Raw genomic sequence first — 115,343 nt, 5'->3', positions numbered from 1 at the left:
TATGTGGTGCAGCAGCAGTGCTAGCTACTGAAGGTACTCTAAAATCAGAACCATACAAAGCAGCTATGGCTGTAGGTACTGTTGTACTCTTTGGTACTGCTGCAATGTTCCTATACCCTATCCTTATGAAAGTAGGTCTTTTAGGACATATGAGTGATGCTCAATATGGTATTTTTGCTGGTAGCTCTATCCATGAGGTAGCTCAGGTTGTAGCTGCTGGTAGTGGCATAAGTCCACACGCAGAAGAGATAGCTGTTACAGTTAAAATGATTCGTGTGATGATGCTAGCACCTATGTTAATTGTGATAGGTATATGGATAGCTAGATCAGCCACTACTGTTAGTGAAGCAAGTGGCTCAAAATCTGAGAAAGGTTCTATCAAGAAGGTTATCCCATGGTTTGCGATTGGTTTTATAATAGTTGCAGGATTTAATTCACTTGATCTTTTACCTGTAGCGACTGTTAACAACATTAGAGTAGCTGACCAATTCTTATTAGCTATGGCAATGACAGCATTAGGATTAGAAACTCATGTATCCAAGTTTATCCAAGCTGGGATTAAACCCCTCCTTCTTGCATTAATCTTATTTGCATGGTTATTTTTTGGTGGTATAGCTATCACTTATGGCATAACCAGTATAATCTAATAGCTTATTTAAGCAAAGCTATCCTATTTTGATACTAAATAATGTATTATATCTAAAAATAATAATTTGATAATATTTCAACGATGAAGCCTATTCTAAATGTTGTTACAACTGTTGCTAGAAAAGCTGGCAAAATTATTCTTCAAGCACAAAATGATCTAAGTTCTATCAAAATTTCTCAAAAGCTTGATAACACAACTGTATCAAATATTGATATCAGTGTCGAAAACTTTATTATTGATAATATCAAAAAAGCAGGTTTTAATGATTATTTTATAACTGAAGAAAATGGTGAGTTTGGCAACAAAGATAGTCGCTTTACTTGGATTATTGATCCAATAGATGGAACTAATAATTTTGTTCATGGTTTACCGCACTGTTGTATATCAATTGCTGCTAAGAAAGATAATGATGTAGTTTTAGGAGTTATTTATAACCCTTTCTTAGACTTGATGTTTTGTGCCTACAAAGGTCAAGGGGCCCTTCTTAATGGTAAAAAAATAAGAGTTGCCCAAAGTCAAGGTTTTAAAAATACTCTAATTTCAGCATCATTGAAATATTCACGCAAAATATTTAATGATAGTTATGTTGCAGAGCTAATTAAACTTCAACAAGTAATATCAGGATATAGATATTCTGGTAGTATTGCTATGGATATGGCATACCTAGCAGCAGGATACATCGATGGTCTATGGGCATGTGGTGATGTAAAAGTATGGGATCTAGCTGCTGGATATATAATCATGAAAGAAGCTGGAGCTATTGTTACAGATATTTATGGCACAAGTAATATTAACAATGGTCTGATTATCGCTGGTAATAAGAAAATCCAACCAAAACTTATTAAAATTTTAGCAAAACATATCAAATAATGAATACCCGTGCTATTGCAGCTAAAACTATTTTAGATATTCTTGATAGTAAATATTCTCTGCTAACCCTCGAACAAAAACTTCTTAGTCAGAACTTGTCAGAACAAAATAAATCTTTTGTTAAACTTTTATGTTATGAGTTCTTCAGAAACTACTATTCTTTAGAGAATATAGCAGTGTTACACCTGACACAAAAAACTAAAGCAAAGGCTAAAGTTTTAATAATGCTTGGAGCATTACAAATATTTGAAATCAAACAGCCCTACTACGCAAGCATTAATGAAACTGTAGCAGCTTGTAAAGATCTCAAAATCACCTGGGCGAAAAAGCTTATTAATGGAATACTAAGAAAAATTATTCGTAATATCCAGGATATGACTAATATATATAACCAATCCAAATTAATAGATATGCCTAAATGGCTTAGTGATACGCTTAAAAAACAGTACCCTAAGCATTATCTAGCAATAGCCCAAGCAATTAATGCAAAAGCGGATATGTTTATTCGCCTAAACCAAACTAAAGATAGCAACAAAGTGTTAGATTATTTTAAGCTAAATAAAATAACATATTCATTTACAGATTTAAAAAATTGTATAAAGCTTGATCAAGCTATTGATGTAAAACATAATCAACTATTTCAGCAAGGCTATTTTACGATACAGGATATCTCTGCACAGTATGCAGGACATATTATCAAAGCTAACAATGAGGATAAGATTCTTGATGCTTGTGCTGCTCCTGGAGGTAAAACTTCGCATATTTTAGAATGCGCTCCACAAGCTAATATTACAGCTATCGATATCATTGATAAGCGTTTAGAGCTTCTTAAAGAAAACTTAGCTAGATTATCAAAAGATAATCATGTCAATGTTTTAAAACATGACTTGATACTACCTCTAGCTGGAAAATTTAATAAAATCATACTCGATACTCCATGCTCTGCCCTAGGAACTATAAAGAGAAATCCTGATATCAAAGTACTAAGAAAGCCAGAGGATATTCAAACTATCAAAGCTTTACAAAGTAAAATTTTAGATAACTTATGGAACAATAACCTAACCAACAATGGTTACCTACTATATATTACATGCTCAATATTAGAAGAAGAAAACCAACAACAAATAAAAGACTTTTTAATTAAAAATAATGATTCTGAAATTATCACTATAGATATTCTTGAAAAATACAAAACTGATTGCGGCTACCAAATACTGCCCTCACACCAAGGCGGTGATGGCTTCTTTTATTGTTTACTTAAAAAAAATTTTTGTTCTTAGCAGCAATTTTTTGTGCTGTTTCTTGAGGAGACTCAGAAAGTTTCAACTTATTTAGCTGATACTGTGAAGAGAAAATAAAATCATCTACTCTATCTTCAATAATAAAGCCTATCGAAGTATAAAAAGCCATAGTTTGTATATTTGCACTGAATACATATGCAGCATCAACATCATAATTCTCTAACAAATATTTAAGCATAAAGCTTCTAAAACCTTTACCTAAAAGTTTCGGATCAACAGCAGAAAATAGTATTTCCTTATCTCTTATACATGAGATTCCAATAAGCTGTTCTTCTACTATTAATACAAAGCTTTTAAGTGCTGGATCGTTAATATATTTATCTACTACTACTTTTTCTTGGTTTTTTATCTCATGAGTAGTAAAAAACTGACAATTAGTTAGTAAATGCTCTGACCATATATATGCAATACCTTCAAAATCTTTATTTGTCGCCTTTCTTATTTTCATATCAACCCTTTAGTTCTGTGAATACTTTAATACAAATATCTTTCCAGTTGATTTTATGCCAAACCACTAAAGTTGTAAACTGTTATTAGACACTATTCAAAAAAGCTTTATAAGTAAATTTATTATCTAATGATAAATTATTGGGATGTGAACCAGGCTGGCCTTGAGGAAATTTTAAACCATATTCATTATAAAAATCAAGCCAATATTGAGATACTTCCGTATCATTAGTTGCAATATAATTAAGCTTATGTTGAGTAAAGTATTTGCCATTACTTACATTATTAAAAGTTGCATGGATCAACTCTGAACAGTAAAGTCTTCCCTTCACATCAGGTAAAAATAGATCATTATAACCGAAACCTATAAAACCTTTGGCAATAGTAATTACTTTTGCTAAAAAAACGTTACTTTCCGAGACACGAGCAATAAGAGTTTTTTTATCTAAATATTTAGATAGCTTAGCCTGTATAACTCCTGCAACTGTCACAGCTTCGATAATTTCGCCATCACCAATATATAAAGCACAGTGATAATAACTATAACCACCAAAACCAGTAGATAAACTTGAAATATTCCTTTCAGCCTCATCGACTATAAAAACTACATCACCTTTTTTTAAATCAATAATATTCATAACAAGTTTTGTAATTTACCCTCAACAACGACTTCCACATCTAAAACTTGGGCTTTTGTAAGTTTGCTACCTGCATTATCGCCACAAATAAGCATATCTGTTTTTTTGGAAATAGTTGTGGTAACTTTTGCTCCCATAGCTTTTAGAAGTTGTGTAAGCTCTGTACGATTATAGTTCTCAAAAGTGCCAGTAATTACTACAGTTTTACCAGCAAAATTAGCATTATGTTTCTGCTCTAGTGGTTGAGGATTTTGTATATTAATTCCAACGCTTAAAAGTTCTTCTACAATTTTAACGTTTAGAGAATCCTGCCAAAATGAAACTATGTTGTTAGCCATAATCTCACCGATATCATTGATTTCAATAAGTTCAGCGGAGCTAGCTTGGCGGAAACTTTCTAAACTACCGAAATGATTTGCCAACACTTCTGATGATACTTCACCAATATCTTTTATTCCAATTGAGAAAATAAACCTTGCTAGAGTTGGTGATTTACTTTTCGTGATTGAGTCTAGGACATTTTGAGATGATTTAATTCCCATTCTCTCTAAATTAAATAACTGCTCAAAATTAAGCTTATAAATATCAGCTGGATATTTAACCAAATCTACAGCAACTAACTGTTCAATTAGCTTAGCGCCAAGTTTATCGATATCCATAGCTTTACGAGATACGAAATGTTTTAGTCGCTCTGTAGTTTGCGCCTGGCAATGCCAGCCGCCAGTACAACGATAAATAGCTTGATCGTTGTTATTCTCAATTGCTGAATCACACACCGGGCAATTTGTTGGCATCTCGACGATTTGTGCATCAGGCTTGCGATATTTAGCTAAACTTTTAACTACTTCTGGGATTACATCCCCAGCTCTACGCACTATTACCCTATCACTAATGCGGATATCTTTACGCTTTATTTCATGAATATTATGTAGTGTTGCATTTGAGACTATTACCCCACCGACAGCTACCGGCTTAAGTCTTGCAACTGGAGTAATAGCTCCTGTTCTACCTACTTGAAATTCTATATTTAGAATTTCTGATTCAACTTCCTCAGCTGGAAATTTATATGCTACAGCCCATTTAGGTCCTCTTGCTGTATAGCCGATGGTATCTTGTAGCTTAATATTGTTTACCTTAAAAACTAAGCCATCAATATCATAAGCTAAATCGGCACGCTGATGACTCATATTACGATAATACTCTTCAACTTCTGCAAAGTTTTTTGCCAAAAACATATTACCACTAATTGTAAAACCAAAACTTTGAAGCATCTTCATTAGCTCAAATTGAGTTTGGGGATGAATAAAATCTTTTGAAAAATAACCAATACCATAGCTATATAGTTTAAGCGGTCGTTTTGCGACAACTCGTGAATCAAGCATGCGAATACTGCCAGCAGCAGCATTACGTGGGTTTGCAAAAGCTTTATTCTCCTGTGCCTGCATGTACTCATTAAGTGCCAAAAAACTTTGCTTATCTAAGATAATTTCACCACGTACTTCTAGCTCTTGTGGTGGATTTGTTGTATTAAGTTTAAGCGGAATATTACGAATAGTCTTAACATTTTCTGAGACTTTTTCACCTTGGATACCATCACCACGCGTTACAGCATAATCAAAATCACCATTTTTGTAAAAAATACTGATAGCTAAACCATCCATCTTTGGCTCACATTCAAGCTCAACATCATATTCTATTTTGTCATAAAAATCACGCAACTCCTCAAGACTAAAGACATTTGTTAGAGATGTCATTTTCTTTTTATGCTTGATAGTTTCAAACCCTGCTAACACCTCTCCACCAACTCGATCTAATACAGAGTTTACAGGCTTAAATTGGGGATTATCATTGACTAAATTTTGCAGTAATCTAAACAGCTTATCATAGTCAGAATCAGAAATAATTGGCTTATCTAAGGTATGATACAAATAGCTCTGTTGACTAAGATAATCAGCTAATTTGTTGATGTGAACTTTTAATTCTGCTTTAGCTAAAATACTGTAATCTATAGAAAAAAAATCGCTTGGAGTCATCAAAAAAATATTTTTTAATAATTATTTTATAAGTGCTATTTTATACTAATTTAGCTGCTTTTGCATAAGAGAAAACCTTTTAAATTATAATCTTTTATCAATTATTCCATCTTATATTTAGTTATATAATTAATACAAAAATTATTTTTGTTGCTGTTAAAAGTTTGCTAAGTATTTAGTGATATGTTATAAAATTTGATTGCGAAAACAAGACTGTATACACAAACTAGTAACAGTACTTATACTTTGCAAAAATATTGACCTAGTTTGTTAGGTAATAATAACGATTTTAATTTAAAAATGGACTTGATTTATGCAACAGGTACCTAGATATGTTATTGTCGGCAACGGCAATGTAGCAACACATATGTGCTACTATTTTGAATGCTTAAAATTAGATTTTAAACAATGGTCGCGAAATAAACCGTTAGATAACCTTGATAATCTACTAGACAATGCAACTCATGTTTTAGTTTTAATCAAAGATGCTGAGATACAAAGTTTTATACAAAAGCATCTCTTAAATAGATTAGATAATTTGATAATAGTTCATTTTTCTGGGCTTTTGAATATCGAGAATGCTTACTCAACACACCCCTTACAGAGTTTTCCAAATAAGTCTTTATATTCGTTAGATGAGTATAAATCTATCGCTTTTATAACTACTGATAAAAATATCGCTTTTAGTCAGCTTTTGCCTAAGTTACCTAATGCTAATTTTTGTATCAGTAAAAATGACAAAGCTTACTATCATGCGATGTGTGCCTTAGCTAATAATGTAACTACACTGATATGGAAAAAATTCTACTCTGAAATGGAGAATCGCTTTGAGATTAAAGCAAATTATCTAAAACCTTTCTTAGAAAGAACATTTAAAAATATCGAACAAAATCATCATGCTTTGTCTGGGCCAATTGCACGAGGTGATAACATCACACTACAAAAAGATCTCGACGCTCTAGCTGGCGATGATTTCTATGATTTTTTTAAAGCGATTGTTAATCAATTTTCATTTAAGGAGAAAATATGAAATCAATTTTAAACTTCAAAAAAGCCAAAGCCAATCGTGAAAAGATCTCAATGATCACATGTTATGATTACACTTTGGCTAAGATTATAAATACTACTAATATAGATTGTATTCTTGTTGGTGATAGTGGCGGCATGGTATTACTTGGTAAGAAAAATACCACATATACAACTCTAGCTGATATGCAGTTTATGACTCAAGCAGTAGCTCAAGGCGCTACAGATAAACTTATAATTGCTGATTTACCATTTATGAGCTATCGTCAATCCTTAGAAAAATCTATGCAAGCTGTAACAAGCTTGATACAGTCAGGAGCTCATGCTATTAAACTTGAGGGTACAACAGGAAATTTAGATAGCATAAAACATATTGTTGACTCAGGAGTTCCAGTAATGGGACATATTGGTATGACACCACAATTTGTAAATAGTTTTGGCGGATTTAAAGTCCAAGGTAAAACTGAAGCTGCTGCTAAACACTTACTTGAAGAAGCTAAACTTCTCGAACAAGCAGGATGTTTTGCCCTAGTGCTAGAATGTATACCTGCAAAGATTGCCAAACAAATTACACAATCAATAGAGATTCCAACTATAGGTATCGGCGCTGGCAACGATACTGATGGTCAAATCTTAGTACTCCAAGATATGCTCGGAATGAATACTGACTTTCAACCAAAGTTTGTTAAAAAATATATAGATGCCTCCCAATCATTCTCTGAAGCGATAAATATATATGTTAAAGAAACTAAAAACGGCATCTTTCCTACTAAGGAGCATAGCTATGATTATTGCTAATAATATTCAACAATTTCGTTCAATAAGAAATAGTTTCACTAAACAACAAAAAATAGGCTTTGTGCCAACAATGGGAGCTTTACATAATGGTCATATTAGCCTAATCAACAAAGCTCAAGCAGAGAATGACATAGTTGTTGTAAGTATATTTGTAAATCCAACACAATTTAATAATCAATATGATTATCAAACATATCCTAATCAATTACAACAAGATATACAAATATTAGAGTCACTAGATATTGATATATTATTTAACCCAAGTGAAAAAGATATCTATCCAGATGGTAACCTTCTAAAAATACAACCTGATCTTGAAATAGCTAACATTTTCGAAGGTAAAGCTAGACCTGGACACTTTAGTGGAATGTTAACTGTTGTGCTAAAACTCCTGCAAATAACCCAGCCTGACAGCTTATATTTAGGTGAAAAAGATTATCAACAACTTATGTTAATAAAGCAACTTGTAAAAGATTTTTTTATTGATACTAAGGTTATTAATTGCCCTACACAAAGAGAACCGTCTGGTTTACCACTTAGCTCTAGAAATAAAAATCTCTCAGCAACAGATAGAGAAATTGCTACAGCAGTGTATAAAATCCTCAAGCAAGATGATTTTTCAAACTTAGAAAAACTTGTCAGCAAAATTAAAGCTACTGGTGCAAAACCTGAGTATATCGATGAATTAGATAAGAGAATATTTTTAGCATTTTATAGTGGTAAAGTACGTTTAATTGATAATTTCTTAAAGGAGAGCGGGCCATCATGTTAATTTCAGTTTTAAAATCAAAAATCTCTTATGCTACTGTGACTGGCAAAGATTTATTTTATGTGGGTAGTATAACTATTGATAGCGAGATAATGAAACAAGCAAATATTATTGAAAATGAAAAAGTGCAAGTAGTAAACCTAAACAACGGTGAGCGTCTTGAAACGTATGTAATAAAAGGGCAAGCTAATAGTAAAATCATTGCATTAAATGGCCCTGCTGCGAGAAAGTGTGAAATAGGTGATCAACTTTTTATAATCACTTATGCTCAGATTGACCCTGCTAAAGAAAGCATAAAGCCTAAACTCGTTGATCTAAAAACTGGAGAATAACAAATGATAGTATGTATAGATATCGGCAATACGCATATATTTGGTGGAATATTTATGGGAGATCAAATTAAGTATAACTTTAGGTACCCATCAACTACACCTTGTACTTCTGACACTTTGGGTTTGTTTTTAATTTCTTTTTTTGACAGAAAAAAACTTGATGTAGAAGCTATCGAGGCAGTTGTGCTTTCATCGGTGGTTCCACACTTAGAGTATTCGGTTAACTCAGCGTGTAAAAAATATTTAGGTATCACTCCACTTGAGCTTAAACCTGGGATAAAAACAGGATTGAAACTTGATATCAAAAACCCTTTAGATTTAGGTGCAGATCGTGTCGCTAATGCCATAGCAGCAATATCACATTTCCCGTCAAGAAATATTATTATTGTCGACTTTGGTACAGCAACAACTATCTGCGCTATTTCACAGAATAAAGCCTATATCGGTGGTGCTATTTTAGCAGGGATTAATCTATCAATGGAGAGCTTATCACAAAAAACTGCAAAACTATCTGATGCACCTATCTCACTTCCTAATTCTGCTCTAGGTAAGACAACTATCACACAAATCCAGTCAGGGCTAATATATGGTCAGTTAGGTGCTGTTAAAGAAATTATTAGCAGAATTTCTCAACAAAGTTTTGCAGACAAAACACCAGTATTAGTAGCAACAGGAGGCTATGCTCATTTGTTTGAAAAAGAGCAATACTTTGACATTATTATCGCAGATTTATTATTACATGGCCTAAGAATAATTTGGGAGATCAATAAATAATGCATCCAAATATCCGATAGGATACCTGATTAATTAAATTAACAAGTGACAATCAGCCCTTTAGTTATATTGCGTTATTTGCTAATAAGACTCTCTATCCGTCTATAGAAATAAAGGAGGACTGAGAAGTTTATATATCAATATAAGCTTATATCTCAACAACATGTCTTGGAAAATATATTCAAATAGGTTTAGATATATTAATAATCACCAAGCTCAACACAATCATTAACTAAATCAGCTATATTTGAATATCTATAAATTGACTTTTGTGTTATAGCATTTAGATTAGTATATTGACTAATGATTGTTAGTCTATGCTTAGCTCGTGTGATAGCTGTATACAATAGCTGTTTACTTAAAGCTTCATTATCTTCTGCCGGAAGTATTATCACAACTTCATCAAACTCTGAGCCTTGAGTTTTATGAATTGTCATAGCATAAACACTCTCATGTTTAGGTAGCATATTGAGACTAAAAGCTTTATCTTGTTTACCATCAAAATACGCGCGAAGCTTACCATTAGCATCAGGCCATACAATCCCAACATCGCCATTAAACAAACCTAACGAATAGCTATTTTGAGTTATCATAATTGGCTTGCCTTTGTAATTAGAATCTGCTACTTTAGCGATTAGTTTTTCTATCTTTTGATTTAGCTTATCAGTGCCGATTTCTAAGTTTTTATTTGCTACAAGTATTCTAAACTTACTTAGCTCAACTAAAGCTTGTTTATAGTTATGACATTTTTCTAGTTGTTTATATTTATCAGCACATATTTTTAGGCAACTAGCTAAACTTTTTAGATCATAAAAGCTTATACTATTATTTTGATATTTTTGTCGATCTACATAACCAGCTAATACATCATTAGCAAGGTTATTTATATACTGTTGTGAACGATAATTTTTGAGCAGTTGTGTTGTATAAGCTGTGATAGTTGTATCACTAGCAGCTGTGAAATTAGCTAGAAGACTACCTGCCTCTACCGAAGGTAACTGATTAGCATCACCAATTAAAACCAGCTTTGTATTCTCAGCAACAGCGCGTATTAATTTGATAAAAATATTAATATCGAGCATCGAAGCTTCATCAACAATAATTACATCATAAGGTGCTTTTGATTGTTGATTATAACTGACATGGTTTGAATTTGGTCGTAAACCTAAAAAACGGTGAATAGTCTGGCCTTCTAACTTGTATAACTCTTCAATGATATTGGCGATATTCAAATTTTTAAAATTAATATTTTTAAGAGTTGATCTTAAAGATTCTGTTATCCGCTGAGCAGCCTTACCCGTTGGCGCTAAAAGCGCTATCTTTTGCTGATTTTGATTAAGCATTTGTGTAACTAGCAAAAGTTTGGCAACTGTAGTTGTTTTACCAGTACCTGGCCCTCCTGAAATAATACTAAAATCATAACTTAGACTTTTGATAACTGCTTGTTTTTGCCAGTCAATCTCGACACTAGGCTCAAATAGCTTAGTTACAATTTGTTCAAGTTGATTAATATCTGCGGTTTTTTCAACTGTCTTTTGCCTAATAAACTTGGCTATTTCATTCTCATATATCCATAACCTTTTGATGTATAAAGAGTTATATTTTTTAGCAAAATGAATAGGTAGTTTTGTATAATCCAAAGACTCTAGAATAGTTATAATTTCTTGGTAACTTGTTAGCTTAAAGCCTGCTTTACTCTGATCTTTGTCACAAGCAAAAATAGTCTTGTCAGCTAAGTTGCTTATTTTTATACAACTATGACCATGACTATAAGCTGACATAAGCTTCATTAGAAGGTGAAATAAAACACTTTGCTTTGTATCATACTCGCGTGGGCGGGTATATTTATCATGTAAGCCAAAAGATTCCCGATTGGAGCCGGGAGTGGCGCTAGTTTTTTTAATTAGCTCTAATATCTCTTTAGCAAAGAAAAAATCTACTGCTTTAATATTTGCTAGTTTCTCACTAGCTTCACGGAAGTTTTTATACATTATCACCTCCATTAAACAATTTAGCTAACATATTTATAATTTCTAAAGGTGGCCTTGCTTGATAGACTCCAAAGCCGTCTTTCATACCACGAAGATAAAAATAATATACTCCGCCAAAATGTTTCTCAAAGTCATAGTTTGGTATATTCTGCTTAAGATATTTATCTAGGGCAACACTATATATCAAGTATTGCAAATCATACAAACTACTTTGATTTTTCTCTTGCATAGCTTGTTGATTATAGTCTTCTAATTTATTACCAAGATAGTTTGACTTATAATCTGCGATATAAAACTTATCATTATACTCAAAAATTAAGTCTATAAAACCATGTAACATACCAAAGATTTTATGATTTAGTATAGCATCGTCATACTCGCGTAGGCGGGTATTTTTTTCAAATAAGTTAAAAGATTCCCGATCAGAGTCGGAAATGACTTGAGTGGTTTTGCGATATTCCTCTAGAATTTTAATGATATGCATTTTATAAAGTTTTTCATTTGTCACGGGGAAGTAAAATTCTGCTTCTTTTAAGGTTTTTGAATTTGGAATATCTTTTAGGCTAAAACTATTACTCAATTTATTATTATAAATAATATTGTCATCCTGAACTCGTTTCAGGATCTCACTATTTTGACAATTGCTGCTATATTTAAAAGATTCCGTGGTCAAGCCTGACGGAATGACGCTTATAGGTAAAATTGGAGCTACTAAACATTCTTCTAACCATACTTTTAAATTACTAAAATCTTCTGCAGCAACAACCTTATATCTAGCGATTTGCTCTTGTAAAAGAGTATCATCAATTTGGCCATTACTAAAATCCGTATGCTCTAAAACATTATGGAGAATATTACCAATGTCAGCTCCTTTAGAAGCTGTAAATCTAAATTCTAATTTTTTGTCTAGATCTTGATTTTTATCATCCTCTGACTCATCATTTTCTTTCTCTAAAGCTGGGTTTTGAGCTTTTGCTTGCGATATTTTAGAGAAAGATAACATTTCCCAGTTATCATTTTTTAAGTTACCTATATGATTTGGTTTTAAAGCTTCATTATTTGACACTTCGACTCCGTGGTTGCTGAATGAAGTCGAAGTACTCGGCGTCCTTTTAAAATTAATATTTTGATTATCTTCAACATTTATAAGCAAACTTTGATTATCTATATTATCTGTGATTTTTTGAATTCTTTCTAGCCAGTCTTCACCCTCTTGATAACCTAAAAATTGTGCTAATGGTGACTTTTCACCATTATTATATTTTGCTACTCCAATATAGCAGCGATGTTCTGCGCGCGTAACTGCGACATAAAATAATCTCATTAGCTCTTCAATAGTTTCTTTTTCAACTGTTTTTTTTAACTCACCATCATTACCGCCAATTTTGTAAACAGTTTGTTTTAGTTGATTATTATAATATTTATTAATTTTATATAATTTAAGCTTTGAAGAACTTACATAACTTGCAAACGGTATAAATACAACAGAATATTCAAGACCTTTCGAGCCGTGAATTGTGATTATTTTTATCAAATTATCATCACTTTCTAATCTTAATTCAGCTTCACTACTAGCAGTATTTTTGAGTTGTTGACGATACCATTTAATTAGCTGATTTGAATGTTTATATTTATTTTCAGCAACTTTTATAAGCACAGCAAGATGCAGGATATTAGTTATAGTTCTTTCTTTGCTTTCATTTCTTTGGCTAAAACTCTCATGAACTATTTGCATTATAAACGCCATAAAACCATACTTATGCCATTTGCTGCGTAATTTTTTAGCCTTCTCTATCTCCTCATCCCATACTGATAGATCATCTTCGGCGTGATATTTAAGCATTTTGTCAGCAGTACCGCCTAGCAGACTAGTAGATAATGCTCTTTTGAGTAAATATTTATTTTCAAGATCATTGATACCCTCCATTACAGCTAATATCTCTTGTGCCTCTTGACTATGGTAGACATTATCTCTTTGGCTTAGATAGACTGAACTAAGATTTTTCTGGCGTAAAGCTTGTTGAATAATTTTTGCTTGGGTACTATTCTCTACAAGTATTGCAATATCATTTTCAGCTACTTTTTTAGAGTTTAGTAACCTATCAATTTCATTTGTTGTCCATACTGATAATTTTTTATCAATATCACTTTTATTATCATCAACTGCTACTTGATAATAAAAGTAGTTAATAGGCTTAAGATTATCATCAAAATCTTTATTTTTACTATTAGTATTTGGAGATGCTTTGACAGTTTGATAGTCAATACCTGCAATAAAAATATCTTTACCGATAACTCCGTCTTCTTGGTAATCTTGAGTATAGAAAAGGCGATTATAAGCCTTTATCATTTCGTTGGTAGAGCGCCAATTAGTATCCATACTCCATTGGTTAACTACTGGGCAACTATCTTTAGCTTTTAAATATGTGAAAATATCGCCACCTCTAAATCCATAAATTGCCTGCTTTGGATCACCTATCATAAGAAATAATAAATCATTTTTATCTTTGGGATAGATAGTATCTAATATTTGATATTGTTCAGCATCAGTATCTTGAAACTCATCTATAAGAGCAACTGGATATTGTGCTTGTAGAGTTTTGACTAAATCAGACGAATTTTTAACACTTTGACAAAGTTTAGTAATTAAGTCATTAAAATCTAAAATACTCTTTTGCTCTTTGGCTTTAGCAAATTCTTGACGGATTTGTAAGCAGGCTTGTTGGATAAATTGTGCTGCTTCAAACTGTTTTTTATATTCTTCTAAATTTTTTATATCTGAATATTTATCTTTTAAAGCTTTAATTTCCTCAAAGATTTCGGCAATATCACTTCTTCCACGATAACGATTACCATGTATAAATGCAGAAATCTCTTTAGGCATCAAACTAAATTTATTATCATTAGCCCAACTTTCAATAAATTCCCACTCTTGAGTTCTAACTTGCTCTTTTTTAATAGATGGTTGCTTTTTATCTTTTGCTGTTACTAAAGCATCAAATATAAAAGCTTTGTTTTTTACCAAATTACCAAAAACTTGTTTTTTCTCTTTTATTAATTTGTTAACTTCCTGCTCAAAGCTATCTGCTAAAATCTCACAATTAGATCTAATAACATTAAGCAAACCATCTCTATCTAAAAATTTGCCTGGTGTATGTAAATTATAGGCTTTTAGATACTCAAATTTAGTCTGGTTTTTATTAATGTTTTTTCTAAAGAAATCTTCGACAACCTTGTGCAAAATATCAGAAGTATCAACCTCCATAGTGACATCCATCTCGATACCACTAGCAAAAGCCTGCTCACTTAAAACCTTTTTACAAAAACCATGAATTGTGAAAATAGCTGCCTCATCTATCTCAAGTAATGCTCTTTTTAGATGCTTGTAGTTGTCATCGCCTTTTTTAATTAAAGTTTCTTGTTTATTTATCCAAACTTTGACCTCTTTTGCTTTAGCTACATCATCAATAACTGCTCTAATCTTAGCTTCAACTCTACCGATAATCTCTTGTGTAGCATCCTTAGTAAATGTCATCACAAGAATTTGGCTAGGTAATAATTTCTTCTCTAGCAACAATCGGATATATAGCTCGGTGATATTATAAGTCTTACCCGTACCAGCACTTGCCTCAATGATATGGCGACCTTGTAAAGGTATTGTTTTTGCATCTAGGTTTTTCATTATTATTTTTTAATCCTATTAAATAGTTAAGCCTGTATATTAGTCATCTGTTCTTATCCTAAAAATCCTACTAATAAATATAAAAAATAATGCTATTGCTGTACCACTAAAAGTTTCTATCAAACGCAAACCAGTATTTAAAAATGGTGAATAACTAGGTTGATATAACCCTAGTGCGACAATCACCCCAGCATTAGCACTACTCATTTTGATAGCATTCTCCAGGTGCAGACTAGCAGTGAGCAAAACACTAATAGCTACGGCTAAAATCATAACATAATAGTGATAACCTAAAATAGATGTAAAAATAAACGCCGTAATTCCACCAATCACAGAGCCTACTAATATTTGAAAAGCTGCCAAATACGAGTCTCTAATACTTAGTTGTAAGATTGTTGAAACTGTAATCAAGCACCAAAAGCCTCCAATTACAGATTGTCCTCTATGTAACAATTCAGATAAATAAAAACCTAATAAAAAACATATACAAGCAGCTATCGCTATTTCAAAGCTTATATAAATGTTTTTGTATAGTTGTGGCATAGTATGTTTATAATTGATTTTCATTAATAACCTCAAAAAACTCTCTGTAAAACTCCTCACCCTCAAAATCTTCTATAGTTGGAAACTCATTATAAAAAAGCTTGAAATACTTATCATTTTCCAGAGCATCAAAGTTGTATTGTGAAGACGCTATCACACCTCGCCAAGCTAGTTGTTTTTTCTTATCAGTATTATTTTTAGGATTATAAATAACTTCAGCCAAAGATAAATATACTAGTTTAGGTTTAGTTACTATCTGCTCAGCTTGATTTATATAATGCTCTAACATTTCTTTAGCTGTTGTAAAGCCGATATTTTCTAATCTAAATTCTTTTGGTTGATCTTTTTCTAGCCCATAATAAACTGCACGAATATCTCTTTGCTCACTATATGCTACTAATAGCGCTGTCAAATATAGTTCAAATTTCCTCCTTATATTTAAGCTTGATGATGTAAATAATAAAATTTGATTATCATTAATATAGCAACTTGTTTCTAAATCATATCCAACAAAATTTTTCTGGAAAGTGCGCCTTTGATAATCTGGTAAACTCATTACACCTAGTAGCTTTTGGATATTCTCAACTTCTAAGTTAATCTCAGTATCAGTAAGTACAGATTCTGGAAACTTACCACTTAGTTTAGCTGTTTTTATTGTTAGATTTTTATCTTTATTAGTGCTTAAAATATCAAGTAATTCATGTTTTAAACTATGCTTCTCAAGATTATCTATATCAAAAGGCTCACTGTCTTCTAACTCTTCAAAATTATCTTCTAAATATAATTCTAGACTATAATTTGCATAAGCTTTAAGCGGATTAGCAAATATTTTCGCTAATTTTGATATAGTAAGATTTTGTGGCAAATTAACACAGTCATTGCTACGAAGGTGGGAATCTTTTGAATTTTGCTCACTATCTAAGAGATACCCGTCTTCACGAGTATAACCGCTACTATTTGAACTTATTCTCCTTTGGTGCGAAGAGTTGATAGTGGTAGACTGACTGGGCGGTTTTTTGTCATCATAAAAAGCCATAGGCTGTGTTTGTAACAATCTTAGCCAAGCTTCATCATAGCTTCTATATTCACCTGAATAACACTTAGAACTAAAAGCATGTAATGGGTATTCTTTTATGTCAACATCCTGCCATCCATAATTTACTTTTAGATAACTCATCAACTCTTTTAATATCAAGCTTGGCTGTTGTTCTGTATTTGTCTTAACACTCCTACCAATGTAACTTATATATAAATAATCCCTTGCTGACAAAATTGTCTCTAAGAATAAATATCTATCGTCATCACGCTTTGTTCTATCACCTGTTTTTCTACCAAGTCTTGCCATTAGATCAAAACTAATAGCTGATTCTTGGCGTGGGAATTTACCATTATTCAGTCCTAGCATAGCTATAACCCTAAACGGTACGCTACGCATCGGTGTCATTGAGCAAAAAGTAACTTTTCCGTTTAAAAAATGATTATTTATAATCGGTTCTGATAATTGAGAAATTAGACAATACCTAATTGTATATAAATCAATCTTTTTATCAGCTAATATATCCTTAGCTGTTGCCACTGTCTTTGCGATAATATCTTTGATCTTTTTAGCGATATATTGCTCTTGTTGGGTGATATCAAAAACATTATCAAACATTTCTAAAAGATATGCTTGCCAAGCTGCGAAACTTCTTGGTTTAAGCAACTCTTGATAGTACTGCTCAAGTAGCTCCAATAATTCATATAAACCACCTAGTTCAGCTATCTCACTTCCCTCAATAACTGCTACAGTCATTAATTTATCATCAATAATATAGCTACTATCACTATAGCTAAAGCCAAGCATCAGCCTTTTTAATCCCCAACTCCATGAAAATGTTTGGCCATTATTACTGTGGTGAATACGTGCTTGCTTTAACCAATAACGAATAGTCTCTAGCTGATCATCAGAGATTTTAAACTTATGTTGAATTGCTGGTACTGATAAATAATCTAATATTTTATTTACTTCAAAATTACTCTCTGGTAACTGTAAAAGCTCAATAAAGCTAGCCGCTAAAGGTTCTGAATCGAGAAGTGTTCTATCTGCTATTGAACAAGGTAGCTTTTTATCTGTTGGATACCTTGAGAAAACACTATCAATATATGGTGAATAATCTTCAATATTTGGACACATTACCAAAATGTCACGAGGCTTAATAGTTGCATCAGCTTTTATCATATCCAAAAGCTTATCATGCAATATCTGTACCTCCCTAAGTGGGCTATGACAAGAATTAATACTTATACTTAAATCTTTTTGTTTAGCGTGATTTTGGCAATCTAGCTCAAGTAAATTTCTTTGTAAGCTAACTAACTGACTTTGATTATTATTCTCAAGTTTTGTAAAATTTAATTCACTGGTATCAAATTGTTCAAAAACTTCTAGTTCTTGCTTATCCTCATTTAAAAGTAGTTCTCTAAAAAATTCTTTGCCTTGCTGACCAAGGTTTGCTAAAAGTGGCTGAATTTCATAATCATCATTATCTAGCCATACTGAGACTTTATCTTTGTGTAAGTCATACCAATATTCACTACATGGATTAATATACAAAATATGTAAATTAATATACTTAGCTAATTCAAATATAAATTTAAGGTTTTTAGGTGAGATCGTGTTTATTCCAAAGATATAAATATCATGTGGCACTTTTATATTTTTTAGTGTTTGCTTGGTTAGTTTACTTATAGCTTGAGATTGTATTTTATATGGTGTCTCAGGCATCTCAGCAACTAGATTTTGCCACAGTTGCATCTGCCAGTCTTCGTCATTTTCAGGGTTACTGGAATTTATATACGTGCCTTTCTCCCACTTTTGCAACCATTCAGAGCGATATGACAAATATTTTGAGAAAACCTCGGCTATTTTAACTGACAACTGATATTTTTTAAGGTCACTATCTTGATAATATTCTCTAAGTTTAAAACTATCTATATTGGCTAAGCTTTTAAAAACTCGCCAAATAAGAATGTCCTTTGTATATGCTTTTTTATATTCTTGCTTGCCAGTTATTTCATAACAAATATCTAGAATATAGCCATTAATCATGTCATATTTAAGATTCATTGCAACATTACGATTTTCTGCTAGTTGCATACTTAACCAATGTTGCATACCACGACTACCAACAATTAGCTGTGTCGGTGTAAAAATATCTTTCTGCTCAATATCTAAAAGCTTAGATAAAACCTGCACAAGATACTCTAATTTGTTTGAGGGGTAAGTATATAATGCCATGCTTTGTCAATCAGAATAATTATATTAGCTATTTTAGCAAATCAGCACTACAAAGATTAATATTTATCTTAAAAATGAATTTCTAGGTTTAAAACTATAATTTTTTGAATAAGCTAAAAAGAATCAGCACAAGCTTTTTCCCAAGCTCTAGCAAAACTTGCGGGAATGTTACCATCAACTAAACAATTTTCTGGAATAAAATCATACAAGTCTGCGTACGATTTAATCTCATTTACAGATATACGCTTTTTAAGATTTTCCGGTTCAACATCATTAGTCGAAGTAAGTCCCATAGCTCCAATAATTTCTAAGCAAGATTGAATTGTAGCTTTATGAAAGTTATAAACTCGATACATTTTGTCTTCGACTATTAAAGCTTTTTCAAGGCGTGGGTTTTGGGTTGCAACACCAACTGGACAAGTGTTGTTATTACACTGACGCGATTGTATACATCCAATAGCCAGCATCATTGCTCTAGCTGAGTTACAAGTATCTGCTCCCATAGCAAATAACCTAACCATATCAAAACCTGTAGCTACTTTACTACTTGCAATTATACGAATCTCATCACGTAGACCACAACCAACTAAAGCATTATGCACAAAAATTAAGCTATCTTCTAAAGGCATACCAATATGATTAGAAAACTCAAGTGGCGCTGCTCCTGTGCCGCCATCAGCACCATCGACAGTTATAAAATCAGGTTTTATACCTGTCACAAGCATTGCCTTACAGATAGCTAAGAATTCAACATGACTACCAATACATAGCTTAAAGCCAATTGGCTTACCATTAGAAAGATCTCTTAGCTGCTTTATAAAATAGCAAAATTCTATCGGCGTCGAAAAAGCACTATGCGCAGGTGGTGATAGTACATCCTTACCTAATACAACACCTCTAATTTCTGCAATTTCTGGGGTTATCTTAGCTGCTGGTAAAACTCCGCCATGAGATGGTTTAGCCCCTTGGGATAATTTAATTTCTATCATTTTAACGCTATCTAAATTTGCTTTTTCAGCAAATTTCTCTGCTGAGAACTTACCCTCTTCAGTTCGACAACCAAAATAGCCTGTACCAATTTGAAATACAAGATCACCACCTTGTAAATGATATTTAGTCAAACCACCCTCGCCTGTACACTGATAAAAACCTCCAAGCTTAGCACCTTTATTCAAAGCCATAACAGCTTTTGCAGATAATGCACCAAAACTCATTGCTGATATGTTCAAATGCGATGCCATATACGGTTGTTTACAATCAGAACCACCAAATTTAACTCGTGTTTCAATCTCACCAAGGTGCTTAGGCATGAGTGAATGTGTTACCCATTCATAACCAACCCTATCAATATCTTTCTCCGTACCAAATGCAACAGTATCATTAATTCCCTTAGCACGACGATAAATTGTTGAACGCAACTCTCTACCAAAAGGTTTTTCACTTTCATTATCAGCTATAAAATACTGCTGAATTTCTGGACGCAAGAATTCAAGTATATAGCGCATATGTCCAACTACAGGAAAGTTTCTTAAGATAGAATGCTTTGTTTGAATAACATCATATATAGCTATCACCACTAAAACGGTAATAAAACCAATACTAAACCATATTGGAGCATGGAGTAATGAAAGTGATAACAATACTATTACCACAAAAACAGCAAAGCCTATATACCATTTACGACGCTCACTAATATGCATTAATTTATTCCTTAAATTTAAAAATTATATTTTGGATAATTTAGCATGTATCTTAACAAGATAAAATCTTTAAATTCTGCTTTTATAGGAATTATCTATTTTAGTATACAGTTAATGAGATTTACCATTCTAAAACTAAGTGATATTTAATAAATATTTTGCAGCTAATTAGCATAAAGATTATTTGCTTTCATGATATCATCAGCTTAATAGTCGCTTGCTAAGGAGATTACCATGAATAAGGACTTCTTTATAATACTATTTGCTCTTTCTAATCTTATTGTAGCATCTGTGTTAATTAGGTATTCTGAAGTTGGTCCAATCGCAAGCTTTGGCTATAGATTATTAATCCCTTGTGTATTCCTCTATTCATTTTTAGCAATTTCTAAAAACGAAGAAAAACTCCCCAAAAAAACTTTTAATATTGCCGTTATCACTGGTTTCTTTTTAGCATTAGATTTAGCTTTCTATAGTATATCTTTAATTTATACATCTATCGCAGAAGCTAGTCTTTTGACAAATCTATGCCCTTTTATTACGACTTTTATAGCAAATATATTTCTAAAAGAAAAAGTCTCTTTGAAATATTATTTTGTTCTTTTACTAGCATTTTTAGGTCTGCTACTGTTAATGAGCCAAGCTGGCCTAAGTTCCAAACATCTTTTAGGAAACTGGCTTGCTATTATATCAGCTATATTTTATGCACTTTTTATAATACTTTCTAAACAACTAAGAAATTCATGTTCTACATTTAGAATGATGTTTACTGCATCTTTAAGTGGCTCAGTAGTCCTTTTCACCCTAGCTTTAATATTTAAAGAGCAAATATTTCCAACTACATTTAAAGGTGCCTTAATATTATTATCTATAGCTTTATTTGGTCATCTGCTTGGAAATATACTTTATATCAGTCGTATCAAGCACATTTCATTAGTCATGAGCTCTTTAGTTTTATTAATTGGACCTGTTTTTGCTTTGCTTTATGGTTATGTTTTATTTAGAGAAACATTCTCAACACAGCAACTAGCAGGAATGTTTATTATCATAATGTCAGTTTATTTAGGTAAAAAAGTGTTAGAGAATCAACAAGACAAAAAAGCGTAAATGTGAGTTAATTGAAAAAAATAGGTGTTTTTTAGAACTTTTTCCCATTATTGTGCATATAAAAATCCACTAACTTTAACTTCAGTTTTTTTGATAATCCTCTATGAACCTTAATCCTATTTTTAAGATCAGCAAACTTACCACCATCGAGATGATTTGTAGTATTTGGAATATAAAAACCTTTATACTTTTTATATGTGAATAGATAATCTAAATTAGCACATAAACTAGAATATGCTGCTCTTAATCTCTGATGAGTATATGTTATTTCTCCAGTATCTTGATTGACTGAATATTCATCCAGAAAACCTTGATATTTATTGTGCCAATTTTGTAGCTTTAGTTTAAAAGTTTGTTCAGTAACTTTAGTCAAACATCTCATTATTACTTGTAGCTCTATATTAGCTTCTAGTTTTGGATATTTTGTAATATAGCGCTGTTTGCTTTTGATGGAAGTGACACATCTGTATTTGATAGCCTTTAAATACAGTATTTAAGCCACGCTTACCATCTATAGTAACTGAGTTTATTGTGTATCCAAGAGACAGTAATTCAAATAACATCTCTCTATAATATTTACATCTTTCTGACTCAACATGATACCATAACAAGACTTCATCTTCTAACACATCATAGAAGAATATAGTTGCTAACCTATCTCTTCTTTTGCCATAAAAGTAGTATCACATACTAAAGTTACAGCTCTAGGATTATGTTCTTTTTTAGCTAATTCATAACTATGGATATGAGTATAAATCCATCTCTTAGTTTTGCCATACTCAATGGCTAAATCAGCATAGGTTTGATGCTTAAATACATATTTGTAAAACAGTAATTCTAAAAATTTTTTAGGTCTTCTATTTGAACTAAATCTATGTTTACAATTATTACATTTGTATTTTTGTATAACTCTTTGAGCTCCTGATTTTATTGTTGATTTTGAACTGCATTTTGGACATCTTCTAGTCTTTTTTTACAGCCATTTGTAAATAATCCTTTTAAAAACCTTTTTCTATAATGTTTATAGCTCGTTTTTAACACCTATTTTTTTCAATTAACTCACACCTTTCCACCTAACTGCTAATAAGTTAGGTAAACTAATAACATCTTTAGTTATTTCAAAATCAAACATTAACACCTCCCACAGTGCTCCCATGATTAAACACTGCCAAACATTTGGGATATGTCTTTCGGTAGCGAACCTAGACAGTGCTTAATTAGTTTATATACTCTTTCTTAATAATGAGTATAACTCTATATTTATAAAATATTTGTATTTACCTATATTTGCTTCTTCAAGTATTCCTATATCGCATAGTTGTTTAAGATATTTAGATGCTGTCTGCCTTGTTATATCTAATCTAGTCATCAAAAAATCTATTTTTGTATATGGATGCTCAAATAGTATTTCTATAAGGTCTTTACTATATATTTTAGATACTTTACTTTTTATAGTTAATTTAGTACTAGAAATTAGATTTTTAATTTTATTTATTAGTTCTATAGTATCTTTTGCTGTAACCTCTACACTATCTAACATAAATAGTATCCAGCCTTGCCAATTATCTTTAGTTTTAACTTCTTGCAATAACCTATAATAATCATGTTTATGTTTAATAATATAGTTACTAAGATAAAGTATTGGTATATCTAGTAAATCTTTCATTATTAAGTAAAGTAAGTTTATAATCCTACCTGTTCTACCGTTACCATCATAAAATGGGTGTATACTCTCAAACTGGTAATGAATAATAGCCATATTAACCAAATCATCAATATCATTACTATCTGTATTAATATAAGTCTCTAAATTAGACATTAAATCTATAATCTCTTGATAATCTTGTGGTGGTGTATATATAACTTCGCCAGTCTTTTGATTTTTAAGGCTAGTACCCATTTGAGTTCTAATACCTGCATTATTCTTTTCTAATACTTCTTGAATAGTTTTTATAAAATTTACAGATAAATAACCATTCTCTTTTATAAGGTTATAGCCAGTTAATAAAGCTTCTCTATAGTTTTGCACTTCCTTAGCATTAGGGCTACTAACATCAATATCTAGGCTACTTCTATATAATTCATCATGTGTAGTTATAATATTCTCAATTTCACTACTGTCTTTTGCTTCTTGTAGTACTAAAGAGTTAATTAGTATACTTCTATTTGGTATAACATTTGATAAACCATTAAGCTCTGCTAAATATCTATTGGCCTGTATAGATTTTTTAAATATCTCTTTAGTTTCTAAATATTTACTATCTATAGGTAATCTTGATAATTTAAAGCATTGCATAAATGTCATGTTAACTTTTTCGGTTATTTTTAACATGATATCATGTCATGTTAATATTTTTGAGTTTTTTTAACATGATGTATCATACTATATCAGGTGGTTTTATTGCTGCAGCAACCAAGATAGAAAAACGATTTAATTAGCCTATATCTTGCATTCTTATTACATTGGCATTTACTTTGATATGGTCTATATAATCAGCTAAAGCTTCTATCATCTCAGCCCTTTCATTAAAATAGTCATAAGTATTATATAGCTAACTCCATATAAAACTAGTACGCATAACATTGTGTTACGGAGCATTTATATTTTCTGATAAAAGCTTTTTTCTCAGCCCATTTGTTCTCTATAGGGTTTAAATCAGGAGAATATGCAGGTAAAAACTCAACAAAATGTCCAGCCTTTACAATATCATTTAATATTTGAGAATTTTTGTGAAATGTTGCATTATCCATAACAATAACTGTATTTGTCTTTAAGTTAGGAAGTAAGAAATACTTTATCCAAGTTTTAAACACCTCTGTATCAATGTTGCAGTTGAATAAACCCACTGCAAATAGAATTTTGCCAATCAATGCACCTATGACGTTAGTACGACCTTTAGCACCCCAGTCACAAGTTCCATAACACCTTTCTCCTTTAATAGAGTAGCCATGTGTTCTAGGCATATCTAATGCATGACCAGATTCATCTAGGTAACAGATAGGCAAACCTTTAGCTTTATATTGTTCAATCTTTTTCTGAAATAATTTTCGCTTGTCTTCGTCTGCTTTGGGGTGAATCAGAGTTTTTTTTATATGTAACATCTAACTTTTTAAGATTATAGCTAATACAATGCTCGCTAACTCCCAACCTTTCTGCTCTTTCTTTTAGATATGCATCAGGATAGTCCAATACATCTTGTTTTAACTTAACTAAATCAAGTTTGGTATTAGGCTTATTTCTTGTACCTTTAGGTAAATTACCTTTTAACCACTCTTGGATACTTCTAACGCTAATATTAAATCTATTTGATAATTTTAAAAAGCTAACACCTTCTGATTTTAGCTTTAATACCTTTTTTATAAAGTGATGTGAATATGCCATAAGAGTAAATAAAAAATAGCATACTACTTTTATACGTGGTTAGCTATATAATTTACATTTTCTACATGTATTATATCCAGGATACATTTTAGGATACAGTTTTTTGCGGGTTTTGATGAATATTTATGATACAACATGAAACAATAAATGTTCTCAAAGTATTGAAAATATTAGCTTTGTGATACGTGATGATATTTATTAAAACAATAAGATGGTGCCCGGGGCCGGACTCGAACCGGCACGGAGGTTAAGCTCCGAGGGATTTTAAGTCCCTTGTGTCTACCAATTTCACCACCCGGGCTAGTATGGAGGCTGAGGCCGGAATCGAACCGGCGTCCAAGGCTTTGCAGGCCTCTGCATAACCATTTTGCTACCCAGCCACACATGCAAGAGTATGGAGCGGGAAACGAGGCTCGAACTCGCGACCCCAACCTTGGCAAGGTTGTGCTCTACCACTGAGCTATTCCCGCGTTATAGAGTCATATATTACCTTATTTTGAGTAGTTGTCAATAGTGATATTGCTTTAAATTACGAAGAATTATCTATTTTCAAAAATTTAGATCAGTTGTATAACTGTTTTTTAATTAATTATTAACATCAAAACTAATTTTGAATATTTTTTGAATATTGTTTATGAGCTTAACATTAGGATTATTACTAAGATCAACATTACCATTATTATTGACTGGATTGTGCTTTTTGAGTGTTTTAGCATCAGCAACTAACCTATTCAACAAAGCAATTTCATTAATTGGCTTATTTGCTTTAGCATGGATAGTTATATTTTTTGGATTTTGTAAAAACATTGCAAAAGCTGATAATGTCTGCTGTAAAAATCTATCTTGCTGTTGTACCGCAAAAAGTTGTAATAAAGCGCCATAAGATCCTAGGATTTGCTGTGGTGTTGTATTTGGATCCTTATTTGTATAACGAGCAACTTTTTCAAGCAAGCCATAGTTAGCAAATTTAATATCAAGATTGTTTAAACATAACTGGTTAGTACAGTTATAGAGGTTGGTTTGATTTTGTGCACCTGCGCCGAGATATGGTAGTAAATTTAACTTGCCATCTACTGCTGCATTAGCACTTGCACTTAAGCTAGCTAAGCCATCTGCTTTTAGATAAAAGTTGGTATTATAGCTAGTGCCCTCAAACAGATGTTGTGAAACTATTGTAAATTTGATATTGTTTTTATCTAGAGCTGAAAATACTTGGATAATAGGTGAACCTTTAGGGAAAAAGTCTTTTTCAAAATTAAGCTCAATCCTAGAACTAGAAGTGTTTGACTGTATATAAGCATTATCTAAAGCATTACTAGAGCCAGCAACGATATCATTGATTGTTGCACTAGCTAAATTAATCCCATTAATAACAATATTATATTTAACATAGTTTTGAGAACCTAACTTACCATCAACATTTAACATCAACTGGCCAGGAGTTTTACCCAACTTAGCATTAATATCTAAAATAGGTGTTTGCTTGTAATCTTTACCAAGATACTTATTAGTGATATCTCTTAGAACTTCTGAGAAATTAGCATCAAACTCAAGAGTTTTGATCTTAGCATTCATAGAGTCACCAAGTAGAGTTGCTAGAAAGTCTGTAACATCAACATTAGCCAAGTCGATATCTTTTAATTGAGCATCCACTTTTAGCAATGGCTTATTATTTAACTTAGAGTCAAGACTATAGTTAATTGTACTATTGTCATAATTATAATTAATCTCTAAGTTATAAATAGCTTGTCCTAAACTGTTCAGAGCAATACTAAATAATCCCTGATTATCAGCTAACTGCTTAGGATCTACCTCTGCACTGACTAGATTACTATTAGCCACCGCAGCTGCTAAATTAGCTATACTTAAACCTTCTACTTTGATATTAACTATTTTTTCCTTGAAGCCATTTGCATATAAGCCTTTGAAAATAAGTTTATTTATAGTTAGATTTGGATTTTTTGAGTCGCTGCTCATTATTAGAATATTTGATGCTACAACATTACCCTTATCATCTTGACTGATTTTCCCTATTGTTATCTGTGTCTGGTATGGGAATAGAGAATCAAGGTTACTTTTGAGCATACTTTTAATATTATCCTGCTGTTGGACACTTAACTGCTGAGTATTAGTAGTTGGTGCAGCATATAAATTGACTGTAGCAAATGTAGCAGTACATATTGATGTTAATAAGAATATTTTTTGTAAACTCATCTGATAACCTCTTTTTTTTAATTTATTTTTTCTAGTTTCAAGAACTCTAGATCTTTTTTGCGTAATGAAAATGAGCCACAATTAGTCTCAAAAGCTATTGGCCCACCGAAGATTGACTTATTTGTTACAATCATTTGTTGACCTTCAATTACGCCCATTGCGATTATTTTATCTTTGAACGCAGTTGGACAGTTTGTATGAAAGCCTCTAACAATAAATTTATCATTTTTGTTATAAGTCATAATAAAACCCTATATATTTACGTAACTATTAATTATAATCTTTTCTAGTATAATATTAACATATTAAACACTTACCAAGTTTAATAAATTTATTGAAAAAATACACTTATGAAAGATCTATCAAAGCTTGATATTCCAAAAAAAACAACCAAAGACAACTCTCAAGAGCCACCAAAACCAAAAAATACTAAGAAAAAAAAGATTTTAATAGCCTTAGTTGTATGTCTTTTAGCTGTAGCTATAGTATCTAAACTCATAAATAAGCATTTAAAGAAAATAAAAGCTGAACAAGAAAAAGTCAAAATAGAATTACAAGCAGAAAAAAATCAAATTCCAAAAATAGCAGATAATAAACAAAGCTCAAAAACAAACAGTAATGAGACAGCTGATTTGGCTGAAAAAGAAAATGACTCAAATGATAAAATGGTATTTACATTTTATAACAACCTTAAACATGATAGTGTTGAAGTAGATGTAGAGCCAGAAGCTCAAAGGGCTCAATATAAATATACTTATATTTATCAAATTGCTTCTTTTAGAAACATGGACGAAACTACTTGGTATGTTAAAAAAATGAAAGAAGATGGTCTTAACCCTCAATTTGATCGCGTTGGCAACTGGATTAGAATGTACATAGGTCCTTATGACAGTAAGCGTGCGATGGCACCGGACATCATCAAACTACAAAGAATTGGCCTAAATGGTGGTTTCCCTCGCGAGATTAGTCGTACCAAAATAGAACCTAAAGATAACAACAAAGATTCTAATTCTAAGCCCAAACCTTCTGATAAAGGTTCAACTAATTCAGCTAACAATAATTCATAAAACTAAAAATCTACTTTAAACGTTTAAATACTTTAACTTAGCGGAGCGAACAAACTAGTTCAAGAAAAATACCAATGATTTAATTAAAAGTTATTCTTTAATTCTCTTAATTTGACAAACATTTCTCTCCCTAAACTATAGTCAGGTAATACTTTCAAAAGAGCCTTATCTGTCATCGCTCTGATAAAAATATTTAATTTAGCTTCTTCAGCTAAATTGACTACTGGTTTATCCTCAGCAGCTAGCTCAGCAACTTGAGTTCTGTAATAATTAAAATAACTATCATCAGCAAGGATACTTAATGCAAAATCGAGATTACCAAGCCAGTAATCATGAGCAGGATATGGCTTAATATTACCATCTAGCTTAGTAATTTTGACTAATGAGTCATATAACTGATTTACATCTGCTGACTCAGCGTGTACACCACCAACCCCAGCGTTAAATAATGTATCGCCACAGAAAAGTGCACGTTCTTGCTCAAATAAAAAACTCACGTGATCAGCTATGTGCCCAGGCGTGTAGATAACCCTAAAATTAGTAAAGCCAAGATTTATAAAACTACCATCCTTGACATAAACATCTGGCTTGAATAACTCATTTTCGGTATATGCATAGACTTTCGCATTTGGATATAATGCTAATAATTTTTTAACTCCTGCAATGTGATCACCATGTTTGTGTGTAATCAATATAGCTTCAAGCTGTAATTTACTTTGTGTTATAAATTCAGCGAAGATCTCAGACTTTAAAGGATCTACAACTATAGCATGGCTTTTATCATATAAAAGATACTGATAGTTCCTTAAGCTATTATTTAAAAACCATCTTTTAATTTGCATACTGGTAACCTCACTAGTTATTGCCATAAACTACTCGTGCTACTGATAAGTCTAAGCCTGCTACTTCACCATTTTTTATAAAAAACTTACATAACGTATGAGAGTATTTTTCTAATTCTGCAGTAGATAAAAAGTCTTTAAGATATCTCTCGATATAATCATAAATCAACTTAAAACAGTAATTATCAGATTTAAGCATTGCAAAATCTAATAAAGTAAGAATACTATTATAATCTTGATTCGCCCTATCAAGTACCTTATCACAAAGTCTGCTAATTGGCATATTAAAGGCATTGATATACAACTTAAGCATTTCAGCAGATATATTTAAACTTGCTAATTGTTTCTTTGCAAACTTCTCTGCGCTAATCATTTCACCGAATTTAAGCAACTGTTCTAGATACACTCTACTTAGAACTTTAGTCGTATCAGATTTATTATAAATATCTGCTAGTTCATTAACATCTTTTGCTGCTGTTAAAGCTAGGATTATAAGCTTTTCCTCAAGATCCTCTTTTAGATAGGCATCGTACTTTTCTAGAATCTTCAATGCAAAAGCATCATTGCCATCTGCTAAAGCAATATTACCAGCAAGGTTTACAATATTAGGCATAAAACTTGAATCATTTTTTTCTAGCATTACAACTATTTTTGTTTGAGCTTCACTAAATTTCTGCACTAGGTAAAGCTTATATATTTCAAAGAATTTGTATGTAGAAGTCTTAGTATCAATATGTTTAAGAGCTTTTTCTAATTCTTTGATACCTTGAGTAGCTGCAATCACATCTAGCTTCCTAAAAAGAATATAGTCTTTTAAGTGTTTAGGCGTCAATCTCAAGATATAACCTATACTGAACTTTTTAACAAGTCTATTATTCTCTAGAGCTATATCAGCAACAAGTTCAGCAAATTTCTCCTGTTTATCTACACTAAATAATCCAATAAACCAACTAAATAACAAATATGGAAACTTAAAAGCTAATCTAACTATTCTAACACTAAGAATTAATATAAATAGTAGTATAAAAACTATAAATACAAATGCAACTAAATTCATTTTGATAGTTTTATCTGCTAACACCAGCATGATATAACCATGATACTTAGTTGCCCATATTCCAACTAATGTAGCTAAAGCAACAGCTATTATAAGTTTAAAAACTTTTATCATTTTTTACTTCCTTCTGTGCTTATATTAGTTTCAGTTAAATTTGATTGTTGAGCTAAAAGTTGATTTTGTTGCTTTGATAACTGGCTAATAAGTTTATCGATACTAGTATTAAGGCTATCAAGGTTTTGAGCTTTAATACTTTGTATAGCATTTTCAAGATTTTTAGCATCTTTATTTTGAACAAAATATTTTTTAACAATATCAACAAGATTATTTTTAGCCTTATCTATAGCATCTTGATTGTTAATATACATAGCACTTTGTAGTGAAATCAAAGCTCTGTATAAATTATCAGCAACAAACTCTTTAGTCTGAGTAGTTGCTACTAGAGTTTGATTTTTTGGTATATCTTGAATCTCAACAATAGCGCTTAAAAGTTTGATATATTTATTTTGTGACTTTTGTGACTTAGCGGTAGTAGATATATTTTCTGGTGTTAAGTACTCAAGTTTAGCAAACTGCTGCTCAATTGTGATAAACTCTTTGATAATATCATCTCTTGATGAGTATTGCTCTAAAGCACTATTGATATTTTGACGCTCACTAGCACTTACAGTTGCCACCCTGCTAGCTTGTATTTTATCAAAGGCACTATCTACTAACTCAGATGCTTTTTGAGAATCTCCAGCAAAAACCATCACATCTTTAGCTAAAATCAGATAATTTATAGCTGATTGAATGTTTATCACACTCATTTGCATATACAAATCTTTTGCAGGAAGCGTCATTTGATTATTAATAGTTGTGAGTTGTGATTGAAGAGCCTTAATATGCTGTGTCAGGGCATCATTTTGTGCACTTAAGACATCAGAGATACTCTTTTGCTGGTCTTGAGTTGATTTAATTGCTTTAAGTTGTTTGTCAAAAGCTGTATAAGCTTGAAGATTTGCATTAGAATTTTTAATCTGAGATATAGAGTTAATAAGCACATAGCTAGACAAACCTATAGCAACTATAGATATCACTAGTGTGATCTTAACAAATATCCCTACTGAAGATTTATTACTTGCTATTGTTGTTTTCTGAGCTGATTTATTTTGAGTGCTATTTTGTTGCTGGGTGTTTTTTTCTACTGACATCTTTTGCCTCTGTAAATTCTAGTATTCTTTGACAGATATAATTATTATCTAGTTTCTCAAGTTTTAAGGTGTTTTTAAAGCCTTGTTGATTAACAAATTTTAGCATCTTTGGGCTTGTTATGGTAACTGTTGCAGCTTTTGGAACAGTTATTTTTTCAAAAACTCTATTTAGTGATTTAAAAACATCAAGACTTGTAGCAATAATAATACCCGGTTGCTGATGCAAAAAAAGTTTATTATATTCATTAGTCAACTCATCGATTTCCATAAAAACTCGTGAATATGTCTCAAATTTATGACACTGTGTTAACTTAGATAACTCTTCAACCAAAAGATTATTACCAGAAACTCCAGAAATAATTGCAAACTTATCTGTTGAAATATCATAATTTAATATAATATTCAAAAGCTCTTGCGAACCATGCCTAACTGGATATATAGCATCAAGTTGGTATTTTTTTAACACAGCAGCAGTACTAGCACCGACGCTATAGATTTTTTTGTTTTTAAACAAATCAGCATCATATTGACTAAATAGGCTTTTAACAGCATATTTACTAGTAAATACTAAACTAGTATATTCAACGACATTCTTAGCTATTTTTTGATAACAAATTTTGATAGTTGGTAAACTTATAGCCAAAAGACCATTTAGGCAGAGTTGCTCCGTTAAACTATCAGCATCATCCTGAGGTCGACAAACTAATATTTTCATTTACTGATTTTTTTAGCTGTAGCATATATATAATTAAGCATAGATCTTAAACCATTTGCACGCGTTGTACTTAAGTTATTGCCAAAACCTATTTGCTTGATGAAATCTGTATTTGAAGCTAGTATTTCTGCTGGAGTTGCATTATTATAAACTCTTAGGAGCATTCCAATTAAACCAGAGACTATCAAAGCATCACTTGTAGCTATAAATTTTAGCTTACCGTGGTCTATATTACTATCAAACCAAACCTGCGATTGGCAGCCTTTGACTAGATTTTCTTCGGTCTTCTTATCCTCAGGGTATTCTGGCAACTGCTTAGCTAATGAAATCACATAATCATACTTATCTTCCCAGTCTTCAAAAAATGATAGCTCTTCGACTAATTCTTGCTGTCTCTGAACAACTTGATTTTCCATCTCTTTATTAGTTTATAGTAGTTGTGTTGATTTAGAATATCTTATCATATACATGCAAGTATATAAACTTGTTAAAAAAATTAATCTAAAGACTCTGAAAAATATTATTGATATTCAATAAATATTCGATGAATATAAAAATAATAAGGAACCATCTTTTGCGATTAGTTAGTTGTTAAATTAATCAGATAGCAACTATTGTAAATATAGTCATGAAATATCCTTTAGATAAGTTTAAAAAAATCAGCGTTTACAGAGAAAAAATTATAAAATTTATAAAAATTAGTTGACAGCTTATTAAAACACTCCTATAATAGCCATTGTTGTTCCCCGATAGCTCAGTCGGTAGAGCAGTTGACTGTTAATCAATTGGTCGGCGGTTCAAGTCCGTCTCGGGGAGCCACTAAAAATTCTGAAAAATTTTCCATAATACTAATAAGTTTTACTTAGGGCTGTTTGGTAGTTTATATTTTTCTCCTCCTTTCTTATCTCTAAATTTATGAATTCTAAATAGCCCTAAGTGTGTTTATCATTAGCATATCAAGCTTACTTATATATAAATTTAGAATTTTCAATTTAACTTATAAGATAAACTAGAATATAATTTGACTATCAAATAAATGATAGGATTTAATAAAATGGTATTTTTAATATTCTCAACAACGCTACTTAGCTTAATATTTGCCATAATAGATAAGTATAAAATAGCTAAAATACTCTTTTTTATATCACTAGGATTATTATTAGTGGTATTTATCCCGCATACTATCAGATACATAAATATTCAGTTATAAGGAGATCAATATGAAACAAGATATTCTAGACTTTTTTGACTCTTTAGCTATCATTGGTATCTGTATAATCTTAGCTATGGCTTTTTATTATCAGCTATTTCTTCAAGAATTACCTTGTGCATTATGTGTGTTTCAAAGAATGGCTTTAAGCTTACTAACTTTTGGCTTGTTACTAAACTTAACTCATGGCAATAGCTATAAGCACTATCTGCTTATAATTTTAGTTGCGTTGTTAAATGCGGCTATGGCAATTACTCAGATACTTTTACATATTGTTCCAGGCACTGGAAATTATGGTGATGCAGTGTTTTCATTACATATGTATACTTGGAATTTCATAGTAAGTATTATTTTTATCTTATATGCTACTATTTGTGGTTTAATCACCCCAAATGAAAATAAAAAGAAAAAATTAAGTCTCGTAGCAAAACTAGCTATTATCCTAATCTTAATCCTAACATTAGCAAATACACTAAATGTATTTGTTGAATGTGGTCCACACTTATGCCCATCTGATCCAAATAGTTATTGGCTCTTTAACCTCTAAAAAATTTATAAAATACTATTGACAAGAAAATTAATGCGCATATAATTTATAGTCCCAAAGATAATTTCAATCCCAGCATTGAAAATTGTTACAGCAGTAGCCAAAAAAAATGCATGTGCTAGCTATAAAAAATGACTCTAGATGGTACTTTCCTTAGTTTTTTCATATCTCCTTAACTTCCTTCTATCTAGAGTCAATTTTTATATTTTATAATTATTTTTTTGCTATAATTTAGCTCATATTTTTATTTTTAAATTTACAGATCCCATGAAGGCAACACAAACTCTAATTGCTACGACAAAAGAACTTCCAAAAGAAGCAGTTCTAATTAGTCATCAATATATGCTTAAAGCTGGTCTTATCAAAAAACTAGCCTCTGGTATCTATACGTGGATGCCACTAGGTCTCAAGGTACTCCAAAAAATTCAAGACATCGTCCGTGATGAGATGAATAAGGCTGGTGCTAGTGAGCTACTCTTACCAAGTGTATTACCTTCAGAGCTTTTACAAGAAACACACCGTTGGAATAAATTTGGTCCAGAGCTTTTAAAATTACGCGATAGGCATGATAGAGATTTCTGTTATGGTCCAACACACGAAGAGCCAATTGTTGATATGGCTAGAGATACTATCAAAAGCTACAAACAGTTACCTTTAAATCTCTACCAAATCCAAACCAAATTCAGAGATGAGATTCGCCCTCGTTTTGGTGTAATGCGGGCGCGTGAATTTATTATGAAAGATGCTTATTCATTTCATGAAAATAGTCAATGTTTACGCAACACTTACGACACCATGTACACAACCTACTGCAACATCCTTGATAAAATAGGCTTAGCATATCGCCCTGTTAGGGCTGATACTGGAGCTATAGGTGGTGATAACAGTCATGAGTTTCAGGTATTAGCAAACGCTGGTGAAGATATTATTTGTTATAGTAATAGTTCTGATTATGCCGCAAATATTGAATTAGCTACTTATGCAAAACCTGATTTAAACCAAAAAGCAATCTCTAAGAATCCAATTACAAAAATCCATACACCAAACATTAAAACAATTGATAAGCTTTGTAATGAAATGGATTTTGATATCAAACAGACTATTAAAACTATGGTTATTAAAGATGCTAAAGGCAACTTCTTTGCTTTAGTTATCCGTGGTGATCACGAACTAAATGAAACTAAAATTAATAAGCTTGAACAAATTGCTGCACCGTATACATTAGCAACTAGGGAAGAGATTTACTCAATCTTTAATGCAAATCCTGGTTCACTTGGCATATATAACTGTCCTATCACTATAATTGCTGACTATAGTGCAGTTACAATTACAAACCTAGTTTGTGGTGCTAACCAAGATGATTATCACTTTACAAATGTAAACTGGGATAAAGATGTAGCTAACTACCAGGTTGCTGACATTAGAAATGTAATAGCTGGTGATATTTCCCCTGATGGTAAAGGAACACTAGAGCTTACAAATGGTATCGAAGTTGGTCATATTTTTGAGCTTGAGGATGTTTACTCAAGACCAATGAATGCCAATATAATCGCTCAAAATGGTAAATCCAAACCAATGCTTATGGGTTGCTATGGTTTTGGAGTATCACGAGTAATAGCAGCAGCAATCGAGCAATCTCATGATGAAAATGGCATCATATGGCCACAAGCTATAGCTCCATATCAAGTCGCAATACTACCTATCAATTACACTAAATCTGAAAAAGTCAAAGAAGTTGCTGATAAACTTTATCAAGATTTGCTTGCAAATGGTATCGATGTCCTTTTAGATGATCGCGGTGCTAGACCTGGTGTAATGTTTGCTGATGCTGATCTAATTGGTTACTCTCATCATGTAGTGATTGGTGATAGGCTACTAGAACAAGGCTTAATTGAATATAAAAATCGTAAAACTCAAGAAAAACAGCAAATAACTATTGCAGAGTTGATGGAGATTTTAAAGTAAGTTCGCTAATATGGTTTTATGCTTAAATTTAGTTTAAACAATAAATAATTACTTTTATTCTCGATAATAAATCGATACTAATAAAGCTAAATTTATCAAGCCACTTATACTATAATCTAATTAATGTCTTAATATCTAAAAAACTACTATGATTCAAGCAAAACCTTATATTGACATGACGCCATCTGTATATGGCAAATTTGCTTTGATGGCTGCTAAACACAAAGCTGTAAACTTCACTCAAGGTGCTCCAGATTTTGATACGCCAGAGTGGCTAATTGAGCGTACAAACTTTTACATGCAGCAAGGCAAAAATCAATACTCACCAATCCCAGGTGCTACTGCGCTACGCAAAGCAATTGTAAAAAAAACTAAGCGATGCTACGACGTAGATGTAACTATCGATAATGTAGCAATTACCGCAGGTGCACAAGAAGGTTTATTCTGTGTAATTTCTGCTTATGTTGGTCAAGGTGATGAAGTTATCATGTTTGATCCAATATTTGATACTTACGCAGGGGTTACAAAATTTAATCAAGGGAAATGTGTCAGACTAAAACTACTGCCAAATGGTAATATAGACACAAATGCTATTGCAAATGCGATTACAAACCGTACTAAACTTATAATACTAAACTCTCCTCATAATCCGCTAGGGTCAATTATAACCAAAGATGAATTCAAAGAAATTGCAAAGATTGTCAAAGATAAAGATCTGCTAGTAATTTCTGATGAGGTTTATGAGCATATCTATGCTGGAGAAAGTTTTACAAGTGCTATACAAATAACTGAGCTACGTCATAAGCTAGTAGTATTCCAATCGCTTGGTAAAACTTATAATCTCACTGGCTGGCGCCAAGGTGTGACTATTGCTCCACCACAAGTGATACAAAATATGCTTGCAATAAAACAGTTTGCAACGTTTTGTGCAGTACATCCAATGCAACTAGCTTTGGCTGAAGGTATCTTAGAACATCCTGAATATTATGAAAACCTGCATAAACTCTACAAAAAACAAAATCAATTACTAAGAGAGAACTTAAAAGGTTCAAGATTTAAAATTCTTGGTTGGCAAGGTTCACCGTTTCAGATACTTGATTATAGTGATATAAGCAATGAAAATGATGATAATTTTGCTAGCAATTTAATCAAAGAGTATGGTGTTGGTTTAGTACCAATATCATCACTTTTTGAGCCTCCCCAAAATGGTCTTTTAAGACTATGTTTTGCTAAAAAAGATGATGAAATAATCAAAGGAGCTAAAATCTTAGCAAATATCTAACTATAAATAAACATATCTATTTAAAGTTAGTAGTATTAAGAGGCAAGAAGTTAAATATTTTTTAGTAAGAGAGTATATAGCTTAATAGAATACTAAGTATTAGCGTAGCGAATATTTCCTTCTATTATACCTATTAGAGCCGATGATCTAATTGAGTTCCCTTGACTACCATATTTAATTGAAATTCTTGTAGCATTATTAGGTAACTTCTTCATTGCCACTTGTAATGAGTCTGTAGGATCACTATCACTAGCAGAATCTATCTCAGCATCAGTACCATCGTTTTTGTTAACTGATATATCGTATGGATTGCCTTTATAATCAAATGTTTGGCCATTTTGTATTGCTTGAAGAGTAGCTTTATAAACTGTTTTAAAATTATAGTTAAGAGTAGTTATATAATAACCATACTCATACTGAGTTCCTTTGTCACAAGCACAACCTGAAATAACAACTAAAGCTAGAGCCAAAAAAATTACATAAATTTTTGCTTTTAATCTTTTCATAGTCTTTTGATATACATAATTTAATTAAATGCTATTATCTTATTGCCTTATTTATTTGTCAATATACAACCTAGCTTTATAGCAACGTAAATTCACTATTAAATAATTTGCTAAAGCTTGCTAAACTTTCTAGACCACCTCGACATCTTTTTTTATATATAAGGATAATAGCTATGTCAAAACTAAAAGTTAGTGTAATCCAATCAGATATTGTTTGGGATAATAAACAAGCCAACTATAATAATCTAGAGGATAAAATTGCAGATATTGATCAAGATACTGATGTTATCGTGATGTGTGAGATGTTTAATACTGGTTTTATAATGAATCCAATTAGTGAAGCAAGTACACAACAAGACATCGTTAATTGGATGTACAGCCAAGTAAAAGGTAAAAACTATGCGATAGTCGGTAGTGCTGCTACTTATAGTGATAATAAGATTGTCAACCGACTCTATTTTGTAACCCCTGATAAACAGGTTTATACATACGATAAAAATCACTTATTTATCCATGCTGGTGAAGACAAAAAGTATACAGCTGGTAATAAGCGTCAAATTATCAATTATAAAGGTTTTAATATCCTTGTGACAGTTTGCTTTGACTTAAGATTCCCAGTCTTTAATTGCAACAATAATGACTACGATATCCTAATTAATGTCGCCTGCTGGCCAGAATCTCGCCGTCAACATTGGCAAGCATTACTAACAGCTCGAGCTATAGAAAACCAAGCTTTTGTCATAGCATGTAATCGAGTTGGTAGTGACCCTAATTTTAGTTACGCTGGTGACAGCATGATTATTGATTATAATGGTGATGTATTAGCTCATCAAGAATTCAAACAAGTTACCTTAAGTGCAATCCTGGATAAAAATAAACAAAAACAACATCGTAGTAAGTTTAATTTTCTTGCATCTCAAGATAAATTTACTCTTCACCTCTAATAGATTTGGCTAGTTTTTGCAATACGGCATTAACAAATTTATAGCCTTCTTCGGTCCCCATGCTATAACATATCTCAACATACTCTTTTATAATTATCTGATATGGGTTTTCAAGGCACTCTATCAGTTCTGCTATAGCTGCTTGCAAAACTGCATAATCGACATAATTAATTGATTCAACACCATTATTTGAGTTTTCTTGAATGTATTTACTTATAGAATCTTGATTTAAGTTAACCGCATCTATAAGTCTATAGAAAAGATCCCAATCAGTATAGTGCCTATCAGCGTTATCAGCATAATACTGAATCTTAAGCTCAGCAAACGTATTATCGGCAACTTTCTTTTGGTACAAAGCTTGTACAGTATATAAACGAGCATTATTTCGAGCTCTAGCTGTAGTTTTCATATATTCCTTTAATGTTTTTTTAGATAAATTGATATATCATATATTTTGCAAATAACTATTATAACCTATCAATAAAAAATATGTATAAATGGTGGCATCAAATTGATCTAAAAGATATGTCTAGTGAACAATGGGAGTCAATCTGCGATAGATGTGGACTTTGTTGTCTAAACAAACTTCAAGATGATGAAACAGATGAAGTTTACTACACTAGAGTTAGTTGTAAGCTTCTTGATATTGGCAAATGCCAATGCAGCATGTATCAAAAAAGAAAACAGCTTGTACCTGAGTGTGTAAATCTAACCTACAAACAACTAAAAAATCACGCTCATAAATGGTTACCTAATAGTTGTAGCTATAAACTTTTATTTGAAGGTAAAGATTTACCTGATTGGCATCATTTAAATACCGGCTCAACTGAAGAAATGCACAAGCAGAAAAAATCAGCAAAGCATTTTGCTATTTCTGAATATGAATTAGATGTCAATGAGTATTTAGAAGACTTTATCATAAAAATAGATAACTAAGTTAATATTTCTAGTATATAATTCGCTTACTCTATACTATTGGGCATATTGATGTCTGATTTACTTGCGACTAATCCTTTCTATGAAAAAATAATTGTTGATTACCTCAATAAGGGTTTTTGTATCATTGATAACTGGCTAACAACTGATGAAACTAACAAATTAACACAACAGCTAGAAGAACTTTACCAAGCAAATTATTTTAAAAAATCTGCTGTAGGCAATCGTTTAAATGAAAGCCTCGAAAGATCAATCCGCAATGATTTTATTTTTTGGCTAGATGAGACAAAATATGCGCAAGTATTTTTTCAAAAAATAAATAGTTTCATTGAGTATATTAATAAGACCTGCTTTGCTGGAATAGTTACTAAAGAATTTCATTACGCTGTTTATCCTCAAGGATCTTTTTACAAAAAGCATATTGATACTTTTCAAAATGATGATCGACGAACGATATCGATAGTTTGCTATCTTAATCAAGTTTGGCAAGATTCTTCTGGTGGACAGCTAAAACTATATTTAAAAGATCAAATACTAGAAGTGTTTCCAAATAATGGCAAAATAATTCTTTTTGATAGTAAAAGTATCGAACATGAAGTCTTACCAGTACTTACAGAGAATAAGAGATTTAGTATTACAGGCTGGCTAAAAACTAATTGATAAAATATAAACCGACTCCCAAAACCACTAGCATAACAGCAAATATTATTTGTAAAACTTTATCATTGAGGCTTTTTTTGACTTTAGTTGCCAAAAGCATCCCAATAGCACTACCAACTATAAACATACTCGCGATGTACCAGTTCATACTAGTTTCATCATAATGAGATATAAAGCCAGATATTGATACTACAAAAATTACTAACAACGATGTATTAATAGCTCTTTTAAGCGGCATCGCTGTTATAAAAACTAATGCTGGTACAATTAAGAAGCCACCACCCACACCAAAAAAACCAGTCAATGTACCAACGACACCACCACTTATCAATAATGCCACTATACATCTTGGTCCGATACTCTTACAAACTGATTTCCCTGAGTTTGACATTAATTTTGCTTTTATCAAGCTCCAAACACCTATCAAAATCATCAATATTGAAAAGCTTAGCATTAATAGTTTATCTGATAATCCTTGCGAGATATAATTACCTATCGGTGCAAAAACAACCCCAGTAACAAACATTACAGCTGCTGCTATATAGTGGATGTCATGTTGCTTATAATTAACTACAAGACCAAAAATTGCTGTAAAACCAACCACAAGCAAAGATATCGTAACAGCACTATGAAAATCTAAACCAACTCCATAAGTAAGCAAGGGAACTGCCAAAATTGAGCCACCACCACCTGTCAATCCTAGCGCGATTCCACAGATAAAGCCAAAAACTATCAAAAACATTTATTCTTCCATACCACATTTCAAATTTGCTGGAACTGCAATATCTATATAGTTTGGTGGTGGTAGCTTTAAATCAGCCATTAACTTAGCGTAATCATCTGGTGATTTAACCTTCAACCTTGGATTATTTTGTCTTTCTTCGGCAACACTACTACTGGTTATACCATTATAGTCATGACCAGGATAAATAATTGTACTACCTGGTAAAGTCATTAGCTTATTCATGATACTATCATATGCTGCATATGAGTCACCATTTTGGAAATCAGTTCTACCAGATCCTCTTATCAATAAAGTATCGCCTGTGAAAAGCATATTTTCAGTAATAAAACAGTAGGAATCATCTGTATGACCGGGAGTATACAAAGCTTTTAGTTGATAGTTACCAAATTCTAGGATATCGCCATCAAATACTTTTTTGGTTGCACACTCTGCTTTGCTTTGACCCCCGATAACAATATCACAACCAGTTTCTTTTCTTAAAATTCCAGCTGCGGTAACATGATCAGCATGGACATGGGTGTCTATTGCATAGATCAGTTTAAGATCTAGCTCTTTTAGCAACTTCAGATACTGATTAACGTTAAATCTTACAGAATCTATTATCACTGCTTGTCTGGTCTGCTCACAGCCTAGAATATAAGTATATGTATAAGTATCTCTGTCAATTAGCTGTCTGAAAATCATAATTCTCCCTAGATGTAACCATCACATTAGTTAAAACATTCCTTTATTTAATAAAGGAATGTTTTACCTGTCATACGTTCAATAGTATCATAATAATCTGAGATCATTATATAGCCACCGGCAATATTATATGCATTGTAGCCATGTTGTTGTAACAGCAAAACGACATTATATGATCTCTGTCCTGTTTGACAATGTACATATACCGGCTTATTTTTATCAAGCTCTGATAGTCTGACTCTTATTTCAGACATCGGTATATTTTTTGCATTTGTTAGCATACCTCGACGAGTTTCGCTAACCTCTCTTACATCGATAATTTGTGCATTTTGTGCTAATAACACTTCAACCTGGGTAAAAGCAACTTGCTTAAAATCACCTTTAAGCAAGTTATTGGCAACATAACCTGTATAGTTGACTATGTCTTTACCAGTTGAGTATGGTGGTGCATAGCATAACTCAAGATCTTGTAAATCCTCAACCGTCATCCCTGCTTTGATAGCTGTAGCAAATACATCAGCTCTTTTATCAACAATTCCTCTTCCTATAATTTGCGCTCCTAGCAGCTTACCTGTATTTTTCTCAAATAATATTTTTGTAAAAACATTTACCGCATTTGGCATAATACTAACTCTATCAAATGGTGCAATATAGACAACCTCATAGTCAATATCTAAGTTATGAAACTTAATCCAAGCCTCGTTTAGACCTGTTGCAGCGCCAGTATAGTTAAATATCTGAATAATTGATGAGGCAATATAGCCTTTATTTACTACCTTATAACCATTGATATGGTCTGCTATCAGACGACCTTGTTTGTTAGCAGGACCTGCCAAAGGTAAGCTGAAATCCTGAGCTGTAAGAGCATTTTTAACCAAAATAGCATCACCAGCAGCATAGATATTTTCATCAGATGTTTGATAATTATCGTTGACAATAATATGCCCAGTTTTTGCCAACTCAATACCCGCTTCTTTTAGGAAGTTAGTATCTGGTGCAACACCTATAGCCAACACAGCCAAATCTGTTTTTATCTCTTTACCAGACTCAAGTAAGACTTTATCACATTCAAAGCCGACAACTTTTTCACCAAGTAATAGCTTAACACCATTATCTAGTAGCTCTTTCTCTAAAAATTTTGCCATTTCATAGTCAAAAGGTCGCATAATCTGATTAGCCATCTCGATAATAGTCACATTAAAACCTCTTTTTTTGAGATTTTCTGCGACCTCAACACCGATAAAACCAGCACCAATCACTGTTATGTCTTTAACAGGCTTTTGCTTATTAAAAACAGCTTGATGAATCTTTTTGACATCAACAACATTTCTCAAGATAAAATGCTCAATTGTCTCAAGACCTCTAAAAGGCGGTACTATTGGCTTAGCTCCGACAGCTAAGATAACTTATCATAACTTTCGCTATATTTCTCACCGCTCTGGTGATTTAGAACTGTTACAAGCTTATTTACTCTATCAATAGCTATAACCTCAGCATTTGTACGTGCATCAATGTTATATTGTTTATCAAACTTCTCTGGAGTCATTAAAATCAACTTTTCAGCTGACTCAATATAACCGCCTAAATAATATGGCAAACCACAGTTTGAAAAAGACACATGCGAACCTTTTTCAAACATAATAATTTCAGCTGATTCATCTAGCCTTCTCAACCTTGCAGCAGCAGAAGCCCCTGCAGCAACTCCGCCAATGATTAGATACTTCTTAGTCATTATAAACTCCTATTTACAATTTATTATTTTCTTCTATTGTATGGTAAAAACTCTAACATCACCGCTAAACCACAAGTCCCTGTCAAACCAGCAAATAAAAGACCCGCACCAAAGAAACCACTTAAAATTGCAAAATATTGCGATACTGTAAATGAAAGCACCACACCTAAAAGCACCATGAAGCCAACAATAATTTGTACTTGGCGCATAATAGGTAGAGGTTCTTTAACATTTTTTTGTGTTGGTTGCTTATACTGTTTCCAAGCATTCAAACCACCATCTAACAAATAAACTTTCTTAGCATTTAAGCCAGCAACTTTGCTAGCTGCTTGATTTGTTCTATTACCTGATTGACAGTGAAGAACCACTACTTCATCAGCTTTAATATCAGCATCATAGAGATCATCAACAAGAATATTCTCGGCACAATCAATACACTCTCTGCTATGCTCAGCAGGAGTTCTAATATCTATTAGTTTAACCTTTTCTTTTTGTTGTAAATCAAGAAACTGCTTTACTGATATTTTCTCTACTTTATTCATTTTGATCTCCTTATTTTAACTTTATCTAATTTAGATTTTACTAATATAAACTTAAAATTTTTTAGACTTTATCACCACAATATATACTATACAATGCTTCTAATATTTTTGTCACCGAAGGATCGTTAATACTGTAATAAACATTTTGCGCCTCTTTTCTGCATTTAACTAGACCTTTATTTCTCAATACTGATAAATGCTGAGAAAATGCCGACTGGCTCAGACTAGAGTACTCTGCTAACTCTCCTACTGTCATTTCTCTTCTAAGGAGCAAGCATAATATCAATAATCTTGACTCATGAGATATTGCTTTTAATAATGAAGAAGCTTTACTAGCATTATCTTTCATCTGCGTTAAATCCATTTTCATAAGCCTGTAATTCATCAAGTGGCGCTATATTAGCAAAACCTAATTTAGAAATCAATAATGTATAAAGAAATTATTTTAAGTTCATAGACCTAATCAGGTTTCAAATAAGTATTTATCAGATATAAATTAAAATCTTTGAGAGTGTAAAACCATAGTTAGTTTATTTTAAAAAGGTTAGGCTCCATGAACAAAAATTTGCTAGTAAATTTAGTTTTCAAATTGAAAAGTAAATCAATATAGTTAAAGATATATAGCTAACTATATAAAAAGTAGTACGTCATTCCGTCAGGCTTGACCACGGAATCTACTGAAATAGCTTGGTTTTAAGCTATTTCAATTAGTACTACTTTTATGCCTAGCAGGCTATAACACCAAAAACAACTTTGTAATTAAAATCAACCAACTTTATGAGTACTTACGACTTATTTTACAAATCAAAAATATAGTAAGGGTTGATACGATTTAGAGATACAAATTTTAGATACAATTACTAAACAAATAAAATACTTCGGTAATTACTACACTTTCATCTCTAAATATTTTGTTTAATTTCATTTTCTTGTTGTTAGGACGGTCCCGTGTATTCATCATATTCCGAGACGTGTGGTGATCCCTTTCCCTCCGGATAATCCATTTCGATTTGCTGGAAATTTGGCACCCTCCATTCGCATTTTCTGTTGATGTTCACATTATCGCTTTCTATGCTTGGCTTTATATTTTCCATAAAATAATCCTCTATTGTTCTTTAGGCATGGACACTTTTCTTACTGACTAAATTCTCGGTGGGGTAGCCGGGTGATAATAATTTAATGTTTTTATAGCAAGAAAATTGTATTACTCTAGCAGGTTACGCTCTTACTTTCAAGGTTTTGCCATCCTGATTTTGGAAGTTAAAAAATATTCTCTGAAAACTTGGCCTTTTTATTATAATAAAAAATAAGAGCATTCGTACCTTCTCTATTTTTATGCACATTCATAGGGTGACTAGTGAATGACCGAGCTTGATTATCATTTAATATACTTATATGCTTTATTTAAAATTTTTGTTCATGGAGCCTATTTATATGTTTAATATAGACCTTCTTTTTTATAGCGTTGATTATACTTAAAAAACTTTGCTAAATTCTTCGGCATAGTATACAATTTGGTCTTTTAACTGAGCGAGTTTAGCCGACAAATCTAGAACCATAAAAACATCAGCTGGGACATCATACTCACATTTTATCTGATATTCCACGGCAGGCTTAAAACCAAACTGTGGATAATAACTTGGATGACCTAAGACAAATATTGCATCAATATTATTTTTCCTTGCTTCTTTGATAATTGCTTCTATAAGCTTAGTACCAATCCCTTGATGCTGATATCTCGGTGCTACACACATTGGCGCAAGTCCAGATATTTTTAGCTTATCGTCCTTCTCTGCAGTCATTTTTGAGATAATCGCTTGACCAATTATACTATTATCATCAGTTTCAGCAACTAACGATATTAAACTTTGGTGATCAGTATGCAAAAGTCTAACTAATTTCTCTTCATCACTAGTTTCAAAAGCTTCAGAGATTAATTTATAGATTAACTCTTGATCTTTTAATTTTTCATAACGAATTTTTACATGCATATTTTCTTAGTCCCTGATAACTAAATCGCGTGTTGAACGAATTTCTAAATTTATAAATTTACCAACTTTTCTAAATCTACCAAAAACAGCAAATTTAGCTCTTTTACCTTTATCAAAATCTAAATATTTTATTTGGCTTGGCACAATAAATAGCGAAAAGCGTGAATTTTGATCGGCTTTAAAAAATAGCTTTTTACTATCACCAACATCAGCAAGTGTAATTCCAGCTATTCCATAGATGAGACAATACTTGTTGTTAAGTTTTTGCGTATCAATATCACTTAAATTAACAATATTTATTGTATAAATATCCTGTTTTGCATACTCTCTAATACGCTTTTCTGTTATCTGCTGTTTTTTTTGTGGCATCAAATTAAGCTCATCAGCTTTTTTAAGCTCACCATTATTTTCTAATTTTGTGACAAGATTTATACATTTTTCAAGGTTTTTATTAACTAAGAAATTAAGCTTACTCATGTCTTTTTTTGAATCACTTAAAACTAGTTCCTTGATTTTTTGATCTTGAATTGGTTTGGCTATGCTTGGACAAAGCTGATCATGTTGTTGATCTTTGATAAAAACAAAATATGGCTCTTGGTCAGCTTTACGCACTAATTTTAATTTTGCCTTACCACAATCAGGACAGAAAATATTATCAAAGTGTAGTTTACTATTATATTCACTTGCTTTTATAAAGCCTTTTTTATATCTGGCTATTTTCACTTTTTATCCTTAAATCTTCTCAAAAAGTATATCTGATATCGGATGTTCAAGATTTTGCCCACGCTTCTCAAATTTTGTCAAAGGTCGCCACTCTGGCCTTGGTGCAAAACCATTATATAAATTTCTATACTTACTATCATTCTCAAATAGCTCTAATACTTCCTCTGCATATGGCAACCAATCACTAGCGTAATGGAACACGCCACCAGATTTTAATTTCTTAGCAAACAGCTCAATATTTGTCTGATTAACAAGCCTACGCTTATTATGTTTTTTCTTATGCCAAGGATCAGGGAAATACACTTGTATATTAGATAAAGATTGATCTTTTATCATATTCTCAAGTATCTCGATTGCATCATGACTCATAACTAAAAGATTAGGGATATTTTGATTTTTTATTTCATAGAGAATATTACCAACCCCTGCTTTATGAACCTCAATACCAAGGTAGTTTTTTGCTGGATTAGCTAAAGCCATTTCAACTAGCGATCCTCCCATACCAAAGCCTATTTCTAGGACTACATCATTAGTATTAGCAAAAATTTCAGCAAAATCTAATTTGTTATCTTTAGCATATTCTATAAGGTAATTTGCAGCATAATTATCAAGCGCTTGTTGTTGTTTTTTTGTAACTCTACCTGCCCTTTGTACATAACTTTTTATCTGACGTAAATTTTCTGTAGATTTATTACACATTTTTCTAGATTTATTCTAATTTTATTAATACTATTCTATCTCAACTATGATAAAAATAAGAGTATAACTGTGCTAATCTTTCTAACAATTCTAGCTTTACAAATAAGCTGCCTTATTCTACCCGGTCCAGATTTTTTTGTAACTATCAGCAACTCTATTAAATTTGGACATAAATCTGGTATATATACAGCAATGGGTGTTGCTAGTGGAATTCTTTTAAATACTTTTATCGTCTACTGGTTCGGTTCATTCTTATTATATAAACAACCGCTATTGTTTAAGATACTAATCCTCATAGGTACAGCCTATCTTGGATATATTGCTTTTAACTTGTATAAAAGTATTTTTACCAAACAACAACTAAATCCAAATGCTAACGAGCATATAAAAAATCTAAATAGTTTTGATAAACCTTCTAATATCAGGCTTTTTTTAAATGGCGCTTTTACTAATCTTGCCAATGCTAAAGCATTAGTTTTCTTTAGCTCAATGTTAAGTTTAGTTGATAATCTAGCTAGTTTTGGTAAGTTTGCAATTTGGATAGCTATAGCTCTTACAACCCTGGTGTGGTTTTGTATTGTCGCAACTTTCTTTGGTAATAATAAACTTAGGCAGATATTTTTTAGAAATATTAAAAAGATAGAATTTATTTCAGCTATTTTTATCACTATTTTTGTAGTAATTATATTAGTTGAGCTTTGCTAGAATAGCACTTTACTCCAACCTAGTTTTTCTCTTAAAGTGTCATAATAATTGTAATCTTTTGTATGTAGAACTGTAACCTTCTTTTGTGCTTTCTGGATAGTCACTTTTTGATGCGCTTTGAGAATAGTATCGTGCCTACCATCAATACTCAAAACTGGTTCAGGTTCATTATATTCAGTTATATAAATATCAATAACACTTTCATCAGATATCACCAAAGGTCTACTATTTAATGAGTGTGAACATATAGGCACCAAGACTATGCTATTTTGATTAGGATTTAAAATTGGCCCACCTGCTGACATTGCATGTGCTGTTGAACCAGTAGGAGTAGAGACAATAAGCCCATCACCTTTTTGATCAAAAGCATACCTCCCATCGATAAACACTTTTAAACCAAACATCAAGCCTCTACTAGCTGTTATTGCTATTTCATTTAAGGCGATAGATGCCTCTAAAGGCGCACGTAAATTATTATCAACACGACACTTTAGCATACTCATCTTTGTCACTGTGCTAACGCCTTTTAATATTGCATAAAGATCATTTTTTAGCGCATTATCATCTGCAGCAAGAGTTGTCAAAAAACCTAGTTTGCCTTTATTTATACCAATAACCGGAATATTACTATACAAAGCTAAAACTCTTGATGCTTTAAGAAAATTACCATCACCACCAACGATTATCGCAACATCACATCTTAGCGCAATCTCTTTTAGGCTTGCTGTGGTAATATTTACAAGTGAAGTATCAGCTGCCGTATCATTTTCTATAGTTATTTCTAAGTCTTGTTGCTGTAAATAAGCATATAAGGTTTCGACCATTTGACTTACTTCTTTTTTATAATGCTTACCAATAATTGCAACCTTATTATATTTAAAAGCCATTTTTTATATACTTTAAAAAAACTTAGATGTATTATAGCAAAAAGACCTCTTATCTTAACAATCCTTTGACTTATATTTATAAACAAATAATAAATTATAGTTTTCTTAAACAAATATAAGTTGCCCAATGCTAATGATACATTTAAAATAAATAACAAAATAGTCATAAGCATATAACCCTATGGATATTAAAGATAAGTTAACAAGTATAATAATCCCCGTAAAAGATGAGGCAGAAGGTATAGAGCATTTGTTTGCTAGACTTATGCCAATCCTTGAAAAACTCCCGACTAAATATGAACTTGTCTTTATCAATGATGGTAGTAATGATAATACTCTTGAGCTTCTTTTAGAAAAACAAAAAGTCATCTCTGAGATTGCTGTAGTTGATTTATCACGCAACTTTGGTAAAGAAGCAGCCTTGTTTGCCGGTTTCGCAAACTGTAAAGGTGATGCTGCAATATCAATAGATGCTGACCTACAGGATCCACCGGAACTTATTTTAGAAATGGTACAATATTGGTTAGATGGCTATGAGATTGTCACTGCTGTTAGAGAAAATCGTGATACAGATACTTCAACTAAAAAACACACCGCAGGACTTTTCTACAAAGTTATGAATAGGATTAGTGACACTAAACTAACCCCTAATGCTGGTGACTATAGATTATTAAATAGGGCTGCTGTTAATGCTTTTTTAGAGCTCAAAGAGAAAATACGCTTTAACAAAGGACTACTTACTTGGATAGGCTTTAAAGAAAAAATAGTTTACCACGCTAGAGAAGAAAGAGCTGCTGGCCAAACTAAATGGAATTATTGGAAGCTATTTAAGTTTTCTATAGATGGTGTCACAAGTTTTAGCCGCGCTCCGCTAGAAATATGGTCGTATATTGGTATTTTTGTCGCGCTTATAAGCTTTATCTATGGTTCTATAATAATTCTAAAATCAATATTAATTGGTGTAGATGTTCCGGGTTATCCATCGTTAGTGACCTTTATATTATTCTTTAGTGGTTTACAAATGATAGGGATTGGAATGCTAGGTAGTTATATAGGCAGGATATTTATCGAAACAAAGCATAGACCGCTATATATTATTCGTCAAGTACATAGAATAAAAGAATAAAATCCTTAACTAAGCTTTCAACCTAATGCCTTTCTCAAGTAAATACCAACATGCATAGTACAATAAGAATGTGAAAATAACTATCGCTGCAAATGCAAAATATGGATTAACTGTAGAAACGCCTATAAAACCATATCTAACAAAATCAACTATATAAAACAACGGATTACAAGATGATATAAAATGCCAAAAGCCAGTTAAATCATTTATATTGTAAAACACTCCTCCTAAGTAGATAAGTGGTGTAAGTATAAATGTAGGAAATATCGTAGTATCATCAAAACTTTGTGAGAATATCGCATTTATCAAGCCACCGAGAGAAAATAAAGCGCCACAAAATATAAAGTCAACTAAAACTAAAGCTACACTGTGTATAGTAGTAAAGCCGCCTAATAAAAATGCCGCTATACTAACAAGCATTCCAACAATAAAACCTCTAAATATACCACCAGAAATATAACCTAGCACTATTACATGATTACTAACAGGTGATACTAACAACTCTTCTATAGCTTTATTAAAACGGATACCAAAGAAAGAGCTAACGACATTACCATATGAGTTTTGAATCACCGCCATAATTATAAGACCTGGAGTAATATACTGCATATAAGTAACCCCATCTCCCATACTACCTATACGCGCTCCAACCACCTTACCAAAAATCAGAAAATATAAAATTATAGTTATCACTGAAGGAAGTAAAGTTTGTGGCCAAATTCTAAAGATCCTTTTACACTCACGCTTAAAAATTGTTATGTATGTTATCCAATAATCTCTTAAATTCATAAATTTACCTGTTTATTTCTTGCTACTTCAATAAATAACTTCTCTAACTTAGCTGCTTTTGAACGTACATCTAAAACATCTAAATCATACTTGCTACTTAGTTCAGCAAATATTTGATTAAGTACTACCCCTTTTGAAACTTCAACCTCGATTGTATAATCATCGATAAGCTTAACCTCACCTAGATTAAGTTTTATCTCTTGCTGACATTTGTCTTTGAGATCAAAGATATAAGTATGTTTATCGGCTGATTTTAAGAAAGTCTTCATATCCGTATTAACACATAACTTACCTTTGTTAATAAGCGCGATATGTTTACACATCAATTCGGCTTCTTCTAGATAGTGAGTTGTCAGAATTATTGTCAAACCTTCTCTATGAAATTCTAAAATCATCTCCCACAATGAATTTCTAAGCTCAACGTCAACTCCTGCGGTTGGCTCATCTAAGATTAATAGTTTTGGTTTGTGAATTAGCGCACGCACCACCATTAATCTTCTTTTCATACCTCCAGATAAAAATCTTACTTGGGTATTACGCTTATCATAAAGATCAACTTTCTTTAACAGCTCTTCAGCATACGCAAATGCGTCTTTTTTAGCAATGCCAAAAAACCCCGCTTGTGTAATAAGTATATCTATTGGCTTTTCAAAAATATTAAGGTTTATTTCTTGCGTCATTACACCTAGGTGCTTTCTAGCTTGGATATAATCAGTATCTATATCATGACCAAAAACCTTGATTTGACCAGATGTTTTATTTACAAGCGAGGATATCATTCCTAGAGTGGTCGACTTACCAGCACCATTTGGCCCCAAAAGTGCAAAAAAATCACCTTTTTTGACTTCAAAACTGATATCATCAACGGCTTTCAAACCACCCTTATAAACTTTGGTAAGATTTTTTATTTCTAATGCTTTTTGATTATCCATAATAATTAATCTATATTAAAAAATATATTGGCGTATTATAGCATTGCTAGATAACCATTAATACTAAGATTTATTTAACTAATTTGATATCACCATATTGCTTATGCAAAATATTGCGTTTTGAGCATAAGCAAAATACTTGTACCCACAACAATTATAAATATTGGTCTAACTAATTTTGAACCCTTTAAAATAACCATTCTTGAACCAGCGATACCACCAAAGAAGCTTCCTACTGCCATCAAAAGTCCGAAAGTAATATTAACCTGTCCTGATAACGCAAAAACAGTCAGCGAAAAAACATTACTTTTTAAATTAAGCATCTTAGCATAACCTGAGGCTTGCAAAAATGTATAACCAAGAAAGTATACAATTGCAATAATCCAGAAGTTACCCGTACCAGGTCCAAAAAAACCATCATAAGCACCTAAAACAAAGCCAAAAAGCGTAAAAAAAGCTATTTCTGACATTCTTTTTTTGCCCTGAGCTACTCCAAGATTTTTATTAACAATACTAAAAATAAAAACTATAATTAACAGTATCGGCACAATATTATTCATAAAATCATTATGTATCAGCAAAGTCAGTAGTGTTCCACAACAAGCACCTATAAAACCTGCTACCAAACCTCTTACTACTGTTTTGATATCAATAAGACCACTTTTGTAGTATTTAAGTACTGCCATACCTGTACCAATACTAGCTTGAAATTTATTTGTCCCTAAAACAGTAACAATCGGCAAACCTGTCAAACTTAATGCTGGAATACTAACTAAACCTCCTCCACCTGCTATGGCATCGATAAAACTTGCCAAAAAACCCATTGATATAATAAAGATACATAAGATATAAAAATGTTCAGTAAAGAAATGTTGCATTATAATCTCCCAAAATGAACAGCTAACCAGATAGTAGGATTGGTGGTAAAAGTAACCCAATGCCTTGTATTTTTAGCGATAAATAAATGTTGCCCTTGTTTGAGAGTATAGTATTCATCTTCTAGTTTAAGTTGTGCTTGACCTCTTAATACCACAACCCATTCATCATGAGCTTGTATATATGGCTGGTCAGCTGGAGTTACTTGCCCATAGGAAATTATTTTTTCAATATGGATATCATCTCTTTTAAGTAAATCAGTAAAGACTTCTTGGTTAGAGTTTTTAAGCTCTAAATCATAAATATTAGTGCTAGTCATACTTTAGATCTTTATAATCAATATTAACAAAATCAGGACAGATGTATTCTTCAAACCTAAAAGCTAAAATTTCTTCATTTCCAAATAGGTGAGCCTTACACACTCTATGCATCCCATCCATTAGTTTACCTTCACAACATAAAATAATAGGGTAGTTTAAATCAGCCATATTGATTAATTTCACGTGCTCTACAATATTTTCACATGTTGGCTTAGCAGCTCCTAAATCTAAATCATACCAATAAGTTTGTTTATATTCTTTAACATCTGATAACTTAATTTTTTTAGGAGTCAAACTCCTTGTTTTAAGGTTTAGTTTGTTAACATCCCAAACCAATAAATCACCACGCTCAGATCTCCTAAAGTGATATTGTTGCCTTAACATCATAATTTTAAAACCTCACAAGTATTTTGATAAGTTTGTGTTGCTACTTGCTGGTAAGATACACCTTTTAAATTAGCCAAAAACTCTGCCACATATTTAACATATTCTGGATAGTTTGGTTTTCCACGCAGCGGCACCGGTGTTAGATACGGAGCATCTGTCTCAATAAGGATTCTATCTAGTGGTAATTTTTTTGCTGTTGCTTGAATATCTTTAGCATTTTTGAAAGTCAAAATTCCTGAAAAAGATATATACATCCCCATATCTAGAGCTTTTTTTGCCATATCGTAATCTTCAGTAAAACAGTGCAAAATTCCACCACATTTTTCAACACCTTCAGCTTTTAAAATAGCTAATGTATCTTGTTTTGCCGCTCTAGTATGGATTACAACAGGCTTATTTACTTGATTAGCCGCTTGCATATGCATAACAAATTTATCTATCTGTGCCTTTTTAGTATCGCTACCATTGTAGTAATAGTCTAAGCCTGTCTCGCCAATAGCAACACATTTTTGATGTTGTGATTTTGCTATAATCTCATCAACACTTGGCTGATGTGTATCTAATTCACTAGGATGTACCCCTACAGAAAAATAAACATCGCTATAATCTTCAGCTATTTTCTGTATATCTTCAATCTCATGCCATGCTACGGCTATTGAGATAACTTTATCAATACCGGCATTTTTTGCATTATTAATAACTTGCTCAAGAGTTATATCTTCAAGCTTTAGATAATTAAGGTGACAATGTGAATCTATTATCATGATTTAACAAATATATTGTATTTGTGAGTATTATAAATTATTCGTAGTATAAAAACTATTTGCAAGCTTGTTAGATAACTAGACTTTTTCTTTAATATTCTCCATTCTCAAAGCTATTTATACTATCATAATAATCTGAACTATAGCAGTAGCCGCTAATTTCATATATGATAGAAAAAACTAAACAAATTTGCTATTAAAAGCAGACTTAAGGATCAAAATTTTAGTCTATATGAATTATGAAATAATTCAGCCTTATATAAAAAATTTAATAATGATAATTTAAAATCACTATAAAGCCAGCCGTATAGGAATTAATTTTGTTTTGCGCATAACTAATATTGCTAATGTAAATACTATTAGTTACCATGTCACTTATAACGAATAAAATTTAGATAAAGGAAATAAGTTATATGGAGCTTCAATTAGAAAATAAACAAGAAATTATTGATCAATTAAATAAAATTTTAGAACTCGAAATGTCTGGAGTTGTGCGTTATACTCATTATTCTTTAATGATTATAGGCCATAATAGAATCCCTATAGTTAGTTGGATGCAATCTCAAGCAAAAGAAAGTTTAACTCATGCAACAGCTGCTGGAGAAATGATAACTCATTTTGGTGAGCACCCATCTTTAAAAATAGCAGACTTAACAGAAACTTATCAGCACAATATAAATGATATATTAATTGAAAGTCTGGGGCATGAGAAAAAAGCTGTTTCAGCCTACTATGAACTTCTAAAGCTTGTAAATGGAAAATCAATAATGCTAGAAGAGTATGCTAGAAAGCTAATAGTTGAGGAAGAAACTCATATTGGCGAAGTGAAAAAAATGTTAAGAAAGCCTACTTAAATGTAGACTATTTGTTATTATTTTTATCTAAAGTTAAAGATAACCTACCACCTAAATGAAGGCTTTTTTAGAGTATTTTCGGCTCTTTAACTCTATATCACTGACATTCTTAAACATATTTATAGCCTACTAGGCATAAAAATAGTACATTTTGTCATCCTGAACTCGTTTCAGGATCTCAATAAAATCAACACTTATAGTGAAACGCTGAAATAAATTCAGCATGACATTTTTATATGTAGTTAGCTGTACATACTCAAAAATAGAAAAATTAGGCTAAATATAAATACAGTATGTAAATTTCAACGGCTACAATGGTTTTAAATAGTATACTAGTTGAAATTTAAAACCAGTTAAAAATTGTTTTTAAAGTTTTTTGTTATTTTTTGGGAATATATGCAAAAAGTTAAATGGTGCCGGAGGCCGGACTCGAACCGGCACTCTGTTGCCAGAACCGGATTTTGAATCCGGCGCGTCTACCAATTTCACCACTCCGGCAAGAAGTGATTATAAATCTTCAGGCCAATTATCAATCGCTGTTCCCAAAGATAAGCCAAGCTCAGATAACTTGTCTTTGATCTCTGTTAATGATTTTTTACCAAAGTTTGGTGCTTTAAGAAGTTCGTTTTCTGTCTTCTGTACTAGGTCACCGATTAATCTAATATTTACAGCTTTTAAACAGTTAGAAGATCTAGCTGTAAGGTTTAATTCCTCAACATGCTTTAACAAAACAGGGTTTATATCCTTAGTAGGATCTTCTACAAAAATACCTTTATTAATCTCTTCAACATCTACGATATTTCTTAATTGATTTTGAATCTTAATAGCTGCTATTCTTAGCGCTTCTTCACAGCTTACATTACCATTAGTCTTAATGTTAAGTTCAAGTTTATCAAGGTCTGTACGTCTACCGACACGAGCATCTTTTATCTCAAACTCACAAAAAGCAACTGGTGAAAAAGTCGCATCTAAAAGGAATTCACCATCTTTGAAGTTCTCTTGAGCTGGTCTGTAGCCTACACCTTTTTCAACTTTAGCTTCAATTTTTAGCTTTTTACCACCATTATAGCTACAGATAAATACTTCTTCTGTTATAGTTAAACCTTCAGTTAATTTTGCTTCTTCGGAGAAAACTTCTTCTTCTGAGCCTGATAATTCAAAAGTTATCGTACCTGAGTCAACTCTGTCTGCTAACGTCAAAGGAAGAGCTTTGATATTTAAGATAATATCAGCAACTGTTTCATCACATGGAATCACATCTTCTAAAGAAGTAACTTTACCGTCATTAATTTTTATACTAGTAACACATGCACCAGCGATAGAATAAAGCATAGTTTGCTTAAGAGCAAATCCAAGTGTATAACCTACCCCTCTTTCTAGGGCTTCAAAAGAAAACTTAGTAGCATTTTTTGCATATTCATCAATTTTAATATTATTAGGATGTAGTAAATTTTCTAGTGCCATAGCAGTTTAAAACCTAGTTTATATTTTATAGATATAATTTAATTCCAAAGATTATAACATATAAATACAAAAATTTAATAACTTAATTTTATAACTTCTTGATTTTGTTTATACTATCAAGCTTAGTTTTTATTTTTGTTTCAAAACCGCTTGCTGAGGGTTGATAAAAAGTTTGTACAACATTTTTAGGCAAATATTGCTGGATAACATATGAATTTGGGTAGTTATGTGGGTAGAGGTAATTACTATCCTTATAGTTTTTAAGATGTTGCGGCACTTGTATATCACCTAAGTTTTTAACAAGCTGCTGAGCTTGTGCTAATGCTTTATAACAAGCATTACTCTTTGGCGCTACCGCTAAATAAATAGCCGCTTGTGCTAACACTAATCTTCCCTCTGGTAAACCTAGCTTCTCATAGGCGTTCCAAGCATCTATTGCTACTCTTAGCGCTTGCGGATCCGCATTACCAATATCTTCAGAGGCAATACATAGCATCCTTCTAGCAATAACTAATGGATCAACACCATTATCCAACATTACACTTAACCAAAAAATAGCTGCATCAGCATCGGTTCCTCGCACAGATTTATGAAAAGCCGATAACTGCTCATAAAACTCCTTACCCTCACGATGAAAATCTCGTGAAGCCTCACCTACTGCTTGATCAAATAGCTCTTTGTTTAGATAAATTTCATCCATTCTATCGCTAATCAAAAACATTCTCTCAATTAGATTTAAAATCTTACGACAATCGCCTTCACTATAATTATGGATAGCATTATATAAACCATCATCAATTTTGAATGTATATTTTGCTAATACCTCATCTTGTGATAAAGCTCTTTGGATAAGTTTTTGAGTAGCTGATATACTCAATCTTTTAAGGCGCAAAATAAAAAGGCGTGAAACTAAAGCATTGTTTAAGTAGTATGTTGGATTCTCTGTAGTAGCACCAATTAAAACAATTTTACCTGATTCAACATAAGGAAAAAGTAAATCTTGTTGTGATTTATTAAAGCGATGAATCTCATCTAAAAATAATACAAAACTATCTAAATGCTGATTATCAGCAATTATTTTTTTAACATCCTTAACGCCTGAATCAACTGCTGATAGCTCAAAGAATTCTAGTTTTTTTGAGCTTGCAATAATTCTAGCCAAGCTTGTCTTACCAACCCCTGGTTTTCCGCATAATACTAAAGAACAAATTCCATCACCAGCAAGTATTTTTGTTAAAACGCCATGTTGCGATAATAAATGTTCTTGACCTACTATTTCATCAATACTTTGTGGTCTTATTCTTGCTGCTAGTGGGATGTATTTCATTTACTAAATTAAATCCTTAAAGTAATAACCCCCCACCCCCTCTACAATAGAGGAGGAACTTATTACTCCTCTTTCTTGCTAAGAGAGAGGTGGGGAGAGAGTTCTTCCAATCATAATTCTAATAAGAGAGATTACTTTCAACTATCTTTAGCAAATCTGCAAATACAGAATCAATATTATTTATGACATCATCATTTTTATAACGAATAGTTCTTATTCCAATACTACTCATATAATCTTCTCTGACTAAGTCATATTGTCTAGCATCAGTAGTAAAGTGACTATCTCCATCAATTTCTATGGCTAATTTTAGTGTTGGTATATAGAAATCGACTATATATTCTCCTACCCCATACTGCCTACGTACTCTAACACCTAAAGCATCTTTCCTAATACAACTCCAGAGTTTTCTTTCTGCAACTGTTTGATTTGCTCTTAGTTTTCGTCTTTTATCTTTTGTTGATTGTTTATTAAAAACTTCTGTCATCATATTTCATTACTCCTCCTAAACTCCTCTACAATAAAGGAGGAACTTATTACTCCTCTCTCTTGCTAAGAGAGAGGTGGGGAGAGAGTTTATTTAATCACGATCTTATACTTACTTTTAACAAGCTCATAAAGCATACCCTCGCGCACAGCACCATTTGAAAGCTTCATTTGTGTAATATCCAAACAATCAAATATTGTATATAAAATAACAACACCACCAGCAAGGACACTCTCACGATCTTCCCTAAGACCCTCAAAACGAATATGCTCAACTTCACGCTTATCCATCATCATAGTAATTAAATCATTTAAAAACTCTTTTGTAATAATAGAATCACCTGTAAGTTCTTGACATATATTTGTAACCGAGATAATTGTCCCGGAAGAACCCAGAACAGTATTCCAGCCTATTCTTCTATATTTATATAGGATTGGTGCAATTATTTCTCTAGCTTTAGTTGCTGCTGCATGAAAGTTAGCAAAATCAAGCTTTTCATTCGCAAAAAAATCTTTCTGCATGCCGACACAGCCCATATCTAAACTGCGCGCAATTAATATCTTATCACCTCTACCAATTACAAATTCCGTTGAGCCACCACCAATATCTATAACTAGTGTTTTTTGTTTAATATCATCATTATCTCTAGCTCCAACATAGACAAGTCTTGCTTCCTCTGGACCTGAGATAATTTTAATCTTAGTACCAAGAGCTTTATCTAACTTCTTTTTAAAGCCTTTTATATTATTTTTTGCTTTTCTAAGAGTATATGTTCCTACAGCACGCACATGCTCAACTTTGTATTTTTTGATTTCTTGTGCAAAGAACTCAAGGCATTCAATAGCTCTTTCTTGCGCATCCTTACTAATCGTTAGATTATTATTAAGGCCAGCCCTTAGTTGCACTTTGTGCTTCTGCTTAGATAATGTAATAACCTCGCCATCAGGCTTGATTTCACTTATAAGCATATGAAAACTATTTGAACCTAAATCTACCGTTGCTACTATCTTTGACATATAAAACAAAAGCTTATTTCTTAACTACTCCCCATTATAAAAAAATATCTGTAAAATAGCTAAAAAAATTTGTCTAAGAAGTTTTTTTGTTTATAATAACTAGCAATTAGTTTAACTTCTTATAAAATTATCAAATATACAGCAGTAGGTTCTGCTTAATCAGTTTTAAAATCAAAAAACTTAAAGGAAAGTCAAAGCATGTCAAAATGTATCGATATATCAGATAGTCAATTTGAAAGTGAAGTAGTTAATAGTGATATTCCAGTATTGTTAGACTTTTGGGCGCCATGGTGCGGTCCTTGCAAAATGCTTGCTCCAATACTTGACCAAGTTGCAGAACACTACGGTGACAAAATCAAAGTCTGCAAAATAAATATCGATGATAATGAAGAAACAGCAATGAAATTTGGTGTGCGTGGCGTACCTACACTTATGGTTTTCAAAGATGGTGAAAACAAAGAAACTAAAGTTGGTGTAGTACAAAAAACTCAGTTAATCTCAATCATAGACAAATATCTATAATTAGTTATATCAACATATTATTTTTATAAATAGAGAACCAAATGAACTTAAATGAATTAAAGTATAAATCTGTTAATGAGCTAATGGATATAGCTCAAAGTCTAGATCTTGAGTCACTTCGCGCAAGAAAACAAGAGCTGATCTTTTCAATCTTAAAATATCATGCTGATAAAGGCGAAGACATTTATGGCGAAGGTATTTTAGAAGTTCTCCAAGATGGCTATGGCTTTCTAAGATCTTCTGATAGCTCATACTTCGCATCTCCAGATGATATCTATGTTTCACCTGCTTTTATTAGAAAATTAAATCTGCGTACTGGTGATAGTATCGTAGGTAAAATTCGTCCTCCGCGTGATAATGAGAAATACTTTGCCGTCAAGCATATCGACAGCGTTAACTTTGATTCGCCAGAATTAGCTAGAAAGAAAATCTTATTTGAAAACCTAACTCCAGAATATGCTAAAGAAAGACTAACTATGGAAATTGGTAATGGTTCAAATGAAGACATTACCGCTAGAGTTATAGATTTAGCTGCACCATTTGGTAAAGGTCAGCGTGGTTTGATTGTTGCACCACCTAAAACTGGTAAAACAATCATGATGCAAAATATCGCAACCTCAATTGCTAAGAATCACCCAGAATGTAACCTAATCATGCTACTAATTGATGAGCGCCCTGAGGAGGTTACTGAGATGCAACGCTCAGTACGTGGCGAAGTAGTAGCTAGTACATTTGATGAACCAGCAGCACGCCATGTACAACTTGCTGAGATTGTAATTGAAAAGGCTAAAAGATTAGTTGAACACAAGCAAGATGTAGTAATTCTACTCGACTCAATCACAAGACTTGCTCGTGCCTACAACACTGTATCTCCAGCCTCTGGACGTGTTTTATCCGGTGGTGTTGAGGCAAATGCTTTACAAAAGCCAAAAAGGTTCTTTGGTGCTGCGCGTAACACCGCTGAAGGTGGTAGTTTAACGATTATCGCTACAGCTCTTGTAGAGACTGGCTCGAAAATGGATGAAGTTATCTTTGAAGAATTCAAAGGTACAGGTAATATGGAGCTCCATCTTGATCGTAAGATTGCTGAGCGTCGTGTCTTCCCTGCTATTAGTTTTGATAGATCTGGTACACGTAGAGAAGAGCTGCTTACTACTCCAGAAGAGCTACAAAAACTTTGGGTGCTGCGTAAGATTCTTGGTGGTATGGAAGATGTCCAAGCTATGGAATTCTTAACTGAAAAGATGAAAGGTTCTTTAACTAATGAAGAATTCTTTGAAACTATGAAAAGAGGCGCTATTTAGACTTTCAAAAGCATTTAATAGTTTTTATTGATCAAATTCACACAATATTGATTTAATTTTTTTGCTTGCTCATCACTAGCTGATTCAGTATAGCATCTAAGCTCTGGAGCATTACCAGAAGGTCTTAGATGAACAATATCCTGATTTGCTAAAGTTATTCTAACCCCATCAGTAGTATCGATACTTTCTATACTATTGTTGCTGTCAAAATATTCAGATATTATTTTATCTAATAAATCAGACTCTCCAGCTAATATTGCTGTTAATATCTCTTGGCTTTTTTCGCTAGCAAAGTCATCAATCTTACTACTTGTGGTATATCTTGATGGCAAATCAAATAACAGCTCTGATATAGTTTTATTAGCTTTGATAGATAACATCATCACAGCAAGCATTGGTAGGACGGCATCTCTTGTAGGTAGTGCTTTTAGAGTTTTACCATCTCTACAAATATTACTAGCGAGTAAAAACCCACCGTTTGCCTCATATCCAACTACAGTATTTTGATCACTAGAAAATAACTCATTCATTGCCGCAATAACATACGGTGAACCTATCTTAGTTCTAATTACATTACTAAAGTAAGCTATCTTTTCGGCTACGGTATTACTACTAATAGGTGTTGCGATTACATCAGCTTGCAAATATTTTGCTGTCAAGACACCCAAAATATCACCTTTTAGCCAATTACCATACTCATCACTTACTAGGGGTCTATCAGCATCGCCATCAGTGGAGACTATACTATCAATTTGATACTCTCTCACCCACTGCTTCGCAAGCTTGATATCTTGTTGGCGAATTGCTTCAGTATCAACAGATACAAAACTTTTAGAGAATCCTAGCAAAATAACTTTTGCACCTAATTTCTCGAGAATTTCTTTGACTATCTTACGCCCTACAGATGAATGTTGATAAAGCCCTATAGTTTTACCTACTAAGCAATTTCTAGGGAAAAAGTTTATATACCTGTCAACATATTGAGTATATGCTTGTTGGCAAAGCTCTGGTAATTCGAGTTTTTGTAAAAATTTGCCATCTTTATCAAAAATACCTTCCTCAACGCTGATAATTTGCTTAACTATAAGCTCTTCATCATCTTTGAGGACTTCACCATAGACTGTATTAAATTTAATACCATTTCTATCCTCTGGAATATGACTACCAGTAATCATAATCGAAGGAATATTATGAGATACTCCATAGAGCATCACAGCTGGTGATGGTATCTCACCACAATATACCGGCTCATAGCCACTATCTATCACAGCTTTAATAACAGCTTTTGTTATTCTAGGACTACTTTCACGCAGATCATGAGCTATCGCGACCTTAGTACCTTTAGCAATAGTGTATTTCTGCTCTAGAAATTGAATAAAAGCCTTAGTATACAACCAACAGATTTTATCTGTCATCGCTACTACTAAGCCTCTTACACCACTAGTACCGAACTTTACACCACTAGATTTGATTATATTTTTAACGATAACTTCTTTCATTTAGATTCCCGTAGAGATATTTTACACTTTGGCTTTTTATAGTTAGTCCGATTAATTTTTGTGTTATTATCAAACTTTTTTATCATTCTATGTCTTGACCATGGATCCATAAGCAATTTTAAGGATTAGTCAGTATAGACTATAATAATTCATAAATAGCTCAGCTCCCATCACATGTCATTCCGGACTTGATCCGGAATCTCATTTGTATCAAAGAAGATGCTGAATCAAGTTCAGCATGACAGTAGAGTGTTTTTTTAAGTTTTCATATTAAGTCTTATAAATCAACTAGATTTATATATTTCTCGAATTAACTATATCAATTATTAGCTAATTCTAACAATATCATCCTCACTTATATATTCTCCAACTTGCACTTCTATAAGAACAACTGGAATCTTACCATTATTTTCAAGTCTGTGAGGCTCACCTATTTTTATATATACTGACTCATTTGGTCTAACAATAGACTTTGTAGTACCGATAGTTACCGTAGCAGTTCCAGAAATTACAATCCAATGCTCACTACGGTGATAGTGCTGCTGCAATGATAGCTTCTTGCCTGGTTCAAGTTGAATTGCTTGTATCTTATAGCCAGATTTATCCTCTAATATCGTTGCTGAACCCCAGGGTTTATAAATTTGTTTATGCTGTAATAATTCGCTACGCTGCTGAATCTTCAAAGCCTCGACTATTTTTTTGACATCTTGGGTTTTATTTTTATCAGCAACAAGTATCGCGTCTGCTGTTTCGACAATTATTAAATCATTAACTCCAACTGCAGCTAACAAGCGATCTTGCGAGCGTAAATAACTATTTTTGACACCATTAGTAATTACATCACCAATAACCACATTACCACAACTATCTTTTGTAGCAATATCATACAAAGAGTCCCAAGAGCCAACATCAGACCAGCCACTTTGCTGCATAGGTACTATCGCAACATTACTCGCCTTCTCCATCACCGCATAATCTATTGATTGTGATTGAACTGTGGCAAAACTTTGTTTATCAAAACGCACAAAATCTAAATCCTGCTGTGATTTTTGATAAGTTTTTTTACATCCGCTATAGATTTCTGGCTGTAATTTCTCTAAAGCCTGTAGATAAGCTCTAGCAGTGAACATAAACATGCCGCTATTCCAATAGTATTGACCACTATCTAAATACTCTTGTGCGACAGCTGCACTAGGCTTCTCAACAAATTTATCTACTTTATAAACTCCATTTATCGCAGTTTGTGCCCCTTGCTTAATATAACCATAACCTTCATGAGGACAAGTTGGCGTAATCCCAAAAGTAACTAAAGAATCGTCTTTAAGAACTTTTTGCTGTGCTTTTTCAATAGCTTGATGAAAAACCTCTAGATTTTCAATATGGTGGTCAGCAGCCAAAACTAACATAATCGTATTTGCATCACTAGCAGCTAAATGCAATGCTGCAAGCGCAATTGCCGGAGCAGTATTTTTGGCTAGTGGTTCTAGAAGAATATCACCTTTTTTATTGATTTTTCGCAGCTCTTCAGCAACTTGGAATCTATGACTTTCATTACAGACAATCACAGGTGAAGTTATATCCTTGATATTATCTAGTCGCTTAATTGTATTTTCTAATAGGCTATGTTCATCAACTAAAACTATAAACTGTTTTGGTGATGCTTCTCGTGATAATGGCCACAGCCTTGAGCCGGATCCTCCAGATAAGATAATAGGAGTAATCATTATAAAAAAACCTAAATAACTTTGATATTGATTAATTATATAGAAACCTAGTATATTCAACAATAAATTATAAAAGTCCATAAATTCACTTATAATTCTTGTATTCTTAATGTAGCAGGAACTACATTAAAAGTATCATACTGCTTTATAAATTTAAAATATATTTTAATACGTGAATATAAAGGTTCTAAATATTTGATCTACTCTCAAAAAAGTCTCTCCACTTAACCAAATCTAGTAGTAATTTATAACTTATTTTTTTAAATTTCCTAGTGCATATTCCACATCTATATTATGTTTATAAAAAGCGTCTTTAAGTACTTTATTATCTCCAGCTAATTCAGCAGAGCCTTTTTTCCCTACTAACAAACGCCCTCTTAGCTCTTCATATGAGTCATCACTAAGGAGAACATGAATCGTTGATATATCAGTAATGTCCTTATTACCTTCATCAATAAACTGAGAATTACCTTTAGTTATACTAAGATGCGTGGTAATAAAATTATCTTTACTACCATCTTCTTCTAGAATATTATTACTTACTAGATTCTTCAATACTTTATCATTATCTGGCCCAGACCAAACATAATCATGAACAATGAAGTTTATATCCCTTTCTGCCACTAAACTTCCTTGAATACCTTCAAAGATACGAAGTTTACCTATTACCTCTATGTTTTTACCAGGAATACCTGTTTCTATACCATCTGCAAATAAAGAATGATACTTAACAGTTACATTATCTTTAATATTATCTTCTTGAAGATACCTATTAATTTTTCCTTGGACTATGAGATAAAATAATGTATTTCCAACCCTTACTCTATTTGATAGTACAGGATATAATGCATATCCAGGCTCCATATCATATACTTGAATAATAGGAACGTTAAAAGGAAATATATAGTTAGTGTCTTTCCATGAATTTTTTTGTGGGGATGATATATCTCTAGAGGCAAAACAAATTGGTAAGAGGTAATTTAATTCTTGCTTATTTGTATGCTTGTAAAACTCCACATCTAACGGATCAAACGCATAAATATTTTTATATATTAAATTTAATAACAATACCAATAGAAGGCTATTGGTAATAAGTTTATAACTATATAAACTGGCTTTCTTAAAAATGGATACAATCATTACCCAACCAACTTTAATATTCTTTTTCATATATCTCATCTTCAACTTAAAACTTATGGTAGCTTTGCAGTGTTCATTACTCATTAACAATAAACTAATCAATAAAATAATTCAATTAAATTTACGCCAAAAAACTAACTAAGAAAATATTTAAGGAAGTGGGAATCATTATTGTATATAGTTAGTAATCCAAGACAGAAAATACCACGGGCTTACTTATGGATATCTATTAGCTTGATTTAGAATTAATCGTTACTTTAAATAAAACTCTATAGTTTGTCTAAACATCTTGTCAAAATCTTGTGACGGCTTCCACCCCAGCTCATTCTGAATCTTACTATTATCAATTGCATAACGCCAATCATGGCCTTTTCTATCTCACATTCCGCCCCCTTAATTATGTAGCAAATCACGTCTCTGTTGATGCGATAGAAAGATTAATGTCTCCACTTCTTAGTACTTCTAATTTATAATCAGCAATAAATCTATTAATATGTGAAAAATATTTTTGCTTACGGATACGATAATGCTCTAGTATTTCTTCAAAAACTCCATCATCTGCTTCAGGTGATCGTTGCGCCTTTTTACAAGTAGCCAAGAAACCATCAATAAGGTTTTGCTGTTTTAACTCATCCTGCTCTCGCGCTAACATCACACATAAATTCCAACAAACTATTGCCATTTCAAAAGTCATTCTTATTTGATCATCTGTTTCAGCGTAATCAAGCATATCTGATGCAAATTCTTTTATTATATCTGACATTTTAAAGCTATCGCTCTCCTTAACCCTTATATTCTTGTTCTTTCGCATAAGCTCTTGCTGGTGCTTATTCATCAATTTTATTGAACCATCAGTTGACGTGTTTGACTTAGAACTAAGCAAATCGTCCTTACCGTAACAACATTTCTTATATTTTTTGCCAGAGCCACAAATACATGGCTCATTCCTACCTATTTTCATCTAATCAGCTCTCTACTTTCTATTTTTCTTAATTACTCTTTCTTTAACTTGTCTTTATTGTATAAAATTAATTTATTCTGAAAATAATCACGTATTTCTTCTTTTGATATAATTTCTTTAGGCTCAAGATAATCTACCCCTTTGATTTTTTAGATTCCTAAAATAATCTGTATCAACATTCGTTCCGAAAAATACACGTGCTAGCATTAAATTTGTCTTTATAAACCTCAGGTCAGACTTAACACTTTTTCCCAAACAGCAAATATAAAATAACGTTCATATAAGTTAAACAAGTTAATAATATCGTCATAATCAGCGTATTTTAATGTATGCTCTATAATTAATGCTTCTGGAAAATTCGCATAATCACATTCTTTATCATAGCTCCAGAATATTCCCATACCTTTTAACTTATTGAATAAATCTTTCTTTAGCTGGTAATAGTTTGTACTTCCTTTAGCTATTTTTTGCATATAAGCACACTGCCTTACTGTTGGTATTTAATTATAACATAAACCTCCACTTTGATAATAAGATTGGCTAGCACCGTCTTCCTGATATTAGCTTTGATGAAACTATGAAGAGAGGAGCTATTTAATTTTTAATGTTAAATGGTTACTGCTATATTCCTAAAGCAAACCAATACGGTTCGAATGATTCTTCTACTATTTCTATAATTAACTGTATAAAGTCAGTGTAGTCATTCTTACATGAGCTTTATCTAAAGCATTATAATACCTAAGCTTTTTAGATATTGGCGATATTGCTAGTGGATAACCATATTGCATAAGTACCAAATTCATTAAAAGTCTTGAAGTTCTTCCATTACCATCAATAAAAGGATATATTTTTACAAATTCACTATGCAATTTAGCAGCCTGCTCTACTGGATGTAAGTTAGGGCTAATTGAAAAAATGGCTCTATCTATCTTTTAGTTTACACTCTCAAACATTTGATTATCTGTAGAATAGACATTATAATATACCTTATGTAGGTAAAATTGGTTTTTAGGCTATTATTGTGTCCGTACTACTTAAGTCACCCTATGAAATGGCAAAAGATATCGCAAAACGAGCACAAGCTAAACGTTTGGGCCTCAATCTTAGTCAGCAAACCTTATCTAAATTATCTGGAGTAAGCTATGGTACATTGAAAAAATTTGAACGAACTGGACAAATATCACTTGAATCACTTTTAAAAATTGCTATTGTTTTAGATGATTTTGAGAAATTTGAACAGCTCTTTGTAAAGAACGCTGAAGAGCTCCCTGTCTCTTTAGATGAATTACTAGTAAAAGAAAGCACCAGAAAAAGAGGTAGAAAATGAAATTTACGCCTACAAAAATTGTTTACGTTTATTATAAACCTCTGGATGAAAAAAAACTTGTTGGGCGTTTAGCAGTTAAATCCCACAAATTATTCTTTGAATATGACGTTAATTTCCTCAAAACAGGGCTTAATTTATCACCTTTTAAGTTACCACTTAAAGCAGGAATAATACCATCAGAAGACTTTACTTTTGATGGTATGTTTGGTGTTTTTAATGATAGCCTACCAGATGGTTGGGGACGTTTATTGCTTGATCGTGCTCTTGTTAAACATGATATTAATCCGGGTTCTTTGTCTTTATTAGATAGGCTTTGTTTTGTAGGTTCACATGGTATGGGAGCTCTTACTTATGAACCTGAAACAGAAAATGCTCCTTTATTATCTCATGCTTCTTTAGACGAAATCGCACGAGAGATCTGTGAATTCCAGAAACATGATGATGATAGCTATGTAGAAGATTTGTTAAAGCTTGGCGGTTCATCTGCTGGTGCTAGACCTAAAATACTTATTGACATTAAGGGTGAACATTGGCTTATTAAATTCCCATCTAGTACTGATCCAAAAGATATTGGCGCTATAGAATATGCCTACCATCTCATGGCACAAGATGCTGGACTTGAAGTACCAAATGCTAAGCTTTTTCCATCTACTAAAGGATTAGGATTCTTTGGTAGTAAACGCTTTGATAGAAATGATTGTGAAAGAATTCATATGCATACAATAAGTGGACTCTTACATGCTGATCATAGAATTCCGAGTCTAGACTATCAAATGATTATGAAAGCAACCATGTATCTTACCCGTAATATGAATTGTTGCGAAAAACAGTATAGGCAATGTGTATTTAATATTCTGAGTCATAACCGTGATGATCATGCTAAGAATTTTTCATTTTTAATGGCTAAAGATGGCTCATGGCGTATGTCACCATCTTATGATCTTACATTCTCATCAGGTCCTAGTGGTGAACATTGCTCTATGATTATGGGGGAAGGAAAAAATCCTGGTATTTCTCATCTTCTAGAACTTGCAAAAATAAGTAATATTAAAAAAAACGTTGCTTTATGTATAATTAGTGAGGTAAAAGCAGCTGTTGTTAAATGGTCTGAATTTGCACAAATGGTAGGTGTTAGTAACACAAACACAAAATTGATTGATTCAGCTATAAAGGAAATTATTAAAGAGAATTTTTAATAATAAAACACACATAAAAATGCCTAAAAAAATTGAAGTTTTTTAGCGTTATGGAAGATGTCCAAGCTATGGAATTTTTAACTGAAAAAATCAAAGGCACGCTGACAAACGAAGAGTTTTTTGAAACTATGAAGAGGGGTGTGTATAGTGGTGAATTTTTTCGGACAGTATTTAGTCAAAAAATAGATGTCAAATTATCAAAAATATTTTCTATTTTAACTTTACTAAAATACACATCAGCAGGAGTCTTATATTCTAAACTTTGATGATATCTATCAGTATTATAATATTCAAAGTAATCAGTCAGAGCTTCTCTAACTTCAGCTACTGACTCAAATTCTTTTAGGTATATATATTCGTATTTAACACTTCTCCATAGACGCTCAATAAATATATTATCAAAACATCTACCTTTAGCATCCATACTAATTGAGATACCTTTATTTAGCAAGGTATTTATCCAAGCGTTTGAAGTATACTGTGCTCCTTGATCTGTATTGAAAATACCACAGCTACTACTAGCTAAAGCTCTCTTAAGAGTATCAATACAAAATTCTGCTTCTAAACTAATGCTCAACTGCCAATCAATTACATACCTACTATACCAGTCCATTATTGCTACAAGATATATATGCCCATGTTTCATACGAATATATGTTATATCTGAGCACCATACTTGGTTAGGGTAGTAAACACAAATATCATTTAGTAGATATGGATATATAATATGTTCTTGTCTAGATTTTGCGCTTGTGATTGGCTTTGGGTATATAGCTTGTAAACCCATTTTATCCATCAAGTATTTTACTTGATTTCGAGTAACATCGTATCCAAGGTTATTTAGGTATACCATAATCTTTCTAGAGCTTTCATGTGGCCTTGCTGTATAACGCTCATCTATTAGACGCATTAAGTTTTCAGTATGCTCATCTATACCTTTATACTGATAATAATATACTGATCTATTTAAGCCCAAAAGTTGACACTGTCTGACTATTGGGATATCTGGATTATTTGGTTCTATTAACATTTTCTTATCCCTACAACTCAAAATTAGATTTTTTTTTCATCCAGTCAAGCTCCACTTTGAGCCTACCAATTTCTTCGTATAGCTTTGATTTTTCTTTTTCGTCTAATAAATCTTGCTTAACTGGCGGAAGTTTACCTGAAAATAGTTGTTTTATGCTCTCTAAAGCCTGCTTCTTCCAGCTTGTAATCTGGCTAGAGTGAATTTCGTATTTACTACTGATTTGAGCTTGGGTTAATTCACCTTTTATGGCTACAACTGATACCTCATATTTAAATGCAGCACTATGAGATTTTTTCTTCTTCATTTATGTCTCCTTTTCTTATCGAAGACACCTATTTTACCTTCTTAGCTACCTGTCCGAAAAAACCGTACCACTATAGTGCTATTTAAAATACTCCTCCTAACCTCCTCTATAAATAGAGTAGGAAATTATCAATATCCTTAAGTGATAATAACTGGTAATCTATCTTATAATCATTATACTGATTAACTAGTTTCTGAGATTTTAATATTAACTTGTTAAGAGCTAATTTATTTTCATTAAGCTTAACTTCGCATATTAATATTTTTCTATCAATATCATCTATAGCAACTATATCTATCTCATTTTTATTGCCTCTTTCCCAGTATGAACCTATTTTTGTGTAAATTTGAGTGTCTTTAAATATCTCAACAAACAGTCTTTCTAAAACTTTTCCTTTAAATATCGATATATCCCTATAAATTATCTCTTTTAATTTTAAAAAGTTTTCAGCTTCAACTAAGGACTGATATTTAAATATAAACCTAAACCAAAAGGCTAAAAATATATCAACAATCTCATATTTTTGTACTTTTGAATTTGGCTTTGCATTAATAGGTTTTATAGATCTAATGATAGAATAATCGTGCTCTAAGCGATGTAAATGACCAGAAATATTACTTTGTAAAATAGACTCTATCTCAGGTCGAGAGGTTTTAGATTCCGCTATTAAGCTAAGTATTGAAAAATAAGTACCATAATCTTTTCCGAACTCTTCTATTAATCGATTTTTTCCCTCGCTTAAAAATATCGAGTTTGGTTCTATAATAACGTCTATCATTGATCGCAGTTCAAAACTATTGTATAAACTGAAAAGCTCTATATATTTTGCCACTCCACCAGTTAAAGAATAAAAATCAAGCATATTATCAGTAGTGTAACTCTGATTATCTTGTAATATTTCCTTTAATACACTTGGACTAAATGGTTTTAACTCTATTTTAAAATCACAACGCCCAAATAATGGCTCACTACTATCTTCATATATTTTTTTCATAAGATGATATATAGAGCCACATGTTATCAAGTGAATTTTTGAAGTATTTTTATTCAAATCCCAAAGCTTCTGCATACTCGAATATATACTAGGATTAATCCTAAGAAATTCCTGAAATTCATCAATAACAATTGTAAAAGACTGTGTTTTACCCAACTCTAAAAGGTACTCAAAAATATCTTCAAACCTTGTTAATTCACCAAAGATTTTAATACCTAGCTTGTTTACAATTTCCTCACAAAAATCTTGGCATAATAAAGCTTCAACCTTCTTTGATACGAATAAATATAAAACCTTATCTTTTGTATAGCTATGTAACGCTAGTGTAGTCTTGCCTATCCTACGCCTACCAATAAGCATAGTCATTACAGATTGCTTAGACTTAAGCATGTCTGCTTTTGATAAAATGGCTAGTTCGCTTTCTCGATTATAGAATTTCATTATAATAATACAAGTTATGATAATAACTGTTATTATAATTTATAGAAGCAGAATAATCAAATTAGAGGGTTTTCATAGAAAAAATGAGGTAATTGAAGAAATAAAAGGCTTACTAACAAAAAAAGAGTTTTTTGAAACTATGAAGAGAGGTACTATTTAATAAACATAAAATTTTCACTTTAGATAAAACTCAATAGTTTGTCTAAACATCTTGTCAAAATCTTGTGACGGCTTCCACCTCAGCTCATTCTGAATCTTGCTGTTATCAATAGCATAACGCCAATCATGACCTTTTCTATCTTCTACAAAGCTTATTAGCTTATTATGTGGAGCATTCTCTGGCTTATATTGATCCATTAGCTTACAAATAGTCTTTACTAAAGTTAAATTATCAACCTCGTTTATACCACCTATATTATAAACCTCACCAACTATCCCTTTTTCAATAACTGTCTGAATAGCATCACAGTGATCTTCTACATATAGCCAATCACGAATATTCGAACCATCACCATAGACAGGAATAGACTTTTGGTTTATACAACTATTTATCACTACAGGGATTAATTTCTCTGGATGTTGGTATGGCCCATAGTTATTTGAACAATTTGAGATTGTTACCGGAAGTTTATAAGTGTGATAATATGCTCTAGCAATATGATCAGAACCTGCCTTAGATGCCGAATATGGTGAGTTTGGTTCATACGCTTTTGTTTCAGTAAATGCTGGATCATCTTTTGACAGTGTCCCATAAACCTCATCTGTAGATACATGATGAAATCTACAACTAGTTTCATCTAAACCTAGCTCATCTAACCAATACCTTTTCGCACAATCTAAAAGTGTAAATGTACCTATCACATTTGTTTCTAAAAACACTTTTGGATTAGCAATTGAGTTATCAACATGCGATTCTGCAGCAAAATGCACGATAGTATCTATATTATATTTTCTCAAAACATCGGCGACTAGTTGCTCATCACATATATCTCCTTTTATAAAAATATGATTTTGCTGATTTTCTAAATCTACTAGATTATCCATACTACCAGCATAAGTTAGCTTATCGTAAGATACTATTCTGACATCATTATAGCGTAATAACATCATGCGTACATAATTACTACCAATAAATCCCGCCGCCCCTGTTACTAGTATATTTTTTGGTTTGTATTTCATTATTCACCTTTAATGTTTATTTTTTAATCATTTGATATATTAGACTCAAATATATTGATCATTTTATTTAAGATAATCACTTTATCTTGATTTGTTTCTTTAGCTAAGCGATTTTTCATAATCTCTACAACTAATTTAACTGAGTTTATACATTCATCAAAGTATTTATCAACTTCTGCTTTTCCAAGGTCGCAATGTGTAATACCAAATTTTAATAAGAACTTTTTGCCCCACCATTTTTTACTTCCTAATAGATGTAGAGCTGGTATATCTTTATCAATATAAGCTGTAGTACAAACCACATCATACGCTGGTGCTAAATCAATATTATAAATATCTCTGTATAATAGACCAAAATTCTTAAGATGGGCATCGCCATTTTTAAGCAAATAGTTCATAACAGTCATTTTAAAAAAGTTGATTAAAGCCGCTCGTCTATTTGAGGGACTTACAAATGTTTTAATTGTTTTGACAATTTGCTCACAAGTACCATCATATTTATCATCTCTGTGCTTAGCCATGAGAACACACATATCCTCAAATCCAAGACAACTATCATCATCAAGAATATCAAATCTTTTCATCACAAAAAGCTTCTCATCATCAGAGATATAAAATTCTGGTGTAGGAATACCAGCCTTTTTTACAGCTAACATACAATAATACTCATTTAGTGCAAGCTCTTTATACTCTTGTCCCCATGATTTAATAATATAATTATTCACTTTTAATGTAGCTTTCTCAGTTATATTAACAAGAACCTTAGGCTGTACTCCACTTAATGGTGACCTTAGAGCAAATCTACTTACTAACTCATCAAATAAATTCTTATTCTCAGAGTGTAAAACATCATCTAAAAACAATTCATCTTTGACCACATCAGTATTATCATAGCTAATTCTGCCTCTAATCGAGGGGAACATTAGTTTTAGTAAAACAAAATCATTGATATTTGTTATTTTTGCAAAATGCTTTTTGATAATTGATAGCAAATAGCCTTCTGGGAGGTTCATCTCAAAAATTGGATGAAGCTTGGAATGAATATAATCTTTTGCTCTGACAGGCATAGTCAATGAAACAAAATCTGAAGCTATATCTGAGCTATAATCAAATACATATTCATTGTCACTGTAGATTAAGCAACCTATCTGCTTATCAATGACTTTTACTTGTAGTTTATCCATTCAGCAGATCCTCAAAAACTGGAAATAAAGACTTTTCTTTAAAAGAAATCTCGTAACCTAAATAATCAATAATCCTAATAATTTTCTTGATACCCACATCTGTGACACTACCATTTTCTATATTGCTTATAGTAGTTCTAGAAATATTTATATCATCACTCATTTTTTGCTGAGAGATTTTTTTGCTTTTACGAATATTTGCTATTTCTTGACCTATTTGTATTATATCCATACATCATCACATATTGTAAAATATATTTAACATAATACTTACAAATTACATTTTTGTATACTATTTTGAACATTTTAAACCATAAAGCTTTCATAAACCACACACAGTCATTGCGTCAGGCTCCGACCACGCAATCTATTCTTATATTCAAGCTCATCAACCACACTTGAGAGATCCTGAATCAAGTTCAGGATGACAACCGTTCTCATTATTCCCATGTATCTAAAGCTCAATCTTTAACCCTTTCCGTCATTACCACGAAGGCGGGAATCTCATGCCCATATCCAATATTTGAAGGTACACACCATGAGTATAACTGACTATTTTGTCATACTATGGCTCTCGGTTGCTGAGCTTGTCGAAATATGACCATAGTATCCACTCTATAATTCATCCTTAATCAAACTATTTAGATACTGACCATAATCTGTCTTAGAAAGTTTATCAGCTTGAGCTAAAACCTGCTGTGTTGAGATAAAGCCTTTACGCCATGCAATTTCTTCCAAACATGCGATTTTAAGCCCTTGTCTTTTCTCTATAGTTGCCACATATTGACCTGACTCTAGCAATGAATCATGCGTACCAGCATCTAGCCAAGCGAAACCACGCCCCAAAAGCTCAACATTTAGTTTATTCTGCTTTAAATATAATTCATTAAGTGAAGTAATCTCTAGCTCACCACGCATAGATGGTTTGACTTGTTTAGCATACTCAACAACGTTATTATCATAAAAATATAAGCCTGTGATAGCATAGTGTGATTTAGGATTTTGTGGCTTTTCCTCTACCGAAATTACATTTTTTTGCTTATCAAATTCGACTATACCATATCTATGCGGATCATTAACATAATAACCAAAAACACAAGCACCACCAGCTGCACTTTCACACTGTACTCTTGCAGACTCTAGCATTGTAGTCATACCTTGACCATAATAAATATTATCTCCTAATATCAAACAAGCTGAATCACCTGCCAAAAACTCCTCACCAAGAATAAATGCCTGAGCAAGCCCATCTGGAGATGGTTGAATCTTGTAGCTAAGCTCTATACCAAACTGTGAACCATCGCCTAGAAGTTCTTGGATAAGTGGGATATCACGCACTGTAGAGATAATTAATATCTCCCTAATACCTGCAAGCATAAGCACAGATAGTGGATAGTATAGTAATGGCTTGTCATAAACAGGTAATAACTGTTTACTAACACCTAAGGTAAGTGGATATAGTCTTGTGCCACTGCCACCTGCTAGAATTATTCCTTTCATTTTCCTTCTTCCCTAAATTTATATAAAAAAATGATTAAGCAAGTTGTAAAATACATGATATAGTTAACAAAAAAGCCAATTGTAAGCCCATGTAATCCATACATATTAAAGAATATTATAGACAATACCACAAAAGACAATGTAAACCCTATTTCTAAAACTATAAATATTTTAACCGCTGCTTTAGCTAAAAAAGTGTTTGCTACAATCCAAGCTGCTATTTTGATAACATCACCCAAAAGTTGAAAATGGAATAAGTTTTCCATCGGCATAAAACTTTTTGAAAATAAAATAACAATGACTAAATGTCTTAACAAATAAATACATAATGCCATAAAAAATACTATCGGAACAATTACCTTAAGAAGATAAAAAACTTCTTTTCTCAATTCTTGGTTACATTTTACTGATGAATATTTAGGTAGTGCGTAAGTTGATATAACTGTAGTTATTAGCAGTAAATAGGCATCAGATATTCTAAGTATTGCTTGCCAATATCCAACATCTGTCCAGTTAGAATGCTCAGCTACATAGTTTCTCAAAAAGATTTGAGCTAATGGTAAAGATAATCCAGATACAACAGACATTATCGAGAAAATAAGTAATTTTTTTGTCCAGGGATTTCTAAGCTTAATTTCTAGTAGAAATAATTTAATCTTAGTTATCTTTGTGAAAATAAGCACAACTATAAATAGCAAAGCTTGACCTAAGACGAAACCTAATAGCACTCCATTGGTTTGATAAAAATATGCAAGTATAGGTATAACTAGCACAGATATAATACTTGAAATAACTGAAAAAGTCGCATACTCCTTCATCTTATTAAGACCATTAAAAATAGATCTAATAAGCTGACTCATCACATAGCCATATAAAGTAAGCCCAAAACATATAAAGAGCCAATAATATGATGATGTCCCTAATACTAACTGTGATAACTGCTGAGAGAATATCGCAACTATTACCCCAGAAACTAATGAAAATACTGTAACTAAAGATGTAGCTGTACTAATAATTCTATCTTTTGAATTTTCATCATTTTTATATTCGGCTATATATTTAACTACACCTGTCTGTACTATACCGCCAGAACCAATCTGCATAATATTAACAAATGATATAAACTGACCAAACAAGCCAAACGCTGCAGCACCAGCAAATATTGCAATAAATTTAGCTACTACGAAAGTAGATACCAATGTAGCAAGTGTAGCTATAATTGTAAAAAAAGATGTTTTCCAAAGATTCATATTAGTATTTATTGATTATATCAACTACTTTTTTAACGTCATCCATAGATAAATGCTGACCTATAGGTAGACTCAAAACTTGGTTATGAATCTGCTCTGATATTGGATAGTTATCACTATTCCACTCACTGTAAGCTTGCTGATGATGTGGCGCTATAGGATAATGAATAACGGTTTGAATACCGTTATCCAATAGATATTTTTGTAATTTATCTCTATTTTCTGCTCTAATCACAAATAAATGCCAAACGTGATTATTTTTATCTCTAAGCTTTGGTAGAACAATCTTTTGATTACTAATATTAGCAAGATAATAATCTGCTATCTCTCTACGACACTGTATATCTTTCTCTAGATATTTTAATTTCACTCTTAACATAGCTGCTTGTATTTCATCAAGACGACTATTAGTACCCTTATAGAGATTTTTGTACTTCTCATGGCTACCATAATTTGCCAAAGCTGTAATTGTATCTGCTAAAGCTTTATCATTAGTAGTCACAGCACCAGCATCACCTAAGGCTCCTAAGTTTTTGCCTGGATAGAAGCTAAAGCCACTTGCATCACCAAGATTCCCCGATCTCTTATCTGCAAAATATGCGCCATGAGATTGAGCAGAGTCTTCTATAACTTTAAGGTTATACTTTTTAGCTATAGCATTTATTTTGTCCATCTGACAGGTTTGTCCATATAAATGTACTGACATAATCGCAACGGTTTTAGCTGTAATAGCTTCTTCAATTTTATTAGCATCTAGTAAGTAGTCATCTAAATTCGGCTCCACTAACACAGGCACCATATCATTGGCAGATATCGCTAAAATACTAGCAATATAAGTATTTGCAGGAACTATAATCTCATCACCAGACTTAAAGATCCCTAGCTCTTTATACGCTCTGATAATAAGAATAAGTGCATCCAAACCATTAGCTACACCTACAGCATATCTTGTACCACAATACTCTGCAAACTCTTTTTCAAAAGCTTCACACTCAGTACCACGAATATACCAGCCACTATCTATAACTCTAGCACAACCATCTTTTAACTCTTGTTGGTATATACTGTTTATTTTTTGTAAGTCTAAAAATTTGATCATAAATTAAACCTTTATCTCATATTGTGAAAAAGCTATTGTCCTTGCACCAAAGCTTTCTTTTTGTGCTATTAATCCTTCATTTAGATATCTTCCATTATCCTCGTTAGATATCCCAAAATTAAAATATTTATAACCTTTATTTCTATACTCATCTATTAGTTCTTTAATAAGTAGATCTAATGCCCCGAGTTCTCTACCGACAAAATCATTAGCTAAATACTGAGTATGGACAACATCTCTCCATATAAACAATAACGCTCCAGCAACTAAAAGATTTTCTCTCGTTCTTGCTAAGTATAGCTTTATATTATCTGGAAATCTTTGTTTAAGTAATAATAATTGCTCACCTGAGTGTACAGCTTGAGAATTATGTTGAGCTTGAAGGACTTTATTCTCGAGCTCAATGAAAGCATTAAAGTCATTACTTTCCTCTATATGCACACTTTCTCTTCGAGCCTTTGATATACTAGCTTTTCGCCCCTTAGGGAGTTTAACATTTTCATTCAAATCTAGACATGATGACGAATCTAATCGCACAAGTTTAGCATCATTTATAAATAATCCATACAAATCTTCTTGTGAAGGTATTTGATGATAAATAGTTGGCAAGCCTTTATATAGCACTTTAGCTAAATTTTCTTTTTGAGCAAACTCTTTTAGCGATTTAAAAGAATCAAGTAGCTTTTTTTGTTTCATATCTTTGTCAATAATAAAACCGCCAAATGTTAAGCCCTGATGTGAATATAAAACATTATCTCTTATATTTGCAGGAAAAATTGCTAATAACTTATTCTTATCATCATAGAACATTAGAGAACTATCTTCAAATCTATCAGAATGATACTCCATATAATCTCTATAAAACATAAAATGCGAATTTTTTGCATTCGTTACGAACAAATCCCACTCTTGTTTTTTATTAAATGTATACTTTAGTACTTGCATTATTCTTCTACCAATTCGGCATAGCCAAAGCCGTCAACACCCATATTATTGCCATTATAGAACATATATGTTGCATATTTAGTTCTTATCACAGATGGATAACTCAAATGTACAGAGTCCCATCCTTTTTCTGATAATTCTATACCTCTTTTACAATCATCTCTAAGCCAGTTTACACCATCTAAAGACTCTGCTTGACCTGCAATATATCTACCATCTGTTGTTCCATATGTAAAATTCATTACATATTTGTCTTTATTCTTATATACTCTTGGTCTACCAATTCTATACTCTCTATTTAATGGATTATTTTCTATACATTTTATACCTTGATTAGAAAAAGATACTCCATCTACTGACTCAATATAATTGATATCATATTGTGGATAATTTATACCTTTTATATTTTCCCAACCATTTCCCGTTGCATACCAAACTCTAAATTTTCCATTTTCATATATTACAGAATGTATAGCTCTTATATAAAGCGCCTCATCAGAGCGATCTAATATTGGTGTTTTTTGGTATCTAGTAAAAGTTTCTCCACCATCTCTACTAATTGCTAACCCAGAATATGCTAGAAACTTTACTTTTTCAACTTTCTGAAAACCCACATAATACATATAAACATCATCACAAACTCTTATTAAGTCACCTAAAATAACTCCACTATCATCAAACATTCCATCTTGTCCTATATCAAGAACTGGTTTATCTGAAATCTTAATAATTTTAGATGGATTTTTTGCTTCTAAATCTATATAACCAATCCTTCCAATTCCACTCACATCTCTAAAACTAGCATAAACTCTTATAGTTTCTTCATCTAATAAAAAAGCTGTTGGTGTTAATGCTGAATTATCATTCCAACTGCCATCTTTAGGCGGTGTATAAATCAACCCTTTCTTTTCCCATTTCATAATAGTGTTTTTTTATTCCTTGATTCTAAATAATCTATGACAATCAACTTTAGACAATTCTGTTTGTTTTTCTTGATAAAATGCTCTCTCGGGTGTATCTTTCTGTATAAGAGCTCTAGCACCGATAAAGTTATCTTTTGCAATTTTAATATTATTTTCAATAGTACAGTTCACTCCAAGGAAACTGTTCTCTCCTATTTCACAAAAGCCAGAGATTACACAATGAGAAGATATAAAACAATTGTCTTTTATAACAGTATTATGTCCAATGTGATTGCCACTCCAAAGAGTCACATTATTCCCAACTTTAACAAATGGTTGTAGCGTATTATTCTCAAATATAAAACAATTTTCACCCACTTCAACATTTTTCCAGACAAAAGCCTTTGAACTAACATAACTAGCACATTTATAGCCTTTAGCTTTTACTTCATCAAACACCTTAGTCCTGTTTCTATTTAGTTTTCCTGAACTTATTGCAACATATACTTCATAATCACTAATGGAGTATTTTTCTTCTAAAGTTTCTAAAGCAGCAACTGGTAAGCCATACAAACTAGTATCTTGTAAGTATTTTTCACTAACACTAAACGCCTCTACCTCATACTCGGAATCATAATGAAAATATTCATAAGCAATTAAAGCAGTTTCACCACTACCAACAATAATAAGCTTTTTATTTTTTTGCATCGCGAACTTCCTTCATAAAATCACTATAATTCCTAATATAATCACTTTCATCATAAAAGTCACTAGCTAAAACCATAAGTACACAATCAGGAGAGAAATCATACATTTCCCTCCAAACAAGCCCTGATATCTGTAGTCCTTTATCAGGTGAATCAAGCACAATATTTTCCTTACTCTTACCATCATCAATCAAAACTTTACAACTTCCTGAAACACAAATTAAAACCTGTTGTAAGTTCCTATGCGCATGATAACCTCTACGGACATTTTCTTTTGTACCATATATATAATAAACCCTCTTTATACCAAAAGGGATATTTTTATTTTGTTCTAATGAAATCAAGTTACCCCTTTGATCTGATATAACTTCAAAGCTCAATAATTTAAACATTTCTTAATAACCTCTCAAAAACTTTCTTAAAAAAGAAATATGGAAAATATATTGGAGCCAATCTTACACTAGAGAACATAAAACCAATAAGGTTTCTATACTGCTTATGTCTAACACTTTTTATCATTTGAAAATAATACCATATTACTTTTGCTTTTCTAATAGGTTTTCCTAAAAATGGAAATTGTGCCTCAATTATAGCTAAAGTAATTAAAAAGTCTGTATCGTACCCTAATACTTTTGAAGATGAGTAATGCACTCTATATTTTGTTAAAAAATCTTTTAGTACATAGATATTACCCTCCATAGCTATTTTAAAGAAAAATAAATAATCAGATGCCACAGGGATCCTTACATCATAATTATGTTTTATCATACTAGCCCTAACAAAGTAGCTCGGTACAGGCACAATTGAATTTCCAGTTATTAAAACATCCTTATAATTAAAATTCCTTCTCTTAGTTCTAATCTTCCCTATTTTTCTACTTCTATCATCAATAAGAATAGTGCTTGTGCCACATATTGAATAATTTAAGTTATTCTCCATAAAATGAAGTTGTTTTTCTATTTTTGTAGGCAACATTACATCATCGCCAGCAAAAAAACATATATATTCACCTTCACATTTTGACAATAAAAAATTACAATTAGCTGTTATTCCTAAATTTTTTTTTTGTAAATATAATCTTATTATTTTTGGATATTTATTTTTATACTCTTTTAATATATCTTGCGTTCTATCTTGAGATGAATCATCAGATATAACTATTTCAAAGTTTTTATATGTCTGACATAAAATAGAATTTAAACATTCTTCTATATGTTTCTCAGCATTATATACAGGAAGGAAAATACTAACTAAAGGATACCTATTCATTGTCTAACCACTCCTGGAACATCAAAATATTCCATAAAAAATATTGCCAATTTCTCTTACCGCTTAAATGCTCCTGCCAATATTTCTGTATTAAATCAGCATCTAAATAACCTTGCTTATGTATTTTATCATAATTTAGTAAATTATCTGCCCACTCTCGTAAATCTTCTCTTAACCATTTAGCAAGCGGGATGCCAAAACCCATCTTAGGCCTATTGACCAAACTTTCTGGCACATACTTATATAACAGATCTCTTAAAATTCGTTTACCATTATTACCTTGTATTTTATACTCAATTGGTAATGAGTACGCAAACTCATAAATATTATGATCTAAAAATGGCACTCTTGTCTCTAGAGAGTTAGCCATAGCTGCTCTATCAACCTTAACCAATATATCATCTATCATATATGTATTAGAATCAACAAACATCATCCACTCTTGGAAAGATAATTGTGGAATATCATAAATATTCTTATCTCTTAATATATCATACTCTTTTGCTCCTAACACAAAGCTAGTATCATTTATTTGTGAACAAAGTAGTACATAAAGATCTTTATTTGTTTTTGCTGTTTCGAGAACTCTTTTTAGTTTTAGCAGTTTATCTGCTAATAAAGCGAACTTACCAAAATTTAATATCTCAGCTTTTTTTATCCAAGCATCTGGTGCATATTTAAGTAGCTTAGCAAATTTGATTTTTTTAGCGATATTTGGCGCTAAAAAGTATCTATTATAACCGCCAAAGAGCTCATCACCAGCGTCACCTGATAGTGCAACTGTTACTTTCGACTTAGCTATTTTACTCACAAGATACGTTGGTATTTGTGATGAATCAGCAAAGGGCTCGTCATATATTCCAGCAAGTTTTGGTATTACATTAAGAGCATCTCTTTCTGTAACATACATATCTGTGTGGTTTGTACCTATATGTTTTGCTACTGCTCTTGCATGCTCAGCTTCATTATATTCTTTTTGATTAAAGCCTATACTAAAAGTGTTTATCTTATCTTTAGACATACTTTGCATAAGAGCAACTATAGTTGTTGAGTCAATTCCTCCGGATAAAAATGCTCCTAGAGGAACATCTGACTGCATTTGTATTGATAATGTACTTTTAAGCTTAATTTCTAAATCTAGGATTGCTTGATCATACGAATCTTTATATTTTTCTGAATCTAGTACTTTTTTAGAATCCCAATATTTATACTCCTTACTATTACCCTTAGCATCAAATACTATGTAACTACCTACATTTAGTTTAGATATATTTTTGTAAATAGAGTATGGTGTTGGCACATAAGCATACCTCATATATGTTGCTAAAGCATCTCTATCTATATCAAACCTCCAGCCACATTCCTTTAATGGCTTAAGTGCCTTCAATTCTGATGCAAAACCCAAAATACCATTTTGGATACCAAAATATAATGGTTTCTCGCCAAATCTATCTCTAGCTAGTATTAAACAACTAGTTTTTCTACTGTAAACTCCAAAAGCAAACATACCTATGCATTTTTCTAAAGTTTTATCTATACCCCAAAGTTCTATAGCATTAACCAAAATCTCAGTATCACTGTTACTTTTAAACTCAAGATTAGGATAATCACTTAGTAGCTGATTTTTTATAGATAAATAGTTATATATTTCTCCATTAAAAACTATCACAGTATTGCCGCTATTAGAGAACATTGGCTGATGGCCAGAATTAGAAACATCATGTATTGCCAACCTTGTATGCCCTAAGGTAACTTGATCGCTGTTCCAATAACCTCTATTATCTGGCCCCCTATGAGAAACATTATCTAAAGATGCAATTATATTTTTAAAATGTAAATTATTATTAAATGAATAAAATCCAATTATTCCACACACATATTTTCCTTATTATTTACCAAAGTTGAAAAGCATAATAAAACAATAAAAATAGTCGAGCAAGTATAGTAATCATAAAAAAAACTCAATGAAAGTACAGTTAAATTCCATGATTTAAGATATACAGATCTCGGGGTTTTATGTAATTCATAATTCTTATCGATTATACCAGAAATAAATCCTATTAAAGATATCACTATTAATGAACCATAATATCCAAAGTCTAAAAAATACACTCCCAGCATCGTGTATACATTCGTTGGGGCTGGAACGTATATATAATCTAATAAAGGTCTTGGATCGGATAATCCAAATTTAGAAAATATCGCAGCGATAAAAGAAAAAGAATAGTACCCATGATAAGAAAGATCAGGAACTACACCATTAATAATCTTATCTAAGGCATGTATCCCACCCAACAAATAAATCATAAATGAATCTATAGAATAATTTTTTCCCGTAAAATAAGGAATAATAAAAAAAATTGCTAAAATAAAAATAAAACATACTAATATATATTTAAGCTTAATACCATAAGTTAAAACATAGTTTAAAAGAATAAAAATTGAAAGTATTATAAAAAATGATCTTGATGTACTAAGTATACCTAAAGAAATTATAGAAAGTAGAATAATTAAAAGCCTAAATTTAGAGATTTTCGCTCTAGTAAAAATTATCATAGGAATAATTACATATGTGGCAAAATTAAAGATAGAACTAAAATTAATTATCAAAGGATGATTAACATTAACTGTCAAATATTGCCTATATGTAGACAGGTCTAATGTCCACCCCATAACTCCTACATAATTAATTAAAGAAAATATTACATTAAAAATAAGACACCACATCAAAAAATCTATAATATTAATATTTCTAAAATAAAAAACCGGTGTAAACTTTATTACTGGAAACATTTTTCTAGCAAGAAACCAACCCAAGTATAAAGTAACAAAAACATATAACATATAACTAAGTAAAGCAATAGATAAATGATCCATGCTAGTATCATATAGTGAGAGAAATATTATTATAAGATATATTAAAATAAAGAATACTGGCGCTTTAAGGACTTGATTCATAACATATTTTTCAGTCATTTTTATGCCTAACATATTATATATTTTTTAATAACTTAATTAATAAATTTTTTAATATAAAATAAATATATGCAGGATAATCTTTTATCAAACGAAAAGAGTATTTCATATATCCAAACATTAATGATTTCTTAGAATATTTCGATGTAACACTCCCTTGACTCCTTCTATAATAAACCAAATCATTATTTATGAAAATTATATCTTTTCTTGATTTCATAGCAATATCTATAAAAAAATGGAAATCAGATACAAAATTATACCTATATCTTATATTTTTAAGCTCACTAGATCTCAAAAAAGCACCATTAGTCACAAAGGCAAAACCTTTTCTCAACATATAATCATATTTATATGAAGAGTCTTTATCAGAAACCTTTCCTATAATATTTTTTAAACTATCATCTTTTCGGCCACTATTTAATATTTCTACAGGGCAAAAGCATATAGCTGAATTTAGACACTCATCCATAATTGTTTTTTGATATAATAATCTGTTATGTTTCATTAAATCATCACCAGCAAAAAAAGCGATATATGTACAATTTACGTTTCCCTGAATATAATTTAGAATATTATTAAAATTATTATTAGGGCCGACATTTTCACTATTTTTTAAAAAAACAATTTTATCTTTATGTTTCGCTTGTATATTTTCCACTATATTTGCAGAATTATCAGATGAACAATCATCATAAGCAATTATTATAAAGCTTACCCCATCTTGTTTTAATACTGATAACATAGCCTCTTCAACAAAATCCTCAGCATTATAAATAGGCATAAATACTGCTACATCAACATTATGCATTCTCATTCCCTAGAAATTTATTTTATACCACTCAACAGCATGCTTTATGCCTAATTCAAAGTCAAACTCAGGCTCATACCCTAACTTTTCTCTAGCTTTAGAAATATCAGCATTACTATGCTTAATATCTCCTGCTCTATCTGGACCAAAATTTGGCTCTATTTTTTTACCCAAAGCATCACAAAGGTTATAGTACAAGTCTATCAAGTATTCTCTACCCCCATAAGCTATATTAAAAGCCTCTCCAGCATACTTGCTATCTGCTAGACATGCTTTAAGGTTTGCTTCTATTACATTCTCTATGTATGTAAAGTCTCTAGACTGTTTACCATCTCCATTTATAGTTGGCGCTTCATCATTTAATAACTGTTTGATAAATTTAGGTATAACCGCTGCATATACACCATTTGGATCTTGTCTTCTACCAAAAACATTAAAATATCTTAAACCATAAGTATCTAGACCATATAACTTTGTGTATAGTCTCGCCCACTCTTCATTAGCTTTCTTTGTGAACGCATAGGGTGATAAAATATTTCCTTCTCTACCTTCTTTTTTAGGTAAATTTGGTTCATCGCCATACACTGATGAACTAGAAGCATAGACAAACTTTTTAACGCTGTTTTGCCTAGCCGCCTCAAGCATATTTAGAGTACCTTTGACATTTATATCTTCATACACTAATGGCATCTCGATACTTCTTGGTACACTTCCCCAAGCAGCTTGATGTAGAACATAATCAACACCTTCACAAGTTTTCATGCAAGTATCTAAATCTCTAATATCACCTTTTATAAACTCATAGTTATGATTAGTTAAAAAAGGTTCTACGTTATGATAATGACCATTTGAAAGATCATCTAAACACCTAACTCTATAACCCTTATCAAGTAATACCTCACATAAATTAGAGCCGATAAATCCAGCACCTCCAGTTACTAGAAACATAGAACTTCCTGAAAAATTAATATTTTTGTATGCCATTGAGACTATCTCCTTTTTTATCCATTACCCTAAGTATTTGATTTCTTACATTTTTTATAAAATATATAGATCATGTTTTAGATAAATGGCTTCCATCAGAATAAAAAGGCGTACCATCCTGGTCTAAATTTTTACAGTAGCCGTTTTTACAGAAAGTATTATACGGGTTTATAAAGTAAACATTTGTATGTTTCGATGCGTACTCTTCTAAAATCTTATTCACATTTATTGCGGCTATATTTGTATCTTCATTCTGCAATTCTAAACAGTTATCAGAGTTAAACCACTTTAATTTAGTAATACAATTCATAACATTAAATTTTGATGCTCCTGGAACATCTCCGATAATAATTAGTTTACGATTACCAATAAAGCTTAATAGCCTATCTAGAGATTCCGTAAATGGCTTATAGTCTTTATATGAGGACATTTTACTTGTATTTATATTTAAACTCTTATGATTTTTCAGATATCCAGCTACATTTAACTGAAATTCATAACTTGCAGAATATATTAATACGCTATTTTTGCTTTTTGATAGTTGAGATAACACTTCTTTATATCCAGTTCTTGCACTTTCATCAAATACTGCTTGGTTTGCATCTATCCTGGTTATTCCCGGTAAAAGTAGCGATGATGCATACTGACCAGCACCACCACCAGATACAGTAAATATAGTTAATTTATCTGGTTTAGCAATTACGTCCACTATACCAGTATCCAACATTCCTAAATGACTGTCTCCCATCATTATAATATTAGGGTAATTTGTTTTACCTTGGTATATTAACCCTCCTGAGAAATCAGCACCTCCCCAGTTTTCTTCATGGTATTTAGATATATCTTTAACTTTATCTACAGCTTGTGGTGATTTAGCTCGCCAAACCCAACCATTGCTATAAAATATTGAACATCCCAAAGCTACAAATAATATTATCATAATCGACCATCTTGATAATAACCAAATTTGTTTTGATTTATTCTTCGGTATAGATTTTCTAAAAGGTTGCTCAATAAAATAATACATAAGCGTAGCTATTAATATTGAACTAGCCAACACCATAAATTTAGATAAAATGGATAAATCAAAAGCTTGGCCAATATCTTCATTGTATGTTTTCACAAAAACAATCAACGGCCAATGAATCAAATATAGAGAATAACTAATTAAACCTATAAAACCTATAATTTTGTTTCTTAGTAAATATCCTGCAAATTTTGCTGCGCCTGAATATATAAGTAGAGCAGTACCAATACATGGTAATAAAGCATTATAACTAGGAAACAAAGTATTACTATTATATGCAAATATAGGATATAGAGTAAAGATAAAACCTAATAAACATAATATTTCAAGTATCAAATTTTTATCATTTTTGTATTTTAATAGCCATACTAAACTAGCTCCAATACAAAATTCAAAAACCCTAAAGGGCGCTAAATAATATAAACTCGATAAATTTGTAACTTGTCTATGTATAGACCATCCTAAGCTTAATAAAAATATTACTGTTATCGATGGTATAAGGATCTTCTTATTTATTTTAAAAATAATTAATAATGCAATAGGCCAAAAAATATAGAACTGCTCTTCGACTCCTAAAGACCAAGTATGAAGTAGAGGACTTGATTGAGAAAATATATCAAAATATCCTGCCTGTTTGTAAAAGAAAATATTTGATAAAGATATAGCAGCTGTCGCTAAAGAGCCACCATAAACCTTAAATTTTGCTAAATTTAATAACCATAAAGACAATACAAATGATATACCTAAAACAAATAATAGAGCAGGCAATATCCTTCTAGCTCTTCGTGTATAAAAGTTTATAAAACAAAATTTACCGTTAATCTCTAATTCTTTAATTATAATATTTGTAATCAAAAAGCCAGAGATTACAAAAAATATATCTACACCTACATAACCTCCGCTAAATAAAGAAAAATCTAGATGTACAAATATGACAGATAATACTGCTAAAGCTCTTAAGCCATCAATATGTTTATAGTATTTCAACTACAGCCTCCAATAAATATAATCTTTTTCAAACTCAGATTTATCTAAACTGCCTTTGATATCAAAGATAATCTTTCTAGAATTATGCGCATATAGACTATCAAACTGCTGCTTTGTTATATCTTTAAATTGCTCATGACTAACTGCGATAATGATTGCATCTAGATTGACCATTTTATCTAGATTATCAAATTCAAGTCCATACTCATGTTTAGCCTCTTCCTTATCTGCTACCGGATCTATAATATATGGCTCTATACCATATTCATTGAGCTCTTTTACCATATCTATAACTCTAGTATTCCTGGTGTCAGGGCAGTCTTCTTTGAAAGTAAACCCAAGGATTGCCACTCTAGCTCTCTTAACAGGTATATCTGCAGATATGAGTTTTTTGACTAAATTCTCAACTACAAATTTGCCCATACCATCATTTATCCTACGACCAGATAGTATTACCTGAGAATGATATCCAAGCTCAGCTGCCTTGTACGTTAGGTAATATGGGTCAACGCCAATACAATGCCCACCAACCAAGCCTGGCTTAAAGTTTAAAAAATTCCATTTAGTTGCAGCAGCTGCTAAAACCTCTAGAGTATCAATACCCATCTGATTAAATATTATCGATAACTCATTAACAAAAGCTATATTAACATCTCTTTGAGAGTTTTCTATTACCTTAGCAGCCTCAGCCACTTTTATACTACTAGTTCTGTAAACTCCAGCCTCTACTACTAGCTCATAAACTTTTGCTATAGTATCCAAAGACTCTTCATCCATACCAGATACTACTTTGATAATTGTTTCTAATCTATGGGTCTTATCCCCAGGATTTATCCTCTCGGGAGAGTAACCAACTTTGAAATCTTCACCAGACTTCAAGCCAGACTCTTTTTCAAGTATTGGTACGCAAACATCTTCTGTAACACCAGGATAAACAGTCGATTCAAACACAACATAAGCGCCTTTGACAAGATTCCTACCAACCGTCTCACTTGCCTTAATAATCGGCGTCAAATCAGGAGTTTTATCTGCCTTAACTGGTGTAGGAACTGCAACAATATGAAACTTACACTCTTTAAGACTTGTTTCATCACAACTAAACTTCATTGTCGTATTTCTGACAGCCTCATCTCCTACTTCTTTTGTTGGATCAAAACCATCCTTATACTGTTGCACTTTTGCTTCACAGATATCAAATCCTAACACATCTATTTTTTTAGCAAACGCAATAGCTATTGGTAAACCAACATAGCCCAAGCCAACCAATGAAACCTTTTCTCTTTTAGCGACTATATCATCATATAAATTCATAATTAAAACCCTTATTATAATTGCTGTAGATATGCTTTAACAACAATACTTCTATCAAAATCTTTTTCTATCTTAGCTCTAGCTTTAACACTCATGGCTATTTTATCATCATACGACATATTTATAAACTGTTCTAATGATTCATATAAGGATGTCACATCATTAGGCTTACATGATAACCCTGAGATACCATCATCAAAAACTTCTCTACATCCAGGAATATCTGATGCAATTATTGGTCTACCTATCGCAGCTGCTTCTAGCATTACATTTGACATCCCCTCATGGTATGATGGTAAAACAACTGCATGAGCATTGATTATTTTCTCTTTTGTATTATCAGTAAAACCACAAAAGTTTGTTGATTTTATGGCATTGATTTGTTGCATAAAATTAACATTATTTTCATCGCAAAAACCATAAATATCAAGACTAATATTTTTATATTTTTTCTCAAGAATAGCAAAAGCTTCTAATAATTCATAAATTCCTTTTTCTTTCATTATTCTACCAAGAAAAACAAATTTTAATACTCCCTCATCCTTAGGATACTCGACATATTTATTTTCATCTAGATTTACCCCAGATCCTGGTAATAATATTGATTTTTCTTCACTGATTATTTTCTTAACTATAAATAACTTTTTATTCTGCTTATTCTGAAAGAATACTTTTATGGCGTTTTTAAATGATAACCTATATAAAAATATAATAAATTTCTGAATAATACCATCATTAGCAAAAACACTTCCTAAGCCAGTCACATTTGGATAAAACTTCTTTCTGAAAAACAAATTCACTAATCCAACATACAAATTTGGTTTAATTGTATAGCTAAAAATGTAGTCAGGTTTTTCTTTTTTTATTATTTTGAAATAGTTAAATAAAAGAAACAAATCCTTAAAAGGATTTTTGCCTCGTCTATCTATATCAATATTTATATATTCAACACCAACACTTTTACAAAAATCTATTACTTTGTTAGAATATGGTGTTACTAGTATTATCTCATACTCTTTAGCAGCAAAAGCCTCGATTACTTCTCGTCTGAAACGATATATTACAATATCAAAATCATTAGCTATGAATAATAACTTACTTCTCATAAGTCAAATTCCCAAAAACTTTATTAACAAAATCTACTTTTTTAGCAAGCACTCTAATAATTGGGTTAAATATCACCGTTAGATAAGTGTTCTTAGCCAAAACATTTTTCCTATAATCTTTAATAAATTTTGATGTATTAAAATATTCACTATCTTGAGGTAGAAAAATCCCATATTTAGTTTGTAAAATTATTTCTGCAATCTCTTTAGATAAATTATCTATCGATATAACACTTCTTTGGTTATTAATATTAGGAAAAATAAAAGCATACTTTGCAAGTTTTAGCAGCTTTGGATAATTGCCTTTAGATCCGTTGCCATATACCATGGGAGGTCTAATTATAGCAATATTAAAGCCATCACTAATCAATGTATTTAGCTTAATTTCAGCTTGTAACTTACTATCTCCATAAAAGTCGTCTGGTTTAGGCTCGGTATCTTTAGTTATAACTTTTTGCTGACCTATCGGCGCACTATCACCATAAACTATAATACTACTTAAAAACACAAACTGTCGAACACCTTGATCTTTAGCCTTCTTTGCTAGATCATAAGTTAGTTGTGTATTTATCTTATAGTATTTTTCTTTTAGTTTAGGTTCTTTTGAAGTATGGGCGATTCCTGCCACATGCAAAATAGCATCATAACCATTCAAATCTATGTTTACCAAAGAAACATCACGTAATGATATTTTATCAATATCAAAGTTATCCTTACAAAACTCAGAAAACGAGTTTCCAACGTAACTATTTATACCAGTGATTAGAATTTTCTTTTTCATTTTAAATATTTCTTATTAAGTTTCTCATTATTATACTTAGATGGATAATCAAGCTCATAAATCATATGACGTACCCCGTATCTAAGAATGAGAACAATTGATAACGCTAAATTCGTAAACATCTCTTAGAGCAGAGGCTAATTTTCTATCTGCTGTAACTAAAATACATTCGCATAAATTGGATTTAGCGGCGATAATAGCATCTGGTAACTTTAAAGCTTTTTTCTGCCTAAAGTTTACAATTTTTTGTATTAACTCATAATCATCTGCAACAAGATCGTATACGGTAACTTTATTTAAAAATTTCTCGAACAATTTCTTATCATTAGAAGACAGTTTTGTAAAAGATAAAAACTCAATCTTACTAATTATTGAAACAGCAATATAATCAGCATGAGTTAATAACTTGATAAGATCTTCATTTCCCTGCAAGAGCTGAATGATTGCATTAGTATCTAAAAAATATCTATTTCCACTCATCTCTTAACTTTCTTTGTTCACTCACAACATCACCTCTCCAAGATAATTTACCAGCAACATCAGAGAAATCATATTTCTTTTTTTCATCATTCTCATCAGGCGTTAAAATAATTACCTTAACGTGTTTTAAATTTAAAGAATCATAGAGACTGGGTATTGTTATTGAATTTTGTTTCACATCTGCTTCAAATTCAATTGCTCTCATGATTGACCTCACTTAGCTATTTATGATTATGTTAGAAATTATAACATAAACCATACACCGCTTAATAATGTTTAATTCATAGTTCATCTTTTATAATCGTTATATTCTGATCTTGTACTATAGGTTTATTTTTTATTTGCTTACCACCTAACATCATTGTCTCAGGATAGATAAGTTTTCAACATTATATTCTTCTGGTATCTCTTGCGTTATGGTTCCATTTGGCAATTGAAAATATATCTGACCGTTTTACTATACACATTTGCCGCACCATTATTTAAACTTTCTTTCTGTGCAGCTCTTACTGCTTTTGAAGCTACTTTCAAAATATTTTTTGCTAATTCACTCATCATAAATCCTTTATAAATAGATTAAAACATTCCTCATCTAATACTTCATCATCTGCTTAATGCAAAAGTTGTTTTACCACTTCCATTTGCTCCAGCTATAATAAAAAGAGTTTTTTCTATAATCACATTATTTTCTTTCATGCAATCTTCTCACTCAAAATTCAACATTTAAAATTATCAATTATTATAAATCCTCTTTATTACCTAGAGAACCTGTACCACCTTCAACCACACCTTTTTTCGCAAAAACAGAAAATACTGTCAAAAAAATACATTTTAAATCAAACCATGTACTTTTATTTTTAAGATAATCACCATCAAGCTTAGCTTTATCAGGAATTGGTAGTTCATCACGACCGTTAATTTGCGCCCAACCTGTCAGACCCACAGGCACATCATTTGCCCCATATTTATCACGCTCAGAAATCAAATCATCTTGATTCCACAAGGCTGGTCTTGGCCCAACAATGCTCATTTCACCCTTTAAAATATTTATGATTTGCGGTAGTTCATCTAGAGATGTTTTCCTTAAAAATGCTCCAACCTTAGTTATACATTTAGATGGGTCCTGTAATAAGTGTGTTGGCATATCTTTTGGAGTATCAATATACATAGTTCTAAACTTATATATATAAAAAAACTGCTTATCTTTACCATAGCGCTTTTGCTTAAAAAATATAGGTCCTTTTGAATCTTTCTTTATCATAAAAATGATAACTAAAAAAAACGGGCTTAATAACACCAGCCCAATAAAAGAAAGTAAAATATCAAGCAATCTTTTAAAAAATTTGTAAAACATAAAACTATTACCCATTCAACCTATGTTCAAACTCAGGAACAATTTTCTTTAATATTCTAAGCTGATCAACATCATCTTTCATCAATAATTCAATATCTTGATTTAGAATATTAATATCATAAAATGTCCTTTTGCCGATGAAGATGTCTTTATAATTAGTACTAATATCATTTTCATCTATCAAAAGCTCTTCGTAAAGTTTTTCACCTGGGCGCAGGCCAATTATCTCGATAGCAATATCATCTCTACCAGAGAGCTTGATAAATTGCTTAGCAAGATCAAGTATTTTGATAGGTTGCCCCATATCTAAGACAAAAACTTCAGAATTTTCTGCAATAGCTCCCGCTTGTAGCACTAGTTCACAAGCCTCCGGTATCAACATAAAATAGCGCGTAATCTCTGGGTGGGTTACGGTGACAGGATCACCATTTCTAATTTGCTCTTCAAATTTTGGAATCACACTACCACTACTACCAAGCACATTACCAAAACGCACTGCAGCAAGCTTAGTATTTTTTGGCGCAACATTTTGTAAATACAACTCACAAATTCGCTTGGTAGCTCCCATCACATTAGTTGGGCGTACTGCTTTATCAGTAGAAATTAGGATAAATGACTCAACACCGGCTTCTATAGCTAGATCTATAGCATTTTTAGTACCTAAGATATTATTTCTAATTGCAATAGAAATATTCTCTTCAACCAACGGAACATGCTTATAAGCAGCGGCATGAAAAACTATATTTGGTAAATATTTTTGAAAAACTTCAGCCAATGCCTTTCTATCACAAACAGAACATAGCACACTCTTAATATTAAAACAATTACACTCTTCAGTAATCTTATATAGGTTAAACTCACTATGATCAACCAATATCAGCTCTTTAGCCTGGTATTTGATACATTGACGCACTATTTCAGAACCTATACTCCCTCCGGCCCCTGTGACTAAGACCACTTTGCCTTTAATAAAGTTAGAAATAGACTCTTTGTCTAAACTCTTAGAATCACGTGCTAAAAGATCATAAACCGAAACTTGCTTAAGCTGCGACATAAAGCTTTCATCTTGAAGTATCTCTTCAAGAGGCGGCATAATTCTAATTTGACCAAAATCTTTCTCTAATTCTTTATATATCTTTTTGACTACTTGATTAGCATTTCTTGGTAGTGCAATAACCAAAAGATCAAACCTTGTAGAAAGCAGCAGCTTTCTTAACTCAGCATTAGATAGAACTTTTTTACCATCAATACTTCTTCGTTGTAAAATTTCATCATCGTCAACAAAACATTTGATGCGATAACCAGCTGAAGCAAGCTCTTGAGCTATTTTTGTTCCAGCAGCACCTGCACCATAGATAACTGCAGTTTTGCTTTTATGCATGGTTCTTCTATTGATTAGGTACCAATAAAAGTAGACACTTAAGTTTATCAGGAAAACATAAAATAAAAATTCAGAAAATATCAGTGAAAATCTAAGCTTGCCATAGAAAACAACAGCCAATAATACGAATACTGGCAAATTGATAAAAACCTTGCGTAGGAAAGTCTTTTGTGTCGACTTGCGCCAGCTTGCCATATAGTCCCTAAGCAGCAAAAAAGATGACAAACATCTCAGCAGCATCACAGCAAGTAAAAAATGTAAATTAACATCCTGTTTGAAAATATAGAAAGTCCAATTTACCGTAACAATAGTCAAGACTATTATTACTAAAAGATTTAGCGTTCTATTATCACGGAAAGACATTTATTAGATTTTACAAAAAACACTAGTAGGTAGGATTATAGCAAAATATTATGTCCTTAACTAGGTTGTGTGCACAAAAATAATTTTTTATCGTAACCAAATAAAAGTACAAGCCAGTTTAATCATTCCTAGATATGCAGATATGGTTTTATCGAACCTAGAGAAAACTCTTCTAAAATGCTTAATTTTAGAAAAGAAATTTTCTATTAAATGTCTTTCTTTATATATTTGCTTATCAAAGTCTATTGGATTTATTGTATTTGATTTATAAGGTATAACCGCCTGGGATGATTTACTTTCTATATGTTCTCTGATTTCATTAGAGTGATATGCTCTATCAGCTATAACCTTTGTTTTTTTTATATATATTTTGCAAAAGGTCTATTGCTGGTTTGCTATCATGTGTTTTACCTTCTGATAATAGTATTTCGATTGGATTACCTAAAGCATCAGTCATAGCATGAATCTTGGTGGTTACTCCTCCAACTGATCTACCAATAGCTTGATTATCATTTTTATCATATCCTGTAGCACAAGCATGTGCCCTTGCTATTGTTGAATCAAGCATAACTTCTTGCAAATCAGGATCCTGGACTGATTTAAATAGCTTAGAAAATATACCTTTATCACACCAATCTTTGAAACGCTTATGTATCGATCTATATTTGCCATAATAAAATGGTAACATTCTCCATTGGCAGCCTGTACGCAATACATAGAATACTGCTTCAATAAATAACCTTAATTTCTCTTGATTGTTGGTATGTACACCTTTTTGTGATTTTAAGAATGATAAAATACTTGACCAATATACTTCTTTTATATGATAATTCATTTGCTAAACCTTTGATATTTAATGCTTTTCAACTCTTAAATAACAGCAGTTTAGCTATTTTCAATCTAATTTACATTTTTTGTGCACAGAACCTATATTTCATTAATATAAACTAAGATTTTCTTAGCTGAAACTGATTCACTAGTTTTTACATTTTGCAAATACCAAGATACCCACAACTCCTTTATCAGAAAGCTAATCTTGGTTACATCTACACTATTACTAGTAAAATGTTTAGCAACAATCTTTTTCTCTAGCTTAGCTTTAAGCTCATCAACTTCTATTTGGTAAGTTCTATCTCTTTGCAAGTTTAATTTAGCTTTATCTAATCGATTTTCTAAAGCTTGAATATAATACTTATACCGCTGTAAGTAAGGCATAGGTTGAGATAAATAATTGTCAGCAAAAAGCTCATTTAGTTCATTTCTGACAGCTGTAAAAAGTTCGATAAAATTAACAGCTATTTTCTTAACATTAAGCTTCTTATCAAGCTGCTCTTTTGCTTTGACAATCTCTGTAAATAATAACTCGACTTTAGTTTTATTAGTTGTGAAGCTCTCTAGCCCCCTATTATAAAACGCTTCAAATGCTTGTTTTGTATATGGTAAGCCAAATACATCCCCCCTCCTGTCATCTTGAACTTGATTCAGGATCTCATTACTATTTTTAGTATTATCATCAGAATCAAAAGATTCCGGATCGGAGTCCGGAATGACAACGTTATTAGCTTGCTTTTTAATATTAAAAAAACTCAAATCAATAGCTTTATCAATAACACTATCTTTTGAATCATTAAATTTTAATGACATTGATAGACTTGTTAAATCATTGTTTTTAATACTTTTCAATAAATGACCTTGCAGACGCAATTTGACTATTTTTTTCAAAGCATTCTGCATACAAATAGCAGCCTCATCAGGAGTCGCTTTATAAGAAATTCTCACGCCATCTTGATACTCTTCAAGACAATTATATACCTTTACATTTATACCATAATTTTTTGTCTGACCTATTGGTGTAATATCACCAAATTCCCAATCATAATAAACCTTATTATCTATTACTTGCTTAGGTTTTTGCACTAGGTTTTTAAGCTTTTGTTTTAGCTTGTATATATCTTTATCTATTGCTAAGATTTTACCCTGTTCATCAACAACTTTTATATTTAACACTAAGTATTTTTCAAACTCTTGATTATGCCAAATAGTTTCATCAACAACAAAACCAACAATTCTTGTAATATGTTTTGCAATAACAGACTTTAGCGGCTTATACCTATCTACTTCAAAATTTATTGACTCAAATATAGTCTGAGCATAAGTTGGCACAGGGACACAATTCTTACGGATATTTTTTGGTAATGCTCTTAGTAGCGCGATAATCTTATCATATAAAAAACCATACACACCCCACTCTAGTACTGTAGGATTGATATCATTAAGAAAAATAATAGGTACCGTAACAGTTGCACCATCTCGCTCATCTAATGGGTCAAAATGATATTCTAATGGTAAATGGATATCGCTAATACTTAAAGTACCAGGAAATTTCTGCTGTGTGATATTTTCAGCATCATGTTGCATCAGCGCTTTTATATCAAAAACAAAACTTTGTTGTTGCTCTTTCGAGAGAGTCTTTGACCATTTTTCGAAAGTCACACCATCATAGACACCTTGAGGTATAAAACTAGCATAATGCTCAAACATTACCTCTTCACCAACCAAGATATCTCTTCTACGCGACTTGTTTTCAAGCTCTTCAACTTGGTTTATAAGCTTAAGATTTTGCTGATAAAAATATGCCTTAGAATCAAAATCACCATTAACTAAAGCCTCACGGATAAAAATCTCGCGTGCATCTTGAGGATTTATTTTTGAATATTGCACCAACCTTTTTGAAACTATCTCTAAACCATAGAGTGTCACTCTTTCATTTATGATTACAGCTCTGCGTTTTTTGCTCCAAATAGGCTCATCATATTGCTTTTTAATAAGATGCCCCGCCAAGCTCTCCACCCATTCAGGTTCAATCCTTGCAACATTGCGCGCATAAATCTTGGTTGTCTCGACAATTTCTGATGCTATTAGCCATTTTGGCTTACTTTTGAACTGCGAAGACCCTGGAAAGATGAAAAACTTAAGTCCTCTAGCGCCTAGATATTCAACATTTTCATAGTTATAACCAATATTACTTAAAAAACCACTTGCTATAGCTTTGTGGAGATTTTCGTAATTTAACAAAGATAAGCTGTCATCCTGAACTCGCTCACTGAGTACTTCGACTTCGCTCAGCAACCTCTTGTCGAAGTGCAGGATCTCACTATTCTGACTAACATCCTTATACTCAAAAGATTCCGTATCAAATACGGAATGACTGGTCATTTTAGTGTTTGCACCATTTGATAAAACCTGTCTATTATCCTGAACTTGATTCAGGATCTCACCACTTTGATTATCATACTTACCAAGAGATTCCCGATCGTGGCCGGGAATGACGTAGGTATTATTAAGCTTCCAGCCAAACCCATGAACGACCTCAACAATCTGCCTATAAATATCATTCCACTCATTAAACCTAATCGGTGAAATAAAATTCTTGCTAAAATATTCTTTCTTTTCTCGATTTGATAAATCTTTGAGATCTGTATTTAACCTATTTGCTAAGTTTAGAATAGCAACAAAATCCGATGAATTATGCTTATCTATTGCATGCTTCTCACCTGCTTTTTGCTGAAAGTTTAGTGGTCGTTCACGCGGGTCTTGAATACTCAAAAAACTCACAATCGAGACTATCTCCCTGAGACATTTCTGTCTATGGCCTTCGATAACTATTTTTGCCAATTTTGGATCTAAAGGCATTGCAGCCATTTTCATACCATCAGCAGTGATTTTTGCTTTTGAATAATTTAAGTCAGATATTGCTTGTAGCTCAAATAACAATTTAAAGCCATCTTTGATAAATCTCGAATCTGGAGGATCTATAAAAGGAAAATCTTGGATATTACCTAACTTTAAAAATAACATCTGTAAAATTACAGCAGCTAAGTTAGTACGCAAAATTTCCGGCTCTGTATACTCTTTACGATTATTAAAATCTTCTTGACTATATAGTCGCACACAAATACCTGCTGATAACCTACCACAACGTCCTGCCCTTTGGTTAGCACTGGCTTGCGAGATTTTTTCTATTGGTAAGCGTTGCACCTTGGTACGATAACTATACCTACTCACCCTAGCTAAGCCCGAATCTATAACATACTTTATGCGCGGCACAGTCAAAGAAGTCTCAGCAACATTTGTCGCTAAAATAATTCTGCGTGTAGAACCATCAGGATTAAAAATTTTGTTTTGATCCTTATTTGATAGCCTAGAGAATAAAGATAAAACTTCGGTAAACCTAAGATCTTGTTTATTTAGATATGCTAAAGTTTCATGAATATCTCTTTCTGTTGGTAGAAAAACTAAAATATCACCTCTACCAAGTTCATCAATAGCATATAGAATTCTTTCCTGCAGTGAGAACTCTGCAAAATCCTCATCATTTTGATAGCGGATTTCTACCGGATAAGTTCTACCACTGATTGTAATAACTTTAGCATTATTAAAGAATCTTATAAACTTGTGGTAATCGATAGTTGCAGAAGTTATAATAACCTTAAGATCAGGTCTAAAAGTTAAAATTTTCTTTATATACCCAAGTAAGAAGTCGACATTTAAACTGCGCTCATGAGCCTCATCAATGATAATAGCTTCATATTGAGACAAAAATCTATCGTTTTTTATCTCTGACAAGAGCACACCATCTGTCATTACTTTTATCAAAGTATTTTCAGATGTCTGATCAGTAAAGCGAATTTTATAGGCAACTTTTGACTGATCACCAATTTCTGCAGCAACTCTAGCAGCTATAGCTCTAGCAGCAAGCCTCCTAGGTTGAGTTTGTCCTATCAAACCACGCTTGCCCAAACCAAGCTCTAGACATATTTTAGGCAGCTGTGTTGACTTACCCGAACCTGTCTCACCTGCTACTATTATTACCTGATTTTCTTTGATAAGGTTTTTTATCTGCTCAACTTTGTCACTAACAGGTAAGTCTGGATAGGTTACCTTAGGTAAAGTTTGCTGATTAGTCGATGCAACCAAAGCCTCCAACTCAGCAATAATCTCAACATCTGGATTTTTTTTAGTTTTCAGAATTGCTATATATTTAGTGCGTAGTTTAGTCGGTATTTGGTTAAGAAGTGTATCGATATTTTGTTTAAACATTTAAATATTAGAGCAATTTGAGCTTATTGTTTAAGATTTCGATATTCAGTAATTGCTTTAGAGAATATAATCTTCAAGAAAACTGCCAACAGCGCAATAACGATTGATAATATCACTCCAATTATTATTAGTTTAACTGTAGATAGCTTAGAGTTTTTTGCATAAATAATATTACCAATTGCAACTACTTTTGATTGTAAGCTTGCTAAACTTAGTTTTAAATCTCTCTGAGAATCTTCTAGTGAAAAAACTTTATTTTGATAGCTATTTATTCTATCCATATAACTAGCTAATAAAGTCTGTCCTTGTAAACTACCAACATCTCTACTAGCCAATAGCTGTTTTAAATAAACTTGATCACTCTTTATAATTTGTTTATATCTGTCAATATTCTGTTGGTTAGCTGCTAGAGTTTGTTGTAGATTTTCTTTCCATAACTGTAGCTGGCGTTGCACAATATCCGAACTAGAGAATTTCTCCATAATGTCACTAAAAAGTGTATTAACTGTACTTTTATCACTTAACTTAGCTGACGTTGATAATGCAAAATAGGTAGATTTTTCATCTCTATTAGGTTTTATCTTTAGCTCATCTCCAGGTTTTATAATATCAATATCATTTAAAATTTTGTTATCAGGTTGTGACTGCTGCGTATCTTGGAGAAGATTATCTAATATTATATTCAACTTATTGTTAGCGATAACTTCATTACTAACATAACCTTTTAGATAATATGGTGGTTGAATCATCTGCAAATAAGTATAACTTAGACTAAAAAACCAAGCTGCTGCCGCAGTCAAACAGCAACCTAATATTAATACCGCAAAAAATGTCTTTATATTAGGTTCCATGAACAAAAAAATCATCTAAGCCAAATAAAGGTGCTTGCTAATGCTATAAAGCCGAGGAAAGCAGAACAAGTCTTATCAAACCTAGAGAAAACCCTTCTAAAATGCTTAATTTTAGAGAAAAAGTTCTCTATCAAATGTCTTTCCTTATAAATATGCCAGTCAACATTATGGCCTTTGGTATAGTTTTCTCTAGCAGGAATGACTGGTTTATTTTTATTTTCCTCAAGGAATTTTATATTTTCTTCAGAGAAATATGCCTTATCAGCAAGAATATAAGCATTTGTTATTCCTTCTAAGAGTTGTTGTGAGGGTACAATATCATGGACATTACCAGCAGTTATTATAAATCTAACGGGATTTCCTAAAGCATCTGTAAGAGTATGAATCTTTGTTGTTAAGCCACCCACACTTCTACCCAAAGCATTGATTTCATTACCATTTATCTCATAACCACTAGCACACGCATGTGCTTTAACAGATAGTGAATCTATCATGAACTGTTGTGAATCAATGTCTGAAACATAAGTCATTAGATTATTCCAAACACCTTTGTCAGCCCAGTATTTATAACGCTTATGGATGGCTCTACTATTACCATAATCCTTGTGAAGATATTTCCACTGAGCTCCTGTTTTTAAGATAAAAAACACTGCTTCTATGAATCTTCTAAGCTTAACTACATCTTTTGTATGCAATCCTTTTTGAGCTGTTAGAAAAGTTAAAATAGTTGACCAATTTGTTTCTGATATGTAATATTCCATATATGTTAAGTATGTTTTTTTGTTTCACAAAACTATTTAAATATACTTAACTGCTTTATTCAATTTTTTTGTTCATGGAACCTACTAAACAATCCTACTAGGATTTTAGTTAAACTAATCTCTATATACTCATCATTTTTAATCTCAGCCATTATCTTTTTTTCCTTATATTTGCGCCAAAATTATATTAAAAGTTTTACTAGGCCTCATTACCGCAGCTAATTTTGCTCTATCCATATGATAGTAGCCACCAACATCAACTTTTTTGCCTTGAGCATTATTTAGCTCTTTGACAATTTTATCTTTATTAGCTTTTAGCTCTGCATAAATTGGCGCAAACTTAGCCTTTAACTCTGGATTACCAGTTTGCTCAGTGAGAGCTTTAACCCAATAAAAAGCTAAATAAAAATGGCTTCCTCGAGTGTCAAGCTCACCAACTTTACGACGTGGTGACTTATCATTATCTAAGAAATCTTTGTTTGCTTGCGCTAATGTCTCAGCTAAAACCTTGATTTTAGCATCCCTTGTCTTGATAGCCAAGTCTTCTAACGATGCTCCTAGTGCTAAGAACTCACCTAAAGAATCCCATCTTAAGTGATTTTCTTCAATAAGCTGCTCAACATGCTTAGGTGCAGAACCACCAGCACCAGTTTCAAATAAGCCACCACCTGCTAGAAGCGGAACAATTGACAGCATTTTAGCACTTGTGCCAAGCTCTAGAATTGGGAAAAGATCTGTTAAGTAATCTCTCAAGACATTGCCTGTAACAGAAATTGTATTTTTACCGGCTTTCATTCTCTTTAAGGAGTACTTGGTTGCCTCTATTGGTGATAGGATTTGGATATCTAAACCAGTTGTATCATGTAAGATTAGATATTCATTAACCTTGGCAATTAGGTTTCTATCATGCGCTCTTTTTGAATCTAACCAAAAGATTGCTGGATTCTGGGTAATTTTAGCTCTATTAACAGCTAGTTTAACCCAATCTTTGACAGCGATATCTTTTGTCTGACAAGCACGCCAAATATCTCCCTTATCGACTTGATGTTCAAATATCACTTTACCACCAGCGTCGATAACCTCTACTTTTCCATCTGCTTGGATTTCGAATGTCTTATCATGTGAGCCATACTCTTCAGCCTTTTTCGCCATTAGACCCACATTAGCAACATCGCCCATAGTCGCAACATCAAAAGCACCATTTTCTTTACAGAAATCGATAGTTACAGCATATACACCCGCATAACATCTATCTGGAATCATCGCTTTCATATCTTGAAGCTTGCCAGCTTTGTTCCACATTTTACCAGATGCACGAATAGCTGCTGGCATTGAGGCATCAATAATTACATCACTTGGCACATTAAGATTGGTAATACCCTTATCAGAGTTTACCATTGCTATATCAGGTTGCTTAGCAAATACTTTCTCAATATCAGTATTGATTTTGTCTTGAAGATCTTGAGGCAGCTGTTTAATCTTCTCAAGCGCATCACCCCAACCATTACGCGGATTGACACCAAGCTCTTTAAATTCTTTGGCATATTTTTTGAAAACATCTTCAAAGAAAATCTCTACAGCATGACCAAATAATATTGGGTCAGAAACTTTCATCATTGTAGCTTTTAGATGAAGCGATAATAGAGTCCCCTCTTTTTTAGCTTTAGCGATTTCAGTTTTATAGAACTCTCTCAAAGCTTTAATAGATATCTTAGTAGCATCAACAATTTCTTTTTCTTCTAGTGCAAGATTATCTTTAAGAACTGATTGAGTGCCTTTAGTATCTGTATGTACAATCTTCATAGTAGTCGCTTGTGGAACAACATACGACTTCTCATTAGCATAGAAGTCATTATTAGTCATGCTCACAACATGTGATTTTGAATCTTTTGTCCACTCACCCATAAAGTGCGGGTGTTTTTCAGCATATTTCTTAACAGCATCAGCTACTCTGCGATCAGAGTTACCTTCTCTTAAAACTGGGTTTACTGCACTACCTAAGACTTTTGCATACCGGCTTTTAATCTCTTGATCTTTGTCATCTTTTGGCTCAAAAGGATAGTCAGGTATTTTATAACCTTTTGACTGAAGTTCTTTAATTGCCGCTGTCAATTGTGGAATTGAAGCACTAATATTCGGCAACTTAATAATATTTGCATCAGGGGTTTTCGCTAGTTCTCCTAGTATCGTCAAATCATCAGCTTGCTTTTGCTCATCACTTAGATAGTCATTAAAATTTGCTAGAATACGTGCTGCTAGAGAAATATCTTTTGTTTCTAGCTTGATTTCAGCTACCTTAGTAAAGCTCTCAACTATTGGTAAAAAAGACCCAGTTGCCAATGCTGGCGCTTCATCTGTAAATGTATAAAATATTTTATGCATAAAATCTCCCTATAGATAGAATTTCATTTTTCAAATACTAACATAAAACTTAGTAGGTGTTTAATATCTCTTGTATTTTCTCATCAGACCTTGCAATTATTGCAAAACCTTTATGCTCAATTATTGGTCGTTCTAAAAGCCTAGGATTAGCAGCTACAATCTCAATAAGCTGACTTTCTGTAAACTCTTTATCGCTAAAGTTTTCTTTCCAAATATTCTCTTTCTTACGAATTATATCTTTTATCGAGAGATTAAGCTTTTCAAGTAATGCTTTGATCTCATCTTTTGATAAAGGATTATCTAGATATAGGTGTATGTCATAGTCGATATTGTTTTGGTCTAGAATTTGCTTAGCTTGGCGTGATTTTGAACATTTTGGATTATGATAAATTTTCATAATAATAATGAATGCGCTTACAATATCTCTCATTATAAATTACATTGGTGTAGAAGTCATAAAAAAATAATCCAATTAAGTTTATTTAATGTATCAATATAACTAAATGCTATATAATAAGTTTGTTAGTAGTTAATAAGTTGTTTTTAAAAATGTTTGAAGGCTCAGAAGATAAAAAATAAATTTAACAACTAATTTAAATAGTATCAGGAGGTCTTTATGAATACTAAACTATGGCACAAAAACTACCCCAAACAAGTACCTCTCTCTATAGATATTCCTAATATAACCTTAAATGATATGCTCAAAAGTGCAAATCAAGATTTTGCTAATGATGATGCACTAGTATGTCACGGTGAGAAAATAACATTTAGTGATGTTGATAACTATACTGATAAGTTTGCTGGTTTCTTACAAAACAACTGGCATCTCCAAAAAGGTGACCATATTGCGATTATGCTGCCGAATATTTTACAGTTCCCTGTGGTAATTTTTGCTTTGATAAAGCTAGGTTGTGTTTTTATCAATATAAATCCACTCTATACCAGCAGGGAAATTAAAGGAATTCTCCAAGATTCAAAGGCAAAAGGAATTATCGTGCTTTCAACATTAGCTCATAATGTTGAGGCAATTGCAGATGAGTGTAAAGACTTAAAACATCTGATGATTACAAAACTTGCAGATCTTTACCCAAGCCCTAAGAAGCAAATAATCTCTTTTGTAGCAAGATATCTTAAAGGTATGAAAAATAAATACACAAAAGACAAATTTGATACTTTTGCAGCTGCAATAAGCTCAGAGCATAAACCAGACTACTCAAAAATTGTCATAACTCCTGATGATATCGCTGCATTGCAATATTCAAGTGGCACCACTGGCACACCTAAAGGCACAATTCTCTTGCATAGAAATATTGTTGCAAATATCTATCAGATAAAAGCTTGGACAGAAGGCTTTGATGTAAATCTCAGTGAACAAATAGTTATCAACGCGCTACCGATATACCACATATTTAGTCTAACAGCTAATTTATTTCTGTTTTATTTCTCAGGTGCCTTACAGATTCTTATCCCTAATCCAAGAAATATCAAAAGTTTGGTTAATCAAATGAGGAAAAATAATTTCTCGACAATTTTTGGTGTAAATACTCTTTACATCGCTTTATTAAATAATGAAAAATTTAGAAAAAGTAAATTTAACAATTTTAAACTATCTATAAGTGGTGGCATGTCAACTCTCGAAGCTGTAGCGAATCAATGGAAAAAAGTTACCGGCATTGAGATTAAAGAAGGCTATGGATTATCTGAGATGTCCCCTGTAGTCACTGTCAATTCTCTTGAAGACTCTGACTTCAATGGTACTGTTGGCTTTCCACTACCAAATACTGATATTAGAATCTATGATGATAAAGGTAATGAGTTACCACCAGGTCAGATAGGTGAGATTTGGGTTACTGGACCACAAAAATCCCCTGGTTTTTGGAGTTTACCAGAAATAAACAAAGAGCATTTTACCGAAGATGGCTGGCTAAAAACTGGCGATATGGGTTATATCGATGAGCAAGGTCGTTTAGTAATATCAGGACGGATAAAGCACATGATTATCGTCTCGGGTTTTAATGTTTTTCCTAAAGAAATTGAGCTTGTACTAACCGAAAAAGCTGAAATCGAAGATGCAGCAGTTATTAGAGGGCATTCTGATGAAACAGGTGAAATGCCTGTCGCTTTCGTGGTCGTTAAACAAAGCAGTAAATTAACCGAAAAACAAATAATTAAGTACTGTGAGACTAAACTAGCTCACTACAAATTACCACGAAAAATAATCTTCAAAGATGAGTTACCTAAAAATACTGTTGGAAAAATAGATGTAAATGCATTACAAAAAGAATATGCTGAGAAGTATGAACAATAAATAAATTAAACAGCTTGCTGCTTAAGGAGCTAAAATGTTCAACAAGATTTATAAGATAGCCAAAAAAGCCACGCCGGCAATTTCGCAAACAGAACAAACTGCCCTTAATGCTGGTGATAATTGGTTTGAGCAAGATATATTTCAAGGTAAACCTGATTTTAATAAGCTACATAGCTTAAAAAAATTTGAACTAACAGATGAGGAGAGATCATTTCTAGAAAATGAAACAACTCAATTATGTGAGCTAATTGATGATTGGAAGATTAATTATCAAGAAAAAGACTTGAGTGTTGAGGCTTGGGATTTTATCCGAACTAAAGGTTTCTTAGGCTTGGTCATTGGTAAGGACTACGGTGGTAAAGGATTCTCAGCTGCTGCTCATTCTGAGATTGTGATGAAACTAGCAACAAAAAGTGTCACCGCTGCTATTACGGTGATGGTGCCAAACTCACTAGGTCCTGGTGAACTTTTAGTTCATTATGGAACAGATGAGCAAAAAGTTCATTATCTGCCCAGACTAGCAACTGGTCAAGAGATACCATGTTTTGCATTAACTGGCCCTAAAGCCGGGTCTGATGCAACCTCACTACCTGATTATGGTATTGTTTGCCATGAAGATTTTAACGGTCAAAAAACTCTCGGTATTAAGCTAAAAAATATTAATAAACGCTATATCACATTAGCTCCTATAGCTACCCTAGTTGGCCTAGCTTTTCAATTACAAGATCCTGATAACCTGCTTGATGGCAACGGTAAAGAAGGCATAACATGTGCACTACTACCATATAATCATAAAGGTCTAGAAATTGGCAGACGTGGTTTCCCACTAGGACAAGCTTTTATGAATGGTTATATCAAAGCTAAGGATGTTTTTATTCCGATTGATTGGATAATTGGTGGACAAAAAATGGCTGGTGAAGGCTGGCGTATGCTTGTTGAATGCTTATCTATAGGTAGAGCAATTTCATTACCAGCCTGTGGCACAGCTAATACCCTAATGTCTACAGTTATGACCTCAGCTTATGCTAGTGTGCGTGAACAATTTAAAGTCCCTATTGCACAATTTGAAGGGGTTCAAGAAAAACTCGCTGAAATTGCTGGGTTTGCATATATTGCTAATGCAACTCGCCAATTTACAGTCGCAGCTGTTGATAGCGGTATTCGACCATCAGTATCATCGGCAATTGCAAAATATCATCTAACTGAGATGGGGCGTATTACTATCAACAATGCGATGGATATTCATGGTGGTCGTGCAATTATAATGGGACCAAATAACTACCTTGCGATTCCATATATGGCTACCCCAATTGGTATAACTGTTGAGGGTGCGAATATTATGACGCGAAACTTGATGATCTTTGGTCAAGGAGCAATGAAATGTCACCCATACATTCGTAGTGAAATAGAAAGCTTAATGAATGATGATGAAGAGCAATTTATTAGTAATTTTAAAAGTCATTTTAAATATATGGCTCTCAACGGTACACGCACACTTTGGTATGGTTTAAGTGGTGGTTTCACAGCTCCTAGTTACCCTTCTAAGTTTAAGCGTTACTATCGCTATATTTCACATATGAGTACAGCTTACTCTTATGTTAATGATATTTCAATCACAGTGTTAGGTGCAGGACTAAAGCGTAAAGAAAGATTATCAGCTCGTCTTGGCGACATTATGAGTTACTTGTATATGGCAGCTGCAGTATTGAAATACTACAAAGACTCAGGAGAACCTCAAAGTGATGACATTTTTGTCGATTGGAGTATCCAACATTGTCTATACCAAGCCCAACAAGCAATGCTAGATCTATTTAGAAACTTCCCAAATAGATTATTTGCAACCAAAATGAAGCTTTTTGTTTTTCCATATGGTAAAAAATTCAGAAGGCCTTCAGACAAACTTGAAGCACAAATCTGTAAATCATTAGTTAGTAACAGTAACACTAGACAATCGATGAAGGATAAATGTTATATTCCTAATGATGATAATGATCCAATCGGTAGAGTTGAAAATGCATATTTAGCATCGTTAGCAACTCATACTATCAAGAAAAAGATAACTGATGCGATTAAGGCTGATAAATTACCTAAAACCAGCTGGTCAAACTGTATTGATGTGGCGCTAGAAAATAAAATTATCTCACAACAAGAGGCTAATGCTGTTAAAGAAATGCTTACTAAGGTTGATAATATTATTCAAACTGATGAGTTCGATGATTATACTCTAGGACCTAAAAATGCACACCCTGAATGGCAAAATAAGCACAATAAACAAACAAAGGAGAATAATCGTTAGATTGAATTATTGTTTCGTTTAGTTATAAGTACGGAATCTATTTGTAAAGGTAGGTAAACAGCGACCTCAAGGAGGCAAAATGACTGAGTTAGAAAAAAAATTTGAAGAGATGCTAAAAGCAGTTCGTGATGCAACTATTGATTTCAAGCCTGACAATAGCCAAAAATTAAAGCTCTATGCTTTTTATAAGCAAGTTAAAGAAGGCGATAACAACACTAAGAAACCTTCGGCTTTAAAAATGGTTGAACGCGCTAAATGGATGGCTTGGGATGCTATTAAAGGTATGTCAAAAGAAGAAGCTATGCGCGGTTATTTGAAGGTTTTTGGCAATGAATATCTTCCTGCTGGAGAAAGTGATAGTAGTAAGCCAACCACAGTGGCAAATAAACTGGAACCTGTAGAACATAAATCACAGCGCCAAGCTATTGATAAAATTGCTGTTCTTGGTGCCGGAACAATGGGGGCACAAATTGCTGCTCACTTTGCAAATGCTAGATTGCCGGTTGTGCTTTTTGATTTAAAATCTCCAGAAGGTAGCCCTAATGCTATTATTGAAAATTCTTTAGCAAAGCTCACTAAGCTTAATCCTGCCCCTTTTGGTTCAAAAGATGCTATCAAGTATATTACTCCGGCAAACTACGAAGATAATCTTGATCTTTTGGCAGATTGTGATTTAGTTATTGAAGCTGTAGCTGAACGCTTAGACATAAAAGAAAGCTTATATATAAAAATTGCTGGTCAATTAAAAGAAAATGCTATTTTAGCATCGAATACTTCTGGGCTAAGTATCACAAAGCTTGCTCAAGTGTTACCTGAAAATCTAAAAATTAATTTCTGTGGGGTGCACTTTTTTAACCCTCCTCGATATATGCCTCTAGTTGAGTTAATTCCACATACAAATACTAATACTGAAATTTTAGACAAACTAGAAACATTCTTAGTAGAGAAACTCGGAAAAAGTATTATCCGCGCTAAAGATACCCCAAATTTCATCGCAAACCGCTTAGGTGTCTTTTCAATGCTTGTAACTTGCTATTACACTGAGCAGTTGAATATCCCTTTAGAGGTAGTAGATGAGCTTACAGGTAAAAAGCTCGGGCGTGCTAAAAGTGCTACTTATAGAACTGCTGACTTAGTTGGATTAGACGTATTATCTCATGTAGTAGAAACCATGAAAGATAATCTTGAAGATGGTTGGCAAAAGTTATATCAAACTCCTGACTGGATTCAAAGTCTAATTAATAATGGTTCACTTGGTCAAAAAACTAAAAAAGGCTTATACATAAAAGAAGCAGATGGTATCACAGTACTTGATTTAAACACAAAAGAATATCGTCTCTCTAATAAAAAAGCTGATAAAGAAGTTTTAGAAATTTTAGCTGAAAAAGACTGGTCGAAAAAGCTTGAAGGTTTACGCAATAGTAATAACACCCAAGCTCAATTTTTATGGGCAACCTTTAGAGAGATGTTCTTATATGCTGCTCATCTAGTAGGAGATATCTCTAATTTTCCCAAAGATATGGATTTGGCAATTCGTTGGGGGTTTGGCTGGAAGCAAGGTATTTTTGAGATATGGCAACTTGCTGGCTGGCATAAAGTAGCTAATTGGCTAAAAGAAGATATCTCAACAGGCAAAGCATTATCAAAAAATATTCTACCTAGTTGGGTTGATACTCTAGATATTGGTGTTTATCAAAACAATAAAGAATTTAGTTTCGATGATAAAACACTAATATCTCGTAATAGCCTAGATGTCTATAAACGCCAGCTGTTTACTGATAATATAGTTGAGCACACGAGCACATTAGCTACCCAAACACTTTATGAAAATGATGGTGTCAAACTATGGCAAATAGATGATTATAATAATATAGGGATATTATCATTTAAGAGCAAAATGTGCGCTATTGGCGATGATGTTTTAGATGGCATATCTGCAGCTATTAATTATGCTGAAGAAAAACTTGATGCAATTGTTATTTGGCAAGAGCAAGATGTTTTTTCAGTAGGTGCTAATTTAGAAGAATTCGGTATCAAATTCGCAATGAATGGTGAAGCTGCTATTGAAGAAGTTATTCGCAAAGGGCATAAAATTATTAGCCAAAAATTGCGCTATAGCAAAATACCTGTTGTAGCAGCAGTCAAAAGTTTTGCATTTGGTGGAGGTTGTGAAACCATTCTCCATAGTGATGCTGCTGTTGCTGCATATGAAAGTTATATTGGTTTAGTTGAAGCTGCAGTTGGAATTATTCCTGGTTGGGGTGGCTCTAAAGAAATGGCTGTTAGAGCATCACAAGCTCAAGACCACTGGAAAGACTTTGAGCGTCGTTATAGAAATCTTGCTCTAGCACAAGTTGCTAAAAGCGCTTATGAAGCCAAAGAAATGGGCTTTTTACGCGATGATGACATAATTGTTATGAATACTAAAGAAATCTTACTAGTAGCTATTAAAAAAGCTCAACTTATGGCTTTGGCTGGTTACCAACCACCTTTAAAACAAAAAGTCTCTGTCTTTGGTGAAACTGGTATTGCTACAATTAAAGCTTTACTTGTAAATATGCGTGATGGTAATCAAATATCTGAACATGATTATAAAATTGCTGTAAACCTAGCTGATACAATGTGTGGTGGTCAAATAGAAAAAGATACTGAAGTCTCTGAAGATTGGCTCCTAGAAAGAGAACTAATAAACTTCAAAGAACTTGCAGTATCGGAAAAAACAGAGGCTAGAATGAAATATATGCTAGAAACTGGCAAACCACTAAGAAATTAAGGAGTAATTGTCATGAGTGAAAATGTATATATAGTCGCTGCAAAACGCTCAGCTGTTACGAAAGGTAAAAAAGGTGGTTTTGCAAAAAAACGTCCTGACGAACTACTAGCGGATGTACTTAGAAAGACTGTTGCAGAATCTAATATTGATCCTAAAGATATAGAAGATATAGTTGTTGGTTGTGCTATGCCTGAAGCTGAACAAGGACTCAATGTAGCTAGGATCTCATCTCTCTTAGCAGGATTACCTAATACTGTCCCTGCTTTTACAATTAACCGTTATTGTAGCTCTGGCTTACAATCTATCGCTATTGCAGCTAATGAAATAGCGCAAGGAAATATCGATGTTGCTATTGGTGCTGGTGTAGAAAGCATGAGCATGATCCCATTTGGTGGTAATAAAATGTCTTTTAGTAAAGAAATCTTTGCTAAAGATGAAAATATTGCTATAGCCTATGGTATGGGTATCACTGCAGAAATGGTTGCTAAAGATTGGGATGTATCACGCAAAGATCAAGATGCTTTTGCCCTTGAAAGTCATCAAAAGGCCATCAATGCCATTGAAAATGGTTATTTTAAAGATGAAATTTTGGCTATTGATGTTGATCATCTTAAGCCGAATGAAGAAACAGGTGACATCATTAATCACAAAGAAACTATAACAGTAGATGAAGGGGCGCGTAAAGATACGTCTTTAGAAGCTTTAGCTAAGTTAAAAACAGCTTTTGCAAATGGTGGTTCAGTTACTGCAGGTAATAGCTCACAGGTATCAGATGGTGCAGCTGCTGTAGTTTTAGTTAGTGAAAAATATCTCAAAGAACACAACCTAAAGCCTCTAGGTAAATTTCTAGGATTTGCTGTAACTGGTGTTGATCCTCGCATTATGGGGATAGGACCAATTAAGGCTATCCCTAAAGTGCTTAAACAAACTAATCTAAACATTGATGATATTGACTGGATTGAGCTAAATGAAGCTTTTGCTGCCCAATCATTAGCAGTTATTAATGATTTAAAGCTTGATAAGAACAAGGTGAATCCATGTGGTGGTGCTATTGCTTTAGGTCACCCACTTGGCGCAACTGGAACGATACTAACCGTCAAAGCTCTACATGGACTACGCCGCACAGGTAAAAAATATGCTATGATTACAATGTGTATTGGTACCGGTATGGGTGCTGCAGGTATTATTGAGGCTTGCTAAAAAATAATAAGATTTTAATGTAGTTTTAAATACACATTAGCGGTAAATAGCTTATGAAGTAAAAGATCAGAAAATAAAATTGTTTGAATATAGCGAGTTTTTTATTTTCGATTTACTCAAGCCATGTAAGCGTAGTGCTAAGCAGTTTTGCATACTTTTCCTGCTATGTAAAAAGTATGTCGCTACAGCTTACGCAGTAAGTAGCGAAACTTATACGACCAATTCTAAATAACTTGTAGGCTGACTAAGATGATAGATTTAAATAATTACACACCCATTGATTTTCCGTGGAATTTTACTTGCTTTAGTAGCATAGATAAAAACCCTCTTGGTGTACAACTTCCTTTGTACCACATCGGTGATCATATGTATACCAAGTTTAAGTGCCTACCTAATCATGTTGGCTGGGATAATGTAATTCACGGTGGTATTATTGCACTAATCTGCGATGATATTCTTGGTAAACATGTTTTAAGTGCTAGTAGATCATTTTGTATGACACGCAACTTAAATATTAAATATCTAAAACCAACCTATAGCAAACTAACACACATATTTAAGACAACTATTATCCGTAAAGGTCACTCAACTGTATGGATAAAAGTTGATATTTATAATGAAAAAGGCGATTTATGTGCTTATGCAGATGCTGATTTCGCTCTCTTAGAAGAAAATCATGCCAAGCAAAAAGATATCGCTAGCTATAATCTTGATGATTTAATTGCTCACTTAAAATAAAAGCTTAGATAAGCTCTTTGTTTGCCATTTCTGGCAGAAACTTATATACAACGATAATAAATGCAAAGATACAAATGCCCATAAAATATAATACTGGCGCATAACCATAATTATGTGTAAGATCCAAAAATCTTGAAATAAACATACTTTCTATCAAAGCTTTTGAAACAAGAGCTACAGATATACCAATACCACGGATATGTACAGGAAGTACTTCTGATAGAATTAACCAAATACATACTCCAGGACCTACAGCTCCACCAAACACTACTATAATCAACATAAGTAAAGCTAAATTATTAGATCCTGCCGTAACGCAAAAAATCATCGTAAATATTGCTAAAAATGATATAAATAATCCAGCAATGATAAGTTTTCGTCTACCAATAATATCAACAAGGAATAATCCACATACTGTCGCTACAAGATTAATCAGAGTCATTGCTAAGCCGTAATAAGTTGGATCACACTTAGGACAACTACCAAGTTGGCCAAAAATTGTCGGCCCATAGCTTATAAAAACATTTATACCAACAAATCCATTTAAAACAGCCATCAAACTAATCAATAGTATAGAAAGATAGTATTTCTGTTTAATAACTATTTTGATGAATTCAAAGAAGCCAATTTTATTTTTTTCACTTAATGAATGTTGAACTTTTAATGCTAACTTCTCACTGATAGTCAATGCTTGTTCATTTTTACCTTTTAAAATTAACCACGATGGCGAAAATGGTGCTAAAAGACTTGTGACAAAAAGTAATATAGAAAATGGAATAGCACAGGCAAAAATAAATCTCCAACCAAGACTTGTCACGAATAAGCTGGCAAAAAGGTTAGCCAAAAAAATTCCAGAAACTAAGGATAATTGGAATATAGCCATTGCTCTACCTCTAAATTTAGCAACACTAGTTTCTGAAATATAAACAGGAATTACTGTTAGTAAAAAACCGATAGAAATACCCTGTAACAACCTTGATAACATAAGCGTTGTATAGGTATTAGAGAACATCATTAAAATCATAGAAGTTGTAAATAAAAAAGCACCAAAAGCTATGACATTTTTTCTACTTAAAAAATCCATCAATGGCCCTGAGGTAAATTTTGAGAAAAGTGCCCCGAAAAATACGATTCCAGCAATTTCAGATAACTCAGTCAAATTAAGAGATAACTCGCTCTTTATCATTGGTAATGTTCCAGATATTACTCCGATATCAAAACCTGAACAAATCCCAGTTAGGATTATTAAAGTTATAACTAACCTTTGATATTTAGTTACTAGCATCTAAACCTCTTCAATTAATAAAAAAATTAAAACTTTTAGTTAGACAAAAATTCCTACTTATAAGTATAAAAACATATTATATATAGCTAAATTTTTAACATATAATTAGA

Annotated in this window: 106 protein-coding genes, 5 tRNA genes and 3 pseudogenes (1 of these 114 only partly in view); 29 read left to right on the top strand and 85 right to left on the bottom strand. The window is 32.3% G+C overall.

Going from position 1 to position 115,343, the window contains the following annotated elements; genetic code table 11:
- The 3 genes from CGC45_RS02270 to rsmB all read left to right on the top strand — a co-directional run.
- Positions 1-647, top strand: the 3' portion of a protein-coding gene (locus CGC45_RS02270; protein ID WP_114702019.1) for a YeiH family protein. Its footprint begins 406 nt before the window's first position; the window shows 647 of its 1,053 coding nt (coding positions 407-1,053); its start codon lies beyond the left edge, outside the window; its stop codon occupies positions 645-647.
- Between the two features lie 83 nt (positions 648-730).
- Entirely contained in the window at positions 731-1,519 is a 789-nt protein-coding gene (locus CGC45_RS02265; protein ID WP_071628770.1) for an inositol monophosphatase family protein, read from the top strand.
- A complete protein-coding gene (gene rsmB / locus CGC45_RS02260; protein WP_071628769.1) occupies positions 1,519-2,799 on the top strand; it encodes a 16S rRNA (cytosine(967)-C(5))-methyltransferase RsmB in 1,281 nt (426 codons plus the stop codon). The genes CGC45_RS02265 and rsmB overlap by 1 nt, the downstream gene beginning before the upstream one ends.
- Here the strand turns inward: rsmB and CGC45_RS02255 are convergent.
- From CGC45_RS02255 to ligA, 3 genes are all read right to left on the bottom strand, one after another.
- Entirely contained in the window at positions 2,777-3,268 is a 492-nt protein-coding gene (locus CGC45_RS02255) for a GNAT family N-acetyltransferase (protein WP_071628768.1), read from the bottom strand. The genes rsmB and CGC45_RS02255 overlap by 23 nt on opposite strands.
- 85 nt (positions 3,269-3,353) lie before the next feature.
- A complete protein-coding gene (locus CGC45_RS02250; RefSeq protein ID WP_071628767.1) occupies positions 3,354-3,905 on the bottom strand; it encodes a YiiX/YebB-like N1pC/P60 family cysteine hydrolase in 552 nt (183 codons plus the stop codon).
- Positions 3,902-5,938, bottom strand: coding sequence for an NAD-dependent DNA ligase LigA (ligA, locus tag CGC45_RS02245; RefSeq protein ID WP_071628766.1), 2,037 nt, complete (start codon positions 5,936-5,938; stop codon positions 3,902-3,904). The genes CGC45_RS02250 and ligA overlap by 4 nt, the downstream gene beginning before the upstream one ends.
- Before the next feature lie 313 nt (positions 5,939-6,251).
- Between ligA and CGC45_RS02240 the strand changes: the two genes are divergently transcribed.
- From CGC45_RS02240 to CGC45_RS02220, 5 genes are read left to right on the top strand one after another with little or no spacing between them, the layout of a single operon-like run.
- Positions 6,252-6,968 (top strand): Rossmann-like and DUF2520 domain-containing protein, encoded by a 717-nt coding sequence (locus CGC45_RS02240; protein WP_071628765.1) that lies wholly within the window; start codon positions 6,252-6,254, stop codon positions 6,966-6,968.
- On the top strand, positions 6,965-7,762 hold the full coding sequence (gene panB / locus CGC45_RS02235; protein WP_071628764.1) for a 3-methyl-2-oxobutanoate hydroxymethyltransferase: 798 nt from the start codon (positions 6,965-6,967) through the stop codon (positions 7,760-7,762). Before CGC45_RS02240 ends, panB begins: the two co-directional genes overlap by 4 nt.
- The gene (gene panC, locus CGC45_RS02230) at positions 7,749-8,534 is read left to right on the top strand and encodes a pantoate--beta-alanine ligase (protein WP_071628763.1); all 786 of its coding nucleotides are present in this window, start codon (positions 7,749-7,751) and stop codon (positions 8,532-8,534) included. The genes panB and panC overlap by 14 nt, the downstream gene beginning before the upstream one ends.
- A complete protein-coding gene (panD, locus tag CGC45_RS02225) occupies positions 8,528-8,863 on the top strand; it encodes an aspartate 1-decarboxylase (protein ID WP_071628762.1) in 336 nt (111 codons plus the stop codon). The genes panC and panD overlap by 7 nt, the downstream gene beginning before the upstream one ends.
- Positions 8,864-8,866: 3 nt before the next feature.
- The gene (locus CGC45_RS02220; RefSeq protein WP_071628761.1) at positions 8,867-9,637 is read left to right on the top strand and encodes a type III pantothenate kinase; all 771 of its coding nucleotides are present in this window, start codon (positions 8,867-8,869) and stop codon (positions 9,635-9,637) included.
- 200 nt (positions 9,638-9,837) lie between these two features.
- Here the strand turns inward: CGC45_RS02220 and recD are convergent, their stop codons facing one another.
- The 5 genes from recD to CGC45_RS02195 form a co-directional block, all read right to left on the bottom strand.
- Positions 9,838-11,628 carry an exodeoxyribonuclease V subunit alpha gene (gene recD / locus CGC45_RS02215; RefSeq protein ID WP_071628760.1) on the bottom strand — a complete coding sequence of 597 codons (1,791 nt, stop codon included), beginning with the start codon at positions 11,626-11,628 and terminating at the stop codon, positions 9,838-9,840.
- Complete coding sequence (locus CGC45_RS02210) at positions 11,621-15,310, bottom strand: UvrD-helicase domain-containing protein (RefSeq protein ID WP_071628759.1); 3,690 nt, start codon at positions 15,308-15,310, stop codon at positions 11,621-11,623. The genes recD and CGC45_RS02210 overlap by 8 nt, the downstream gene beginning before the upstream one ends.
- A 39-nt stretch (positions 15,311-15,349) precedes the next feature.
- A complete protein-coding gene (locus CGC45_RS02205; RefSeq protein WP_071628758.1) occupies positions 15,350-15,877 on the bottom strand; it encodes an FUSC family protein in 528 nt (175 codons plus the stop codon).
- On the bottom strand, positions 15,861-19,127 hold the full coding sequence (recC, locus tag CGC45_RS02200) for an exodeoxyribonuclease V subunit gamma (RefSeq protein ID WP_071628757.1): 3,267 nt from the start codon (positions 19,125-19,127) through the stop codon (positions 15,861-15,863). Before recC ends, CGC45_RS02205 begins: the two co-directional genes overlap by 17 nt.
- Positions 19,128-19,240: 113 nt before the next feature.
- Positions 19,241-20,827 carry an FMN-binding glutamate synthase family protein gene (locus CGC45_RS02195; RefSeq protein ID WP_071628756.1) on the bottom strand — a complete coding sequence of 529 codons (1,587 nt, stop codon included), beginning with the start codon at positions 20,825-20,827 and terminating at the stop codon, positions 19,241-19,243.
- A 234-nt stretch (positions 20,828-21,061) separates the two neighbouring features.
- On the opposite strand from CGC45_RS02195, the gene CGC45_RS02190 reads away from it, so the two are divergent.
- Positions 21,062-21,931: a DMT family transporter gene (locus CGC45_RS02190; protein ID WP_071628755.1), complete on the top strand. Its 870-nt coding sequence runs from the start codon at positions 21,062-21,064 to the stop codon at positions 21,929-21,931.
- A gap of 31 nt (positions 21,932-21,962) precedes the next feature.
- Here the strand turns inward: CGC45_RS02190 and CGC45_RS02185 are convergent, their stop codons facing one another.
- The 10 genes from CGC45_RS02185 to CGC45_RS02140 all read right to left on the bottom strand — a co-directional run bounded on the left by CGC45_RS02185 (position 21,963) and on the right by CGC45_RS02140 (position 27,769).
- A complete protein-coding gene (locus CGC45_RS02185) occupies positions 21,963-22,304 on the bottom strand; it encodes a hypothetical protein (RefSeq protein ID WP_157092983.1) in 342 nt (113 codons plus the stop codon).
- A 276-nt stretch (positions 22,305-22,580) separates the two neighbouring features.
- Positions 22,581-22,862, bottom strand: coding sequence for a hypothetical protein (locus CGC45_RS09580; protein WP_420841501.1), 282 nt, complete (start codon positions 22,860-22,862; stop codon positions 22,581-22,583).
- Positions 22,863-23,153: 291 nt separating this feature from the next.
- On the bottom strand, positions 23,154-24,227 hold the full coding sequence (locus CGC45_RS02175; protein ID WP_071629950.1) for a Fic family protein: 1,074 nt from the start codon (positions 24,225-24,227) through the stop codon (positions 23,154-23,156).
- Between the two features lie 272 nt (positions 24,228-24,499).
- Positions 24,500-25,033: a transposase gene (locus CGC45_RS09190; RefSeq protein WP_232310104.1), complete on the bottom strand. Its 534-nt coding sequence runs from the start codon at positions 25,031-25,033 to the stop codon at positions 24,500-24,502.
- Positions 24,957-25,313 (bottom strand): IS630 transposase-related protein, encoded by a 357-nt coding sequence (locus CGC45_RS09275; RefSeq protein WP_071628753.1) that lies wholly within the window; start codon positions 25,311-25,313, stop codon positions 24,957-24,959. Before CGC45_RS09275 ends, CGC45_RS09190 begins: the two co-directional genes overlap by 77 nt.
- Positions 25,314-25,525: 212 nt before the next feature.
- Positions 25,526-25,614, bottom strand: a tRNA-Leu gene (locus CGC45_RS02160).
- A gap of 5 nt (positions 25,615-25,619) precedes the next feature.
- Positions 25,620-25,693 (bottom strand) — tRNA-Cys (locus CGC45_RS02155).
- A 15-nt stretch (positions 25,694-25,708) separates the two neighbouring features.
- Positions 25,709-25,783: transfer RNA gene (locus CGC45_RS02150), tRNA-Gly, on the bottom strand.
- A gap of 115 nt (positions 25,784-25,898) precedes the next feature.
- A complete protein-coding gene (locus tag CGC45_RS02145; RefSeq protein ID WP_071628752.1) occupies positions 25,899-27,527 on the bottom strand; it encodes an aq_1923 C-terminal domain in 1,629 nt (542 codons plus the stop codon).
- Between the two features lie 17 nt (positions 27,528-27,544).
- Positions 27,545-27,769: a FeoA family protein gene (locus CGC45_RS02140; protein WP_071628751.1), complete on the bottom strand. Its 225-nt coding sequence runs from the start codon at positions 27,767-27,769 to the stop codon at positions 27,545-27,547.
- A gap of 108 nt (positions 27,770-27,877) precedes the next feature.
- On the opposite strand from CGC45_RS02140, the gene CGC45_RS02135 reads away from it, so the two are divergent.
- On the top strand, positions 27,878-28,594 hold the full coding sequence (locus CGC45_RS02135) for an SPOR domain-containing protein (protein ID WP_071628750.1): 717 nt from the start codon (positions 27,878-27,880) through the stop codon (positions 28,592-28,594).
- 83 nt (positions 28,595-28,677) lie between these two features.
- On the opposite strand, the gene CGC45_RS02130 is transcribed toward CGC45_RS02135, so the two are convergent.
- From CGC45_RS02130 to CGC45_RS02110, 5 genes are read right to left on the bottom strand one after another with little or no spacing between them, the layout of a single operon-like run.
- Positions 28,678-29,436: a hydroxyacylglutathione hydrolase gene (locus CGC45_RS02130; protein ID WP_071629948.1), complete on the bottom strand. Its 759-nt coding sequence runs from the start codon at positions 29,434-29,436 to the stop codon at positions 28,678-28,680.
- A gap of 13 nt (positions 29,437-29,449) precedes the next feature.
- On the bottom strand, positions 29,450-30,607 hold the full coding sequence (locus CGC45_RS02125) for a heme biosynthesis HemY N-terminal domain-containing protein (RefSeq protein WP_071628749.1): 1,158 nt from the start codon (positions 30,605-30,607) through the stop codon (positions 29,450-29,452).
- On the bottom strand, positions 30,604-31,686 hold the full coding sequence (locus CGC45_RS02120) for a hypothetical protein (protein ID WP_071628748.1): 1,083 nt from the start codon (positions 31,684-31,686) through the stop codon (positions 30,604-30,606). Before CGC45_RS02120 ends, CGC45_RS02125 begins: the two co-directional genes overlap by 4 nt.
- A complete protein-coding gene (locus tag CGC45_RS02115) occupies positions 31,652-32,401 on the bottom strand; it encodes a uroporphyrinogen-III synthase (RefSeq protein ID WP_071628747.1) in 750 nt (249 codons plus the stop codon). The genes CGC45_RS02120 and CGC45_RS02115 overlap by 35 nt, the downstream gene beginning before the upstream one ends.
- On the bottom strand, positions 32,398-32,817 hold the full coding sequence (locus tag CGC45_RS02110) for a SufE family protein (protein WP_071628746.1): 420 nt from the start codon (positions 32,815-32,817) through the stop codon (positions 32,398-32,400). Before CGC45_RS02110 ends, CGC45_RS02115 begins: the two co-directional genes overlap by 4 nt.
- Positions 32,818-33,144: 327 nt before the next feature.
- Here CGC45_RS02110 and CGC45_RS02105 point away from each other — a divergent pair.
- The 4 genes from CGC45_RS02105 to CGC45_RS02085 all read left to right on the top strand — a co-directional run bounded on the left by CGC45_RS02105 (position 33,145) and on the right by CGC45_RS02085 (position 37,405).
- Positions 33,145-33,220, top strand: a tRNA-Asn gene (locus CGC45_RS02105).
- A 401-nt stretch (positions 33,221-33,621) separates the two neighbouring features.
- On the top strand, positions 33,622-34,158 hold the full coding sequence (locus CGC45_RS02095; RefSeq protein ID WP_071628745.1) for a disulfide bond formation protein B: 537 nt from the start codon (positions 33,622-33,624) through the stop codon (positions 34,156-34,158).
- Between the two features lie 267 nt (positions 34,159-34,425).
- Positions 34,426-36,123, top strand: coding sequence for a proline--tRNA ligase (locus CGC45_RS02090; protein WP_071628744.1), 1,698 nt, complete (start codon positions 34,426-34,428; stop codon positions 36,121-36,123).
- A gap of 148 nt (positions 36,124-36,271) precedes the next feature.
- A complete protein-coding gene (locus CGC45_RS02085) occupies positions 36,272-37,405 on the top strand; it encodes an aminotransferase class I/II-fold pyridoxal phosphate-dependent enzyme (RefSeq protein WP_071628743.1) in 1,134 nt (377 codons plus the stop codon).
- 92 nt (positions 37,406-37,497) lie between these two features.
- Here CGC45_RS02085 and CGC45_RS02080 read toward each other — a convergent pair whose 3' ends face one another.
- Positions 37,498-37,911, bottom strand: coding sequence for a DUF3568 family protein (locus CGC45_RS02080; protein ID WP_071628742.1), 414 nt, complete (start codon positions 37,909-37,911; stop codon positions 37,498-37,500).
- Positions 37,912-38,084: 173 nt separating this feature from the next.
- Between CGC45_RS02080 and CGC45_RS02075 the strand changes: the two genes are divergently transcribed.
- On the top strand, positions 38,085-38,855 hold the full coding sequence (locus CGC45_RS02075; protein ID WP_071628741.1) for an amidohydrolase: 771 nt from the start codon (positions 38,085-38,087) through the stop codon (positions 38,853-38,855).
- Here the strand turns inward: CGC45_RS02075 and nusB are convergent.
- Entirely contained in the window at positions 38,839-39,264 is a 426-nt protein-coding gene (nusB, locus tag CGC45_RS02070) for a transcription antitermination factor NusB (protein ID WP_071628740.1), read from the bottom strand. The two genes, CGC45_RS02075 and nusB, sit on opposite strands and share 17 nt — an antisense overlap.
- A gap of 80 nt (positions 39,265-39,344) precedes the next feature.
- Here nusB and CGC45_RS02065 point away from each other — a divergent pair, with 80 nt between their 5' ends.
- Entirely contained in the window at positions 39,345-39,791 is a 447-nt protein-coding gene (locus CGC45_RS02065; RefSeq protein ID WP_071628739.1) for a YcgN family cysteine cluster protein, read from the top strand.
- Positions 39,792-39,842: 51 nt separating this feature from the next.
- The gene (locus tag CGC45_RS02060; protein WP_071628738.1) at positions 39,843-40,451 is read left to right on the top strand and encodes a 2OG-Fe(II) oxygenase; all 609 of its coding nucleotides are present in this window, start codon (positions 39,843-39,845) and stop codon (positions 40,449-40,451) included.
- Here CGC45_RS02060 and CGC45_RS02055 read toward each other — a convergent pair.
- From CGC45_RS02055 to trmB, 8 genes and pseudogenes are all read right to left on the bottom strand, one after another.
- On the bottom strand, positions 40,444-41,193 hold the full coding sequence (locus CGC45_RS02055) for a sulfite exporter TauE/SafE family protein (protein ID WP_071628737.1): 750 nt from the start codon (positions 41,191-41,193) through the stop codon (positions 40,444-40,446). The two genes, CGC45_RS02060 and CGC45_RS02055, sit on opposite strands and share 8 nt — an antisense overlap.
- A complete protein-coding gene (locus CGC45_RS02050) occupies positions 41,194-41,880 on the bottom strand; it encodes an MBL fold metallo-hydrolase (RefSeq protein ID WP_071628736.1) in 687 nt (228 codons plus the stop codon).
- Between the two features lie 47 nt (positions 41,881-41,927).
- Positions 41,928-43,612: pseudogene (locus CGC45_RS02045) on the bottom strand (FAD-dependent oxidoreductase).
- A gap of 23 nt (positions 43,613-43,635) precedes the next feature.
- A complete protein-coding gene (locus tag CGC45_RS02040) occupies positions 43,636-44,154 on the bottom strand; it encodes a rhodanese-like domain-containing protein (protein WP_071628735.1) in 519 nt (172 codons plus the stop codon).
- Between the two features lie 61 nt (positions 44,155-44,215).
- Positions 44,216-44,518, bottom strand: coding sequence for an ArsR/SmtB family transcription factor (locus CGC45_RS02035; RefSeq protein WP_071628734.1), 303 nt, complete (start codon positions 44,516-44,518; stop codon positions 44,216-44,218).
- A 1,111-nt stretch (positions 44,519-45,629) separates the two neighbouring features.
- Positions 45,630-46,145 (bottom strand): GNAT family N-acetyltransferase, encoded by a 516-nt coding sequence (locus tag CGC45_RS02030; RefSeq protein ID WP_071628733.1) that lies wholly within the window; start codon positions 46,143-46,145, stop codon positions 45,630-45,632.
- 6 nt (positions 46,146-46,151) lie between these two features.
- Positions 46,152-46,868 (bottom strand): hypothetical protein, encoded by a 717-nt coding sequence (locus CGC45_RS02025; RefSeq protein WP_071628732.1) that lies wholly within the window; start codon positions 46,866-46,868, stop codon positions 46,152-46,154.
- A 9-nt stretch (positions 46,869-46,877) separates the two neighbouring features.
- The gene (trmB, locus tag CGC45_RS02020) at positions 46,878-47,567 is read right to left on the bottom strand and encodes a tRNA (guanosine(46)-N7)-methyltransferase TrmB (protein ID WP_071628731.1); all 690 of its coding nucleotides are present in this window, start codon (positions 47,565-47,567) and stop codon (positions 46,878-46,880) included.
- Between the two features lie 69 nt (positions 47,568-47,636).
- Here trmB and CGC45_RS02015 point away from each other — a divergent pair, with 69 nt between their 5' ends.
- Positions 47,637-48,272 (top strand): LysE family translocator, encoded by a 636-nt coding sequence (locus tag CGC45_RS02015; RefSeq protein WP_071628730.1) that lies wholly within the window; start codon positions 47,637-47,639, stop codon positions 48,270-48,272.
- Here the strand turns inward: CGC45_RS02015 and CGC45_RS02010 are convergent.
- On the bottom strand, positions 48,269-49,159 hold the full coding sequence (locus CGC45_RS02010; RefSeq protein WP_071628729.1) for an NAD(+)/NADH kinase: 891 nt from the start codon (positions 49,157-49,159) through the stop codon (positions 48,269-48,271). The genes CGC45_RS02015 and CGC45_RS02010 overlap by 4 nt on opposite strands.
- A 181-nt stretch (positions 49,160-49,340) precedes the next feature.
- Between CGC45_RS02010 and CGC45_RS02005 the strand changes: the two genes are divergently transcribed.
- Positions 49,341-50,285, top strand: coding sequence for a glycosyltransferase family 2 protein (locus tag CGC45_RS02005; RefSeq protein ID WP_071628728.1), 945 nt, complete (start codon positions 49,341-49,343; stop codon positions 50,283-50,285).
- Between the two features lie 9 nt (positions 50,286-50,294).
- On the opposite strand, the gene CGC45_RS02000 is transcribed toward CGC45_RS02005, so the two are convergent.
- The 6 genes from CGC45_RS02000 to CGC45_RS01975 all read right to left on the bottom strand — a co-directional run bounded on the left by CGC45_RS02000 (position 50,295) and on the right by CGC45_RS01975 (position 54,353).
- Positions 50,295-51,074 carry an ABC transporter permease gene (locus tag CGC45_RS02000; RefSeq protein WP_071628727.1) on the bottom strand — a complete coding sequence of 260 codons (780 nt, stop codon included), beginning with the start codon at positions 51,072-51,074 and terminating at the stop codon, positions 50,295-50,297.
- Positions 51,071-52,006: an ABC transporter ATP-binding protein gene (locus CGC45_RS01995; RefSeq protein ID WP_071628726.1), complete on the bottom strand. Its 936-nt coding sequence runs from the start codon at positions 52,004-52,006 to the stop codon at positions 51,071-51,073. The genes CGC45_RS02000 and CGC45_RS01995 overlap by 4 nt, the downstream gene beginning before the upstream one ends.
- A gap of 101 nt (positions 52,007-52,107) precedes the next feature.
- Positions 52,108-52,884, bottom strand: coding sequence for a TSUP family transporter (locus CGC45_RS01990; RefSeq protein ID WP_071628725.1), 777 nt, complete (start codon positions 52,882-52,884; stop codon positions 52,108-52,110).
- Positions 52,884-53,201: a cupin domain-containing protein gene (locus CGC45_RS01985; RefSeq protein WP_071628724.1), complete on the bottom strand. Its 318-nt coding sequence runs from the start codon at positions 53,199-53,201 to the stop codon at positions 52,884-52,886. The genes CGC45_RS01990 and CGC45_RS01985 overlap by 1 nt, the downstream gene beginning before the upstream one ends.
- Positions 53,194-53,589 (bottom strand): hypothetical protein, encoded by a 396-nt coding sequence (locus CGC45_RS01980; protein WP_071628723.1) that lies wholly within the window; start codon positions 53,587-53,589, stop codon positions 53,194-53,196. The genes CGC45_RS01985 and CGC45_RS01980 overlap by 8 nt, the downstream gene beginning before the upstream one ends.
- Positions 53,586-54,353 carry a TatD family hydrolase gene (locus tag CGC45_RS01975; protein ID WP_071628722.1) on the bottom strand — a complete coding sequence of 256 codons (768 nt, stop codon included), beginning with the start codon at positions 54,351-54,353 and terminating at the stop codon, positions 53,586-53,588. The genes CGC45_RS01980 and CGC45_RS01975 overlap by 4 nt, the downstream gene beginning before the upstream one ends.
- A 413-nt stretch (positions 54,354-54,766) precedes the next feature.
- Here CGC45_RS01975 and CGC45_RS01970 point away from each other — a divergent pair, with 413 nt between their 5' ends.
- A complete protein-coding gene (locus CGC45_RS01970) occupies positions 54,767-55,207 on the top strand; it encodes a ferritin-like domain-containing protein (protein WP_071628721.1) in 441 nt (146 codons plus the stop codon).
- Between the two features lie 411 nt (positions 55,208-55,618).
- Here the strand turns inward: CGC45_RS01970 and CGC45_RS01965 are convergent.
- From CGC45_RS01965 to CGC45_RS01945, 5 genes are all read right to left on the bottom strand, one after another.
- Positions 55,619-55,705 (bottom strand) — tRNA-Leu (locus tag CGC45_RS01965).
- 9 nt (positions 55,706-55,714) lie between these two features.
- Positions 55,715-56,671: a DNA-directed RNA polymerase subunit alpha gene (locus tag CGC45_RS01960; protein WP_071628720.1), complete on the bottom strand. Its 957-nt coding sequence runs from the start codon at positions 56,669-56,671 to the stop codon at positions 55,715-55,717.
- A gap of 88 nt (positions 56,672-56,759) precedes the next feature.
- Positions 56,760-57,998, bottom strand: coding sequence for an AAA family ATPase (locus CGC45_RS01955; RefSeq protein ID WP_071628719.1), 1,239 nt, complete (start codon positions 57,996-57,998; stop codon positions 56,760-56,762).
- A gap of 118 nt (positions 57,999-58,116) precedes the next feature.
- Positions 58,117-58,485 carry an endonuclease domain-containing protein gene (locus CGC45_RS01950; RefSeq protein ID WP_071629947.1) on the bottom strand — a complete coding sequence of 123 codons (369 nt, stop codon included), beginning with the start codon at positions 58,483-58,485 and terminating at the stop codon, positions 58,117-58,119.
- 89 nt (positions 58,486-58,574) lie between these two features.
- Positions 58,575-59,501 (bottom strand): Ppx/GppA phosphatase family protein, encoded by a 927-nt coding sequence (locus tag CGC45_RS01945; protein WP_071628718.1) that lies wholly within the window; start codon positions 59,499-59,501, stop codon positions 58,575-58,577.
- A 198-nt stretch (positions 59,502-59,699) separates the two neighbouring features.
- Here CGC45_RS01945 and trxA point away from each other — a divergent pair, with 198 nt between their 5' ends.
- Together trxA and rho are read left to right on the top strand one after the other, a co-directional pair.
- Positions 59,700-60,023, top strand: coding sequence for a thioredoxin (gene trxA, locus CGC45_RS01940; RefSeq protein ID WP_071628717.1), 324 nt, complete (start codon positions 59,700-59,702; stop codon positions 60,021-60,023).
- 41 nt (positions 60,024-60,064) lie between these two features.
- Complete coding sequence (rho, locus tag CGC45_RS01935) at positions 60,065-61,327, top strand: transcription termination factor Rho (protein WP_004287296.1); 1,263 nt, start codon at positions 60,065-60,067, stop codon at positions 61,325-61,327.
- A 14-nt stretch (positions 61,328-61,341) separates the two neighbouring features.
- On the opposite strand, the gene CGC45_RS01930 is transcribed toward rho, so the two are convergent.
- The 7 genes and pseudogenes from CGC45_RS01930 to CGC45_RS09185 all read right to left on the bottom strand — a co-directional run bounded on the left by CGC45_RS01930 (position 61,342) and on the right by CGC45_RS09185 (position 67,520).
- Positions 61,342-62,826, bottom strand: coding sequence for a phosphomannomutase (locus tag CGC45_RS01930; protein WP_071628716.1), 1,485 nt, complete (start codon positions 62,824-62,826; stop codon positions 61,342-61,344).
- 326 nt (positions 62,827-63,152) lie between these two features.
- A complete protein-coding gene (locus tag CGC45_RS01925; protein ID WP_071629946.1) occupies positions 63,153-64,550 on the bottom strand; it encodes a mannose-1-phosphate guanylyltransferase/mannose-6-phosphate isomerase in 1,398 nt (465 codons plus the stop codon).
- 252 nt (positions 64,551-64,802) lie between these two features.
- On the bottom strand, positions 64,803-65,720 hold the full coding sequence (locus CGC45_RS01920; protein ID WP_114702016.1) for a hypothetical protein: 918 nt from the start codon (positions 65,718-65,720) through the stop codon (positions 64,803-64,805).
- A gap of 222 nt (positions 65,721-65,942) precedes the next feature.
- A pseudogene (locus CGC45_RS01915) lies at positions 65,943-66,068 on the bottom strand (GDP-mannose 4,6-dehydratase); the annotation flags it as partial.
- A 31-nt stretch (positions 66,069-66,099) separates the two neighbouring features.
- Complete coding sequence (locus CGC45_RS01910; protein WP_084387432.1) at positions 66,100-66,651, bottom strand: SEC-C metal-binding domain-containing protein; 552 nt, start codon at positions 66,649-66,651, stop codon at positions 66,100-66,102.
- Positions 66,652-66,878: 227 nt separating this feature from the next.
- Entirely contained in the window at positions 66,879-67,124 is a 246-nt protein-coding gene (locus CGC45_RS01905) for a hypothetical protein (protein ID WP_071628714.1), read from the bottom strand.
- 204 nt (positions 67,125-67,328) lie between these two features.
- Positions 67,329-67,520 carry a Fic family protein gene (locus CGC45_RS09185; RefSeq protein WP_071628713.1) on the bottom strand — a complete coding sequence of 64 codons (192 nt, stop codon included), beginning with the start codon at positions 67,518-67,520 and terminating at the stop codon, positions 67,329-67,331.
- A 182-nt stretch (positions 67,521-67,702) separates the two neighbouring features.
- Here CGC45_RS09185 and CGC45_RS01895 point away from each other — a divergent pair, with 182 nt between their 5' ends.
- On the top strand, positions 67,703-67,978 hold the full coding sequence (locus CGC45_RS01895) for a helix-turn-helix domain-containing protein (RefSeq protein ID WP_071628712.1): 276 nt from the start codon (positions 67,703-67,705) through the stop codon (positions 67,976-67,978).
- Complete coding sequence (locus CGC45_RS01890) at positions 67,975-69,174, top strand: type II toxin-antitoxin system HipA family toxin (protein ID WP_071628711.1); 1,200 nt, start codon at positions 67,975-67,977, stop codon at positions 69,172-69,174. The genes CGC45_RS01895 and CGC45_RS01890 overlap by 4 nt, the downstream gene beginning before the upstream one ends.
- A gap of 175 nt (positions 69,175-69,349) precedes the next feature.
- Here the strand turns inward: CGC45_RS01890 and CGC45_RS01885 are convergent.
- The 32 genes and pseudogenes from CGC45_RS01885 to arsC form a co-directional block, all read right to left on the bottom strand.
- Positions 69,350-70,508, bottom strand: a protein-coding gene (locus CGC45_RS01885; RefSeq protein ID WP_114702015.1) for an IS3 family transposase whose coding sequence is annotated in 2 segments (ribosomal slippage) — positions 69,350-70,231 and positions 70,233-70,508 — 1,158 coding nt in all. Because the reading frame shifts where the segments join, the coding sequence is not laid out codon by codon here.
- Positions 70,509-70,614: 106 nt separating this feature from the next.
- Positions 70,615-71,943, bottom strand: a complete 1,329-nt coding sequence (locus tag CGC45_RS01880) for an ATP-binding protein (RefSeq protein ID WP_071628709.1) — start codon at positions 71,941-71,943, stop codon at positions 70,615-70,617.
- A gap of 174 nt (positions 71,944-72,117) precedes the next feature.
- The gene (gene rfbB, locus CGC45_RS01875; RefSeq protein ID WP_071628708.1) at positions 72,118-73,122 is read right to left on the bottom strand and encodes a dTDP-glucose 4,6-dehydratase; all 1,005 of its coding nucleotides are present in this window, start codon (positions 73,120-73,122) and stop codon (positions 72,118-72,120) included.
- A 23-nt stretch (positions 73,123-73,145) separates the two neighbouring features.
- The gene (locus CGC45_RS01870; RefSeq protein ID WP_071628707.1) at positions 73,146-74,306 is read right to left on the bottom strand and encodes a type II toxin-antitoxin system HipA family toxin; all 1,161 of its coding nucleotides are present in this window, start codon (positions 74,304-74,306) and stop codon (positions 73,146-73,148) included.
- A complete protein-coding gene (locus CGC45_RS01865) occupies positions 74,299-74,538 on the bottom strand; it encodes a helix-turn-helix domain-containing protein (protein WP_071628706.1) in 240 nt (79 codons plus the stop codon). Before CGC45_RS01865 ends, CGC45_RS01870 begins: the two co-directional genes overlap by 8 nt.
- Before the next feature lie 383 nt (positions 74,539-74,921).
- The gene (rfbA, locus tag CGC45_RS01860) at positions 74,922-75,806 is read right to left on the bottom strand and encodes a glucose-1-phosphate thymidylyltransferase RfbA (protein WP_071628705.1); all 885 of its coding nucleotides are present in this window, start codon (positions 75,804-75,806) and stop codon (positions 74,922-74,924) included.
- The gene (locus tag CGC45_RS01855) at positions 75,803-77,056 is read right to left on the bottom strand and encodes an O-antigen translocase (RefSeq protein ID WP_071628704.1); all 1,254 of its coding nucleotides are present in this window, start codon (positions 77,054-77,056) and stop codon (positions 75,803-75,805) included. Before CGC45_RS01855 ends, rfbA begins: the two co-directional genes overlap by 4 nt.
- Position 77,057: 1 nt before the next feature.
- Positions 77,058-78,155, bottom strand: a complete 1,098-nt coding sequence (locus CGC45_RS01850) for a DegT/DnrJ/EryC1/StrS family aminotransferase (RefSeq protein ID WP_071628703.1) — start codon at positions 78,153-78,155, stop codon at positions 77,058-77,060.
- A 3-nt stretch (positions 78,156-78,158) separates the two neighbouring features.
- On the bottom strand, positions 78,159-79,100 hold the full coding sequence (locus CGC45_RS01845; RefSeq protein ID WP_071628702.1) for a GNAT family N-acetyltransferase: 942 nt from the start codon (positions 79,098-79,100) through the stop codon (positions 78,159-78,161).
- Positions 79,100-80,020 (bottom strand): glycoside hydrolase family protein, encoded by a 921-nt coding sequence (locus CGC45_RS01840; protein ID WP_071628701.1) that lies wholly within the window; start codon positions 80,018-80,020, stop codon positions 79,100-79,102. The genes CGC45_RS01845 and CGC45_RS01840 overlap by 1 nt, the downstream gene beginning before the upstream one ends.
- Positions 80,021-80,032: 12 nt before the next feature.
- Positions 80,033-80,710, bottom strand: a complete 678-nt coding sequence (locus CGC45_RS01835) for an acetyltransferase (protein ID WP_071628700.1) — start codon at positions 80,708-80,710, stop codon at positions 80,033-80,035.
- A complete protein-coding gene (locus CGC45_RS01830) occupies positions 80,697-81,101 on the bottom strand; it encodes a sugar 3,4-ketoisomerase (RefSeq protein WP_071628699.1) in 405 nt (134 codons plus the stop codon). Before CGC45_RS01830 ends, CGC45_RS01835 begins: the two co-directional genes overlap by 14 nt.
- On the bottom strand, positions 81,094-81,978 hold the full coding sequence (locus tag CGC45_RS01825; protein WP_071628698.1) for a glycosyltransferase family 2 protein: 885 nt from the start codon (positions 81,976-81,978) through the stop codon (positions 81,094-81,096). The genes CGC45_RS01830 and CGC45_RS01825 overlap by 8 nt, the downstream gene beginning before the upstream one ends.
- Positions 81,971-83,854 (bottom strand): asparagine synthase (glutamine-hydrolyzing), encoded by a 1,884-nt coding sequence (gene asnB, locus CGC45_RS01820; RefSeq protein WP_071628697.1) that lies wholly within the window; start codon positions 83,852-83,854, stop codon positions 81,971-81,973. Before asnB ends, CGC45_RS01825 begins: the two co-directional genes overlap by 8 nt.
- Entirely contained in the window at positions 83,842-84,954 is a 1,113-nt protein-coding gene (locus CGC45_RS01815) for an O-antigen polymerase (RefSeq protein ID WP_162790232.1), read from the bottom strand. The genes asnB and CGC45_RS01815 overlap by 13 nt, the downstream gene beginning before the upstream one ends.
- A gap of 16 nt (positions 84,955-84,970) precedes the next feature.
- A complete protein-coding gene (locus CGC45_RS01810; RefSeq protein WP_162790169.1) occupies positions 84,971-85,738 on the bottom strand; it encodes a glycosyltransferase in 768 nt (255 codons plus the stop codon).
- Positions 85,739-85,774: 36 nt separating this feature from the next.
- Positions 85,775-86,749, bottom strand: coding sequence for an SDR family oxidoreductase (locus CGC45_RS01805; RefSeq protein WP_071628694.1), 975 nt, complete (start codon positions 86,747-86,749; stop codon positions 85,775-85,777).
- A 70-nt stretch (positions 86,750-86,819) separates the two neighbouring features.
- Positions 86,820-88,763, bottom strand: a complete 1,944-nt coding sequence (locus tag CGC45_RS01800; RefSeq protein ID WP_114702013.1) for an acyltransferase family protein — start codon at positions 88,761-88,763, stop codon at positions 86,820-86,822.
- Positions 88,764-90,074: a nucleotide sugar dehydrogenase gene (locus tag CGC45_RS01795; protein ID WP_071628692.1), complete on the bottom strand. Its 1,311-nt coding sequence runs from the start codon at positions 90,072-90,074 to the stop codon at positions 88,764-88,766. It lies immediately after the preceding gene.
- A 14-nt stretch (positions 90,075-90,088) separates the two neighbouring features.
- Positions 90,089-91,180: a glycosyltransferase family 4 protein gene (locus CGC45_RS01790; protein WP_071628691.1), complete on the bottom strand. Its 1,092-nt coding sequence runs from the start codon at positions 91,178-91,180 to the stop codon at positions 90,089-90,091.
- Positions 91,170-91,961: an NAD-dependent epimerase/dehydratase family protein gene (locus tag CGC45_RS01785; RefSeq protein WP_071628690.1), complete on the bottom strand. Its 792-nt coding sequence runs from the start codon at positions 91,959-91,961 to the stop codon at positions 91,170-91,172. The genes CGC45_RS01790 and CGC45_RS01785 overlap by 11 nt, the downstream gene beginning before the upstream one ends.
- An 81-nt stretch (positions 91,962-92,042) precedes the next feature.
- Entirely contained in the window at positions 92,043-92,441 is a 399-nt protein-coding gene (locus CGC45_RS01780; protein WP_071628689.1) for a type II toxin-antitoxin system VapC family toxin, read from the bottom strand.
- Positions 92,428-92,646, bottom strand: a complete 219-nt coding sequence (locus CGC45_RS01775; protein WP_071628688.1) for a hypothetical protein — start codon at positions 92,644-92,646, stop codon at positions 92,428-92,430. Before CGC45_RS01775 ends, CGC45_RS01780 begins: the two co-directional genes overlap by 14 nt.
- A gap of 209 nt (positions 92,647-92,855) precedes the next feature.
- Positions 92,856-92,996, bottom strand: coding sequence for a hypothetical protein (locus CGC45_RS08985; RefSeq protein ID WP_162790229.1), 141 nt, complete (start codon positions 92,994-92,996; stop codon positions 92,856-92,858).
- Positions 92,997-93,180: 184 nt separating this feature from the next.
- Complete coding sequence (locus CGC45_RS01770; RefSeq protein ID WP_071629945.1) at positions 93,181-93,795, bottom strand: sugar transferase; 615 nt, start codon at positions 93,793-93,795, stop codon at positions 93,181-93,183.
- A gap of 7 nt (positions 93,796-93,802) precedes the next feature.
- A complete protein-coding gene (locus tag CGC45_RS01765) occupies positions 93,803-95,539 on the bottom strand; it encodes a polysaccharide biosynthesis protein (protein WP_071628686.1) in 1,737 nt (578 codons plus the stop codon).
- Between the two features lie 87 nt (positions 95,540-95,626).
- Positions 95,627-96,374: pseudogene (locus tag CGC45_RS01760) on the bottom strand (IS5 family transposase).
- Positions 96,375-96,466: 92 nt separating this feature from the next.
- Positions 96,467-100,639, bottom strand: a complete 4,173-nt coding sequence (hrpA, locus tag CGC45_RS01755; RefSeq protein ID WP_071628685.1) for an ATP-dependent RNA helicase HrpA — start codon at positions 100,637-100,639, stop codon at positions 96,467-96,469.
- Between the two features lie 23 nt (positions 100,640-100,662).
- Positions 100,663-101,490, bottom strand: a complete 828-nt coding sequence (locus CGC45_RS01750) for a hypothetical protein (protein ID WP_306669150.1) — start codon at positions 101,488-101,490, stop codon at positions 100,663-100,665.
- Between the two features lie 11 nt (positions 101,491-101,501).
- Positions 101,502-102,251 carry an IS5 family transposase gene (locus CGC45_RS01745; protein ID WP_071629399.1) on the bottom strand — a complete coding sequence of 250 codons (750 nt, stop codon included), beginning with the start codon at positions 102,249-102,251 and terminating at the stop codon, positions 101,502-101,504.
- A 165-nt stretch (positions 102,252-102,416) separates the two neighbouring features.
- Positions 102,417-104,633, bottom strand: a complete 2,217-nt coding sequence (locus tag CGC45_RS01740; RefSeq protein WP_071628683.1) for an NADP-dependent isocitrate dehydrogenase — start codon at positions 104,631-104,633, stop codon at positions 102,417-102,419.
- A 49-nt stretch (positions 104,634-104,682) separates the two neighbouring features.
- Positions 104,683-105,030, bottom strand: coding sequence for an arsenate reductase (glutaredoxin) (arsC, locus tag CGC45_RS01735; protein WP_071629944.1), 348 nt, complete (start codon positions 105,028-105,030; stop codon positions 104,683-104,685).
- A gap of 219 nt (positions 105,031-105,249) precedes the next feature.
- On the opposite strand from arsC, the gene CGC45_RS01730 reads away from it, so the two are divergent.
- The 5 genes from CGC45_RS01730 (at position 105,250) to CGC45_RS01710 (ending at position 113,948) form a co-directional block, all read left to right on the top strand.
- Entirely contained in the window at positions 105,250-106,941 is a 1,692-nt protein-coding gene (locus CGC45_RS01730; RefSeq protein ID WP_071628682.1) for a long-chain-fatty-acid--CoA ligase, read from the top strand.
- 34 nt (positions 106,942-106,975) lie between these two features.
- Positions 106,976-109,237, top strand: coding sequence for an acyl-CoA dehydrogenase (locus CGC45_RS01725; protein WP_071628681.1), 2,262 nt, complete (start codon positions 106,976-106,978; stop codon positions 109,235-109,237).
- Between the two features lie 79 nt (positions 109,238-109,316).
- The gene (locus CGC45_RS01720; protein WP_071628680.1) at positions 109,317-112,010 is read left to right on the top strand and encodes an acyl-CoA-binding protein; all 2,694 of its coding nucleotides are present in this window, start codon (positions 109,317-109,319) and stop codon (positions 112,008-112,010) included.
- Between the two features lie 12 nt (positions 112,011-112,022).
- A complete protein-coding gene (locus CGC45_RS01715; protein WP_071628679.1) occupies positions 112,023-113,210 on the top strand; it encodes an acetyl-CoA C-acyltransferase in 1,188 nt (395 codons plus the stop codon).
- Between the two features lie 249 nt (positions 113,211-113,459).
- Positions 113,460-113,948 (top strand): PaaI family thioesterase, encoded by a 489-nt coding sequence (locus CGC45_RS01710; protein ID WP_071628678.1) that lies wholly within the window; start codon positions 113,460-113,462, stop codon positions 113,946-113,948.
- Between the two features lie 4 nt (positions 113,949-113,952).
- On the opposite strand, the gene CGC45_RS01705 is transcribed toward CGC45_RS01710, so the two are convergent.
- Positions 113,953-115,233 (bottom strand): MFS transporter, encoded by a 1,281-nt coding sequence (locus CGC45_RS01705; protein ID WP_114702012.1) that lies wholly within the window; start codon positions 115,231-115,233, stop codon positions 113,953-113,955.
- Positions 115,234-115,343 lie beyond the last annotated feature (110 nt).

This window comes from Francisella opportunistica, assembly GCF_003347135.1.
Lineage (GTDB): Bacteria > Pseudomonadota > Gammaproteobacteria > Francisellales > Francisellaceae > Francisella > Francisella opportunistica.
The sequence above is the reverse complement of the archived record's forward strand: the minus strand, read 5'-3'. Positions and strand labels throughout refer to the sequence as shown.

Bases quoted from the DNA above. Each gene is read 5' to 3' on its own strand.
- CGC45_RS02265 (WP_071628770.1), top strand. From the start codon at position 731: ATGAAGCCTATTCTAAATGTTGTTACAACTGTTGCTAGAAAAGCTGGC.
- rsmB (WP_071628769.1), top strand. From the start codon at position 1,519: ATGAATACCCGTGCTATTGCAGCTAAAACTATTTTAGATATTCTTGAT.
- CGC45_RS02255 (WP_071628768.1), bottom strand. From the start codon at position 3,268: ATGAAAATAAGAAAGGCGACAAATAAAGATTTTGAAGGTATTGCATAT.
- CGC45_RS02250 (WP_071628767.1), bottom strand. From the start codon at position 3,905: ATGAATATTATTGATTTAAAAAAAGGTGATGTAGTTTTTATAGTCGAT.
- ligA (WP_071628766.1), bottom strand. From the start codon at position 5,938: ATGACTCCAAGCGATTTTTTTTCTATAGATTACAGTATTTTAGCTAAA.
- CGC45_RS02240 (WP_071628765.1), top strand. From the start codon at position 6,252: ATGCAACAGGTACCTAGATATGTTATTGTCGGCAACGGCAATGTAGCA.
- panB (WP_071628764.1), top strand. From the start codon at position 6,965: ATGAAATCAATTTTAAACTTCAAAAAAGCCAAAGCCAATCGTGAAAAG.
- panC (WP_071628763.1), top strand. From the start codon at position 7,749: ATGATTATTGCTAATAATATTCAACAATTTCGTTCAATAAGAAATAGT.
- panD (WP_071628762.1), top strand. From the start codon at position 8,528: ATGTTAATTTCAGTTTTAAAATCAAAAATCTCTTATGCTACTGTGACT.
- CGC45_RS02220 (WP_071628761.1), top strand. From the start codon at position 8,867: ATGATAGTATGTATAGATATCGGCAATACGCATATATTTGGTGGAATA.
- recD (WP_071628760.1), bottom strand. From the start codon at position 11,628: ATGTATAAAAACTTCCGTGAAGCTAGTGAGAAACTAGCAAATATTAAA.
- CGC45_RS02210 (WP_071628759.1), bottom strand. From the start codon at position 15,310: ATGAAAAACCTAGATGCAAAAACAATACCTTTACAAGGTCGCCATATC.
- CGC45_RS02205 (WP_071628758.1), bottom strand. From the start codon at position 15,877: ATGAAAATCAATTATAAACATACTATGCCACAACTATACAAAAACATT.
- recC (WP_071628757.1), bottom strand. From the start codon at position 19,127: ATGGCATTATATACTTACCCCTCAAACAAATTAGAGTATCTTGTGCAG.
- CGC45_RS02195 (WP_071628756.1), bottom strand. From the start codon at position 20,827: ATGCATATTAGTGAGCGTCGTAAATGGTATATAGGCTTTGCTGTTTTT.
- CGC45_RS02190 (WP_071628755.1), top strand. From the start codon at position 21,062: ATGAATAAGGACTTCTTTATAATACTATTTGCTCTTTCTAATCTTATT.
- CGC45_RS02175 (WP_071629950.1), bottom strand. From the start codon at position 24,227: ATGCAATGCTTTAAATTATCAAGATTACCTATAGATAGTAAATATTTA.
- CGC45_RS09190 (WP_232310104.1), bottom strand. From the start codon at position 25,033: ATGTTACATATAAAAAAAACTCTGATTCACCCCAAAGCAGACGAAGAC.
- CGC45_RS09275 (WP_071628753.1), bottom strand. From the start codon at position 25,313: ATGGCATATTCACATCACTTTATAAAAAAGGTATTAAAGCTAAAATCA.
- CGC45_RS02145 (WP_071628752.1), bottom strand. From the start codon at position 27,527: ATGAGTTTACAAAAAATATTCTTATTAACATCAATATGTACTGCTACA.
- CGC45_RS02140 (WP_071628751.1), bottom strand. From the start codon at position 27,769: ATGACTTATAACAAAAATGATAAATTTATTGTTAGAGGCTTTCATACA.
- CGC45_RS02135 (WP_071628750.1), top strand. From the start codon at position 27,878: ATGAAAGATCTATCAAAGCTTGATATTCCAAAAAAAACAACCAAAGAC.
- CGC45_RS02130 (WP_071629948.1), bottom strand. From the start codon at position 29,436: ATGCAAATTAAAAGATGGTTTTTAAATAATAGCTTAAGGAACTATCAG.
- CGC45_RS02125 (WP_071628749.1), bottom strand. From the start codon at position 30,607: ATGATAAAAGTTTTTAAACTTATAATAGCTGTTGCTTTAGCTACATTA.
- CGC45_RS02120 (WP_071628748.1), bottom strand. From the start codon at position 31,686: ATGTCAGTAGAAAAAAACACCCAGCAACAAAATAGCACTCAAAATAAA.
- CGC45_RS02115 (WP_071628747.1), bottom strand. From the start codon at position 32,401: ATGAAAATATTAGTTTGTCGACCTCAGGATGATGCTGATAGTTTAACG.
- CGC45_RS02110 (WP_071628746.1), bottom strand. From the start codon at position 32,817: ATGGAAAATCAAGTTGTTCAGAGACAGCAAGAATTAGTCGAAGAGCTA.
- CGC45_RS02095 (WP_071628745.1), top strand. From the start codon at position 33,622: ATGAAACAAGATATTCTAGACTTTTTTGACTCTTTAGCTATCATTGGT.
- CGC45_RS02090 (WP_071628744.1), top strand. From the start codon at position 34,426: ATGAAGGCAACACAAACTCTAATTGCTACGACAAAAGAACTTCCAAAA.
- CGC45_RS02085 (WP_071628743.1), top strand. From the start codon at position 36,272: ATGATTCAAGCAAAACCTTATATTGACATGACGCCATCTGTATATGGC.
- CGC45_RS02080 (WP_071628742.1), bottom strand. From the start codon at position 37,911: ATGAAAAGATTAAAAGCAAAAATTTATGTAATTTTTTTGGCTCTAGCT.
- CGC45_RS02075 (WP_071628741.1), top strand. From the start codon at position 38,085: ATGTCAAAACTAAAAGTTAGTGTAATCCAATCAGATATTGTTTGGGAT.
- nusB (WP_071628740.1), bottom strand. From the start codon at position 39,264: ATGAAAACTACAGCTAGAGCTCGAAATAATGCTCGTTTATATACTGTA.
- CGC45_RS02065 (WP_071628739.1), top strand. From the start codon at position 39,345: ATGTATAAATGGTGGCATCAAATTGATCTAAAAGATATGTCTAGTGAA.
- CGC45_RS02060 (WP_071628738.1), top strand. From the start codon at position 39,843: ATGTCTGATTTACTTGCGACTAATCCTTTCTATGAAAAAATAATTGTT.
- CGC45_RS02055 (WP_071628737.1), bottom strand. From the start codon at position 41,193: ATGTTTTTGATAGTTTTTGGCTTTATCTGTGGAATCGCGCTAGGATTG.
- CGC45_RS02050 (WP_071628736.1), bottom strand. From the start codon at position 41,880: ATGATTTTCAGACAGCTAATTGACAGAGATACTTATACATATACTTAT.
- CGC45_RS02040 (WP_071628735.1), bottom strand. From the start codon at position 44,154: ATGAATAAAGTAGAGAAAATATCAGTAAAGCAGTTTCTTGATTTACAA.
- CGC45_RS02035 (WP_071628734.1), bottom strand. From the start codon at position 44,518: ATGGATTTAACGCAGATGAAAGATAATGCTAGTAAAGCTTCTTCATTA.
- CGC45_RS02030 (WP_071628733.1), bottom strand. From the start codon at position 46,145: ATGCATGTAAAAATTCGTTATGAAAAATTAAAAGATCAAGAGTTAATC.
- trmB (WP_071628731.1), bottom strand. From the start codon at position 47,567: ATGTGTAATAAATCTACAGAAAATTTACGTCAGATAAAAAGTTATGTA.
- CGC45_RS02010 (WP_071628729.1), bottom strand. From the start codon at position 49,159: ATGGCTTTTAAATATAATAAGGTTGCAATTATTGGTAAGCATTATAAA.
- CGC45_RS02005 (WP_071628728.1), top strand. From the start codon at position 49,341: ATGGATATTAAAGATAAGTTAACAAGTATAATAATCCCCGTAAAAGAT.
- CGC45_RS02000 (WP_071628727.1), bottom strand. From the start codon at position 51,074: ATGAATTTAAGAGATTATTGGATAACATACATAACAATTTTTAAGCGT.
- CGC45_RS01995 (WP_071628726.1), bottom strand. From the start codon at position 52,006: ATGGATAATCAAAAAGCATTAGAAATAAAAAATCTTACCAAAGTTTAT.
- CGC45_RS01990 (WP_071628725.1), bottom strand. From the start codon at position 52,884: ATGCAACATTTCTTTACTGAACATTTTTATATCTTATGTATCTTTATT.
- CGC45_RS01985 (WP_071628724.1), bottom strand. From the start codon at position 53,201: ATGACTAGCACTAATATTTATGATTTAGAGCTTAAAAACTCTAACCAA.
- CGC45_RS01980 (WP_071628723.1), bottom strand. From the start codon at position 53,589: ATGATGTTAAGGCAACAATATCACTTTAGGAGATCTGAGCGTGGTGAT.
- CGC45_RS01975 (WP_071628722.1), bottom strand. From the start codon at position 54,353: ATGATAATAGATTCACATTGTCACCTTAATTATCTAAAGCTTGAAGAT.
- CGC45_RS01970 (WP_071628721.1), top strand. From the start codon at position 54,767: ATGGAGCTTCAATTAGAAAATAAACAAGAAATTATTGATCAATTAAAT.
- CGC45_RS01960 (WP_071628720.1), bottom strand. From the start codon at position 56,671: ATGGCACTAGAAAATTTACTACATCCTAATAATATTAAAATTGATGAA.
- CGC45_RS01955 (WP_071628719.1), bottom strand. From the start codon at position 57,998: ATGAAATACATCCCACTAGCAGCAAGAATAAGACCACAAAGTATTGAT.
- CGC45_RS01950 (WP_071629947.1), bottom strand. From the start codon at position 58,485: ATGACAGAAGTTTTTAATAAACAATCAACAAAAGATAAAAGACGAAAA.
- CGC45_RS01945 (WP_071628718.1), bottom strand. From the start codon at position 59,501: ATGTCAAAGATAGTAGCAACGGTAGATTTAGGTTCAAATAGTTTTCAT.
- trxA (WP_071628717.1), top strand. From the start codon at position 59,700: ATGTCAAAATGTATCGATATATCAGATAGTCAATTTGAAAGTGAAGTA.
- rho (WP_004287296.1), top strand. From the start codon at position 60,065: ATGAACTTAAATGAATTAAAGTATAAATCTGTTAATGAGCTAATGGAT.
- CGC45_RS01930 (WP_071628716.1), bottom strand. From the start codon at position 62,826: ATGAAAGAAGTTATCGTTAAAAATATAATCAAATCTAGTGGTGTAAAG.
- CGC45_RS01925 (WP_071629946.1), bottom strand. From the start codon at position 64,550: ATGATTACTCCTATTATCTTATCTGGAGGATCCGGCTCAAGGCTGTGG.
- CGC45_RS01920 (WP_114702016.1), bottom strand. From the start codon at position 65,720: ATGAAAAAGAATATTAAAGTTGGTTGGGTAATGATTGTATCCATTTTT.
- CGC45_RS01910 (WP_084387432.1), bottom strand. From the start codon at position 66,651: ATGAAAATAGGTAGGAATGAGCCATGTATTTGTGGCTCTGGCAAAAAA.
- CGC45_RS01905 (WP_071628714.1), bottom strand. From the start codon at position 67,124: ATGCAAAAAATAGCTAAAGGAAGTACAAACTATTACCAGCTAAAGAAA.
- CGC45_RS01895 (WP_071628712.1), top strand. From the start codon at position 67,703: ATGGCAAAAGATATCGCAAAACGAGCACAAGCTAAACGTTTGGGCCTC.
- CGC45_RS01890 (WP_071628711.1), top strand. From the start codon at position 67,975: ATGAAATTTACGCCTACAAAAATTGTTTACGTTTATTATAAACCTCTG.
- CGC45_RS01880 (WP_071628709.1), bottom strand. From the start codon at position 71,943: ATGAAATTCTATAATCGAGAAAGCGAACTAGCCATTTTATCAAAAGCA.
- rfbB (WP_071628708.1), bottom strand. From the start codon at position 73,122: ATGAAATACAAACCAAAAAATATACTAGTAACAGGGGCGGCGGGATTT.
- CGC45_RS01870 (WP_071628707.1), bottom strand. From the start codon at position 74,306: ATGGATAAACTACAAGTAAAAGTCATTGATAAGCAGATAGGTTGCTTA.
- CGC45_RS01865 (WP_071628706.1), bottom strand. From the start codon at position 74,538: ATGGATATAATACAAATAGGTCAAGAAATAGCAAATATTCGTAAAAGC.
- rfbA (WP_071628705.1), bottom strand. From the start codon at position 75,806: ATGAAAGGAATAATTCTAGCAGGTGGCAGTGGCACAAGACTATATCCA.
- CGC45_RS01855 (WP_071628704.1), bottom strand. From the start codon at position 77,056: ATGAATCTTTGGAAAACATCTTTTTTTACAATTATAGCTACACTTGCT.
- CGC45_RS01850 (WP_071628703.1), bottom strand. From the start codon at position 78,155: ATGATCAAATTTTTAGACTTACAAAAAATAAACAGTATATACCAACAA.
- CGC45_RS01845 (WP_071628702.1), bottom strand. From the start codon at position 79,100: ATGCAAGTACTAAAGTATACATTTAATAAAAAACAAGAGTGGGATTTG.
- CGC45_RS01840 (WP_071628701.1), bottom strand. From the start codon at position 80,020: ATGAAATGGGAAAAGAAAGGGTTGATTTATACACCGCCTAAAGATGGC.
- CGC45_RS01835 (WP_071628700.1), bottom strand. From the start codon at position 80,710: ATGCAAAAAAATAAAAAGCTTATTATTGTTGGTAGTGGTGAAACTGCT.
- CGC45_RS01830 (WP_071628699.1), bottom strand. From the start codon at position 81,101: ATGTTTAAATTATTGAGCTTTGAAGTTATATCAGATCAAAGGGGTAAC.
- CGC45_RS01825 (WP_071628698.1), bottom strand. From the start codon at position 81,978: ATGAATAGGTATCCTTTAGTTAGTATTTTCCTTCCTGTATATAATGCT.
- CGC45_RS01815 (WP_162790232.1), bottom strand. From the start codon at position 84,954: ATGACTGAAAAATATGTTATGAATCAAGTCCTTAAAGCGCCAGTATTC.
- CGC45_RS01810 (WP_162790169.1), bottom strand. From the start codon at position 85,738: ATGCCTATTTATAATGCTGAGGATTTTGTTGAAGAGGCTATGTTATCA.
- CGC45_RS01805 (WP_071628694.1), bottom strand. From the start codon at position 86,749: ATGGCATACAAAAATATTAATTTTTCAGGAAGTTCTATGTTTCTAGTA.
- CGC45_RS01795 (WP_071628692.1), bottom strand. From the start codon at position 90,074: ATGAATTTATATGATGATATAGTCGCTAAAAGAGAAAAGGTTTCATTG.
- CGC45_RS01790 (WP_071628691.1), bottom strand. From the start codon at position 91,180: ATGAGAAGTAAGTTATTATTCATAGCTAATGATTTTGATATTGTAATA.
- CGC45_RS01785 (WP_071628690.1), bottom strand. From the start codon at position 91,961: ATGAAAAAGAAAATTCTAATCACTGGTATAAATAGTTACGTTGGAAAC.
- CGC45_RS01780 (WP_071628689.1), bottom strand. From the start codon at position 92,441: ATGAGTGGAAATAGATATTTTTTAGATACTAATGCAATCATTCAGCTC.
- CGC45_RS01775 (WP_071628688.1), bottom strand. From the start codon at position 92,646: ATGAGAGCAATTGAATTTGAAGCAGATGTGAAACAAAATTCAATAACA.
- CGC45_RS08985 (WP_162790229.1), bottom strand. From the start codon at position 92,996: ATGAGTGAATTAGCAAAAAATATTTTGAAAGTAGCTTCAAAAGCAGTA.
- CGC45_RS01770 (WP_071629945.1), bottom strand. From the start codon at position 93,795: ATGTTTTACAAATTTTTTAAAAGATTGCTTGATATTTTACTTTCTTTT.
- CGC45_RS01765 (WP_071628686.1), bottom strand. From the start codon at position 95,539: ATGTCTTTCCGTGATAATAGAACGCTAAATCTTTTAGTAATAATAGTC.
- hrpA (WP_071628685.1), bottom strand. From the start codon at position 100,639: ATGTTTAAACAAAATATCGATACACTTCTTAACCAAATACCGACTAAA.
- CGC45_RS01750 (WP_306669150.1), bottom strand. From the start codon at position 101,490: ATGGAACCTAATATAAAGACATTTTTTGCGGTATTAATATTAGGTTGC.
- CGC45_RS01745 (WP_071629399.1), bottom strand. From the start codon at position 102,251: ATGGAATATTACATATCAGAAACAAATTGGTCAACTATTTTAACTTTT.
- CGC45_RS01740 (WP_071628683.1), bottom strand. From the start codon at position 104,633: ATGCATAAAATATTTTATACATTTACAGATGAAGCGCCAGCATTGGCA.
- arsC (WP_071629944.1), bottom strand. From the start codon at position 105,030: ATGAAAATTTATCATAATCCAAAATGTTCAAAATCACGCCAAGCTAAG.
- CGC45_RS01730 (WP_071628682.1), top strand. From the start codon at position 105,250: ATGAATACTAAACTATGGCACAAAAACTACCCCAAACAAGTACCTCTC.
- CGC45_RS01725 (WP_071628681.1), top strand. From the start codon at position 106,976: ATGTTCAACAAGATTTATAAGATAGCCAAAAAAGCCACGCCGGCAATT.
- CGC45_RS01720 (WP_071628680.1), top strand. From the start codon at position 109,317: ATGACTGAGTTAGAAAAAAAATTTGAAGAGATGCTAAAAGCAGTTCGT.
- CGC45_RS01715 (WP_071628679.1), top strand. From the start codon at position 112,023: ATGAGTGAAAATGTATATATAGTCGCTGCAAAACGCTCAGCTGTTACG.
- CGC45_RS01710 (WP_071628678.1), top strand. From the start codon at position 113,460: ATGATAGATTTAAATAATTACACACCCATTGATTTTCCGTGGAATTTT.
- CGC45_RS01705 (WP_114702012.1), bottom strand. From the start codon at position 115,233: ATGCTAGTAACTAAATATCAAAGGTTAGTTATAACTTTAATAATCCTA.